The 103477-nt window shown below is 59.4% G+C and carries 90 protein-coding genes, 10 pseudogenes and 1 riboswitch; of the genes and pseudogenes, 68 read left to right on the top strand and 32 right to left on the bottom strand.

Annotation, left to right across the window (positions count from 1 at the left end; all coding sequences use genetic code 11):
- The 3 genes from AC1DNW_RS24185 to ugpB all read right to left on the bottom strand — a co-directional run.
- On the bottom strand, positions 1–464 hold a 464-nt coding region (locus AC1DNW_RS24185; protein ID WP_477854590.1), incomplete at its 3' end, for an ABC transporter permease.
- 11 nt (positions 465–475) lie between these two features.
- Entirely contained in the window at positions 476–1360 is an 885-nt protein-coding gene (gene ugpA / locus AC1DNW_RS24180; RefSeq protein WP_477854589.1) for a sn-glycerol-3-phosphate ABC transporter permease UgpA, read from the bottom strand.
- 66 nt (positions 1361–1426) lie between these two features.
- Positions 1427–2752, bottom strand: a complete 1326-nt coding sequence (ugpB, locus tag AC1DNW_RS24175; protein WP_477854588.1) for a sn-glycerol-3-phosphate ABC transporter substrate-binding protein UgpB — start codon at positions 2750–2752, stop codon at positions 1427–1429.
- 800 nt (positions 2753–3552) lie between these two features.
- Here ugpB and AC1DNW_RS24170 point away from each other — a divergent pair.
- Genes AC1DNW_RS24170 through AC1DNW_RS24140 form a run of 7 tightly spaced genes read left to right on the top strand, consistent with a single transcriptional unit; the run spans position 3553 to position 10895 of the window.
- Positions 3553–4974, top strand: coding sequence for a M24 family metallopeptidase (locus tag AC1DNW_RS24170; RefSeq protein ID WP_477854587.1), 1422 nt, complete (start codon positions 3553–3555; stop codon positions 4972–4974).
- Between the two features lie 49 nt (positions 4975–5023).
- Complete coding sequence (locus AC1DNW_RS24165) at positions 5024–6253, top strand: ABC transporter substrate-binding protein (RefSeq protein ID WP_477854586.1); 1230 nt, start codon at positions 5024–5026, stop codon at positions 6251–6253.
- A gap of 32 nt (positions 6254–6285) precedes the next feature.
- Positions 6286–7236, top strand: a complete 951-nt coding sequence (locus AC1DNW_RS24160) for a carbohydrate ABC transporter permease (RefSeq protein ID WP_477854585.1) — start codon at positions 6286–6288, stop codon at positions 7234–7236.
- On the top strand, positions 7233–8069 hold the full coding sequence (locus AC1DNW_RS24155) for a carbohydrate ABC transporter permease (RefSeq protein WP_477854584.1): 837 nt from the start codon (positions 7233–7235) through the stop codon (positions 8067–8069). The genes AC1DNW_RS24160 and AC1DNW_RS24155 overlap by 4 nt, the downstream gene beginning before the upstream one ends.
- Positions 8070–8073: 4 nt before the next feature.
- Positions 8074–9255 (top strand): ABC transporter ATP-binding protein, encoded by a 1182-nt coding sequence (locus tag AC1DNW_RS24150; protein ID WP_477854583.1) that lies wholly within the window; start codon positions 8074–8076, stop codon positions 9253–9255.
- Positions 9256–9264: 9 nt separating this feature from the next.
- Positions 9265–10182, top strand: a complete 918-nt coding sequence (locus AC1DNW_RS24145) for an ABC transporter substrate-binding protein (RefSeq protein ID WP_477854582.1) — start codon at positions 9265–9267, stop codon at positions 10180–10182.
- The gene (locus AC1DNW_RS24140) at positions 10179–10895 is read left to right on the top strand and encodes an aspartate/glutamate racemase family protein (RefSeq protein WP_477854581.1); all 717 of its coding nucleotides are present in this window, start codon (positions 10179–10181) and stop codon (positions 10893–10895) included. Before AC1DNW_RS24145 ends, AC1DNW_RS24140 begins: the two co-directional genes overlap by 4 nt.
- On the opposite strand, the gene AC1DNW_RS24135 is transcribed toward AC1DNW_RS24140, so the two are convergent.
- Both AC1DNW_RS24135 and AC1DNW_RS24130 read right to left on the bottom strand, forming a co-directional pair.
- Complete coding sequence (locus AC1DNW_RS24135; RefSeq protein ID WP_477854580.1) at positions 10892–11857, bottom strand: MurR/RpiR family transcriptional regulator; 966 nt, start codon at positions 11855–11857, stop codon at positions 10892–10894. The two genes, AC1DNW_RS24140 and AC1DNW_RS24135, sit on opposite strands and share 4 nt — an antisense overlap.
- 526 nt (positions 11858–12383) lie before the next feature.
- Positions 12384–12740 (bottom strand): annotated as a pseudogene (locus AC1DNW_RS24130) (LysR substrate-binding domain-containing protein); the annotation flags it as partial.
- 204 nt (positions 12741–12944) lie between these two features.
- On the opposite strand from AC1DNW_RS24130, the gene AC1DNW_RS24125 reads away from it, so the two are divergent.
- Positions 12945–13595 (top strand): esterase/lipase family protein, encoded by a 651-nt coding sequence (locus tag AC1DNW_RS24125; protein WP_477854597.1) that lies wholly within the window; start codon positions 12945–12947, stop codon positions 13593–13595.
- A gap of 179 nt (positions 13596–13774) precedes the next feature.
- Here AC1DNW_RS24125 and AC1DNW_RS24120 read toward each other — a convergent pair whose 3' ends face one another.
- Positions 13775–14092, bottom strand: a complete 318-nt coding sequence (locus AC1DNW_RS24120; protein WP_477854579.1) for a hypothetical protein — start codon at positions 14090–14092, stop codon at positions 13775–13777.
- 149 nt (positions 14093–14241) lie between these two features.
- Between AC1DNW_RS24120 and AC1DNW_RS24115 the strand changes: the two genes are divergently transcribed.
- The 11 genes from AC1DNW_RS24115 (at position 14242) to AC1DNW_RS24065 (ending at position 24403) form a co-directional block, all read left to right on the top strand.
- On the top strand, positions 14242–14898 hold the full coding sequence (locus AC1DNW_RS24115; RefSeq protein ID WP_113295925.1) for a response regulator transcription factor: 657 nt from the start codon (positions 14242–14244) through the stop codon (positions 14896–14898).
- Positions 14895–16271 (top strand): sensor histidine kinase, encoded by a 1377-nt coding sequence (locus AC1DNW_RS24110; RefSeq protein ID WP_477854578.1) that lies wholly within the window; start codon positions 14895–14897, stop codon positions 16269–16271. The genes AC1DNW_RS24115 and AC1DNW_RS24110 overlap by 4 nt, the downstream gene beginning before the upstream one ends.
- Before the next feature lie 133 nt (positions 16272–16404).
- Entirely contained in the window at positions 16405–17088 is a 684-nt protein-coding gene (locus AC1DNW_RS24105) for an MtnX-like HAD-IB family phosphatase (RefSeq protein WP_477854577.1), read from the top strand.
- A 23-nt stretch (positions 17089–17111) separates the two neighbouring features.
- Complete coding sequence (locus AC1DNW_RS24100; RefSeq protein WP_477854576.1) at positions 17112–18533, top strand: aspartate aminotransferase family protein; 1422 nt, start codon at positions 17112–17114, stop codon at positions 18531–18533.
- A 4-nt stretch (positions 18534–18537) separates the two neighbouring features.
- Positions 18538–19491 (top strand): arginase family protein, encoded by a 954-nt coding sequence (locus tag AC1DNW_RS24095; protein ID WP_477854596.1) that lies wholly within the window; start codon positions 18538–18540, stop codon positions 19489–19491.
- The gene (locus AC1DNW_RS24090) at positions 19488–19841 is read left to right on the top strand and encodes a DMT family transporter (protein WP_113509876.1); all 354 of its coding nucleotides are present in this window, start codon (positions 19488–19490) and stop codon (positions 19839–19841) included. The genes AC1DNW_RS24095 and AC1DNW_RS24090 overlap by 4 nt, the downstream gene beginning before the upstream one ends.
- The gene (locus tag AC1DNW_RS24085) at positions 19838–20710 is read left to right on the top strand and encodes a fatty acid desaturase family protein (protein WP_477854575.1); all 873 of its coding nucleotides are present in this window, start codon (positions 19838–19840) and stop codon (positions 20708–20710) included. The genes AC1DNW_RS24090 and AC1DNW_RS24085 overlap by 4 nt, the downstream gene beginning before the upstream one ends.
- Complete coding sequence (locus AC1DNW_RS24080; RefSeq protein ID WP_113310011.1) at positions 20700–21515, top strand: alpha/beta fold hydrolase; 816 nt, start codon at positions 20700–20702, stop codon at positions 21513–21515. The genes AC1DNW_RS24085 and AC1DNW_RS24080 overlap by 11 nt, the downstream gene beginning before the upstream one ends.
- The gene (locus tag AC1DNW_RS24075; protein ID WP_477854574.1) at positions 21496–22641 is read left to right on the top strand and encodes a GNAT family N-acetyltransferase; all 1146 of its coding nucleotides are present in this window, start codon (positions 21496–21498) and stop codon (positions 22639–22641) included. The genes AC1DNW_RS24080 and AC1DNW_RS24075 overlap by 20 nt, the downstream gene beginning before the upstream one ends.
- Positions 22641–23066, top strand: a complete 426-nt coding sequence (locus AC1DNW_RS24070; protein WP_113295845.1) for an EamA family transporter — start codon at positions 22641–22643, stop codon at positions 23064–23066. The genes AC1DNW_RS24075 and AC1DNW_RS24070 overlap by 1 nt, the downstream gene beginning before the upstream one ends.
- A complete protein-coding gene (locus AC1DNW_RS24065; protein ID WP_477854595.1) occupies positions 23066–24403 on the top strand; it encodes a class I SAM-dependent methyltransferase in 1338 nt (445 codons plus the stop codon). The genes AC1DNW_RS24070 and AC1DNW_RS24065 overlap by 1 nt, the downstream gene beginning before the upstream one ends.
- Here the strand turns inward: AC1DNW_RS24065 and AC1DNW_RS24060 are convergent.
- Together AC1DNW_RS24060 and AC1DNW_RS24055 are read right to left on the bottom strand one after the other, a co-directional pair.
- A complete protein-coding gene (locus tag AC1DNW_RS24060) occupies positions 24344–25168 on the bottom strand; it encodes a MipA/OmpV family protein (protein WP_477854573.1) in 825 nt (274 codons plus the stop codon). The two genes, AC1DNW_RS24065 and AC1DNW_RS24060, sit on opposite strands and share 60 nt — an antisense overlap.
- Before the next feature lie 100 nt (positions 25169–25268).
- Positions 25269–27584, bottom strand: coding sequence for a caspase family protein (locus AC1DNW_RS24055; RefSeq protein WP_477854572.1), 2316 nt, complete (start codon positions 27582–27584; stop codon positions 25269–25271).
- Between the two features lie 449 nt (positions 27585–28033).
- Between AC1DNW_RS24055 and AC1DNW_RS24050 the strand changes: the two genes are divergently transcribed.
- From AC1DNW_RS24050 to AC1DNW_RS24010, 9 genes are all read left to right on the top strand, one after another.
- Complete coding sequence (locus tag AC1DNW_RS24050) at positions 28034–28297, top strand: hypothetical protein (RefSeq protein WP_477854571.1); 264 nt, start codon at positions 28034–28036, stop codon at positions 28295–28297.
- 187 nt (positions 28298–28484) lie between these two features.
- Complete coding sequence (locus AC1DNW_RS24045) at positions 28485–29258, top strand: DeoR/GlpR family DNA-binding transcription regulator (protein WP_113295849.1); 774 nt, start codon at positions 28485–28487, stop codon at positions 29256–29258.
- A 44-nt stretch (positions 29259–29302) separates the two neighbouring features.
- Complete coding sequence (locus tag AC1DNW_RS24040) at positions 29303–30868, top strand: ABC transporter substrate-binding protein (RefSeq protein ID WP_477854570.1); 1566 nt, start codon at positions 29303–29305, stop codon at positions 30866–30868.
- Between the two features lie 56 nt (positions 30869–30924).
- Complete coding sequence (locus AC1DNW_RS24035; RefSeq protein WP_477854569.1) at positions 30925–31872, top strand: ABC transporter ATP-binding protein; 948 nt, start codon at positions 30925–30927, stop codon at positions 31870–31872.
- On the top strand, positions 31869–32885 hold the full coding sequence (locus AC1DNW_RS24030; RefSeq protein WP_477854568.1) for an oligopeptide/dipeptide ABC transporter ATP-binding protein: 1017 nt from the start codon (positions 31869–31871) through the stop codon (positions 32883–32885). The genes AC1DNW_RS24035 and AC1DNW_RS24030 overlap by 4 nt, the downstream gene beginning before the upstream one ends.
- Positions 32882–33799: an ABC transporter permease gene (locus AC1DNW_RS24025; RefSeq protein WP_477854567.1), complete on the top strand. Its 918-nt coding sequence runs from the start codon at positions 32882–32884 to the stop codon at positions 33797–33799. Before AC1DNW_RS24030 ends, AC1DNW_RS24025 begins: the two co-directional genes overlap by 4 nt.
- Position 33800: 1 nt before the next feature.
- Positions 33801–34667: an ABC transporter permease gene (locus AC1DNW_RS24020; RefSeq protein ID WP_162748542.1), complete on the top strand. Its 867-nt coding sequence runs from the start codon at positions 33801–33803 to the stop codon at positions 34665–34667.
- 16 nt (positions 34668–34683) lie between these two features.
- On the top strand, positions 34684–35484 hold the full coding sequence (locus AC1DNW_RS24015; RefSeq protein ID WP_477854566.1) for a glycerophosphodiester phosphodiesterase: 801 nt from the start codon (positions 34684–34686) through the stop codon (positions 35482–35484).
- Entirely contained in the window at positions 35468–36295 is an 828-nt protein-coding gene (locus AC1DNW_RS24010) for an inositol monophosphatase family protein (protein WP_477854565.1), read from the top strand. Before AC1DNW_RS24015 ends, AC1DNW_RS24010 begins: the two co-directional genes overlap by 17 nt.
- 74 nt (positions 36296–36369) lie before the next feature.
- Here AC1DNW_RS24010 and AC1DNW_RS24005 read toward each other — a convergent pair.
- The 4 genes and pseudogenes from AC1DNW_RS24005 to AC1DNW_RS23990 all read right to left on the bottom strand — a co-directional run.
- Positions 36370–36598 (bottom strand): annotated as a pseudogene (locus AC1DNW_RS24005) (LysR family transcriptional regulator); the annotation flags it as partial.
- 323 nt (positions 36599–36921) lie between these two features.
- The gene (locus AC1DNW_RS24000) at positions 36922–37161 is read right to left on the bottom strand and encodes a hypothetical protein (RefSeq protein ID WP_477854594.1); all 240 of its coding nucleotides are present in this window, start codon (positions 37159–37161) and stop codon (positions 36922–36924) included.
- 338 nt (positions 37162–37499) lie between these two features.
- Entirely contained in the window at positions 37500–37856 is a 357-nt protein-coding gene (locus tag AC1DNW_RS23995) for a winged helix-turn-helix transcriptional regulator (RefSeq protein ID WP_477835084.1), read from the bottom strand.
- 163 nt (positions 37857–38019) lie between these two features.
- Complete coding sequence (locus AC1DNW_RS23990; RefSeq protein ID WP_477854564.1) at positions 38020–38145, bottom strand: hypothetical protein; 126 nt, start codon at positions 38143–38145, stop codon at positions 38020–38022.
- Positions 38146–38314: 169 nt separating this feature from the next.
- Between AC1DNW_RS23990 and AC1DNW_RS23985 the strand changes: the two genes are divergently transcribed.
- The 9 genes from AC1DNW_RS23985 to AC1DNW_RS23945 all read left to right on the top strand — a co-directional run bounded on the left by AC1DNW_RS23985 (position 38315) and on the right by AC1DNW_RS23945 (position 47005).
- A complete protein-coding gene (locus AC1DNW_RS23985) occupies positions 38315–39991 on the top strand; it encodes a putative bifunctional diguanylate cyclase/phosphodiesterase (RefSeq protein ID WP_477854563.1) in 1677 nt (558 codons plus the stop codon).
- A complete protein-coding gene (locus AC1DNW_RS23980; RefSeq protein ID WP_477854562.1) occupies positions 39978–40469 on the top strand; it encodes a hypothetical protein in 492 nt (163 codons plus the stop codon). Before AC1DNW_RS23985 ends, AC1DNW_RS23980 begins: the two co-directional genes overlap by 14 nt.
- Positions 40470–40489: 20 nt before the next feature.
- The gene (locus tag AC1DNW_RS23975) at positions 40490–41638 is read left to right on the top strand and encodes a class I SAM-dependent methyltransferase (protein ID WP_477854593.1); all 1149 of its coding nucleotides are present in this window, start codon (positions 40490–40492) and stop codon (positions 41636–41638) included.
- Positions 41638–43995 carry a SpoIIE family protein phosphatase gene (locus AC1DNW_RS23970; protein WP_477854592.1) on the top strand — a complete coding sequence of 786 codons (2358 nt, stop codon included), beginning with the start codon at positions 41638–41640 and terminating at the stop codon, positions 43993–43995. The genes AC1DNW_RS23975 and AC1DNW_RS23970 overlap by 1 nt, the downstream gene beginning before the upstream one ends.
- A gap of 3 nt (positions 43996–43998) precedes the next feature.
- The gene (locus AC1DNW_RS23965; protein ID WP_477854561.1) at positions 43999–44559 is read left to right on the top strand and encodes a slr1658 superfamily regulator; all 561 of its coding nucleotides are present in this window, start codon (positions 43999–44001) and stop codon (positions 44557–44559) included.
- A 7-nt stretch (positions 44560–44566) separates the two neighbouring features.
- Positions 44567–44905 (top strand): slr1659 superfamily regulator, encoded by a 339-nt coding sequence (locus tag AC1DNW_RS23960; RefSeq protein WP_113295863.1) that lies wholly within the window; start codon positions 44567–44569, stop codon positions 44903–44905.
- A gap of 462 nt (positions 44906–45367) precedes the next feature.
- Complete coding sequence (locus AC1DNW_RS23955; RefSeq protein WP_477854560.1) at positions 45368–46180, top strand: DUF1206 domain-containing protein; 813 nt, start codon at positions 45368–45370, stop codon at positions 46178–46180.
- A gap of 80 nt (positions 46181–46260) precedes the next feature.
- Complete coding sequence (locus AC1DNW_RS23950) at positions 46261–46521, top strand: hypothetical protein (protein ID WP_477854559.1); 261 nt, start codon at positions 46261–46263, stop codon at positions 46519–46521.
- A 157-nt stretch (positions 46522–46678) separates the two neighbouring features.
- Complete coding sequence (locus AC1DNW_RS23945; protein ID WP_477854558.1) at positions 46679–47005, top strand: hypothetical protein; 327 nt, start codon at positions 46679–46681, stop codon at positions 47003–47005.
- A 136-nt stretch (positions 47006–47141) separates the two neighbouring features.
- Here AC1DNW_RS23945 and AC1DNW_RS23940 read toward each other — a convergent pair whose 3' ends face one another.
- The 4 genes from AC1DNW_RS23940 to AC1DNW_RS23925 form a co-directional block, all read right to left on the bottom strand.
- A complete protein-coding gene (locus AC1DNW_RS23940) occupies positions 47142–48341 on the bottom strand; it encodes a mandelate racemase/muconate lactonizing enzyme family protein (protein ID WP_477854557.1) in 1200 nt (399 codons plus the stop codon).
- Positions 48342–48358: 17 nt separating this feature from the next.
- Entirely contained in the window at positions 48359–49720 is a 1362-nt protein-coding gene (locus AC1DNW_RS23935) for a mandelate racemase/muconate lactonizing enzyme family protein (RefSeq protein WP_477854556.1), read from the bottom strand.
- A gap of 68 nt (positions 49721–49788) precedes the next feature.
- Positions 49789–50955: a mandelate racemase/muconate lactonizing enzyme family protein gene (locus AC1DNW_RS23930; protein ID WP_477854555.1), complete on the bottom strand. Its 1167-nt coding sequence runs from the start codon at positions 50953–50955 to the stop codon at positions 49789–49791.
- A gap of 54 nt (positions 50956–51009) precedes the next feature.
- Positions 51010–51720 (bottom strand): GntR family transcriptional regulator, encoded by a 711-nt coding sequence (locus tag AC1DNW_RS23925; protein WP_477854554.1) that lies wholly within the window; start codon positions 51718–51720, stop codon positions 51010–51012.
- 208 nt (positions 51721–51928) lie between these two features.
- On the opposite strand from AC1DNW_RS23925, the gene AC1DNW_RS23920 reads away from it, so the two are divergent.
- From AC1DNW_RS23920 to AC1DNW_RS23890, 7 genes are all read left to right on the top strand, one after another.
- Positions 51929–53407 (top strand): ABC transporter substrate-binding protein, encoded by a 1479-nt coding sequence (locus tag AC1DNW_RS23920; protein ID WP_477854553.1) that lies wholly within the window; start codon positions 51929–51931, stop codon positions 53405–53407.
- Positions 53408–53483: 76 nt separating this feature from the next.
- On the top strand, positions 53484–54443 hold the full coding sequence (locus AC1DNW_RS23915) for a carbohydrate ABC transporter permease (RefSeq protein ID WP_477854552.1): 960 nt from the start codon (positions 53484–53486) through the stop codon (positions 54441–54443).
- Positions 54440–55330, top strand: a complete 891-nt coding sequence (locus AC1DNW_RS23910) for a carbohydrate ABC transporter permease (RefSeq protein ID WP_477854551.1) — start codon at positions 54440–54442, stop codon at positions 55328–55330. The genes AC1DNW_RS23915 and AC1DNW_RS23910 overlap by 4 nt, the downstream gene beginning before the upstream one ends.
- A gap of 11 nt (positions 55331–55341) precedes the next feature.
- Positions 55342–56439 (top strand): ABC transporter ATP-binding protein, encoded by a 1098-nt coding sequence (locus AC1DNW_RS23905; protein ID WP_113309985.1) that lies wholly within the window; start codon positions 55342–55344, stop codon positions 56437–56439.
- Between the two features lie 33 nt (positions 56440–56472).
- Positions 56473–57636, top strand: a complete 1164-nt coding sequence (locus AC1DNW_RS23900) for a mandelate racemase/muconate lactonizing enzyme family protein (RefSeq protein ID WP_477854550.1) — start codon at positions 56473–56475, stop codon at positions 57634–57636.
- A 21-nt stretch (positions 57637–57657) separates the two neighbouring features.
- Entirely contained in the window at positions 57658–58404 is a 747-nt protein-coding gene (locus AC1DNW_RS23895; protein ID WP_113295874.1) for a ribonuclease activity regulator RraA, read from the top strand.
- A 158-nt stretch (positions 58405–58562) separates the two neighbouring features.
- Positions 58563–60317, top strand: coding sequence for a GGDEF domain-containing protein (locus AC1DNW_RS23890; RefSeq protein ID WP_477854549.1), 1755 nt, complete (start codon positions 58563–58565; stop codon positions 60315–60317).
- A 90-nt stretch (positions 60318–60407) separates the two neighbouring features.
- Here the strand turns inward: AC1DNW_RS23890 and AC1DNW_RS23885 are convergent.
- Positions 60408–60693, bottom strand: a pseudogene (locus AC1DNW_RS23885) (IS110 family transposase); the annotation flags it as partial.
- Between the two features lie 31 nt (positions 60694–60724).
- Between AC1DNW_RS23885 and AC1DNW_RS23880 the strand changes: the two are divergent.
- The 3 genes and pseudogenes from AC1DNW_RS23880 to AC1DNW_RS23870 all read left to right on the top strand — a co-directional run.
- Positions 60725–60817, top strand: a pseudogene (locus AC1DNW_RS23880) (zinc-binding dehydrogenase); the annotation flags it as partial.
- A 159-nt stretch (positions 60818–60976) separates the two neighbouring features.
- Complete coding sequence (locus AC1DNW_RS23875) at positions 60977–61930, top strand: sulfonate ABC transporter substrate-binding protein (RefSeq protein ID WP_477854591.1); 954 nt, start codon at positions 60977–60979, stop codon at positions 61928–61930.
- Positions 61931–62368: 438 nt separating this feature from the next.
- On the top strand, positions 62369–62494 hold the full coding sequence (locus tag AC1DNW_RS23870) for a hypothetical protein (RefSeq protein WP_477854548.1): 126 nt from the start codon (positions 62369–62371) through the stop codon (positions 62492–62494).
- A 188-nt stretch (positions 62495–62682) separates the two neighbouring features.
- Here the strand turns inward: AC1DNW_RS23870 and AC1DNW_RS23865 are convergent, their stop codons facing one another.
- The gene (locus tag AC1DNW_RS23865) at positions 62683–63426 is read right to left on the bottom strand and encodes a methyltransferase family protein (protein ID WP_477854547.1); all 744 of its coding nucleotides are present in this window, start codon (positions 63424–63426) and stop codon (positions 62683–62685) included.
- Positions 63427–63447: 21 nt separating this feature from the next.
- Positions 63448–64341 (bottom strand): carboxy-S-adenosyl-L-methionine synthase CmoA, encoded by an 894-nt coding sequence (gene cmoA, locus AC1DNW_RS23860; protein ID WP_477854546.1) that lies wholly within the window; start codon positions 64339–64341, stop codon positions 63448–63450.
- A 1487-nt stretch (positions 64342–65828) separates the two neighbouring features.
- Between cmoA and AC1DNW_RS23855 the strand changes: the two genes are divergently transcribed.
- The 10 genes and pseudogenes from AC1DNW_RS23855 to AC1DNW_RS23810 form a co-directional block, all read left to right on the top strand.
- The gene (locus tag AC1DNW_RS23855; protein ID WP_113295880.1) at positions 65829–66794 is read left to right on the top strand and encodes a sugar-binding protein; all 966 of its coding nucleotides are present in this window, start codon (positions 65829–65831) and stop codon (positions 66792–66794) included.
- A gap of 72 nt (positions 66795–66866) precedes the next feature.
- Positions 66867–68408 carry a sugar ABC transporter ATP-binding protein gene (locus tag AC1DNW_RS23850; RefSeq protein WP_477854545.1) on the top strand — a complete coding sequence of 514 codons (1542 nt, stop codon included), beginning with the start codon at positions 66867–66869 and terminating at the stop codon, positions 68406–68408.
- Between the two features lie 41 nt (positions 68409–68449).
- The gene (locus AC1DNW_RS23845; RefSeq protein WP_477854544.1) at positions 68450–69475 is read left to right on the top strand and encodes an ABC transporter permease; all 1026 of its coding nucleotides are present in this window, start codon (positions 68450–68452) and stop codon (positions 69473–69475) included.
- Between the two features lie 466 nt (positions 69476–69941).
- Complete coding sequence (locus AC1DNW_RS23840) at positions 69942–71714, top strand: adenylate/guanylate cyclase domain-containing protein (protein WP_477854543.1); 1773 nt, start codon at positions 69942–69944, stop codon at positions 71712–71714.
- Between the two features lie 235 nt (positions 71715–71949).
- Positions 71950–72060, top strand: a riboswitch (guanidine-I (ykkC/yxkD leader).
- 74 nt (positions 72061–72134) lie between these two features.
- On the top strand, positions 72135–73208 hold the full coding sequence (locus AC1DNW_RS23835; RefSeq protein ID WP_477854542.1) for a putative urea ABC transporter substrate-binding protein: 1074 nt from the start codon (positions 72135–72137) through the stop codon (positions 73206–73208).
- A gap of 56 nt (positions 73209–73264) precedes the next feature.
- Complete coding sequence (locus AC1DNW_RS23830) at positions 73265–74083, top strand: ABC transporter permease (RefSeq protein ID WP_477854541.1); 819 nt, start codon at positions 73265–73267, stop codon at positions 74081–74083.
- Positions 74080–74904: an ABC transporter ATP-binding protein gene (locus tag AC1DNW_RS23825; protein ID WP_477854540.1), complete on the top strand. Its 825-nt coding sequence runs from the start codon at positions 74080–74082 to the stop codon at positions 74902–74904. Before AC1DNW_RS23830 ends, AC1DNW_RS23825 begins: the two co-directional genes overlap by 4 nt.
- Positions 74901–75722: an urea amidolyase associated protein UAAP1 gene (locus AC1DNW_RS23820; RefSeq protein WP_477854539.1), complete on the top strand. Its 822-nt coding sequence runs from the start codon at positions 74901–74903 to the stop codon at positions 75720–75722. Before AC1DNW_RS23825 ends, AC1DNW_RS23820 begins: the two co-directional genes overlap by 4 nt.
- A 10-nt stretch (positions 75723–75732) precedes the next feature.
- Positions 75733–76383, top strand: coding sequence for an urea amidolyase associated protein UAAP2 (locus AC1DNW_RS23815; RefSeq protein WP_477854538.1), 651 nt, complete (start codon positions 75733–75735; stop codon positions 76381–76383).
- 2 nt (positions 76384–76385) lie between these two features.
- Positions 76386–78608 (top strand): annotated as a pseudogene (locus tag AC1DNW_RS23810) (5-oxoprolinase/urea amidolyase family protein); the annotation flags it as partial.
- Here the strand turns inward: AC1DNW_RS23810 and AC1DNW_RS23805 are convergent.
- Positions 78589–79263: pseudogene (locus AC1DNW_RS23805) on the bottom strand (amidase family protein); the annotation flags it as partial. The pseudogenes AC1DNW_RS23810 and AC1DNW_RS23805 sit on opposite strands and share 20 nt — an antisense overlap.
- A 3-nt stretch (positions 79264–79266) precedes the next feature.
- Positions 79267–80602 (bottom strand): annotated as a pseudogene (locus tag AC1DNW_RS23800) (carboxyltransferase domain-containing protein); the annotation flags it as partial.
- 15 nt (positions 80603–80617) lie between these two features.
- Between AC1DNW_RS23800 and AC1DNW_RS23795 the strand changes: the two are divergent.
- Together AC1DNW_RS23795 and AC1DNW_RS23790 are read left to right on the top strand one after the other, a co-directional pair.
- Positions 80618–81091, top strand: a pseudogene (locus tag AC1DNW_RS23795) (allophanate hydrolase-related protein); the annotation flags it as partial.
- A 157-nt stretch (positions 81092–81248) separates the two neighbouring features.
- Positions 81249–82022: an ABC transporter ATP-binding protein gene (locus AC1DNW_RS23790; protein WP_477854537.1), complete on the top strand. Its 774-nt coding sequence runs from the start codon at positions 81249–81251 to the stop codon at positions 82020–82022.
- A gap of 84 nt (positions 82023–82106) precedes the next feature.
- Here AC1DNW_RS23790 and AC1DNW_RS23785 read toward each other — a convergent pair whose 3' ends face one another.
- Entirely contained in the window at positions 82107–82784 is a 678-nt protein-coding gene (locus AC1DNW_RS23785) for a GntR family transcriptional regulator (RefSeq protein WP_477854536.1), read from the bottom strand.
- A 336-nt stretch (positions 82785–83120) separates the two neighbouring features.
- Between AC1DNW_RS23785 and AC1DNW_RS23780 the strand changes: the two genes are divergently transcribed.
- The 8 genes from AC1DNW_RS23780 to AC1DNW_RS23745 are packed head-to-tail and all read left to right on the top strand — an operon-like array spanning position 83121 to position 90635.
- Positions 83121–84248, top strand: a complete 1128-nt coding sequence (locus AC1DNW_RS23780; protein ID WP_477854535.1) for a BMP family ABC transporter substrate-binding protein — start codon at positions 83121–83123, stop codon at positions 84246–84248.
- Positions 84249–84268: 20 nt separating this feature from the next.
- A complete protein-coding gene (locus AC1DNW_RS23775) occupies positions 84269–85399 on the top strand; it encodes an ABC transporter permease (protein WP_113295894.1) in 1131 nt (376 codons plus the stop codon).
- Positions 85399–86325 carry an ABC transporter permease gene (locus tag AC1DNW_RS23770; RefSeq protein WP_113309967.1) on the top strand — a complete coding sequence of 309 codons (927 nt, stop codon included), beginning with the start codon at positions 85399–85401 and terminating at the stop codon, positions 86323–86325. The genes AC1DNW_RS23775 and AC1DNW_RS23770 overlap by 1 nt, the downstream gene beginning before the upstream one ends.
- 19 nt (positions 86326–86344) lie before the next feature.
- Positions 86345–87361 (top strand): formamidase, encoded by a 1017-nt coding sequence (locus AC1DNW_RS23765; protein WP_477854534.1) that lies wholly within the window; start codon positions 86345–86347, stop codon positions 87359–87361.
- Between the two features lie 11 nt (positions 87362–87372).
- On the top strand, positions 87373–88074 hold the full coding sequence (biuH, locus tag AC1DNW_RS23760; RefSeq protein ID WP_113295897.1) for a biuret amidohydrolase: 702 nt from the start codon (positions 87373–87375) through the stop codon (positions 88072–88074).
- Positions 88071–89621: an ABC transporter ATP-binding protein gene (locus AC1DNW_RS23755; RefSeq protein WP_477854533.1), complete on the top strand. Its 1551-nt coding sequence runs from the start codon at positions 88071–88073 to the stop codon at positions 89619–89621. The genes biuH and AC1DNW_RS23755 overlap by 4 nt, the downstream gene beginning before the upstream one ends.
- Positions 89621–90289, top strand: coding sequence for a cysteine hydrolase family protein (locus tag AC1DNW_RS23750; protein ID WP_477854532.1), 669 nt, complete (start codon positions 89621–89623; stop codon positions 90287–90289). Before AC1DNW_RS23755 ends, AC1DNW_RS23750 begins: the two co-directional genes overlap by 1 nt.
- Positions 90282–90635 carry a cupin domain-containing protein gene (locus AC1DNW_RS23745; RefSeq protein ID WP_113295900.1) on the top strand — a complete coding sequence of 118 codons (354 nt, stop codon included), beginning with the start codon at positions 90282–90284 and terminating at the stop codon, positions 90633–90635. Before AC1DNW_RS23750 ends, AC1DNW_RS23745 begins: the two co-directional genes overlap by 8 nt.
- A gap of 952 nt (positions 90636–91587) precedes the next feature.
- Here AC1DNW_RS23745 and AC1DNW_RS23740 read toward each other — a convergent pair.
- From AC1DNW_RS23740 to AC1DNW_RS23730, 3 genes and pseudogenes are all read right to left on the bottom strand, one after another.
- Positions 91588–91967 (bottom strand): annotated as a pseudogene (locus AC1DNW_RS23740) (signal peptide prediction); the annotation flags it as partial.
- A complete protein-coding gene (locus tag AC1DNW_RS23735; RefSeq protein ID WP_477854531.1) occupies positions 91964–92146 on the bottom strand; it encodes a CobW C-terminal domain-containing protein in 183 nt (60 codons plus the stop codon). The pseudogene AC1DNW_RS23740 and the gene AC1DNW_RS23735, both read right to left, overlap by 4 nt.
- Positions 92147–92522: 376 nt before the next feature.
- On the bottom strand, positions 92523–94307 hold the full coding sequence (locus AC1DNW_RS23730; protein ID WP_477854530.1) for an APC family permease: 1785 nt from the start codon (positions 94305–94307) through the stop codon (positions 92523–92525).
- 246 nt (positions 94308–94553) lie between these two features.
- Here AC1DNW_RS23730 and AC1DNW_RS23725 point away from each other — a divergent pair, with 246 nt between their 5' ends.
- Positions 94554–96923: a DUF1989 domain-containing protein gene (locus AC1DNW_RS23725; RefSeq protein WP_477854529.1), complete on the top strand. Its 2370-nt coding sequence runs from the start codon at positions 94554–94556 to the stop codon at positions 96921–96923.
- Positions 96924–96929: 6 nt separating this feature from the next.
- Here AC1DNW_RS23725 and AC1DNW_RS23720 read toward each other — a convergent pair whose 3' ends face one another.
- The 7 genes and pseudogenes from AC1DNW_RS23720 to AC1DNW_RS23690 all read right to left on the bottom strand — a co-directional run.
- A complete protein-coding gene (locus AC1DNW_RS23720) occupies positions 96930–97529 on the bottom strand; it encodes a PAS domain-containing protein (RefSeq protein ID WP_477834999.1) in 600 nt (199 codons plus the stop codon).
- 118 nt (positions 97530–97647) lie between these two features.
- Positions 97648–98985 carry an NAD(P)-binding domain-containing protein gene (locus tag AC1DNW_RS23715; RefSeq protein ID WP_477854528.1) on the bottom strand — a complete coding sequence of 446 codons (1338 nt, stop codon included), beginning with the start codon at positions 98983–98985 and terminating at the stop codon, positions 97648–97650.
- Between the two features lie 83 nt (positions 98986–99068).
- On the bottom strand, positions 99069–100109 hold the full coding sequence (locus AC1DNW_RS23710) for a heme-dependent oxidative N-demethylase family protein (RefSeq protein WP_477854527.1): 1041 nt from the start codon (positions 100107–100109) through the stop codon (positions 99069–99071).
- A 33-nt stretch (positions 100110–100142) separates the two neighbouring features.
- Positions 100143–101108 (bottom strand): PDR/VanB family oxidoreductase, encoded by a 966-nt coding sequence (locus AC1DNW_RS23705; protein WP_477854526.1) that lies wholly within the window; start codon positions 101106–101108, stop codon positions 100143–100145.
- Positions 101105–101710: a dimethylamine monooxygenase subunit DmmA family protein gene (locus AC1DNW_RS23700; RefSeq protein ID WP_477854525.1), complete on the bottom strand. Its 606-nt coding sequence runs from the start codon at positions 101708–101710 to the stop codon at positions 101105–101107. Before AC1DNW_RS23700 ends, AC1DNW_RS23705 begins: the two co-directional genes overlap by 4 nt.
- An 11-nt stretch (positions 101711–101721) precedes the next feature.
- Entirely contained in the window at positions 101722–102855 is a 1134-nt protein-coding gene (locus AC1DNW_RS23695) for an aminomethyl transferase family protein (protein WP_477854524.1), read from the bottom strand.
- Positions 102856–102969: 114 nt separating this feature from the next.
- Positions 102970–103477 (bottom strand): annotated as a pseudogene (locus tag AC1DNW_RS23690) (bifunctional methylenetetrahydrofolate dehydrogenase/methenyltetrahydrofolate cyclohydrolase); the annotation flags it as partial.

Below are 103477 nucleotides of genomic sequence, written 5' to 3'. Positions count from 1 at the left end.
GCGATCAGCGGAACGATAAGGCCACCGTAATTGTTGAGCATACCGAGATCGGCGACGACTTTATAGGTCGGGACGATACGCACCTCGACCGGCAGCATCAAGGTGATGAAGATCATCCAGAACGCCAGGTTCCTGAACGGGAACCGGAAATAGACGATCGCGAAGGCCGACAGGATCGAAATGACGATCTTGCCGACTGCGACACCGACTGCCATGATCAAGGAATTCAGCATCATCGGGCCGATGGGCGGCGCGCCGGCATTCGTCATGCCTGCAGTCAGCATCGTGGAATAGTTTTCGATCAGATGCGTGCTCGGCGTGAGCGGCACGACGCCGGAGAGAAAATCGTTGGGCCCGTGGGTCGAAGCGATGAAGGCGACGTAGACCGGAAAGACCACGACAACGACACCGACGATCAGAACCAGATGGGCAAGGAAGGTGAGAAAAGGGCGATTTTCGACCATTGTCGTGATCCTCAATACAGCACACGCCGCTCGATGAACCGGAACTGGATGGCCGTCAGCGCGACAACGATCACCATGAGAATGACCGATTGGGCCGCCGAAGAGCCGAGATTGAGGCCGATGAAACCATCAAAATAGACCTTGTAGACCAGGATCTCGGTTGCCMGCGCCGGACCTCCCTGCGTCGTGGCGTGGATGATGCCGAACGTGTCGAACATCGCGTAAACGATATTGATGACGACGAGGTAGAAGGTCGTCGGCGAGATCAGCGGGAAGACGATCGTCCAGAAGCGCTTGACCGGGCCCGCGCCATCGATAGACCCCGCCTCCAGCAGAGACCGCGGCACGGACTGGAGTGCTGCCAGGAAAAACAGGAAGTTATAGGATATCTGTTTCCAGGTGGCGGCGATAACGATGAGCGCCATCGCATCGTTGGGATTGATCAGGTGGTTCCAGTTCACGCCCATCGACCGCAACAGATAGGCGATGATGCCGATCGACGGGTTGAACATGAACCACCAGAGGATGCCCGCGATCGCCGGCGCGACGGCGTAGGGCCAGATCAGCAGGGTTGAATAGAGCCGTGAGATGCGCAGCACGCGCGTTGCGGCCGCCGCCAGTATCAAAGCGATCGACGTCGACAATACCGTTACAAGAACCGCGAAGATCAGCGTATTGCCGAAGGCATCGAGGTAGAGCGGATCGGCAAACAGGCGACGATAGTTGTCAAACCACACGAAGCTCGTTTTGAAGCCGAAGGCGTCCTGGCGCAGGAATGACTGCCAGAACGCGGTTGCGGCCGGCCAGAGAAAAAAGACGACGGTGACAAGGATCTGCGGGGCAATCAGCAGGTAAGGGAGAAGTTTGCCCGGAAAGACAGTCCGTTTGGTTTGCATGCGTCCTCACGTCCCGATGGGTTTTCTGGGCGAAGGGCCGGCATTGAGCCGGCCCTTCGGTGTGGACTACTGATTGGCGGACTGGAAGTCGCGCAGCTGTTCGTTGCCACGTGCGACCACGGAATCCAGCGCTTCCTTGGCCGTTTTCTTGCCCGACAGGAGAGCGGCGAATTCATCGTCGATGATGCCGCGGACCTGAACGTAATTGCCGAAGCGGATGCCCTTTGAATTGTCCGTCGGCGTCACGCGCGTCAGCTGCTTGATGCCGATATCAGTACCTGGGTTCTTGTCGTAATAGCCCTGATCCTGCCCGAGCTTGTAGGCCGCTTCGGTGATCGGCAGGTAACCGGAGAACTGATGCCAGCCGGCCTGAACCTCGGGCTTTTGCAGATAGGTGTAGAACTTTGCGACACCCTTGTATTCGTCCTCGGGCCGTCCCTTGAGCGTCCACAGCGTGGCGCCGCCAATGATGGAATTCAGAGGCTGCTCGATGACATCATTATAGTATGGAAGAGGAGCAAAACCGACTTCGAAGCCCTTGGCGTTGTTCACGACGCCCGCCCGGCCCGCCGACGAGTTCATGTACATCGCACATTCCTGCGAATAGAACATCGGCGGGGCGTTGTCGCCGCCGCCCGGTCCGCCGTACTTGAACAGTCCTTCATCCTGCCATTTTTTCAAGTTGTCCCAATGGCGAACAGTCAGGTCGTTGTTGAATGTGAATTCGGCATCAAGGCCACCAAAGCCGTTGGCCTTGGTCGAATAGGGCTTGTCGTGCAGTGCATTGAGATTTTCGGTCTGAATCCAGGAGATCCAGGCGCTGGTGAAACCGCACTTGGCAGCACCAGACTCCATGATTTTGCGCGAGAATGCCTCGACATCGGCCCATGTCTTCGGCGGCGTTTCGGGGTCGAGCCCCGCCTTTTTGAAGACATCCTTATTGTAGTACAGGATGGGGGTCGAAGAGTTGAATGGCAAAGACAGGACGTTACCGCTGGTATCGGAATAATAACCGACGACCGGCGCAATAAACTTGCTTTGGTCCCAAGCTTCCCCTTCGTCCTTCATGAGCTGGTAGACAGGATAGATGGCGCCTTGCGCTGCCATCATCGTTCCGGTTCCGACCTCGTAGACCTGAACGATCGCGGGCTGCTGGTTGGCGCGGAAAGCGGCAATGGCGCCGGTCAGGGTCTCGTCATAGGTACCCTTGAAGACGGGCACGATCTCATAGTCGGCCTGTGACGCATTGAAGCCCTTGGCGATCTCCTCCAGTTTCGCACCGTTCTCGCCGCCCATCGCGTGCCACCACTGAATCTTGGTCGCCGCCATGGCCGGAGCGCTCAAGGACAGGCTCAGCAGACCCGCAGACAGATAATAAGCAGCCTTATTCATCTCTCACTCCCGATGTTGATGTTTGGAGCCTCCGCTCCGAACGCGCCGCAACCCTACCAGCTGACATTCATATTGCAATCGCCAAATGTTCAAATGAACATTTGCGCTAACCCGCATGCAGGGATGGCTGCAAATGTGAAGAATTTTCGAAAAGGCTATAGCGATGTTCATGTCTTTTCGCGACGAACGGCGTCCTGCGCGGGCTTAAATGCTCCCACGATAAAAGGTCAGATGTTCGAATGAATATAAGACAGATCTTGAACCGATCGGACGTGCCGCATTCAGTTCCGGGCAGTTTCGCTGATTTGGCGCATGCACGCCGCACCGATCCGTAAGGATCGGCCGGAAACAAAGAAGCGTATTGGAGYGGTGGCGCTCAAGGCGGCGGAAAACGGGAATTCGCATCACACGAGGGCGTGAGAAAGGGCAAAACGACAGGCTAGAGACTTGGCCAGGTCGGGGTAGCTACTAGTAAAATGATGTGGCCGACGCCGAGGTGACAATGGTCCCCTTGACCAAGGCGCAAGCCGGTGAACACGTAAGATCATATTGCAATCAAAAAAAAATTTCATGTAAAAAAATTCAAAAATTGGCTGTATTTCTTGTGATATGGCGTCGAGAGTATCAGAATTTTAATTCGCTATTACAGTAGCTTAATTAGTTCCATCACCGCGGGTCGTGAAAGTTTTTTGTTGAGCGGAAGCCATTTTTTACAGCGCTCTTTTTACGAATTTTACAGGTCTTGAAATTTTTATTGCAAAGAAGATTTAGCGGGTTCTTAATCGAAAAAAAGGAACCCCATGATGCTCACCAGGTCCGAACGCGCTCCCGCACCATTTTCTGCTGAAGCCCTTCTCGACGGATTTCAGCCCAGCTTCGAATTCGAGCCGATCAATCCATTGCCGGAAGAGGAATTTGCAGAACGTCTGCGCCATATCCGCCGCGAGGCCACCGTGGCCGGCCATGACGTCATCCTCGTCCATGCCGATTCCATCGGCTCCTATCGCGTGTCGAATTCGTATCTGCGCTACATCTGCGACTGGATGCGCGAAGGCGTGCTCGTCATTCCGACGGACGAGGACTTACCGATGGCGCTGTTCTCCTTCTTCAGCAGTTCCGTCCTGTTGCCTCCGGCCGGCGAACCCGTGCTTGTCGACGATATCTGGCAGATCGGCACTTGGGGACGTGAAACCTATAATCGCCCCGGCCGCGCCGTCGATCGTGTCGTCGAGGCCGTTGCCACGCATCTGGAGGGACGAGGATTTGCCTGCAGCCAGATCGGGCTCTTCGGCGACGCCACCTCCTCACCCTGTTGGGACGGCCTGAAGGCCCGCCTGCCGCGCAGCCACTTCGTTGCCGATGCCGGCATCATCGAACGGATGCAGCGGCGGCGAAGCAAGCGGGAGCAGGCGATCGTGCGTGCCGCGGCGCAACTTGCCGACATCGGCATCCAGGCCGCCTATCACGTCACCCGCCCGGGTGTCACCGACCACCAGATCTATGCCGCCTTCACCTATGCGCAGATGGCGCGCGGCGGCGAGTGGGGCGACGGCTATCAGATCGGGATCAATCGCTTCGGCACCCATTGCGGCAAGCCCTATGGTCATGTCGTCAGCCCCGGCGACCTCGTCAATCTCTATATTTCAAGCGTCAGCTATCACGGCTACTCCGCGCAGATCGCCCGCATGATCGCCGTCGGCGACATTACCGATGAACAGGAAGAAGTCCTGCAGATGTGCGTCGAAGGCGTCGAGGCGGCAGCGGCGCGTGTGCGCCCGGGTGTCTTGGTCTCCGAAGTCGCCAACGCATCGTTCGAGCCCTATATCCGGCGTGGATATCTGAAATCGGCCGACAGTCGAACGATGCCTTACAATTGGCAATCGAATGAGGACGGATCGCCCCGCCAGATTCCGCGCAKCTATGTGGCTGACGCCGATTGGGAGCGGCAGGGACGCCGGCTCATGCATGTCTATCCGGCGACCAAAGGGCCGCACAATCCCAATGTCGGTCATTCCGTTTCGATGGCCAAATTCAAGCCCTACAACATCGCCTCCAACAATCATGACCGGCTGGAGGAAGGGATGACCTTCGTCCTGCATTCGCAGTGGCTGGATCCGATGGTGGCGGGCTGCAATGTCGGTGACTGCTATCTCGTCACCGACGACGGCTGCGAGAATCTCAGCTGCAACACACCGCTGGCGCCTTACCGCGTCAAGGCCTGACCCAAGAACAACAATAACTCGACAAAACAAACAAAAGAGGTGAACGAAAATGAACAGAATTTCCCTGCTATCCGGTGCGTGCGCCGTCATCATCGCATTGGCTGCGGCAGTACCCGCCATGGCGCAAGACAAGGTGAAACTCGTCGTCTCAAATTCCCAATGGCTCGACGCCTTGCGCGGCGACGCCCTTTGGAAGGCGGTTAAGGCCTATGAAAAACATGCGCCGAATGTGCAACTCGAAGCCCTCGGCATCCCGTCGAAGGATTACGGCGACCGGCTGATGACTGAATTCGGCGCCGGCCAGGGGCCGGATGTGGCGATCATTCAAGAAGGCGTCTTCTTTGCATTGGCAGATGCCGGCCATCTCGTCGATGTCGGCTCGGCGACGGAAGGTGTTTCGCTCAACGCGACGGCAAAAAACGGCATCGTCGACGGGGTGACGCTCGGCGTTCCCTGGCAGCGCGCGGCCTATGCGCTGATCTATAACGGCAAGCTCACCGATGCTGCCGGCGCTGCCGTGCCGAAAACCATCGACGAACTCATCGAGAACGCCAAGACGGTGCAGGACAAGACCGGCGCCGTCGGCTTCACCTCGCGCCACCAGATCAACGACTTCTCCGGCTTTTACATGGATTTCCAGAGCTGGGCCTATGGCTATGGAGTCAACTGGGTCAACGACAAGGGCAAATTGACCATCGATACGCCCGAAGCCGTCCAGGCGGTAACCGCGTTCAAGAAGATGTACGATGCGAAGATCATCCCCGTCGGCGATGACATGCCGACCCAGCGCACGCGCTTCAAGGAAGGCCGGGTCGGCTTCAGCATCGACAACTCAGGCGGAACGCTGAACATCGCTTCCGGCGGGACCATCAAGAGCGCCGAGATGCATGCCGCACCCCTGCCCTTCCCCAATCCGGGCGCCCATCAGCAGATCTATGTCGTCGTCAACGCCAACGGCAAACATCCCGACGAGGCCAAGGACTTCCTGAAATGGCTGATGAGCCCGGAAGGTCAGACCGAACTGCGCAAAGCGTCAGGGCCGGACATGCTGGCGACCGACGTGCCGCTGACCGAAGACTTCGTCGCCGCCAACCCTTGGGCTCCCGTCTTTGCCGAGATTGCCCAGAAGTCGCGCTCGGTTCTCATCCCCGGCTACGAGGTCGAGACGACGCAGATCATGCGCCCCGTCATGGAGGCCGTCGAGGAAGTGCTCATCAACGGCACCGACCCCGCCGCAGCGCTCGCAAAGGCTCAGGAGAAAGTCGATGGCATGTTCTGAGGAACAGCCGCCGCTTGAGAAGGAATTGGGCCATGACTGAACAAACCCTGCTGGAGCGGCCCATGGCCGTCCCAGCATACTCCGCCCGAAAATCCGGGACCCGCAGGAGGCTGAACGGGCTTCTGCCTTATGCCTTCGTCATACCTCCGGCCCTTTATCTGCTGGTGTTCATGTTCTGGCCGCTCGGCAGGCAGATCTATCTGAGCCTGACCCGCACGCGGCTTGCCAATCCGAACCGCAGCACTTTCATCGGATTGCGGAATTACGAAAGGCTGCTCGACAATCCCGATTTCTACACGACGCTGCAGATCACCCTGATCTACTCCGTCATGGCTGTCGTGATCGGCGTTGCCGTCGGCTTCGTCGCAGCGCTTGCGCTGAACCGGCCGTTTCCCGGGCGCACCCTGGTACGCGGCGTCCTGCTGTTCGGCTGGGCAGTTCCCAATGTCGCCGCAGCCCTCGTATGGCTGTGGATCTTCAACGAGCGGTCAGGCATCCTCAACACGATCGTCACCGGTCTCGGTCTCGAACGAATTTCCTGGCTGACCAGCACCGAAATGGCGCTGCCTTCGATCCTCCTCGTGACGGCGTGGCAGGTCGCGCCCTTCGTCATGCTGGTGATGCTGGCGGCACTTCAATCCGTTCCAGAAGAAGTGAAAGAGGCGGCGGTGGTCGACGGAGCTGACAAGCTCAATGTCTTCAGAGCCGTGACGCTGCCGCACATCCTGCCGACATTGCAGCTCGTTTCCCTGTTGGTCATGGTCTGGTCGATCCGCCGCTTCGACATCATCTACCTCCTGACAGGCGGCGGTCCGGTCGGAAGCACCAGCACGCTGATCGTCAAGCTGCGTCAGGTCGCCTTCGAGAACCATGACCTCGGCCTTTCCAGCACCTATGGCGTGGTCGGCCTGATCCTGGCGCTATCGGTCGCCGCAATCCACGCGCTCTTCAATCACCGCCGCCAGAAAATGAGTTCGCGATGAGCAATCTCCATCAAATTCCGACCCGCCTGCTGCATATCCTGCTCGTACTGGCGCTTACGGTCTTCGGCGGCTTTCCGATCTACTGGATGGCGACGACTGCGCTTTCGCTGAATTCCGAACTGTACAACAGCGGCCAGATACCTTGGCCGCAGCTTGCCAACCTGCCGGGCATGATCGCTGAACTCGCCCAGCTGCCTTTGATGCGCTGGCTTGTGAATACCAGCATCGTGGCCGTGGGAACCACCGTTCTCAGCCTGGTTCTCGGCGCCCTTGCCGGCTATTCCCTCAGCCGCTTCAAGTTTCACGGCAAGAGCATTCTCGGCTTCCTGATGTTCATGACGCAGGTCGTTCCCGAGGCGCTGATCCTCGTGCCGCTCTACGCCATGTTCATCACGCTCGGCCTTCTCAACAGCCTGTTCGGGCTGGTGCTCGCCAATGTCGGCTTCTCGCTGCCGGTCGCCGCCTTTATCATCAAGGGCGCCATCGATGCCGTTCCCTACGAGATCGAAGAATCGGCCGTCATCGACAATTGCCCGCGCATCAGCGTGCTGACGATGATCATCCTGCCGATCATCGCGCCGTCAATGGCGGCGGCCGCGGTGATTTCCTTTTTCGCCGGCTGGAACGAATATCTCTTCGCCTCGACCTTCCTGATGGACAGAGATCTGTGGCCGGCCAGCGTCGGGCTCGCATCCTTCGTCGGCCAGTACGAGACGCCGCTTTCGGCGGTCATGGGGGCGGCTTTGATCTTCAGCCTCCCGGCTGTCGTCTTCTTCCTTCTCATCCAACGCAAGATCGTCGCCGGCATCACCGCCGGTGCAGTTAAGGGATAGAGCCATGCCTCAGATCACCATGAAAGGCGTCAGCAAGAACTTCGGCGACGTCACCGTCATTCCCCGGTTCGATGCCTCGATCGATGACGGCGAATTCCTCGTCCTCCTCGGGCCCTCGGGCTGCGGCAAATCCACCCTGCTGCGCATGATCGCCGGACTAACCGAAATCACCGTGGGCACCCTCAGTTTCGATGGCGAGGATGTCAACGAATGGACGCCCAGCCGACGTGGCGTCGCCTTCGTCTTCCAGTCCTATGCGCTTTATCCGCATATGACGGTGCGCGAAAATATCGCCTTCCCGTTGCTGATGGATGCGTTCCGCAAATGGCATCACATACCGCTCGTCAGCAGCGTTATGCGCTGGAAGCTGATGCGCCGTCCCGATATCGTCGAACGCACCAACCAGATCGCCGAACAGCTGGAACTGGCGCCCCTGATGGACCGGCGCCCGGCGAGCCTGTCCGGCGGCCAACGCCAGCGTGTCGCCCTCGCCCGCTCGCTGGTGCGAGATCCATCGCTCTACCTTCTGGACGAGCCGCTCTCCAATCTCGATGCCAAACTGCGCACACAGATGCGTTCTGAGATATCCACCCTGCATCAGCGCGTCCGCAAGACCTTCGTCTACGTCACCCACGATCAGGTCGAGGCCATGACGATGGCGACGAAGATCATCGTCATGAATCGCGGCGAGATTCAGCAGATCGGCACGCCTGATGAAATCTATGAGAATCCGGCAAACACCTTCGTCGCCCGCTTCGTCGGCGCGCCTCCGATGAACCTTCTCACCGTCAGGCGGCAGGGGCAACAGCTGACGCTCGAGGGCGGCGCAACCTTCACGCATCCAGGCGAGCTGCATGCCGAAAAGACGCTGATCCTCGGCTTGCGGCCCGAGCGGCTGAAATTGCAATCGGCAGAACAGCCGGGCATTCCCGTCGAAGTGAGCCTGGTCGAAAAACTCGGTGCCGAAGTCATCCTCGGATGCCGCCTCGTGCATCCCGGTGACAGGCAATCCGGCGACCTCTTGCGACAGGATCTGGTCTTCGTGCGCATTTCCGGCAATCCGCATGTCGCGATCGGCACACGGGCATCGCTTGGATACGATCCGGCGGGCGTGAACTGGTATTCGACCGAGACCGGCAAGGCGCTGCATTCAGCTCCTGCTCCCCTGCTCTCCTGCAGCGCCTGAGGAGCTCACATGTTCGATTTTCACGTCGCGGCGACAGGCCACAGCCTGAACTACCTTCCGCACTATGTCGCCATGCGGCAAGGCTTCTTCGAAGCGGAGGGTCTGCGTGTCACGGTGAGCGTKCCGCGCCCCTGGGATCTGGTGCTCGAAGAACTCCGCCGCGGATCCGCCCAAGCGGCCCTCGGCGGCATCTGGGTGCCGTCGATGTATCTCGGCCGCGGCACGCGTTTTACCCCCTTCGCCCAGATTGCAGCCCGCGCGCCGCTGGCCGTCGTCGGGCGGGAAAGACCGGAAGAATTCAGCTGGGGGAAGCTGCCCGGCAGGGCGGTCTTGATGAAGGGCAGCAATGGCGCAAGCGTCGGGCTCTTCTTCAAATTATGCCTGCGGGAGCATGACATCGATCCCGGGCAGGTCAGCTATATCCAGGATCTCGACGGCGCCATGCTGGCCGAGCTTTTCCATGGCGGCATGGGCGACTACCTGATCGTCGATTACCCGAATGCGCTGCGGATGGAAGCCGAGGGCCGCGGTCACGTCGTGCAGCCGCTTGCCGTCACTGGCGGCAAGGTGCCGTGGAGCGTCTACTACGCGCTCGGCGAAAGCGATCCCGAACGGCAGGAGACCCAGACGCGGTTTGCCCGTGCCCTCAATCAGGGCATGGAATGGATATTGGCGAGAGACCCGGAGACCTATGCTGATTTCCTGATCGAGACCTTCCCCAACCAGCCTTTGAATATCCTATTATCGGTTGCCCGAACCTATATCGCCCACGGCATGTGGACGACGCCGCGGATCGATGCGGATGGCTATCGCCGCTGGCAGGAAGGCATCATGGCAGGTCATCTCACCGCGGGTGCGATCCCCTATGAGCAACTGATCGATCCCGTTCCGACCCGGCAATGGCAAAGGGCTGAAGAAACAGCATGAAAATAGCCGTCATCAATCCGAACACGACCCCCGAGATGACCCAAGCGATCGGGGCGGCCGCGGCACGATCGGCTGCCCCGACGACCGAACTCATGATCCGCCAGTCGAACCACGGTCCCTTGGCAATCGAAGGGCCGTTCGACGGGGCGGTCTGCCTGCCCGGCCTTCTCCAGGCCATTCAGCAGGCCGAGGCAGACGGCGCGAGCGCCCATGTCATCGCCTGTTTCGACGACACCGGACTGGATGCGGCACGAGCGCTTTCCCGCCGCCCTGTCATCGGGGTCGGCGAGGCGGCGCTCCATGTCGCGAGCCTCCTCGCTCAGGAATTCTGTGTCGTCACGACCCTTTCACGATCGGTGCCGACGCTGAAGATGAACATCCTGCGCTACGGATTCGAGCGCCGCTGCCCGCAGGTCCTGGCCAGCGACATTCCCGTGCTGGATCTGCATCGGCCGGAAAGCGGAGCGCGRCAGAAAATCTCCGGCCTCATCGTTCGCGCGATGGAAAACGGCGCCGAAGCTGCCGTTCTCGGCTGCGCCGGCATGGCGGATCTGGCCGAAACACTGCAGCAGGACCTCGGCATTCCCGTCATCGACGGCATCGATGCCGCCGTCCGCCTGGCGGAGCTGCTGGCGGCATCCGGGCTTGCTCCCTCCAAGCGCCGCGGCTGGGCGTTTCCGTCGCGCGCCGGCGATTTCCTCAGGATGAGCTAGCCTTTCGGCCGCACCGTTTCCCGTTTGGGCGTGGCGACGTCGTCGATCAGTTCGACCATCCGGTCGATCTTGCGGAACCGTTCGACGCTTTGTTCGCCCAGCCGCGCCGCGACGGTCCAGGAGATATAGTCGATCATCGTCGCGGCCGCGGTGAAGGAGTTGAATGCCGCCAGCGAATGGCAGCGGCATCGAATGACATGGTCGGCGGCCTTGGCGCTTTCGGCCGCGCTGATATCGGTAATCAGAACCGCTATGGCGCCGGTCGTGCGGATCTCGTTCAGAAGCAGCGGAAGCTTGCGCGGCCGGCGGCGAAAAGCGAAGCAGATCACCAGATCTCCCTCGCGAATGCCGGATAATTCATGTGCCATCGAGGTGCCGGTCGCCGGCAGGACCCGCACGTCGTTCTTGATCAGGCCGAGATAATGCGCGGCATAGTGGGCCAGACCAAAGCCATTGCGCATGCCGACCACGAAGATCCGCTCGGCCTCGACGCAGGCGCTGCAGATGGCATCCAGCGTCTGCGGCGGTGTTCCGTCCGCGGTGGCGCGAATATTGTCGATATTGGTCTGGACCACCGCCGCCAAGGTCGGGACTTCCGCGGCGTGCTGCGCGGTATCGATCGCGCCACCCTGCGGCGATCCCCAATGGATCGCCTCGCGGATCTGGCGCTTGGCGGCGGGATAGGACGAATAGCCGAGGGTGCGAATAAGTCGAGCCGCCGTCGCTGTCGAAACGCCCGCTTTTTGGGCCAGTTCGCCGGCAGTATAGAGGGCCAAATCCATCTGATGCTCGAGCATGACGTCAGCCAGGCTGCGCTCAGATGGGGAGAGTTCCGCGTAAGCCGAATATATTCGCGCCTCAAGAGATTTTGTCGATTGCGAGTCCTGCACGCCGATATTCCGCTGGGAACACAAGATCGTTAACCTTTGCCAAAAACMGGACCGAGGATAGATAGCTGCCACCCGGCAGCAACAGGATATTCCTGTGTTTGTGTCGTAATAAGCTTGGGCTCCACGCTCCTGAAGGGAATCGAGCCTGACGTGCTGCAGTTTTAGCTCTAAATAGCGGATAAAACTACAGTATTTTTGGATTTGACTTCCGTCCAAAACGAAAGCCTCCGGCCCAAGGTGCGGGACATCTTGAAGGTAAGAGGGTCTGATATCACCGCGGCTGATACCTGATTGCACCACTAGCTCAGGTCATTAAAGATCATCTGCGATGAAGCGCGGGATTCGTCCTTCCCCACCGCACGTCCAAAAAATGGCGTTGCGGCCCTTGCAAGTAGGCCACTTGCGCCGAGGCGATCTCTCGCTGGATCGATGCCAGCTTTCGCTGAGGGCGTGAAGAAGGGCCGCGGCAGGAGCTTTGAGTGTCAGCGATCCGAAGGACAAGCGGGACCGACTGCCCGCCGTCCTCGTGTTCCGGTTTGGGCCGAACTGGCCACCAGTCGCGCTTTTTTTGCGATCAACGGCCGGCCCTCTCCTGCCGTCACCTACTCGGCCGCACGAGCGACCGGACGATATCGATGATGTCGTCGTCACCCGAGGCGGTCGGGTCTTCCCTGTTCCAGTCGACACCAAGCCCAATCTATAAATCGACGCCCCTCGCCTTGTTCAACTCAAACCCGTGGTTTGGCAGATCCTGCGTCCATTCCGGCACGAAGCCAATGCCAAGACCGGCCGAGACCAGCGAGAAGGTGTCGTCGCAGGTAAAGGTGACATTCTCCGTTAGATCGTGCTCCTCGAACTTCTCGGCGATTTAGCGCTCGCTGTGGGAGAGGTGGCGGGAAAAAAAGATAATCTTCTCGTCCCTGAGATCCTCGATGTCGATCTCGCTCTTCAAGGCAGCGGCAGCTCGGTCGCAACACCTGTCCGTGCGCAAAGTTGCCGACGACCTAGCATCTTTCAACGTCAGTGCGATCGATGTAGGGTGCAGAACGGATGAGGTTCTACCACGATCATCGAAATGGCAGACAACAACGCGCTGACGCAGGAAACGAAGCAGCGTTGCGCCCGCGGGGCGACCTTTGACCGAAAGACCGMACCCGACATGGCCGACACAGTCGTTCTTCTCCACGGCATCAAGAGGACCAGCGCTTGCATGCGCAAGTTCGAAAAGCACCTGCAGACGCAGGGCTACATCACTCGTAACGTTGATTATCCTTCGACCCGCTACCCAATCGAACGACTGGCGAAAATCGTTGCGGCAGAAGTGGAAGATGCGGCTCAAAGCAACCGTGGAGGCCGTATTCACCTGGTCGGACATTCCATGGGCGGATTGGTCATAAGGGCGATGTTAAAGAGTTACCGACCGTCAAATCTCGGGCGAGTGGTGATGGTCGGCACTCCGAACAATGGCAGCCAGGTCGCAGATTTCTTGAAAAATGTGCCGCTGTATAAAGCGGCTTACGGCCCTGCCGGTCAGCAGCTCGTCAGCGATCAGAGCACGTTCGGCCATATTTTCGGTCCGGTGGATTTCGAACTGGGCATCATCGCCGGAACCCGGAGCATCGATCCGGTTTCGTCCTTGATCATTGGCTATCAAAAAGCCAATGACGGCAAGGTAACTGTAGAAAGCACGCGTCTTGCAGGAGCTGCCGACCATATCGTAATCGCGGCCAACCACACCTTCATCCCAWCCAACAAGACCATGTGGGCGCAAGCCCTTTCGTTTCTTCGGGACGGCAGGTTCCACCGATGAGCACCTTGATGGGAAAAGAACCGTCGACCTCCGCTATTCTGTAATCGGGCAGTTGATAGGATTCGGATTGGCGCCACTCTAAGCGGCTGCCCGCTGGATGTCTGTGGACCAACAAGAGGATTGACGGCGGGCGCGCGAACCGCTGACGAATAGATTGCTTCGCGCGCCCTCTAATGTGCTTAATCGCTCAGAGCTTGTAACCTCCGCTTGCCTCGATGACTTGCGCGGTTACCCAGCTTGCTTCCGTTTCTTTCGCTGAGTTCACCATAAAGCTGATCAAAGAGAGCCGGGATCGATTCCACTGCAATCAGGTTGATGAGCAGCAGCTGAGAAACGGCGTAAACCGATATCGCAAGCCCCATTCCACCCTCTCTCATCAACCGCACCATGATGAGATTGCCCACGCAATAAAGCGAGAGTGACGGGACCAACACGAGAATGCTGTTGGTCGCAATATAGGCGCGTGAAGCGGTCGCTGCGGCCAGGAATGACGCCATTACGCCGGCGAGCCAAAGCCGGCATGTTCCGATAATTCCAAGCCGGCGCCTTAGCAGCGATTCAGCCGTTTCTATCGCGCCCTGCCACAACAATGCTTCAAATCGCGCTTCTCATCGACATTATCCGCCTTTGCAGGAATGAAACGACCGTGCGCATCCTACTTGTCGAAGACGACAGCATTCTCGGCCCGTCCCTGAAGAAGGCACTAGAAAAGCATGCCTATGGCGTCGACTGGATGCGTGACGGCCAGTCCGGTCTTGAAGCGACGGAGCATTCGGATTTTGCAGCTATTGTCCTCGACATCAACCTGCCGCTGCTCAGCGGCATCGAGCTCCTCAAAGGTGTAAGACGCAAAGGCAACGCCGTCCCCATCCTGCTTTTGACGGCGCTCGACAACGTCCGGCGCAAGGTCGAGGGTCTCGACGAGGGAGCCGACGACTATCTGGTCAAACCCTTTGATCTCGATGAATTGCTTGCCCGTCTGCGTGCGCTGATCCGGCGACGCGACGGCCGGACGGAAAGCCTGCTTCGGTGCGGCGATGTCGAGGTGGATCCGTCGGCAATGATAACGCGCAAAGCCAATATACAGGTGCACACGACGGCAAAGGAATTCCACCTGCTCAAGCTCCTGATGGAGCGCAGCGGTCGCTACGTGACGAAAAACGATATCGAATACGCGCTTTACGATGCCTATAGCAGCGTCGAAAGCAATGCCATCGAGGTGACGATCTACAATCTGCGCAAGAAGCTCGGCACCGAATTCATCAAATCGATCCGCGGCATCGGCTACATGATCGAACGATGAGCCCTTCAACCCTTACGCGCAAGCTCTTCCTGCGGATCGCCCCCGTCGTCGTGGTGACCATCCTGGTGATCGGCGCCTTCGCCTTCAACAGCGCCACGCGCGAGATCAACAATATCTACGACGCGCAGCTTATCAACGATGCGAACGTCTTATGGGGACTGCTGCATAACCGGCTACGGCACTCGCCGGAGCGCACACCGCGACAAGTCGATGACATCGACCTCAACATGAACAATCAGCTCGCCTTCAACGAGGACGCAGACGATTATGCCGATGCGCATATGTTCCGTGCCTGGGTGAACGGCAAGATCATGTTCTACTCCAGCACGGCCTTTCTTGCCGACGTGCCGTACCAGAAGGCAGGCTTCACCGACCTTTCTTACGGTGGCGAAAACTGGCGGGTCTATTCGCTGCCGATCCCCGCTTCAGACATTGTCATGGAAGTCGGAGAAAAGATGTCCCTGCGTCAGACGCTGGTTTCCAACATCCTTCTGAACCTGTTCTTTCCGCTGCTCGTGCTAGTGCCGGTGATAGGCTTTCTGATCTGGCTCGGGATCCACAATGGCCTGCGGACCATCCACGGGCTTGTGCACCAGATCCGCACCCGTTCGCCCGACGATCTTTCAGCCATTGCGGTCGAGGACCTGCCGAGGGATTTTCTGCCCCTCGGCAAGTCAATCAACCAGCTTCTCGAAAAGCTCGGCCGGTCCCTGACCCTCGAGCGGCGTTTTTCTGATCTGGCGGCCCACCAGCTGCGCACGCCGCAGGCAAGCGTTAAGCTGCTGCTGCAGATGCTGGCGAGCACCGATGACCAGCAGGAGCAGAAGGCGATCATCTCGGATCTGGTGACCAGCAACAACAGAGCCACCCATCTCATCGAGCAATTGCTGCGCCTTGCCAGGGTCAGCCACCATCCGCTCAATCCGATACCGGTTCCGCTCTACCATATGATCGCGTCGACCTTGGCGGACTTCGGCAACATCATCAACAGCCGCAATCTCGACGTCTCGCTGGAAGGCCCGGAGTCGGCCGAGATCATGACAGATGAATCGCTGCTGCAGATGATGATCAGCAACCTCCTGGACAATGCCATCAAATATACGCCGGTGGGCGGTATGATCGAGGTCATCCTCTCCTGCGAAATCGAGTTCTGGCTGATATCGATCAGCGATAGCGGACCGGGCATACCGCCCGAGGAGCGGGAGGCCGTGTTCAATCGCTTCTATCGCCTCGACACGCTAAATGCCGAAGGTGCGGGCCTCGGGCTTGCAATCGTTGCCGACACCGCGGACCGGCTTGCCGCTTCCGTAAAGCTTTCCACACCCCCGCGGGGCAGCGGGCTGCGGGTCGAGCTGCGACTGTCCAGGAACTGACGCAGCAACGACGGCGTCGATCAGGTCCGCGACAACGGCTCCCTCATTTTTCATTTTCGCATCATTTTCCTCTCAGGTCAGCCTCATCGGCCGTCGTTAAACACGACCGCAAGGCAGATCGAAGGACGATTCGATGCAGGTATTCTCTGATTTTGACGGCACGATTTCCATTCAGGATGTGACGGATGTCGTGCTGTCCTGTTTTGCCGAGCCTGAATGGGAAGACATCGAGCAGCAATGGAAAGACGGTCTGATCGGATCGGCAGAGTGTATGCGCCGCCAGATCGCCCTCATCCGGGCAAGCCGTCACGAACTCGATGCGATCCTGGACACCGTGGCCATCGACCCCGGCGTCCTCGCGTTTCGCGACTACTGCCGCGTGAACGGCCTGCCCCTGACGATCGTCAGCGACGGCGTCKACTATTTCATCCGCCATGTACTGAGGCACAACGGCATCACCGATCTGCCCGTCATCGCCAATCACCTTCGCTGTAGCGTCGTCGACGGCCTTGAGAGCTACATCCTGGCACCCGCCCCGAACTCGGCCGGCTGTTCCTCCGGCTCGGGCGTGTGCAAATGCCGGGTCGTCTCCGGCATGGAGCCGCAGGTCTATATTGGCGACGGACGGAGCGATTTCTGCGTCGCCGGCAGAGCCGACCTCGTCTTCGCCAAGGACACGCTCGCCGATTACTGCGGCGACAGCAACATCCCCTTCATCGCTTTCGATGATTTCGCCGACCTGCTTTCCAAGATGAAAGCCGTCATCCCGAGGATCGCGCGTCCGCGACGAGCGGCGCTGCAATCGAAAATCGCCTGAACCAGAAGACCAAGAGGCCTCTCATGAACATTGTGAATGCTGAAACCTTCAACAAAAAAACGCCACTCTCCGACCTGTCGGAAGCCGAACTGCGCTTGCTGGAGGAGACCTACTGCTCTCACGGCGATACGGTTCATTATTCGGCGGAGCCGAAATTCTTCGAAGAATGCGAAGGTTCCTACGTCTATGACGCCAAGGGAACACAGTTTCTCGATCTGCAAATGTGGTATTCCGCCGTCAATTTCGGCTACCGAAACGAAAGGCTGAATGCCGCCCTCCATCGCCAGCTGGACCGGCTGCCGCAGGTCGCTTCGCAATATCTGCATCGCGAGAAGGTCGAACTGGCCGCCATGATCGCGCAGGACGCCGAGCGCAAATTCGGCCGCAAGGGGCGCGTTCATTTCAATGTCGGCGGATCGCAGGCGATCGAGGATTCGCTGAAGCTGGTGCGCAACTATACCGGTGGCAAAAGCCTGATGTTCGCCTTCGAGGGCGGCTATCACGGCCGCACGCTGGGCGCCTCGGCGATCACCTCCAGCTATCGCTATCGCCGCCGCTTCGGCCATTTCGGCGAAAGGGCCCAATTCGTCGAGTTTCCTTACCATTTCCGCGGCGGGAAGGGCATGACCAAGGAGGAATATGGCGAACATTGCGTGCGCAAATTCGCTCGCCTCTTCGAAAGCGAATATAACGGCGTCTGGGATCCGAAGGTCGGMAGCGCAGAATATGCCGCCTTCTATATCGAACCGATCCAGGGCACCGGTGGCTATGTCATTCCGCCCATGAACTTCTTCACCGAACTCAAGAAGGTTCTGGATCAGCACGGCATCCTGCTCGTCGTCGACGAGATCCAAATGGGTGTCTACCGGACGGGCAAACTCTGGTCGATCGAACATTTCGGCGTCTCACCGGACGTTCTTGTCTTCGGCAAGGCGATCACCAACGGGCTCAATCCGCTTTCGGGCGTTTGGGCCAGGGAAGAAATGATCAATCCGACAATCTTTCCGCCCGGTTCCACCCATTCCACCTTTGCCAGCAACCCGATGGGTACGGCCGTCGCGCTCGAAACGATGAAGATGCTGGAAGAGGAGGATTTTGGTGCTGCGATCATGGCCAAAGGAGCATATTTCCTCGATGGCCTCAAACAGCTTCAGAAACGCCATGCGATCGTCGGCGATGTCGACGGGCTCGGATTGGCGCTGAGATGCGAGATCTGCAAGGAAGACGGCTTCACGCCGGACAAGGCGACGATGGACTGGCTCTGCGACGAGGGCATGAAGGGCGATCTCAGGGTCGGCAACAAGACCTATGGCCTCGTTCTCGATGTCGGCGGCTACCATAAAAACGTCATCACGCTGGCCCCGAACCTGTTGATTACTCGCGAGGAGATCGACCTGGCGCTGGCGCTGCTCGACCAGCTCTTCACACGTGCGGTCCGGAGGTAGGATGGTGCAGCTTCTCCTCCTTCATCTCGACGATGCTTTGGAGTTGCAGCCGGACTTCGTGCGCGCCTGCACGCTCGCGGGCGCGTGCCACCATGTCGACAAGCTGAGCGGGAAGACGATCAGACTGTGGGGCAGGCAGAAGATGCTTGCCGAACTCGGCCGGGACATAGCCAGATCGCTGCCGCCGCGCAGCAGAGGGCCGCAGCTTGCCTTCATGGGCTCGGGCGATTTCCATCATGTGACCGCCCTGCTGCTCGATGCCGCTCTCGAACGGCGCCCGGTTTCGACCACGCTCGTTCATTTCGACAATCACCCCGACTGGGTGAACTTCGAGGGCGGCATGCATTGCGGCTCATGGATCAACAGCGCACTTTCAAACCCTTATATCGAAAGGGTTGTTACCGTCGGGGTCTGCAGCCACGACCTGCGCAATCCCGAGCGCAAGGGCGCCAATCTGGGCCGGCTGCGGCAAGGCAAGCTCGAACTTTATCCTTACGAGCATCCACCCAGCCGCGTGAAGGCCGATTATGGCAATGGCCCGAGCTACCGCCAACACAGGGGTGCCTTGCACTGGAATTCCATCTCCGAGATTGGCGAGGAAAATTTCATCGACCGCATCCTCACCCGCATCGGCACCGAGGCAGTCTATGTCACTATCGACAAGGACGTGCTCGCCGCCGATGACGCCGTAACCAACTGGGATCAGGGGCGCATGCGGCTGCCCTATCTGATGGCGCTTGTCAGCGAGATCGGCAGCCGCCATCGCATCATTGGCGCCGATGTCGTCGGCGACTATTCGGTGCCAAGCTATGCTGGTGGCTTCGCGACCCGCCTGCTCAAGCAAGCCGAAACCTTCATCGATCAACCGCGTCTGCGGCACGCCGCCGATGCGGTGCGAAATATCAACAGCGCTGCAAATCACGCATTGCTGGAAGTCCTGGCGGAATCGATGGGATGATCGGCAGCCTCACATTGCCGATGGTCGGCCTGATCCTCTTCTGCGTGCTGGCGGAAACGGCGCGCGAGGTCTGCTTCAAGCAGGTTGCCAGCGACAGCCCGGTGCTGACGACGCTCACCAAGCCGCTGACCTGGCTCGGCATCGCCTTCTGGGCGATCGAACTGCTTGCCTGGACGGTCGTACTTGGCAGGGTGCCGCTCACCGTCGCCTTTCCGCTGATGGCGCTCAGCTATGTGGCGATCGTCATCGCCGGCGCCGTCATCTTCAGGGAAAATATCAACCTTCGTCACGCGGCGGGCGTGTTTCTCGTTACCGCCGGCGTGGCCTGTGTCGGAGCAACCGGACTATGAAAATCTTTGCTCATGCCAGGTGGGATGCCGCCCCCGTGCTTGCCGCCGTGGCACATCTCGTTTTCGACGTCTACCTGATCGTCGGCTTCCAGAGCCGGCCGCTCTGGGCCTCATTGATCCTGGGCTGCGTTTATGCCCTCTCGATATCCTGGAACATCAACAGCATCTCGCATAATTTCATCCACACCCCCTATTTCAAGCCGCGCTGGATGAATTACGCATTCAGCCTGATGGAGTCGGTGGCGATCGGCTTTTCCCAGACCTATTACCACTGGGTACATATGCGCCATCACTCCGGCAACAGTGACCGGCCGGACGAGAAAGGCGAGACGATCGATCTTCTGTCGATCTATCGTCATGGCAGGAACGGCGAACCGGAAAACGTCTGGTCCTACACGCTAAAGAGCTTCTTCCGCGACAGTCTCGGYGATATCCACAAGGCCATTGCCAAGCGGCGTCCCTTCGATGCCGCATGGGGCCGTTTCGAGCTAGTAGCCTTTCTCGGCCTGGCGGCGATTGCGCTGATCTACGACTGGAAGGCCCTACTGTTCTTMGTGCCCTTCTATTATGCCGGCAACTGCCTGTCGTCGCTCAACGGTTATTACGAGCATCTTCACGGCGATCCGGACGAACCAATCGCCTGGGGTGTGAGCAGCCACAAGCCGTTCTACAACTGGCTGTGGTTCGGCAATGGCTATCATGCCGAACATCATTATCGGCCGCGCACCCACTGGACGAAGCTTTCGGCCCTGCATGAACAGATCAAGGACGAGCAGGAAAGAGCCGGCACGCACGTGATCAGCACCTGCCATGCACTCGGCTTCATGGCTCCGGAAAACCGCGAGACGGAGCTTCGGCATGAGGTCTGAGCAATTGAGTTTCTTCCTGGAAGGCACGAATGGCAAAGGTGTGCTGCTGATCCACGGCCTGACCGGCGCACCGGCCGAGATGAAGCTTGTCGCTCGCCAGCTCAATCGTCGCGGCTACAGCGTGCATGCGCCGCTGCTGGCCGGTCATGGAGAGGATATCAGGACATTGCGCCGGACGCATTGGGAAGACTGGCTGACAAGCGTGCTGCAGGCCTCCGAATTCCTGGCCGAGCGAACGCAGGCGATATTTGCGGCCGGCATCTGCGTTGGCGGCAAGCTTTCGCTGCTTGCGGCCGAGCAGCGGCCGGATCTGATAAAGGCGGTCGCCATCTATTCGCCGTGCTTCCACTATGACGGCTGGGATGTTCCAAGACACTATGCACTGCTCTCACCGCATATCGGATGGTTGTCCCGCATCCCTTTCCTCGACCGTCTTAATTTCAGGGAGAATGACTCACTCGGCATTAAGGACGAGCGGATGCGGCGGATGGTCGAAGGCATGGTCGGCGAAGGCATGCTCGAGAAATTCCCCGGCCGCGGCATCGTCGAAATGCATCGGCTGGGCAAGGCGCTTCGCCAAACCTTGCCGCAGATCCAGACACCGACGCTGATCCTGCATGCGGAAGAAGACGATCTGAGCAATCCAAGACATGCCCTCTACATTTCCGAGCATATTGGCGGGCCGCACCAACTCAGGTGGATCAAGGACAGCTACCACATGATCCATCTCGATCGCCAGCATCGGCAGGTCGCAGCGTTCACGGCGGATTTTTTCGAGGCAAGCCATGCTGCAATTCGCGCATAAAAGTCCTTTTCCCGGAAGTGCCGAGCCCCTCACGCAGGTCCACGACACGATCCGCGCCATCGGCCGCGAGGCGTGGAACGCCTGCTTCCGCGGCCATGTCGAGGATTATGATTGCCTTCTGGCGATCGAAAGCGCCGGCATCGGCGACTTCGAGTGGCGCTACCTGACCGTCGTGGAAGACGGTAAGGTCAGCGCGGCCATGTCGGCGTTCCTGTGCCCCTATCCATTGGATACCACGCTGGAAGAGGGCATGGCGCGGCGGCTGATACGTCGCGTGCGGCAGCATGCATCGGGTTTCCTCGTTCTGCGGCTTGCCTGCCTTGGCTCGCCCTGCACGGAAACCGGCGCGATAGGTTTTCATGCCGACGTGCCGGAGGAACGTCGCGAGGGGCTGTTTGGCGAATTGCTCGCCGCCTTCGAGGCGCTTGCGGCCGAAGAGTGCTGTGCGCTGATGGGGATCAAGGATATTCCGGCACCGGTTGCCGGCGAATTCGGCACGCTGTTTTCAAAATGCGGTTATGCTGCCATCGGCGGCCTGCCGTCCGCCTGGCTCGACATCGATTTCAAGACCATCGACGACTACATGGCCMKACTGTCGGCGGGCACCCGAAAGGACATGCGGCGCAAGCTGAAATCCTTTGATGCCGTCAGGGTCGAAATCAGAACCGATATCGGCGATCTGCTTAACCGGGTGATGACGCTCTATCATGACACGCGCAATCGCAGCGAATGGCAGTTCGAGGAACTGACCCCGGCCTATTTCGAAGGCATCCTCACCCATATGGCTGGCCGCGCGTTCTGTGCACTTTATTTCGTCGGCGACGAGCTGCTCGCCGCCAACCTGATCGTTCATGACGAACGGCTCGCGATCGACAAGTTCTTTTGCATGGATGGCGAGAGAGGACGTCCCTACAATCTCTATTTCCTCAGCTGGTTCACCAATCTGCGCTATTGCCTCAGTCATGGCCTTTCCCGCTACCAGAGCGGTCAGGCTTATTATGAAAACAAGGTGCGGCTCGGCAGTCAGCTCACGTCAAACACCATGTTCTTCCGCCATCGCAATCCGCTGCTGCAGGCGCTGTTGCGGCTGGTCTCCCCGCTCTTTTCGCAGGAGCAGGCCAAGTGATGACGTCGATGCGCCTGACATGGCTCTCCGTGCCTGTCCTCAACACGCTGTTCCAGATCTTCACCAAGCTTGGCGCGACGCAGCTCGGCAATGTCGAGGGGACGACCTGGCTGGAGGATGCGTTGACCTCGCACTGGATCCTGGCGGCCGTCGTCGTCGAGATCGTCTGCTTCTTCATCTGGATGACGGTGCTCGCCGAACTCGACCTCAGCAGGGCCTTTCCGCTTTCCGGCATCAGCTACGTGTTGATCATTGCCACCGGCTGGTTCGCTTTCGGCGAACCGATCGTCGGCCTTCAGATCGTCGGCAGCGGTCTGATCCTCGCCGGTGTCTGGCTGATCGCCGGCGCAGCGCAAACGGACTCCGTCGGTGACCTAGAAGCCGGGCGCGTCCTGCCGCACGCCCATGTCAGCAAGGATCGATGATGCGGCCAACACTGAATTTCATCCTCCGTCATGGCGAAGCGGCTGCGTCGGCACTCAGCAATCGGGTCCTGGAGCGTGCACTCTCGCATATCGTCACCCGCGGTTGCCTCAATGTCACGACATCCAGTGGGCAGCAGCTTTCCTTCGGCGACGGGTCCGGAGAGCGGATGCATGTCAGCTTTGCCGACCTTGCAGCGCAGTGGGCATTCCTCATCGACGCAGATCTGCGGCTCGGCGAACTCTATATGGATCGCCGCTTTCTCATCGAACAGGGCTCGCTCCACGACTTCCTGGCGATGATGTTGCGCGAGGCGCAGAATACCAACCATCCGCTTATCGCCCGGCTGATCGACAGTGCCCGCGTCTGGTTGCGCATCTTCCGCCATCGCAATCTGCCGGCGCGCTCCAAAGCCAATGTCGCCCACCACTACGATCTGGATGGCCGGCTCTACGAAATCTTCCTCGACGCGGACCGGCAATATTCCTGCGCCTATTTCGAGAATCCCGACCAGTCGCTCGATGCGGCACAACGCGCCAAGAAGCGGCATCTCGCCGCGAAATTGCAGCTTGGGCCCGGCAAGAGCGTGCTCGATATCGGTTGCGGTTGGGGTGGGCTGGCCCTGCACATGGCCAGGCATGTACCGTGCGGGCATGTGCTTGGCATCACCCTGTCGGAGGAGCAGCATGGCTACGCCCTGAAGCGGCTTGCCGAACATGAGAGGATGGAGGCAGGCATCCAATTTTCCCTTCAGGATTATCGCAGCCTGAGCGGACGGTTCGACCGGATCGTGTCGGTTGGCATGTTCGAACATGTCGGCCTCGCATCCTACCGCGCCTTCTTCGAGAAATGTGCGGACCTGCTGGAAGATGACGGCATCATGGTTTTGCACACGATCGGCTGTTCTGCGACACCTGGCTTCACCACACCTTGGCTCGACAAATATATCTTTCCGGGCGGCTACATTCCCGCGCTGTCGGAGATCCTTCCCCAAATTGAAAAAGCCGGTCTTGCGGTTACCGATATCGAGATCCTGCGCCTGCATTATGCCTGGACGCTGGCACATTGGCGAAAGCGCTTCCTGGCGCGCTGGCACGAGGCAGCCGCACTTTACGACGAGCGCTTCTGCCGCATGTGGGAATTCTACCTTGCAAGCGCCGAAGCCGCGTTCCGCTACGAAGATCTGGTGGTTTTCCAGATTCAGTTAAGCAAGCGCAATGACGTCATTCCCGTCACGCGGGATTATATCGGCCAGCATGAGAAAGCGGCAACGCAAAGCTCAAAAGCCGATCTGGAACGAGCGGTTGAGCGTAATACCGATGACGTTCTGATCGGCTGAGCCAAGTCTTGAGGTGACCGGGCTGTCGGCGGCATCCCCCACCAGGCGGCTATATGTGTCGTAGATCTGCACGCTCCAAGTCGGTGAGAGCGTATAGGTGGCGGCCACCGTTAAACCGATGGATTTGAGACCGCCATTCGCTTTGAACGCCTCGACGCGGCCACTATTGGCAGCTTCCTCGGCGGAAACCCCGAAATTGTTGCGCATATAGGTGCCGTTTGCCAGAGACAGGCGTGGACCGGCAGACAGAAGCCAGCGATCGCCGACCGGCTGGAACCAATCGAGATAGAGATCGGCAAGCAGACCGTCGCCGCCCCACAGCGCCTGCCGTGTTTCCGCCCGCACTCGCAGGCGATCCTCTATCGGCCAGTATTGCGCAAAGACGCCGGCGTCCAGATTCCACTGGACCGAATGCAAACCCTTCAGTTCGGAATCGTCGAATGCCGACCGTCCCCCTCTCAGGCCGACGACGGGACCGATTTCGACGCCGCCGATATCGAACAGCCCGTAGTCGATATTATCGTCCGGCGCGCTGTGTTCAGGCGCTTCTCCGAGTCGCCGAAAATCGAAAGACGGCATGCCGCTGAAGGAAAGGTGCTTCGATCCTTCATACGAGGGACCGTATTCGACGGACCCGCCAAGCGTTATGATCCACTGGTTATCGGAGGATTTTGCATCCTGGCTCAAGGCCGGATGAGACCCCAGGAATATCAGCGGCAACGTTAGCGCCGCCGCCCGGAATAATGCCGTGTCCGATGAGACCATTTACGCCCTGCTCCACGTCTCGAACGTCAGCGAACGACCCCGCTCGGAGGTTGCGCCGCTGCAGTCTTTTAAAGCAATTTTCTCTTCTGTGCCAACTGCCTTAGGGACATGCAGGTAAATCTGTAACGCCGCACTTCTTCTTTTCTGCAGCCGGCGGTCTCTTCGTCAGCTGCTCGACGGTCGCCGGCTTGGGCTGAAGCTGAGGCTGAGGCTCGGATTCAGCCTGAGATTTTGGCTTAGCATGGGGTTTGAGTTCGACCTGTCGTTTGGGTTCGGCCTGCGGTTTTGGCGCAGGTGCCTGCGGCTCGCTGCTATCGGGAACGCTGGGTTTTGCCGGGGAGTTGTCGATGATTGCCGGCGCAGGCCTTGTCGACAAGCCGTTAGCGTCGGATTTCGGGGCTGTGACACCTCCCTTCAGCTTCGCATTCGGAGCTTCGGGCGAGGTCTTGGCAATCTGGCTTTGACCTTTGTCGGCAGGCGTATTGGTGTCGGGCAACTGCGGCTGGCCCTTTGAACCGGGAGCCGCCCGCGCGTCGGGATTTGCGCTCTGAAGCGGTGGTTGGGCGACCGTCGTCGGATGATGCGCCGCATTGGGCTCTGCTCCGGACGGCGGCGTTTTTTCTGCAGGAGCCGCTTGCGGCTTGTTCGCCAGTGTGCCGGCGAGCGGAAGCGGCTGGCCATTGGCGCCGGGAAGCGCGTGGGAGGCAGTGGTCTGTGTTTGCGGCTGTGGTGCCTGTGTCTTTGTCTTTGTCTGTGGCTGGGGCTGGACCGAAGGAACGGGCGCCGGCGCCAAACCGGCTCCAGGTATCGGTTTTTCTGCTGCGGCCGGGACTTGCCTTTGCAAAACCGCAGCCTTTTTCTGCACCGAGGGCGGCAGGGCAACGTGAAGCGCAGCTGTACCCGCCGCGGCGATGGCGGCCGCACCGGCAAGCTTGTTTCCCGTCGGCCATCCGGGCGTAGCCGATGCCGCCTCGTTCCCGTTGACAACCGTGTTGTTGACGACCGTGTTGTGAATGTTGTTGAAAATGATGTTGTTTTCGGGCGGCACGATATCACGCGGGAGTTCCACCCATTCGGGGACCGGAACGAAGACGGGCGCCGGTAGCACGTAGAGATCGACCGGTGGCCTGGGCGGCGCAAGCATTACGAAATCTGGCGGCGGCGGTGCCAGGAAGACGACGGGCGGCGACGGCGCATAACCGAAGTCGGCATCATCGAAATACAAGACAGGCCGGTCGACATAGACGATTTCCGGTGGTGGTGGAGGCGGCACGTCATACTCGATCACCGAAAATGACGGGGGCGGCTCGAGTGCTGCCTCGAAATGTTCCAGACGACGGCGGGCATCCCAGACATGGGGACCACGCGGATAACGTCCCAGATAGGACCAATAGGCCTCCGGCGTATCCGCATTCCAGGTTTCACGCCAGGTGATCGCTTCGCGACGCGCTGCAATGATCGCACGCACCCGCCTTGCCATGGAGTCGTTCGGATAGGCTGCCAGGAAATCCTCGTAACCACGCATCGTGTCGCGATCGAGCGCGGCGAAATAGGCATCGCGCTCATCGAAATCACCGATCGGCTTCATCCGGATCGTGGCATTGTCGTAGCTGGACAGCTGCGCGGCCGGAGGATTGGGACCGCGGTCGAAAAACGCAAAGGCGTTCTTGAATTTGGAAGCATTCCAGGAAATCTGCGCGCCCTTGGTCAGATCGCTGACCCGCAACCGTGTCCGGTCAAACACGTCATCGAGCGCAATGCCGCCGATGCGGATCATTTCCGCCAGGGCATGGGCATAGGAACCATAGGGGCCGCCTTCCTCCGGGGCGACGGTGCCCGGCGCGGCATTGAAGGCAATCAGCTGATTGGCGTCCGGATCGACGAGTGCCAGACCACCGGCCAGCGGCTGATTGGACTGCACGAAGGGATTGGCTCTTGCAGCATCGAGCACGACGATGCTGCCGCGATTGTTGATGCCGGCCAGCGATCTCGTGAAATCGGTTATCCGCAGAGCTTCGACCGGCACATCCGTGGCATTGGCGATCTGGGCGTCGACCGGCACGAAATAGTTATCGCCCTGATATTGCACTCCGTAGCCTGCCAGATAAACGAAAATGACGGTATCGGGTCCCGATGCATTCGCTTTCGTCAGAAAGTCCCGCATCGCGTCGCGCAATCCATTCTGGTCGAGGTCGCGCGCGCCGATCACGTCGAAGCCGGCCGCCTGCAGCGTTTGCGCAATCAGCCCGGCATCGTTGGCCGGGGTCGGCAAGGCGCCTGCCTTATAGGCGGCATTACCCACGACGAATGCCATTCTCTTTTCAGGGGAACCTTGCGCTTCGACTGGATCTACCGAAGCGATGCCAGCCAGAACCAGGGCGACGGCAAAGAATGTCCAGATCGCCTTTCTAGCCATTCCTATTGTCCGAAGAAAAGAAGGCATACAGGTTTTTCCAATCAACATGTGATGCAGTTCACTGTGAGTCCCCGCAAAGTCGGGGCCAGCCATATGAGCTTTCGCCAGAGATCGGCTGGCGAGCTTCGTATCTCTCTCTAGCAATCGTTTATGAGCGCGGGATTAGGCGTAACTGAAGTGAAACTGAAGACAGCCCGGCCCCCTGGCAAGCCGGCGACATCCACTCGAGGGCGTGCACAGGGTTGGAGCGGCCACAGGATGGGCCGAGCTTCCTAAACGTGCAGCCCGACGAGACTGTCCCCCAGCCATTCGCAGGCACAGTGCGTCGAGTGGCCGCCGACTTCTGGCGAGTCGGAGCTCTCCGCATAGCAGTCGCGCGGCGACACGCGCGAAAGCAGAAATTTGCGTCACACGAGGGCGTGAGGAAGGGCAGCCGCAGGAGCGTCAGCGTGCGCGATCCGAAGGAGACGCGGGACCAACTGCCCCACGACCGCGTGTTCCGCCTGCATGCCGCGCCAGGCGTCACCCTGATCGCGACGGCACAGGAGGACGTCAACGACACTCCGGATGTGAAGCGGTTCTGGAATTGGTCAGGCCTGACCATCGTGGACCTGCGACACGTTCACAGGAGGCGTGTCCTCAAATGGGATATTCAGCTCTGGAGCCAACCGGCCCGCCATCGTCATTTCTCGCGGCACAAAGACACTTTCTAATGCGCCCACCAGTGGTGAATGATAATTGAGCGATATCGCTCAATTGTCTCGACCTACCGTGAAATTTTTTGATTTGCGGGGCACGGATAGGATGCCAGCACGCCGAATGTCATGAATTCTTCATTTGACTCAAGATGTATTGCGATCATAATTTGAGCGAGATACATCATTTTGAGGACAACGCTACGTGCTAACCGCAGCTCAGGACCGCCAGGCAAAAATCGTTGAACTTCTGAAAGAAGAGCAGTTTCTGGGCATCGGGATGCTCACCGAGCGGTTTGAAGTTTCCGTCGCGACCGTTCGTCGCGACCTCGGGGAGTTGGAGGAAGCGGGCCTCCTGCGCCGGACACACGGTGGTGCGCTCAACATCAATCAGGTTGCCCTCGATAAGAGCAATGCGGCCCGCTCCATTTGGAAACAGGCTGAGAAGGCGGCGATCGCCGCTGTAGTCGCGGAAATGATCGCTGATGGCGACACGGTGCTTCTCGATGCGGGTACCACGGCGCTCGAAGTCGCCAAGCGACTCACGGGCCGAAGCAGCCTCACATTCATTTCGAACGGCCTCGACATCATCGCCGAACTGACCCGTTTCGACGGCCAGAACATTTACGCGGTCGGCGGGGAATATACCGAAACGAACCGATCCTTCCGCGGGCCATTGGCAGAGCAGCTCATTCGCCAGTTCAATGTCGACAAGCTCATTCTCAACGCCGCCTCGATTGATATGGATCGCGGATTGGTCTGCACCGTGGAACCGGTGAACGCAAGTGTGGCGCGCGCCATGATCGAGGTATCGCGCCGCGTGATCGTTGTGGCGGACCACTCGAAATTCACGAAATCCAGCCTGTCGGTCGTCGCCAGGATCGAAGACCTCGGCGTCATTGTGACCGACGCCGGCGCGAAATCCATCATCGACGCAGCTCCCGAACAGCTGCGCAAGAAGTTCGTCATCGCGAACTGAGCAAATCCAAGTTTTCATCAACAGCATCTCGCCAGGAGAAACAGATGCTCAAGACAAGCCGCAGAAAGTTCATGATCGGCGCAAGCGTTGCAGCGCTTGCCTCGGCCACAAGTGCCCAGTTTGCCTTTTCGGCGGAACGCCGTGCGCTGAAGATCGGCGTCAATGGCATTCCCGTTACGCTGGAACCGATTAATGCGATCAGCAACGTCGGTCCTCGCATCGTCAACCAGATTTTCGACACGCTGCTTGCGCGCGACTTTTTCGGAAAAGGTGCATCGGGCAACGGCATCGATCTGATGCCGTCGCTGGCCGAAAGCTKGGAACGKATCGACGACAAGTCGGTCCGCTTCAGACTGCGCCAGAAGGTCATGTTCCACAATGGCGTCGAGATGACCGCAGACGACGTCGCCTACACGTTCTCCTCCGAACGGCTGTGGGGACCCGATGCGATCAAGACGATTCCACTCGGTGGCGCCTACTCGCTCGACTTCGACGACGCACTCGTCGAGGATAGGTACACGGTCGTCCTGCGCACGAAGACGCCGACCCCTCTGACCGAGTCCTACGTTGCGTCCTGGATGGGGCGCATCGTTCCCAAGGACTATTACAAGTCGCTCGGAACGGTCGCGTTCGGTAACAAGCCGGTCGGCACGGGCCCCTATAAGTTCGTCGAGTTCGGCGCCAACGATCGCGTCGTCGTCGAAGCCAATGACGACTACTGGGGAGTGAAGCCGACCGCATCAAAAATCACCTACCAGCTCGTGGCCGAACCGGCGACGCGTGTCGCCGGCCTCATCAGCGGCGAATATGATATCGTCACCACGCTGACGCCGGACGACATGCCGATGATCAATGGCTACTCGGATCTGGAAACGCGTGGAAACGTCGTCGAAAATTTCCACATGTTCACGTTCAACATGAACCAGCCGATCTTCCAGTCGAAGATGCTGCGCCGCGCGCTGGCACTTGCGGTCAACCGCCCGCTGCTGGTCGAGTCCCTGTGGCACAACAAGGCGATTATTCCGCACGGCTTCAACTTTCCGAACTATGGCAAGACCTTCGATCCCGATCGCCGCGCTCTGGCCTATGACATCGAGGAGGCAAAGCGCCTCGTGAAGGAAAGCGGCTACGACGGCTCGCCGATCACCTACCACACGATGGGCAACTATTACGCCAACGCCACCCCCGCATTGTTGATGATGATCGAGATGTGGAAGCAGATGGGCGTCAACGTGGTGCCGAAGGTCTATGCTCCCGGCGCAGCTCCGAAGGACCAGGACAGCTACATGCGCAACTGGTCGAACGGCCAGTGGCTGACCGACGCCTGGGCGACGATGGTTTGCGAATTCKGCCCGAAGGGCCAGGTTCAGAAGCGTTGGGGCTGGAAGGCTCCGGCGGAATTCAACGAGCTGTGCACCAAGGTCTCCCAGATGCCCGACGGCAAGGAGCGGTTCGACGCCTTCAATCGCCTGCGCGACATCTTCGAGGAAGAGGCGCCGGCGGTCATCCTCTACCAGCCGTTCGACGTCTACGCTGCCCGCAAGGACGTGCACTGGAATCCGATCAGCTTCGAGATGATGGAATTCCGCAACAATCTCAGCTTCGGCTGACGCCAGCAAACGAACTTGCGGCGCGCATTCGTGCGCACCGCATCCTGGAGGCGGCCATGTCCGATTTTCTGACCGTTCGCGACCTCGTCGTCGAGGTTCCCGCGCGGAACATCAAAATCCTCGACGGCATCAGTTTTTCGCTCGAAAGCGGGCAAACGCTCGGCCTCGTCGGTGAATCCGGCTGCGGCAAGTCGATAACCTGCTATGCGGTTGCCAGCATGCTGCCACGCGGCATTACCCGCGCGAGTGGCAGCGTGACCATCCAAAACAGCGCTCCAACCGGGGTGAAGGCAAAGGCCCCGAAGATCGCGATGATCTTTCAGGATCCGACCAGCAGTCTCAATCCAGTTCACACGATCGGCTATTATCTGGAATCGGCGCTTCATCGCCATCAAGGTTTGAAAGGCAGCGACGCAAGGCTGGAAGCGATGCGACTTCTGGAGCGCGTCGGCATCGATCGCGCCAGGAGCAGGATGCGTGCCTATCCTCATCAATTTTCCGGCGGCATGAACCAGCGTGTCATGATCGCTCATGCGCTTGCCGCGAAACCTCAATTGCTGATCGCCGACGAGCCGACGACAGCGCTCGATGTCACGATGCAGGCCCAGATCCTGCATCTACTCGAAGAGCTGAAAGCGGAGACCGGCATGGCGCTGATGATCGTGTCCCACGATCTCGGCGTCATCGCACGCCTCGCCGACAAAGCGGCCGTCATGTATTGCGGCAAGATCATCGAGACGTCGCCCGTGGCCGAACTGCTCCAGCGACCGGCGCATCCCTATGCGCGCGCCCTGGTCGACTGCATGCCAAGCATCGATCCGAACGATCTCGAACCGCCGGCTCCTATCCCTGGTTCCGTGCCGCTGCTCGATAGCCTTCCGCCGGGATGCCATTTTCATCCACGCTGTCCGCGCGCAAGCGCCGAATGCTCCGTCGGTTTCCCCGCCCCCGCCACCATCGGCCCCGTCCATGAGGCTTCCTGTTACCATCCGGTGGCCGCATGAGCGCGCCTTTCCTTCAGGCCACGGGGCTGACCAAGGTGTTCCGACACAAGACCGGCTTTTTCGCGAGGCCGACCAGCCAGCTTGCAGTGAAKGCGATCAGTCTGAACCTTGCGGCTCGCGAACGCATCGGTGTGGTCGGAGAATCCGGAAGCGGCAAGTCAACCCTTGGCCGACTTCTGCTCGGACTGACGGAACCGACAGGCGGCGACGTCTGCTTCGAAGGTGTCAATCACAAGCGGCGCCAGGCCGACGACTGGAGAGCATTCCGCATCCGCACCGCATTGGTACAGCAGAACCCGCTTTCAGCCCTTAATCCGCAAATGTCCATCGGGCAGCAGATCGCCGAGGGGCTGCTTGTACATCGCATCACCGATCGGGCGGGTGCCGACGAACGCGTCGCCGCCATGCTCGAGCGTGTTGGACTGTCGAGCGCGATGATGAACCGCTATCCTCACCAGATGTCGGGAGGTCAGCGACAGCGCGTGGTAATCGCCAGAGCGTTGATCCTCGACCCAAAGCTGGTCGTCTTTGACGAAGCCGTGTCCGCGCTCGACGTATCCGTTCAGGCTCAGGTTGTCGCACTCCTGCGGTCTCTCTGGCAGGAGCTCGACCTGGCCTATGTCTTCATCACCCATGATCTGCGTATCGTGCGCTATCTCGTCGATCGCATCGCCGTCATGTATCTCGGCCGCATCGTGGAGACGGGCGACATCCGATCTGTCTACGAATGGCCGCGCCATCCCTATACGCGTGCTCTGCTCGCCTCCGTCCCCAGCATGGACCCGACAGTTCGCAACATCGAGCCGCCCATCAAGGGAGAACTCGATACGTCGGCAATATCGAAAGGCTGCGCCTTCCGATCGCGCTGTCCCTTCGCGCTCGACAGGTGTGCAACCGAAACACCCGAGCTTCGGGCTGTGGCCGGCCAACAGACAGCATGTCATCGTGCCGAGGAATTTCCGCAGGCGATCGCACCGCAAAGTGCGGTAACGCAGAAGGAGATGGCGCTATGATGGCCTTCATCCTTGCCCGCCTCATCCGGGCCATCGTGGTCCTCTTATTCACCGTTACGCTCGTCTTTGTCGTTCTGCGGTTGAGTGGCGATCCCGCCCAGCAGATGCTCTCCGACAATGCTGGTCCCGAGGCGCTTGCAGCCTTCAATGCCAAATGGGGCCTGGACCGATCGATCCCGGAGCAATATCTGTATTACGTCGCAAATGCCCTGCGTGGCGATTTCGGCGTTTCGTTCGCGGACGGGCGTGAGGTCTTCACCGTCATCAGCGAACGAATTCCCAAAACACTTGCCGTAACGATCTCTGCCTTCATCCTCAGCATCCTGGTCGGCGTGCCGGCCGGGATCATTGCAGCCGTGCGGCGCGATGACGCCCTCGACAAGGGCGTGATGGCGGCAGCGGTACTAGGCTACAGCGTTCCGAACTTCCTGCTCGGCCTGGTCTTCATCTTTATCTTCGCCGTCTGGCTTCGCGTATTGCCGAGTTCGGGCAGTTCGACCTGGAACCATGCGATCCTGCCGGTCGCGACCTTTGCTCTGTTCAACGCGGCGGCCGTGGCGCGCTTCATGCGCTCCACCCTGATCGACGTGCTAGGCGAGCCCTATATCGCAGCCGCTCGCGCCGACGGCATCCCGCACTGGGAGATCATTCTCCGCCACGCGCTTCCCAATGCCGCGATCCCGATGGTGACGACACTCGGCTTCGTCGCCGGCGGCCTGCTCGGCGGCTCCGCGCTCATCGAGCCGGTCTTTTCCTGGCCCGGTCTCGGCAGCGGGTTCGTGAACGCGACAAACACCGGAGACCTCCCCGTGATACAGGCGATGATCGTGCTGTTTACKGCCTTCATGGTCGCGATCAACCTGACCGTCGATGTCCTCTATGCGGTTCTCAATCCGAAAATCAGGAAGCACTGACATGACGGCAGCGCCCTCATCCCGCTCGATGCGCAGCACGATATCGGCTCCGTTTGTCCGCATGCCGGGCAGCATCGCCCTATGCTGCGCATGGATCGCCGTCGTGGTTATCGCCGGCATCACGGGCCGATGGTCGGCCCCTTTCGATTATACGCATCAGGATCCGCTTGCGCGGTTCGCGCGGCCGCTCGCATCCGTCGCCCATCTTCTTGGAACCGATTACCTGGGACGGGACATCGTCAGCAATCTGCTGATCGCGACCCAGACGACATTGATGATTGCGCTCGTCGGATCGCTCATCTGCGCCTTGATCGGAACGAGCCTCGGCCTGCTTGCCGCTCATTTCGGCGGCTGGATCGACAATGCCATCATGGGCTTTGCCGATGCGATGGCGGCGGTGCCGTTTATCATCGTTGCGCTCAGCGTTCTCGCGCTCCTCGGTTCCAGCCCGCTGCTGTTCGTCTTTCTCGTCGGTTTTGCAAGCTGGGAACGCTATGCGCGACTGACGCGCGGCCTCGTCATCAGTGCCAAGGAAGAGGGCTATGCGGAAGCGGCCCGTATTGTCGGCGTTCCACCAATGCGCATTTATCTGCGTCATATGCTGCCGAACATCGCCGGTCCGCTCATCGTGCAGTTCACCATCAACTTCCCGGAAATCATCCTCCTGGAAAGCGGCTTGAGTTTTCTCGGGCTCGGCATCCAGCCGCCCGAGACCAGTCTCGGGCTGATGGTGGCCGACGGCCGGAACTACCTGGCGATCGCCTGGTGGCTCGCAGCATTCCCCGGTGCCGTCATCGTTCTCACGACCCTGTCGATCAGCCTGCTCGGCGACTACCTGCGCGACCGGCTCGACGCGCGCCTCCGTTAATTGAAAGGAAATAGGCATGAACCCGCTCAGAATGACGATTGAAAACATGCGCCTCGGCGGCCACCGCGGCCATAGCGCCGGCGCGCCGGAAAACACGCTCGCCGCATTTAAAAAGACTTTCGAGTTTGTCGGTCCGCTGGCCACCTGCGAGACCGATCTCAGCATCACCAGTGATGGCGAACTCATCCTGATGCACGATAAGACCGTCGACCGCACCACCAACGGTCACGGCATCGTGCAAAAGATGACCTATTCGGAAATCTCCAAGCTCGATGCGGGCAGCTGGTTCGGCCACGAATTTACCGGAGAGCGGGTCCCGCGGCTCCGCGATGCCCTGCAACTCGCCCGTGAACTCGGCATCATCTATCAGCTCGAGCTCAAGATCTACGACCGCAACGATGTCCTTTTCGCGAAACTGCGGGCCCTGATCGATGAACTGGGTTGCGCCGACCTCTTGCAGTTTTCTTCGTTCGACTACGTCCAGCTGAAGGCCGTGAAGGAGGTCATTCCCGACGTGCCGACGGTCGGTCTGATGCACTCCCGTCTGATCGACCCGGCTGCGATCGCCCGGCAGGCCAATCTCGATGCCATGAATATCGAGGTCTATCACTTCGCCAGCGGCGAGGCGCACCAGCTTCACGAAGAAGGCTTCGCCGCGTTCACCTATTTGCCGGCGGGATATCATGAAAAACTGATGCAGTATGGCGTCGATATCGAGGCGCAGATCATCCAATGGGTTCGTGAAGGCCAATTGGACCAGCTCCTCGGCGACGACGTGGCGCAGGTCACAAGGCTTAGGGATGAAGCGCGTGGTTGATACGCATGGCTATGCCTCGTCTGATCGTCCAGCCGAGGCTATCGTTGAAGACATCGCAAGGGAAGCTGGGGAACTGGCCTTGGCCCATTTCCGGTCGCTGGCTAGCCTGCCGGTCGAAAGGAAGGGGCACCTCGATCTGGTGACAAAGGCCGACAGGCAGGTCGAGGAATTCCTGGTCGCCAGACTGCGGGAAGCCTTCCCCGATGACGGAGTTTTCGGCGAAGAAGGTGGTGAAATTCCAGGTACATCTGGCCGTATTTGGGTCATCGATCCGATCGATGGCACATTCAACTTCGTTCGAGGCGGCCAGAACTGGGCGATCTCCATTGGCCTGTTCGAAAACCGGAGCCCTACGTTTGGGGTGATTTATGCCCCGATCCGTCAGCTGATGTTGGTCGGGGGGCGATCGGTCGGGGCACGGTTGAACGGCAAACCTGTCAAGCCGTTGCCAGCCCTGGACATGTCGGCAGCATCGGTCGGTTTCAGTTTCCACCCCTCCATCCCGACGTCAGACCGCATCGAGGTGGTGCGCTTCCTTTCAGACGAGTTGCAGATCAACTTCCGCTTATGCGGATCAGCGACGCTGTCGCTGGTCGAGGTTGCGATGGGGGAAACCGACGGCTACATCTCGCTTGGGGACTCGACTTGGGACGTGATGGCGGCCCTGCCAATCCTCGAGAGCCTCGGTCTTTCTCATACCATTGACTGGAGCCGTACCGGCCTTTCCGAGAAATTGCGGTTTGCATGCGGAAACGATGAGCTCCTGTCGATGCTAGTCCCGCTCCTGCGGAGCGTTACACATGCCGCGTGAGGAAATAGAGTCCAACTAATCTCCACTACATTGATTCCGGTCTCGCAAACGTTCACGGGCGACCGGCCATCGCTTCACCTGTCCGKCCACACCAGCGACCGGGCAATATCGATGATGTCATCGCGAGGGGGTCGGGTCCTCCCTGTTCCAGGCGACACCGAGTTCGATCTTGAAATCGACGCCTCGCACCTTCTTCAACTCGAAACCGCGGTTAGGCAGATCCTGTGTCCGTTCCGGCACGAAGCCGATGCCAAGGCCAAGACCGGCTGAGACAAGCGACACCAGCGAGAAGGTATCGCAGCACTAAGCACCACGCATCTTTCATGCTAGATTGGCGCTCCAGAAAATCTACCACCTCGAGCGAAACAGCCATGGCAGCAGGAAACAAATCGTCCCAGGCGGGAGCGCCACATAAACGTCACCACAAATTCAATGCCAAGCGAGACCCTAAGCCAGAAGTACTCGCCGAGGCCAATCGCACTGTTTTGCGGATTGCTCTCGCGGTGGGGATTGGTTTTCTCGTCGTCGTCGCCGTTCAGGTACTGTGGTAGCCGCCGTGCGATAAGCGAAACGACGCTAGCCCGGCGACCATGATCAATAAGGGACGGACGTCCGACCGCGTCGGCTCAATCCTGCGTCAGATCACCRACTTCACCGAARSCAGCMAGCAGTCTTGGCGARCTCATATCRCCCGTTTCGCTGTCGACCATCACTGAATAGGCTCCTACGCCAATAGACCTGGCCGACATCGCTAAAGCTATTTTCTCCGCAGACGTCCCATTCGAGGCCTGTCGCATGTCTCCTGGCACCAAGCCCGCCCGGTTGCGCTTGAACGGGACGACGATAAATTTCTCCGACAGCGACATCATTGATCTCCGGATGTTTCGAATGCGCGATTCAGGTCAGAGCTTCGATCTGCTCATCGAGCGCGCGTAGCCACTCGAGGTAGCGCGAGCGAAGCGGATGGTCCTCCGGTAGCCCCTCGAATTTTGATTGTGCTAGCTGACGTTGGTCTCTCAGTAGTTTCAGCCGACTCATCTCGCCCTCACCTTTGCAGTATTTAATGCGGTAAACCAAAAATGGCAGGTTTACCAGCTTTGTTCYTACTCTGTTCCAATTCTACCCGGACCGCAATTGACCTGGCGATCCGCGTGACAAGAATCGATGACGTGTCTGCGACAGCAAGACATATTCAGCCGCACATTCAAGCGCGGTCACTGTCGTATTCCGCCTGAGCGCGCTCCATCTCCGGCCCGTTGGTGATCGCCCATTCGTATAGCGCAGCAAACGGCTGACGCAGGGATTCCGCCATCGGCGTGATGGAATACTCGACGCCAACGGGTGCCGTCGGCAACACATGGCGCTCAACCAGCCCATTTCGCTCAAGCCGTTTGAGCGCATCTGCCAACGCCTTGTGGGTTATCCCATCCAAGCGGCGCATGATTTCATTAAATCGCGATGGTCGAGTGCAAAGAACGCTAAGGATCAACACCGACCATTTGTTGCCAATCTGCTCGAGGATCGGCCGCGCCCGCCTGGCGTCGATCAAGGCTTCCTCCATGACCTTCTTGTTCGACTGTCTTACTACTGAAATATGGGAAACCGGACCTTTGCGGGTTTCGGGCATAGATATACTCCACGATATCAGCTTTACAGTTAGTGCGTATTTTAGCGTTGATATAGAACGTATACCTTTTCCWTGCATCGAAAAAATTGCAAGGAGTTCACATGAGACTCGCCTGCTCGGCGGTCGGGTCGAGCTTGTATCGTATCCCCGGCTGATCCTCATGCTGCAAAGCAAGACGTGAGGCTCTCGCCAGCGTGCTGGGTTCGTTGTCAATCAGTGGCATTGGCCCGTCCACTCGCCCCGCTTTGGTGGCGGGTGCGATCGGCGTGGAGGAGGTAAAGCTCCGACACTATGCTTGTTTCTATTATTTCAAACAGCTGCTACTAATATACACTCTTAAAGTGCCTTAGAGTGTCGGTTCAGCTTGTAGGAAGCAATAGAGGCCAGGAAGCATGACAAAGCCCCGATCAAGCTGGCAGGGACCTTCAGCTCCCGCCGCCGCGACGGAGGGTAAATTCGACAGGCTCTTCCTCTTCGATAGCCAGTTCAATCTCGTTGCCTGCCCTTCAAATATTGAAGCGGCTGCTAATCTCGGTCCGAACGCATCCCTTCCGGAAATGTATCCTAATTTGGATATGTCCGTGGTGGCCCGGTACGCGCAGTCAGGGGACCCAGTTCCCCTCCGCCTGTCGCCTGTCCTCTTCGCCGGGGAATCTGGGCACCTCACGATATTTGCGGCTGGAAACTTCCTGGCCGTGGTGCAGTCCTATCGACCGGATCACGACGAGCGCAACACCCTCCTGCACCAGGCCCATCACGATGCGTTGACAGGATTACCGAACCGTCGACAGTTCAGCAGCGACCTCAGCGATGGGTTGCGGGGAATCGACGGCGGCCCCGACGTGGTCTCCCTAATGCAGTTGGACCTCGACGACTTCAAGCCCGTGAACGACACCCTCGGCCACCCGGCCGGAGACAAGCTTCTCCAGCTCGCAGCCAACCGCATTGTGAGCTGCCTCGGCAGCGAGGATCGCGCATATCGGCTTGCGGGTGACGAATTTGCAGTGATTTCGCTTGGACATGGACATCCGGCACGAAGTCGGGAGCTCGGCGAGCGCCTGGTCCGCGCGTTCAAAGATCCCTTTACGCTCGATGGCATCGCTGTGTTCGTCGGCTTGAGCGTGGGGATATCGGTGGCACCTGTCGATGGCCGGGATCCGGAGACGTTAATGAAGGCATCCGATGTTGCGCTTTATGCTGCAAAGACGGAAGGCAGGGGACGAGCGAGCACGTTCGAGGCGAAAATGCTTCACATCATCKAGCAGCGGGAATTGCTGCGCCGAAGTCTTCGCATAGCCTTGGAAAAACAGCAATTCTCCGTCGAATATCAGCCCATCGTGGAAAGCTCTTGCGTCGTAGGATTCGAGGCACTCCTACGCTGGAAGCATCCCTTGCTCGGCCACATACCACCTTCCGTTTTCATCCCGATGGCTGAACGTGACGGGCTGATGCCGGAGATCGGCTCCTGGACCTTGCAACAGGCGTGTCGACAAGCGCTCGACTGGCCGGAAGATTTCACTCTGGCGGTCAACGTGTCTCCGGCCGAATTCCTGTGGGACGGACTTACGGACCGAATTTCGCAGACACTGGACGAAATCGGACTTCCGGCCGAGCGACTGGAACTGGAGATTACCGAAAGCGTCCTCCTCGAGCGCACCGTGAACAATCTGGACACGCTCAACACGCTCAGCATCCTGGGCATCCGGATTTCCCTCGACGACTTCGGGACCCAGTACTCCTCGCTGAGTTATCTGAAGAATTTCCCCTTCGACACCATCAAGATCGACAAGTACTTCGTCGCGGATATCGAGACCAATCCGAAAAGCCAGGCCATCGTACGTGCCATCACCGTGCTTGCGCATGACCTCGACATGCAGGTGACAGCAGAAGGTGTCGAGACCCAAGCGCAGGCGCAATGGCTGACGGAAATCGGATGCGATCGGATCCAGGGGTTTCTCATCAGCGCTCCCCTTTCGGTCAACTCCTTGAAGAAGTTCCTGTCTACGCCGGATCGGCGGCATAGCGCGACGTACAATCGCACCGAGTCACCTAACCATGCGCGACCTTGAGGGCTGTAAATTGAAGCCGATGGCGGCATTGGAATTGGACTCGGGTCTCCTGATGGCGGAATGGGCACTCTGCGACCGCGTCGTCGAATACCTTGCCCAGGTTGCGGGCCAAATGCACGAGGATGCAGCACGGTACTMCAATTTCCTGTCGCTGATCGTCAACGAGCTGGTGGAACTGGCCTTCAAGACGTCCTCCGGAGAAGGAACCGTCAAATTCGAAGTTCACAAGGACGTCGAAGATTTGCGCATAAGCGTAGGCTACCAGTGTCGTGAAGACGATTGCCAGAACATCGTTCGGCTCATCAGGGAAGCATCGGCAGAAAAGCTTCGACCGAGCGCCGCTAGCGCGATCACCGATGATGAGTTGCGCTTAGTTCGCCTCGCAAAGCTGTTCCACGTTGAACTGTCAGCGCACGCTGCGCCGTCCGGTCGGATTGCAATCGCATCGTCGTTGAAATGGCGCGGGGAGTTCCATTGAACGCGAATCTCGGCAAGTTCATGCTGCAATTCGACCCAACAAACCAGGAGATCGCTCTCGTTGGGAAACTGAGGCCGCGATCCCCAATCGACATTCGCGAGATCCTCGGTCAGGTGAGGCATGGCCTCGACGCATGCAAAGGCGTCGCGTACCTGAACGTCAAGAGACTGACCAACATCAACCAAACCGCATTCCATGCCTTGGGAGAGGTCCTCTCATCCGTATGCTCACACAGAGCTGACTTCAGCGTCGTGGTCGTGACATCCAGCGTGATATCCTGGTCGGCCACGCTGTTCCGTGAATTGGCGGAGAGAGAGCCGAACATCACGGTCCAGGTCTACGACTCCGCATTCTATCCCGKCCAAACGTTCGTCGAGGACGAGAGCTTCATACCTATTCTGCGGACACAGACGAAGATGACGTGGAGGCACGAACGTCAGATGCTACCTCGTCACGGCCTGCGGAGCGGCGCAGTTGTCGCCGATATCTGTTGCGGCATCGGCGATTTTGCCACTCTTATACACAAGGAATTCAGCCCTGCCCGTCTGGTGGCATTGGACCACTCGAAACGAAGCCTGGAATACGCACGCCGTGTAGCAGCCGAATTCGGACTTTCGGGCATCGAATACACCTATGGTGACGCCTCGCAGATGCTTCTCGGAGACAACCTGTTCGATTTTGTTACCTGCCGCCACTCGCTCCAGATTTTCGACAGGCCCGACCTGCTGCTGCGGGAGCTTCATCGCATCTGCAAGCCGGGGGGCCGGGTCTACATCACCAATGAGAAAAATTCACACTGCCTCGGCGAGCCACATTCGCAGTCCATCCAATGGACCTACAACGAAGTCGCCAGGCTTTTCAGCCACTTCGATATGGACGTCGAGATGGGCCCGAAGAGCAGACGCTTCCTGACGGATGCGGGTTTCGAGCAAATCCAAGTCGAGAGCTTCATGGTGACCAATCTCGATGGCGACCCGCAAGACTTTGCCGACATGATCGAGGCTTGGGAGAATGTCTATGCTGGGGAAATGGCGGTGCGTCGTGGAGATACTCCTGAGTTCATCAGAAAATTCCGTCAGGGTTTCCGAGACCATATAGCCGCTGCCCTTCACCCCAAGGGATATGCCGGATGGCCCATCTGGGCAGCCTCGGGACGGAAGCCGTTCTAATGGATGACACCTCTGCCAGATCCTTTGTTCGATGGGACTCGTTCCGAGCCAAGTTCATCCTTTTGGTTGGTGGCGCGGTGCTGTTCGACCTGCTGGTCAGCGGCGGTCTCGCCCTATGGAATGTCCAACGACTATCGCGCAACGCAACCGTCGAGGTCGGGCATGGCCTTGAGAATGCCAGCCAAGACTACCTGCAGACATACGCGAGCTCCACCGCTGCCCAAGTCTCGCTCCTGCTCGGTCAAGTTCACAGCGACGTGTCCACGCTCGCAGGCGTCATGCAGGCTCAGATCGACGATCCCGCAACCGGTGCTGATGTCGGTAGCTCAGTTTCAAAAAGCTCGCCAGGCAGCGTAGAGGTAACGTACAATGTCGGGGGGCGATGGGCGCAGAATGCGCCAGGAACCTCGTCGGTCGTTAGCGCGTGGGGCTATCTGCTCGGACCCGACAACATGCCCCGCGCTGACGTGCAGGCGGACATCAACACCAGTGCGGTACTGAACCTCGTAGCCCCGAGTTTGCTAAAAACCGGATCCGCGAAGCTGCAGATGTACTACATCGGTCCGAAGGAGAGGCCGATCTTCAGGACTGCTCCCTACACCGATCAGGCGCAGACGTTTGACCGCCTCTATCCCGGCCACAACGATGCGAACTTCTGGGACTTCTTCTTTCCGGGCCTGTATGAGTCATGGCAGAGCTGGACGACGGATCCCAAGCTGCGGCCTGCCTCCAGCGACATCACGCAGACTGCGCCCTACACCGACGCCATCACCGGAAAGCTCATCGTTAGCTTCTTCCATCCCCTGTGGTCCCCGGACAGGAAGAAAGTTGCGGGCACGGTCGGAGCGGACATCACGCTCGATCAGCTCGCCCAGATCGTCGAGAACGTGAAGGTCGCGCAGTCCGGGTTCGGGTTTCTGTCGATGTCAGATGGAAACGTGATCGCGATCAACAAGGCTGGCGAGCAAACGATCGGGGTGAATGCCGCAAGCGAAGGCAACGGCAGCGGCGTAGCTGGCATCGAGCGATCGCTGAAGACTAGCACTCAGCCGTCAATCGTCAAACTCGCCTCCGACCAGCGGGAAGGAATAAGGCACCTGCTTTTGAATATAGGCGGCAACGAAGTGCCTTTCATGGTCATCATGAAGAACCTTCCCGCAACGAATCTTTGGTCATCGGGGCCCGTGAAGGCTGAAGCAATGTCCCTTGGCATCGTTGTACCGGAACAAGAAATCTACGCGTCCCTGGTGGCCGCCCAGGCCAAGATCACCGACGCGACCAATCGCATCGTTCTCTATCAGATCCTGGCGATCCTCGCGTCGCTGATCATCGTACTCATCGCGGTCGTCGCGGCCTCCAAGCGCATTACGGCAGGAATCAGTGCGTTGGCGAGTGCCGCTCGGAAAATCCAGGCGAAGGACTATTCCGTCCGCGTAGCTGTCACCAGCCGGGACGAAGTCGGCGAAGCTGGCGAGGCTTTCAACAGGATGGCCGAGGAGATCAGCTTTCACACCGAAAACCTCGAGCAGATCGTAGCCGAGCGCACCGCTGAAATCGAGGACGCCAAGGAGGAGATTTCGACGCTCAATGCACAGTTGGAGCGGGAAAACCGACGGCTAGGAACAGAGCTGGCCGTTGCGGAGAGAATCCAGATGATGGTCCTGCCGCTGGAGGAAGAGTTGCAATCGTTTCCAACCCTCGAGGTAGCTGGATACATGAGGGCCGCTGAAGAGGTCGGCGGCGACTACTACGACGTTCTCGAAAGCGGCGACAGGCTCAAGATCGGCATCGGAGACGTCACGGGTCACGGCCTGGAAAGCGGTGTCCTCATGCTGATGGTCCAGTCGGTGGCGCGCGCACTTCAGGAAGCCGGCAGCACCGACCCGGTGAAATTTCTGACTGATCTGAACAGTGCCCTGTTCAAGAATATCGAAAGAACGAAGATCGACAAGCACATGACGCTGGCCTTCCTCGACTACGACGGCACGGACATGGTGCTGTCCGGACAGCACGAGGACGTCATCGTGGTGCGGGCAAACGGGGACATGGAACGGATCGATACCATCGATCTTGGGTTACCGATCGGCCTGGAAGCCGACATCGCCCCCTTTGTGAATTCCGTCAGGATACCGTTCGAGAAGGACGACCTCATCCTGCTTCACACCGACGGCGTCACGGAGGCGGAGAACAGCTCCGGGGAGCTCTTCGGCATCGAGAGACTGTGTAACGAAGCACTGCGCCTGAAAGAAAGGAGCGCAAACGCAATCGTGTCGGGGATCGTAACCGCCCTGATGGAATACGTGGGCACCCAGAAAATACGTGACGACATCACCCTCCTCGTTTTGCGGCACAGGTGAGCTATGGCTAGAAGATTATATGGCTCGATCGACTTGGCTGAGACCAATTTGCAGCGCGGTGCGCGGCTCACGCTGACAGACGGGCCATTGCAGCTTGGCTGGAGGCATTCGGGCATTACATCCGACTTCATCGCGGGCGTGATGGCGATGCCCTACGCCTCCAGCAAGCAACATTACACTGTGGTTCATCACAGCATCGGGTACCTCGCTAACGAACTGATCGAGAACGCAGTGAAGTTCCGGCTGCCTTCATCGATAGAAATCCAAGCCTGCCTTCGCTCGGCGGAGTTCCTGCTGCGTGTGAGGAACCCGATCGCGCTCGAGAGTTCGKCAAGGTTTCAGCGGACGCTTGATCATATGCTCGAGAGCGATCCCGGCGACCTGCTTATTCGGCAGATCGAAGCAAATGCGCTGGCTGATTCAAACGCCTCCGGCCTCGGTCTGTTAACGCTACTCAGCGATTACGGAGCAAGGATGACTTGGGAATTCGATGACTATGGCGAGGGCAGCGTTATGCTCACTACGACTGCAGCAGTGTCGGTACCGATGGTTTCCAACATGTGAGGGTACAATGGAAATTCGAGATGAAGATTTCAGAGTGTGGGCAGAAGGCAGCGAGGTCTTCTTCGAAGGAACCCTAAGGCTTGCAGGGCCAGACGCGTACGCGCCGATATTCTCCCTGGCGTCCGGCATTCTTTCCGGTCACCACGCCCGCGTGTCTTTCGATCTGACCGGACTTGAGTTTCTCAATTCTTCAGGGATCAACCTGCTCGCCAAATTGACGATCGAGGCTCGAAAGCGCCCGGAAGTCCAACTTGTGGTGAAAGGCACGAGCCAGTATCCGTGGCAGACCAAATCTTTGCCAAACTTGAAGAAACTATACCCGCAGATCGACCTTCGCCTTGCTTGACTGCGCTCGTGGCTCGGTCAAATTGCCTACTGACTTGTCCGACGAGCAGACGGCAATGCCGCTGCGATCTTCCGCCATCCGTAGCCGGTGATACCGGGCGTTCTCAACATTTGCACGGTTTCCACGTCACCGAGGTCGCGGACGGTTTAAATCCCAGCTGGTGCAGTTTGTCGAGCACCGCAGTTTCAGCTCGAAATCTTCGAGATTCCGTGGACGCGACGGCATCATGCCCCCTCTATCGGATCAACTCACAGATTGGCAGTTTTCGGAGCCTTCCTGCAGCAAATTTTCCCGATGGCAATATTGACAGGCGCGTTCGAAACGAACTGGTCGCCTCACGGAATGAACATCGGATCTCACTTGGAACAGCGTGAGAACACTGACATCCAAGCGGGTCCGCCTGTCGGTCATCGCGGAACCGAATTCGCGGTTTCTCGTTGTGATGGCAACGGGGGACCCAACATGAATAAATCAAAGTTTGAGTKGCTAGCTCGTTCAGGATACGGCGCGAGGGGGATCGTCTTTCTCCTGGTTGCCGCATTGGCCATGTTTTCAAGCTTTGGCGGCAGCAAGGCCGACACAAAATCAGCTCTCGACGTGCTGCTAAACCAGCCCCTCGGCCAGGTCTGGCTTGCATTGATCGGCCTGGGTCTACTCGGCTTCGTCGCATGGCGGCTCGCTCAGTCGCTTGCCAACGCCGACAATCATGATCGTAGCGCGAAAAGCTATCTGATCCGGGCTTCGCTCTTCGGCAGTGCGTTCACCTACATCGGTCTGGCAATCTACGCGTTCGAAGCAGCGATAGGTGCAGGACCTGGCGGCGCTAGCGGAGAACAGGGCCTCGCTGCCTGGGTCATGTCTCAACCTTTCGGCCGATATCTCGCTGGAGCGATAGGTGTCGGATTCATCATCGGGGGCGTCATCACCGCGCTCAAAGGCTTGACCCGCCGCTTTGAACGCTATCTCGATCTTCGGCAAAATCGTCTGCTCTTTTTGGTCTGCGTCTACGGCCTCTTAGCTCGTGGCGCGGTCTTCGCCATTATCGGCATCTTCTTTTGTTATGCAGCCTTCAAAGTGGACCAGAGTCAGGCCGGAAGCATGAGCGAGGCCTTGTCATGGATCAGGCAACTTCCCTTCGGCAGCATTCTATACTTTGCGGTCGCCATCGGCCTTGCCGCTTTCGGCATCTACAACCTGGTCGAGGCGCGGTATCGACGGGTGCATTCTCCAAACCTCTCGGCTGTCCGCAGAGAACTGCCGACGTTAAGCCGGTAAGAGGCTACGTCGACAACATGATCGAGGCAGCCCAACAAAGTCGACCATGATGGCTATGACGGCATTTMTCGGCGTCGCTTGTGTTGCTGCATCCGGCCCGCTTGTCGGCAGCGGGTGCCCTGCCCCCAGGTGTCGGCGGATCGAACGCGCACTGGAGCAGCAATGCCGCCAAGGGCAACCGTCCGCCTCGCCCATCCCTACTAAACGCGACGGAAGTTGAAGACATTCTCGCGAAGATTCGCAGCATCAAAGCCATGTTCGAAACGGCGATCAGCGTCGTAAAGCATCACGCTGAGCGGCAGAACCAGTTGACCTCCGGCTCCGCTCCCGCTGAGCTTTGAAACGCACCAGAAGTGCGGCAGGTGCGACCTGAGGAGACGGATCATCCCGGAAAAGTTCTCAATCTTGTGTCATTGTTGAACTTCCGACGGCCAACTTCGTTATCGGGATAGATCGCGATGCCGCGACCGCCCCTTCGCAGAGAAGTGGATCAAAACCATGAAGACGTTACTGCTGACCGCTGTTGTCGCCCTCATTGCGACCCAGTCTTTTGCGATCTCACGGCTCAATCCGCTTTCGATGAGCTGTGCAGGCGCCCGTGCGGCCGTCCATAATCAGGGTGCGGTCATCTTCAGATGGACATCGCCAAGGGGTTTGCCGCTGTACGATCGGTTCATTCGAAATAGCCGCTTCTGTGACGCCAATGAATATGCTGAGTGGAGGGGTATCCCGACCCGCGATGATCGCGCCTGCCAGGTCTTGGCATGCCGAAACCTGGACAGCCGACCCGGTAGCGGGTTCTTCATTCCCGACTACAGTCTGTAGCGAGCCGCCGCCGTACCCGATTGCGACAAGACTATGAATATCGGCCTTCATTCCGTGGTTGCAGATCGATACCAACTATTTCGATAGGCCCTATCACCTGTTCCCCGACAAGACCGGCACGGCAGGTGGGTGAGGATCAGTCGAAAAAGCCCGCATCCTCTTCCATGAGATATCTCCTGGCCCCTTCAGCGTCGATATCGAGGCCGAGCCCCGGCGCTTCCAGCAGGTCGACCATGCTGTCCTTCACGATCTGCGTCGGCAAGCCGATTACCAGATCCTCCCACCAGGGGTCGGAGGCGCTCGGATATTCGAACGCGACGTAATTTGCCGGCAAGGTGGCGCAGACATTGATCAACGCACCAAGTCCCAGCAGGCCGTTAGCGGTGCCGTGCGGTGCCATCAGGATCGAGTGCATATAGGCGTGCTCGGCGACCCATTTGAGCTCGGMAATGCCGCCAATATCGGCTGGATCGGGGCCGATGACGCGCACCGCCTGCGTCTCGATCAGTTCCTTGAAATTGTGCCGCAGATAGATCTGCTCACCAGTGTGGATCGGCGTCGAGGTGGAGGTCGTCAGCTCCCGATAGGCCTGCGGATTGACCCACGGCACGTAGTCGCCAGTCAGCATGTCCTCGAGCCACATCAAATTGTACTTCTCGACTGCGCGCGCGAACTTGATCGCATCGGGCAGCATCCAGCCTGGGCCGCAGTCGAGTGCCAGGCTGACCTTGTCGCCCAGCACTTCCTTCATCGCGATCACACAGTCGAGCATGTGATTGAACCCGCGCTCGCTGATCACGCCCTGATCCATGGCACCGTGATAGCCGGCCTTCTTCTGCGTCACGCCGTAGTGGAAGTCCTCGATCGTGTCCTTCATGTTGGAGTGGAACGAGATTCCTTGCTTGACCATGAAGAAGTTCTGCGGCTGTTCCATCATCCATTTGACGTCAKCCGCGTAATCCTCCGGCCGGTCGCCCGTGCGTTTCTGGCGAATAGAGCCGTTGTAGACGCGCACCTTGTCCCGCACCTTGCCGCCGAGCAGTTTGTAGACGGGCACGCCCGCGGCCTTGCCGGCAATATCCCACAGGGCATGCTCGATAGCGCTCACCGCCGCGCCGTACGGCTTGAAAGAGCCGCGCTGGCGGATCTTCAACATCACTCTCTCGACGTCGGTCGGATCCTCGCCGATCAGTGCCTCGCGGAAATGCAGCACAAAAGGCTTGAGGTAGGACTTGGTGAATTCGACTTCACCCAAGCCATAGAGGCCCTCGTCCGTAACGATGCGGACGATCGGGTGTTTGCCGATTACGGCGCAGCGCAGATCGGTGATCTTCATCTTCGTTCCTTTTCGCTTCAGCTCCAGGTGCGATCCCAGGAATACTCATCGTCCCATCGATCCGTAGGCTGCCAAATGCCGGTGACACCTGGCTGCAGATGCTGCGAGATCAGCTCGTCGACGACGTCGTCAATCCCGAGGCCCGGCTTGTCCGTAACAGTGATGAAGCCGTCCTTCACCAGGGGCTTGGGAAGGCCTGTGACGATATCGTCCCACCAGTCAACATCGGCAGAATGGTATTCGAGCGCCATGAAATTTTCGGTCGCGGTCGCGACATGGGCCGCGGCCATGGCGGCGATTGGACTTTCTGCCATGTGGATGGCCATGGCGACACCCTTGTCCTGCGCCATATCGCCGATCTTCTTGGTCTCGAGGATGCCCCCACTGGTCAGCAGGTCCGGGTGGATAACGGAGACGCCACCGCTGTTGAGCAGGGGCTCGAAGCCCTCCTTGAGGTATATGTCCTCGCCGGTGCAGATCGGTATCGTCGTGGCGTCCTGCAGTTGTCGGTATTGTTCGGTATATTGCCAGGGGATCACATCCTCGAGCCAGGCTGGCACGTATTTTTCAATGCGCCTGGCAAGGCGAATGCCGTTCTGCATGGAGATATGGCCGATATGGTCGATCGCAAGCGGCACATCCATGCCGATAACCTCACGAACCTCGGCGATGTATTGCTCAAGCAGGTCGAGGCCCTTGTCGGAAAAGTGCAGGCCGGTAAACGGGTGCGGGACGTTATGCAAATCGTACGCAGCGTTGCGGAGACGCCGCTCTTCAACGCTCTTCAGCGGCCCGCGACTGGGACTGTCGCGGTACCCTTCGAGTGAACCAGCAGGAAACACAACCGCACCGGGCACATCCGCGATCTGCATCAAACCCAGATCCATCTTGAGGAAGGTGAATCCGAGCTCCATGCGCTGCTTGAGACGCTTACCGGTCTCGGTACCGCTCGGCACTGTGGCGTCAGTATCGCAGTAGACGCGCACTTTCTCCCGAAACCGGCCGCCGAGCATCTGGTAGATAGGGACGCCATAGGCCTTGCCGGCAAGATCCCACAACGCGATTTCAACCGCCGATACGCCKCCGCCTTGCCGGCCGTGCCCGCCGAATTGCTTGATCCGGCGAAACAGGCGGTCGATATCGCAAGGGTTCTCGCCAAGCAATCGGCTCTTCAGCATCAGCGCGTAGGTGGCGCTGGCGCCGTCGCGCACCTCACCAAGCCCGACGATGCCCTGATTGGTGTAGATCTTGAGCAGCACCGAGGTGAACGGCGCACCGACAATTTCGGCCACCCGCATGTCGGTGATGCGAAGGTCGGACGGCTTGGAATGCGTGTTCACTCGATTGAGCGCCTCGTCGGCTCCATGTGCCTCTGGCATGATTTATCCTCGTTCTGGTCAGCAGGGCTCGTCGTCGTGCAAGCTTGAGCGGCGTAGAGCGGTGATAGCTAGTCCAGCTCTATCTCGTGATCTTGAAGGTATTCGCGGTTCATTTCGACGCCGAGACCGGGCTTGTGCGTAAGCCTGAGGCTGCCGTTCGAAACATCGAGTGGTCTGTCGATGAGGTGATCGTATTTGCCCAGGTTCCACTCCGACGTTTCAAGCTTGTAGAAATTGGGAACGGTCATCATCACCTGCGCTCCCGCAACCACGTTGATCGGCCCTGCGGCGTCATGCGGCGAAACCGGGATGTAGTAGGCTTCGCATAGGGCGGAAATCTTCTTGAGTTCGGTAATGCCGCCGGTCCAGGTGACATCAGGCATGATGTAGTCGGCGAGCTTATTTTCGAGCACCGGCACGAAATCCCACTTCGTGTGGCCGCGCTCGCCCCACGAGATAGCGGCGCTGACCTTCTCACGGACCTGTTTGAGCGCATTGAGGCTCTCCGGTGGACAGGGCTCCTCGAACCAGTCGATCTGACCAGCCTCCTCGAGGCTGCGACAAAGGCGAATGGCGGTGGGAACGTCGAACCGGCCATGCGCATCGATGAGGATGTCGACATCGGAGCCCGCCGTTTCGCGGATCAGAGCCGTGAGTTCGGCGGCTTCGCGCTCATCCTTGCGGGTCATGCTGCCATCCAGGTAGCCGTCACGTTGTTCGCGAGACTGTCCATCGGCGGTGCTGCCCTGATGGGGGAACGGATCGAACTTGAGCGCGGTATGGCCGGATTCGACGATGTCTCTGATTTCGCGGACCACAGCCTCCTTGCTGGTGAACTTGGCCTGGTTGGGATGGGTATAGAGCGAGATTTCATCGCGGACCGGTCCGCCCAGCAGCTCGTAAATCGGCTTGCCAAGAACTTTGCCGCGGATGTCCCAGAGGGCTATGTCGATGGCGCTGACGCATTCTACTGCGGCGCCGCGACTTCCCATATAGGTGAAGCTACGGAATATCTTGTGCCACAGATACTCGATGCGGGCCGGGTCCTCGCCTGTCACAGCGGCACCGATCTGCCGCAGGATCGTGCAGAGGGCGCGATTGGCGAGCCTTGTCGTGGTGGTGATCTCACCCCAGCCGCTCACCCCCTCGTCGGTCGTCACTTCGACGAACAGAAACTCTCCCCAATAAGAAGCATCGGATCTGATGAGCCACGGCCGGACGCTAGTGATTTTCATCTCAACTGCCTTTATCTGAAATGGTTGGGATAACGATATTTGAGGCTATGTATTCTATCCTGCCCGGGCGGCGTTCCGCGCCCGCATGTGTTCGAGGATGTGTCGGCCTGAGCCCTCGACATGGCGTGCAATGAGTTCAGCTGCCTCGTTTGCCATTCCTGTTTTTACATGCGCGATGAGCTCGCGATGCTCGCTCAGGATCGAGGCACGCCGGGCAAGCGTAAAGTTGAAGCGCCGGCTCACGGCTCGAAGCACTTCGCGATGCTTCCACCAAAGTTCAGCGGCGTGGCGGTTGTAGTGCTTTTGGTACATGACTGTGTGAAAGGCGGTGTCCAGCTCGCTGTGCCTGACCGTGTCGGCGAAGTTGTTCTCTTCAATCAGGCCTTGGATGCGTTCGAGATCAGCAATGTCCTCGACTGTAGCCATATTCACGAACCATCGCGTCAGTGCCGGCTCGATCAAGACCCCTATCTCGTAGATGTCCCTAACAAAATCCTGATCTATCGGCCGGACGCGTGCTCCGCGGTTGGGAACCAAGGTGACAAAGCCCTCGCCGCGCAACAGTTGCAAAGCCTCGCGCACGGGGTTCGTTGAGGTGCCGTGGCGCCGGGCGAGGTCGGTGACCACAAGCCGATCATTGGCTGCGAGCCGCCCTTCGATGATGTCGTCCCTGATCAATTGATAAACCGAGGCGCCCTCGCTGGAGGCCCCGATAGCGTCGATCCCTTCCGGTGGTTTCGCTTTAAAATCACTTGTTTCGGCCAAGACTGTCCCCAATCAATACACATATTGCTCGGATATCATGCGAGGCATCTGCAAACAATGTACGATTTCTTCAATTGACAGGCAATCTTTAATCTGGAAACGTGCAATGAGGTCGAAGGGATACATTGGGTGGAAAGTCCCGCGACCGGGGAGCAAAGACCGCTTGCCTCGATGCAGAGCGGCTTGGGAGAGAATCTGGAGGATTCCTATGACGAGGATTTCACTCGGCGGTATCGCCGTGCGCGCAACTGTATCCACTGCTTTGATGCTATCATTGATGTCCGCGTCTGCGCTGGCTGCGCCGGTCGACTTGAGCAAGTGGTCGCCGGAATATGTGCGCTCCATCGCCGGCACACAGGATTTTGACACGGCGGGCGATTGCGCCAAGGTCACCCCACTCGACTATAAGGGGCGGCTGACTTTCTGGTATCAGGGTGTGTTCGAGGGCGACCCCGACCTGCTGCGCCAGTATTACAAGGACTTCTTCGAGACGTTCCGCAAAACCTATCCAAACATCCAGCTTGAGGAACAAGCCCTCACCTATAATGACCTTCTGGACAAGTTCCGGACTGCACTTCTGGGCAATGCAGCGCCCATGGCGGTGCGTCTGCAAATCCTTGGTGGCACCGAGTTCGCCGCAAAGGGCTATCTGGAACCGCTCAAACCCGAGGATGTAGGGTATTCGACCGAGGACTTCTGGCCCGGTGCAATGAAGGCTGTAACCTGGGAAGGGGTGACCTACGGCGTCCCAACCAACAACGAGACGATGGCCTTCATCTGGAACGCCGACATCTTCAAGCGCGCAGGCCTCGATCCAGACAAGGCTCCGGCAACCTGGGACGACGTCGTCAAATATTCCAAGCAGATCCACGACAGGCTCGGCATTGCCGGTTACGGTCTCGTGGCGCGCAAGAATGCCGGCAATACGCCGTATCGCTTCATGCCGCAGCTGTGGGCCTATGGCGGCGGCGTCTTCGACGAAGCCACTGCGAGCCCGACCTATAAGCAGGTTGAGCTCGATAGCCCGCAGAGCAAGGCGGCATTGCAAGCCTCCTACGATATGTATGTTCGCGACAAGTCGGTTCCGGTTTCGGCACTCACCAATCAACAGGCGGACAACCAGCCCCTCTTCCTCGCTGGCCAGCTCGGCATGATGGTCTCCCATCCTTCCGACTATAACGTCATGCTCGACCTGCAGAAGAAGACGACGGGCAGCGACAAGGACAAGGCGCAGACCGTCATCGACAATATGCGCTACGGTCTGATACCGACGGGCCCTGACGGCAAGCGTGCCGTCGTGTTTGGTGGCTCGAACATTCACATCCTGAAGCCCGAATATGTCGAGGGCGGCAAGGTGGACGAGCCGGCGGCAAAGGCTCTCGGCTGCATGTGGGCGAGCCCCGAATGGTCGTTGAAGATGGCCTATGCCGGCTCGAACCCGGGGAATCTTAACGGCTTCAAGACCAAGTGGATGAAGGAACGCCTTGATAGTATCAAGTTCCTTGATGTCACGACCTCAATGCTGCCATACGGCATCCCGTTCCCGGCGCTGCCACAGTCGCCCGAGATCATGAACATCATCGTCCCTGACATGCTGCAGAATGCCCTCACCGGAGCGATGACTGTCGACCAGGCAGCGGACGACGCGGCCAAGAAGGTAAAAAACCTGACGGACGGCGGACTCTAGTCCAAGCCTGACCACGATCTGACCGGCTGCATCGCGATTGCAGCCGGTTTCTTCCGAAGAATAAGGGCAGGGCACAGTGACGATMTTGACTGGCAAGGCCGAGGCGCGCCGAAGACTGCAACCCGACAGGTCCGGCGTGCTGCGAAAGATCTGGGAGCACCGCGCTGACTACGCGTATGTGCTTCCCGCGATCGCCGTGATGCTCATCGTTATTGCCTATCCGATCTACTACACGATCGAGCTGTCGTTCTTTAATACACCGCCTGGCCTGCAGCTCCGGGACAAGATTTTCGTTGGCTTCGACAACTACTCCGCCATCCTCACAAGTCCGGTGTTCTGGACGGTCACCTGGAACACTCTTATCTGGACACTGGGATCCACATTTATCTCATTCGTCCTAGGGTTTGCCTGCGCCCTGGCGCTCCATTGCGACTTTCTCGGCCGCGGCATCCTGCGGGCCATCCTGATCATTCCCTGGGTCATCAGCGCGGTCGCCGCGTCCTATATCTGGAAGTGGATCTACCATTCGGACTTTGGGATCATCGGCGCGGTGCTTGTTGGCCTCGGACTGGCCGACCGGCCGCCGAATTTCATCGACAGCGTCAGCACAGTGCTGCCCTCGCTGATCGTCGTCAATATCTGGCGAGAGTTTCCGTTTGCCATGATCATGATGATGGCTGGCCTGCAGACGGTTCCCGACCAGCTGCTGCGCGCCGCAAAAGTCGACGGCGCCAATGCATGGCAGCGGTTCTGGCACGTCACCTTTCCGCACTTGAGAAACGTCTCGACGGTGACGATCCTGCTCTTGGCAGTCGCCAATTTCAATTCTTTCATCATCCCCTGGATCATGACCGGCGGCGGGCCGTCGAACGCATCGCATATCTGGATCACCCACATTTATGAGCTCGCCTTCGGCCGCCAGCGCTGGGGCGTGGCATCGGCCTATTCGGTGCTGCTGTTCCTGATCCTGATGTCGTTCGGCTATTTTTACGTCCGCGCGCTGAGCGGCAACGAACGCAAGGATGGAAGCGAATGAGCGCCATTGCCGGGACTGCTCGTCGAGGCCAGGGGCGTCGCCGTACGCGCATCGATGGATGGCGGTGGGGCGGACGAATCTTTCTCGTGTTCATGCTGCTTTACACCGCATTACCGATGATCTGGATGCTGATCACCTCGATCAAGTCCGGCTTCGCGGCCATGCAATTCCCGCCCCAATGGTGGCCGGACCAGCCTACCCTTGCCAGCTACGAGAAGCTGCTCGATCCGCAAAACAGCGTCGGCCAGGACTTCCTGCGCTTTTTCTGGAACAGCCTTTTCGTCTCCACCACAACGACCATCCTTTCGGTGATCRTGGCAGTTCCTGCCGCCTACGCGTTTTCGCGCTTCACCTTCCCGGGCCGGAACTTTCTGTTCTTTGCCGTCCTGCTGCGCAACATGTTCCCGGCAGTGATCTTTCTCGTGCCGCTCTTCATCCTGATGCGCGCGATCGGGCTTGTGAACACCCATGGGTCGCTTGTTCTCACCTACCTCACATTCGGGCTGCCGCTGGCAATCTGGCTCCTCAAGGGCTTCTACGACAACATTCCGGTGCAACTCGAKCAGGCGGCGCGCATCGACGGGGCAACGCGGTTCCAGGCCTTTGTCCTGATCGTGATGCCGCTCTCGGCGCCGGGGATCATCGCCACGGCGATCTATTCCTTCATTGGCGCGTGGAACGAGTACATCTACGCCTACACCTTTCTGTCCAAGAACGAGCAGTTGACACTGCCGGTCGGTATCCAGCGCTTCTTCTCGGAAAATACAACGGACTTTCCGGGCCTGATGGCGGCCAGCTTCATGATGAGCGTGCCCGTCGTGGTCCTGTTCCTCGTTCTGCAACGATACTTCGTACGCGCCCTTACAGAAGGCGCAGTCAAGCACTAAGGGAGTTGCCGGTGGCCCACGTGGTCCTCAAAGATCTGGTCAAGACCTATGGCAGCTTCAAAGCTGTCAACGACGTTTCGCTGACGGTCAACGACGGCGAATTCGTCGCACTCGTCGGCCCCTCAGGCTGCGGCAAGACAACCACACTCAATCTTGTGGCGGGGCTCATCCCCATCACATCGGGCGACATCGTCATCGGCGACAGGGTGGTCAACGACCTCGACCCCAAGGACCGGGACATCGCAATGGTGTTCCAGAACTACGCGCTCTATCCGCAGAAATCGGTCTACAAGAATCTGGCGTTCCCGCTGCAGATGCGCAAACTGCCAAGGGACGAGATCGACAAAAAGGTCAGAGAAGCAGCGCGCGTGCTCGACATGACGCAGCTGCTCGAGCGCAAGCCGCGCGAACTTTCGGGCGGGCAACAGCAGCGCGTGGCGCTGGGCCGTGCCCTCGTTCGCGATCCGGCGGTCTTCCTGATGGATGAACCACTCTCCAACCTCGACGCAAAGCTGCGCGTGCAGATGCGCTCAGAGATCAAGCGTTTCCACCAGGACCTCAACGCGACGATCATCTACGTGACACACGATCAGCTCGAAGCAGTAACCATGGCCGACAGGATGGCGGTGATGAATGGCGGCTACCTGCAGCAATACGATACTCCGGCGCAGGTCTTTGCCCATCCGGTGAACATGTTCGTCGCCAGCTTCGTCGGCAGCCCGGCGATGAGCCTTGTTCCGCTGGAGGCATCGACGGCGAGCGGCAACACCGTGTTGACCAGCGCGGAGGGTTGGCGCCTCGAACTCTCACCGGAAAACGTCCAGAAGGTCGCTAGGGCAACAACAAAGAAGATCGTGCTCGGCGCGCGTCACTCGACGATCAGGCTGCATAAAAGTGCGATGCCGGGAAGCGTCCCTGCCAAGGCCTACACGGTAGAGCCCACCGGAGACGTCACTTTCGTGCAAGCCTTCCTGTCTGGCGCCATCGTCAACGTCAGCGTGCCGCCGACCATTGCCGTGGCGCCTGATGAACAAATTTGGCTCGAGTTCGATCAGGAGCGGATGCATCTGTTCGACGGCGAAACAGAAATGGCTCTCAAGGCCAACTGAGATCAGGCGGATGCGTGTGAAACGAGAGCGTGGATGACTGCGAAGCTTAAAATCACGGCGATCAAGCCCTATCCAGTATGGGTAGGAACGCGCAACCAGATGCTGGTCAAGGTCGAGACCGACAACGGCATCTTCGGCTGGGGCGAGAGCGGCCTGAGCGGTCGCGAGAAGGCCGTGGCCGGCGCGATCGAGYACTATCGCGAATTTCTCATCGGCCGCGACCCGATGCAGATTGGTCGGATCTGGCAGGAAGCCTATCGCAGCCAATATTTTGAAGGCGGGCGCGTTCTGCAGGCAGCGATATCCGCCATCGACATTGCTCTTCACGRCATCAAGGGCAAGGCGCTTGGCGTGCCGGCCTATGAACTCCTGGGCGGTAAGCAGCGCGACCGCATTCCAACCTTCGCCTCGACCGGTGACGAGGCCGAGGGCGATGTTGCTATCGAACGAGCTCGCGAACTACGCGCCCAGGGTTGGCAGGCGATCCGCTTTTTCCCCATCGGGCAAAGCAGCAGGGATATCTTTGAGCCGCGGGAGTCGATCGGCGCTACCGCAACCATGCTGAAGAAGGCGCGCGAGGCGCTGGGCGACGAGGTCGTCCTGGGGATCGACTATCATCATCGGCTGTCGGTGGCAGAGGCGGCGAGCTTCTGCAACAAGCTCGGCCGCGGGGTGCTTGATTTTCTCGAGGAGCCGATACGAGACGAAACGCCCGAGGCCTACGAATCCCTGCGCAGGATGACCGACATCCCGTTCGCCATCGGCGAGGAATTTGCCAGCAAGTGGCAATTCCTGCCCTATATCGAGCGTGGCATCCATCAGTTCAACCGGCTCGATGTTTGCAATGTTGGCGGGCTCACCGAAGCGATGAAAGTCGCTGGTTGGAGCGAGGCGCACTATGTGGACCTGATGCCGCACAATCCCTTGGGCCCGGTCTGCACGGCGGCCACCATCCATCTCGCCGCCGCGGTGCCGAATTTCGCCTGGCTCGAGACTAGGGCGCCCGAAGCAAAACTGGGCTTCGATAATTCCGAGTTCTTCCCCGTTCAACCCCGGCTCGACGGCCCCGACTATCCGGTCAGCGATCTGCCGGGGCTCGGCGTCGAGGTCAACGAAGAGGCGGTCAAGGCGGAGAGCTTTCGTTTCTGGGAAGCGCCTCACCTGAAGCGCCGCGACGGTTCTGTCACCAACTGGTAGTTTCATCCACCGGAGTACAAAATGACACATACGCCCGACATTACGCGACCGCCCAAGGAACTGATCGACGCGCTGAAGGAGATCGGCGCCGCGACCGTTGCCGGCACGCTTGGCCATATGGGCTTCCGCAATCCGCACATGGTCGGTCCCGTAGCGCAGAATCGCGGGAAGTCGATCGTCGGGCCTGCCCTGACGCTTCAATTCCTGCCGCAGCGGCCGGACCTTTTTAACGAGGGAGAATATGCAGATCCGGAGACGCAGCTGCACCGCCATGTGCTTTATCACGTGCAGGAGGGCGATGTGGTCGTCGTCGACGCGCGCGGCGACATGAGTTCTGGCGTCTTCGGCGATATGATGTCGACCTATTTCAAAGGCAGAGGCGGCGCTGGCATCGTGATCGATGGCTGCATGCGCGATCGGCCCAATGTCGAGAAGCTGGATCTGCCTTTATGGCTGCGCGGCTGGACACCCAACTATCATGTGCAGACCGGCATCTATCCCAACGCCGTCAACGTCCCGATTGCCTGCGGCGGTGTCACGGTCATCCCCGGAGACATCATCGTCGCCGACGATGATGGCGTGGTGATGCTTCCGGTCGCAATGGCCTCGAAGGTTATCGAAGAATCGCAAAAGCATCACGATTGGGAGGAATTCTCGCGCGCGAAGCTTATGGGGGGCGGGTCGTTGCAGCGCTACTATCCGCTCCATGACGATGCTCGCGGAGAGTACGAAGAGTGGCGCAAAACAAACCGCTTGGGAACGACTTAGTCAATGGAACACTCTAAACGGGTGGCGAACTTTCTGGGGTAGCGCCGGCGTTTACACAAAAAGCACGAAGTCGAATTTCGCTGTGGACACCTGCTGTGGCCCAGACAACGCCCACTTTGTGTAACTGCATCGCAATGTTTGATGTGTAGCGTAGGGCAATGTTCTGGCACGTCGTCCGAAAAGCGCTTTCGAAAATTGTGCTGAGCCTCGTGCTGTTGGCATCATTGCATGCGACACAGGTTGGGGCTGCTGAATCTATTGAGATTCAAAGTTCTTGCTGGGCGTCCGGCAGTTTGTCGGAGGACCTTGTCACCATTGTTCACTCGCCCGCACGCTGGAATTGCCGGGATCGGGCCTACTCGCTTGAAGGCGAGCGGGCGTTTCTACGTTTTGAAATCGGTCCCGATGATGCCCTTCCACAATATGTCTTTTCCAGAAGAAGCGCACTCGCGAAAGTGCATCTGCTGGCGATCGACCGGAACGGCGAAGTGCACCAAGCCTCCTTCCCTGCGGGCGACCTGCCCAGCTCTCTGCGTGGCGGATATTTCAAAGCTCCTCTACCGGGCGTAACCCGCGACACGCAACAAGTCGTCGTTGCTTTCGATTTGCCAAGCCACCGGATGACGCTGGAAAGAGCTTATCTGTCACCGTCTGATGTGGCCGTCAGCCCCGATTTTTTGCGCTCACTGGTGTTTCTTGCCGTCCTTGCCGGCATGCTGTCCATGCCGCTCATTTTCAACGCTGCCTTTTATCGAGTCCTGCGCGAGCCCTTCGTGCTTTGGCATTCCGCGCTCACGCTCTCGTTGCTAGCGACGATCCTGACCTCATCGGAACTTGCAGTCGTGCTCTTCGATCCGCCGGCGATGACGCTGAGTTGGATGACGACCATGATCTTCGGCCTCACCGTTGCGTCCGGGGCGTTGTTTACCCACAGCTTCATCGAACCAAACCATATGCATCCCTTGCTTCGGCGGGCACTCATTTATTGCGCCGTTTGGGCGATGCTCCTAAGTGCATTTCACGCAGCTTTCCCCTTTGTTGCACGCCCCATTCAGTCAACTGCCTACACCGCAGCTTTCGCGCCGGTGCTGGTCATTTTCTTCCTGTCGGTTGCCGACGCACTTCGGCGCGGCAGTCGAGCCGCAAAGTTTCAGGCAATCGGTTATATACCAATGATTGCGTCCGGCCTGGTGCGCCTGATCACAGGCGTAGTTCCATGGCTGGAGAGCAATGATGCGATGCTCCTGTTTTATCTGGGTTGTGCATGCGAAGTCCTGTTCACCACACTTGGCGTTGCCGATCGTTTCATGACGATCCGGCGCCAACGAGACAAGGCACGCTTTGAAGCTGATGCTCTGAAGAGTATTTCCGAACGTGACGCTCTGACCGGACTGCTCAATCGCCGGGCGATCGAACAGAATTTCGAAAAGTACCGTAATGAGGGCTACAGCGCGCTTGCCGTGCTCGACCTMGACCACTTCAAGGCAATCAATGATGCTCACGGCCACGGGACCGGCGACGCGGTACTGAAGGCCGTGGGTGAGGCCCTCCAAACGGACCCGCAAATTCATGCGTTTCGCCTCGGCGGCGAGGAATTCGTGCTGCTCGTGCGCGGCGAGGATGCCCAATTGCGGGCCGAACGCCGCCGGCAGGCGATCCCCTCCGCTGTTGCAAACGCAGTTCCAGGCCTCGGCCATCCCGTTACTGCCAGCATGGGCATTTCGGATGMGCCGCCTAATGCAGATGTAAGGTTCACGGAGCTTTATAAACAAGCAGACAAGCTACTTTATGACGCCAAACTTTCCGGACGCAATCGATCCAAATCAACGCTCTCGCAGAGGCCGAGGGATGATACGAATTCAATGATCGACGGTGCAGCCAAGCCCGCGCGATCAGAGCATCTGAGCTCTTGAGCGGATGAACCAACGGCCACTGGCTCCTAACCGCTTGGCCAGGGGCAAGGCGGCACATCCCACACCGAGAAATGCAAGCGATGCAGGGCAACGATGTCGCTCATCAAATACCGCAGCGCCCGGATCCCGGTAGACCATTCCAAATCGGAGAGCGTCGTAAACAGAACGGCAATCTTGCGCGCGGTCGCCGTCACGGCCTTCTGCGTGCCGATCCTTCCAGCCAGACGCCGATAGAATGGACCTAGCGCAGTATCGCTTCGGCCGATGTGGTTGTCGCCAATCGCAACAATGCAGCCGCTCGACTGGATKATCGACGGGTTCGCGACGAAAGCATCTTGTCCCCCGAGATCGTGTTGCCGGGCGCGAGGCACAACCATCCTACGGCAAAGCCTTACCATCCGACGCTTATCGTTGACGGACTTGAAAGTGCTCCGGAGGCTTTTCGTGGTCTTCTGGAAGGAAAGAACCTCAGAAAGCTGATCGCGCGCGTGGCACCCTGATACATCGCCTTGGCGTATCTATTTCGCAGTGCGGTTCTTTTTGCTCGTTGTCGAAACAGAACAAAAAGCCAATCCCGCAGAAGCGGATGCTGGAGCACGTATATTCTATGAAAAATATAGAGACGCTTTAATTTAGCCTCGTCTGTTCCGGAGGCTATGATGAAGATCACAAGACGCGCTTTCACTGCGGTGGTGGCAGGTGCCATCGCGACACCGTTGACGCATGTTCGACTGGCTGGTGCGGCCGAAAAGGTCGTACGTATCGGCTATCAGAAATATGGAACGCTGGTACTTCTCAAGGGCAAAGGCACGCTGGAGAAGAAACTTGAATCCATCGGCTACAAGGTTGAATGGACCGAGTTTCCAGGCGGTCCGCAGCTGCTCGAGGCCCTGAACGCTGGCGCCGTCGATTTCGGATCGACCGGCGAAACGCCGCCGATCTTCGCCCAGGCGGCCAATGCGCCGCTTGTCTACATCGCACACGAGCCGCCCGCCCCGCGCGGCGAAGCCATACTTGTCCCGAAGGACAGTCCCATCAAGTCCGTCGCGGAACTGAAAGGCAAGAAGGTCGCCTTCAACAAGGGCTCGAACGTGCATTACCTGCTCGTCAAGGCGCTCGAAGAAGCCGGCTTGACCTATGAGGACGTGGAATCATCCTTTCTCGCCCCGGCCGACGGCCGCGCAGCCTTCGAAAAGGGCGCGGTGGATGCATGGGTCATCTGGGATCCCTTCCAGGCAGCGGCGGAAGTCGCAATCGAAGCGCGAGAACTCAAGAACGGCGAAGGCCTGGTTCCCAATCACCAGTTCTATCTCGGCACCGAGGCGCTGGTCAACGACCACGCGGAGGCGATCGATGTCTTAATCGACGCCATTGCCGAGATTGACGAATGGACCAAGTCCGACATCGCGGCTGCGGCTGCGGAGCTATCACCGTCGGTCGGCATCCCCGAACCCGTCCTCGTCAAGGCGCTCGAACGTCAGTCCTATGGAGTCAAGAGCCTGGATGACTCCGTCGTAGCGCAACAGCAGAGCATCGCCGATACCTTTTTCAAGCTCAAGCTCATTCCGAAGGAAGTGACGATTGCGGGCGTTGTCCGCAAGGGTAAGGCGTGATGCCCATCTTCAAGATCCGAACAGCCGGATCCAGCGAGAAGGCTTGGCTGTCTTCTCGCATGTTGCCTTCGGTCGGATAGGGATCGAACGGCTCGTCGCCGAGGATCGTCGATGTGATGATTTGCGACAGCGGTGCAGCTGCGATCGGGCCGCCCTGAACCTGGATAAGGTGCGCGCGGTTCCCTCGTACGGCATAGCCAACTCCGCGCCGGCACCGCGCCACCACCCTTCTTCCCTGGGATGTTTGGTTGCAGATCCAGAAGTTTCGAGCGACACAGGGATCGCCGCCACATCATGCGGTCTTCATCGGAGCTGAGGGTACCGAACGCGGCTATCTGAGGTTCCACGTCCAACCGTCCGAAAACTGGTCCACCTCGGCACAGCGAACGGTCATCATCGGTGATCTGGTTGCGGATGCTAACATGCTTGGAGGCGCTGATGGAGCACCTCCTCTCACAGGATTTCCTCCACACGGTCATCCTGCCGTCACGCCCCGTCGACGATCTGTTGCAGCTTCTCATCAGCGATCCGCAGGCGATCAAGACTTTCGAAACATCGCGATGAAAGCTGGATCAGGCGTTGCACCTGGAGAAGTTCCTAAACGAACGAACCTATGGGCGCGACGGCCGTGTTGTCTTCAGGCTTAGATGCGGTCCATGCTGAAAACAGTGGAGCCTGGTCCTTATCTGGCAGCGGTGCAGTTCGGAGCGACGAAAAGCCCGCCTTGGGGCTGTCGCTGCAGACATCCCGGTTTAAGGTTTGTTCTCGGCCAAATACCCACGTTTCTTGCAGTAGCTGACCAAACCTGTAAGCGTCGAAAGCACGACGATCAGGAAGCCAAACTGCACGAAGTCACCGGTATACTGCAACGGATCCGGCAGGACGATACGTTCGTAGATCTTGACAAGCGAGAGAGCGATCAAGGTCGCGCCCACAGTTGAGTAATCTTTCAGGAGGACACGTCTGAACTTGAACGTCATCCCTTCTGTCGCTTCGGCAAACCTGCTGAACCGAGGAAGCCAGCGGGGTACAGCCGCGCAATAATCGCGATAGCCATCCCTGAATTTCTCCTCGAGATAAGCCTCTTCCGCCAGGACGATACATTTGTACATGAAGGCAAAAAGGCCGATGCCTGCGATCACGACAATTGGGTGACCGTGCATCAGGAAGATGCTGGCGTAAATAAGCATATTGCCGACATAAAGAGGATTGCGGCAAACGGCGAACATTCCTTCCGTTATAAGGTCACTCGCATAGACCTTTTTGTTGTGCCCGCCGCGCCGGATGTAGACGTAACCGATGACGGTCGCACGCAGTACGAGGCCCGATAGCGCAATCAGCAGAGCCACCMAGTCCTTGACCTGCTCAAGCGCTTTACTGTCAAACAGCGCCAGTGGGGGCGCGGCCAGCACGAACAGCGCCACGATAATGAGAGGGAACACCTGGTTTCTGTATCGGAAGAGAAACTCTCCGATCGATATCATTATTGTCTTCATGAGTTTTATCATGCCCGTGCGTCACTTGACGGCGATGATCCCGCAGAAATTGTACCACCGAAAGAAAACTTCAACGCTGCGGAAGCCCGCTTCCTTGAGCAGCTGGAAATTTTCTTCCAGCCGGTAAGGTATAAGGACATTCTCCAGAGACTCGCGCTTGTTGGCGATCTCAATTTCGGAATAGCCGTTAAAGCGCTTGAAATCGTAATAATGCTGAATGAAAAGCCGATTGAATATTGTGTCTTCGCTGGTGAGCTTCTCGATCAGAAGCAGACATCCCTGATCGTTCAACCCCGCATGAATGGCCTTCATCGTGCGTTCGCGATATAGCGGGCGGACGAATTGCAGGGTCAGCAGCATCGTAACGATGCTTGCATTTTCCACCGGTATCCCCTGGTGGAGATCGACGACCTGCAAATCAATTATTCGGCGCGTCTCCGTGGTCTGGAGTTTCTGCCGCGCCTTCTCCAGCATTTCGGGTGCATTATCGAGGCCAATGAATTTCATACTCGGATCAAGAAGCGGATCGAGCGTCAGAAGCGTTGTCGCGGTTGAGCAGCCTATGTCATAGAGGCTGGTGTCGGGCTTGGAAAAATCGAGCGCGAGTTCGGAGACCATGCGCTGCATTTCCATGTAGAACGGCACAGATCGGGAAACCATGTCGTCGAAGACATTAGCGACCTTCGCTGTAAATGCAAAATCCCCGAATACCTGGTTCTGCTCGCGGAAATATTCATCTCTCTGCTCGGTGTGCAGCGCGATCTTCACGGCTTTATTCGACATTTTCACCTGCTGCGGTTTTTGATAATATCTGATGCGCTTCTGGCTTTCCTGCRCACCGATTTCATCGGTGTACGGCGACGCGTTTCGGGGCCAGCTAGACGATCTGGGCTGCTGACGCTTTTCGCGTGCCAATAGTGAGCGCGGGCCGATGCATTTTATTCAGCACGTTCGTCTCTGCGTTTGTGACCCAACTCAGCGAATTCCTCATCACGGATCCTCTTTTGATCTGTCTTGGTTTTCACTTCTTTGGTTGCAGCAGTATTACGGAGCTTAAAATCCATCGCACGGCGCTGCCGAGGCGTGGAAACGCCAGCGCGAGGCCGAGACGCTCCGCGAAAGATTTCACCGGTTTAGATCGATCCTTAAACTGGGCGTGGCGACCAGCTTTACGTTGCAAGGAGGACCCCAATCCCGAACATTTTGCGGAGCCGAATTAGATTACCTCCTAATGGCCGAACTGCTTGTGATCGACAAACGACGTCTGGGCAGTGAAGGTGGCACAACGCAGGCTCGCCGTTCGCTCAGTCAACAGTCTGCAGCCATATCCGTGGGCAAATCGGCGGGTAATACTGCAGCAATTGTTGGTGCCTAGAGCCGTGGTCAAACAGACGCATGGCGGCGGCAAATTGCGTCGAGCAACTGCACGCTGATCGGAAGGAACTGAAGCCATGACCACATGCGTCAATCCCCCGGAAAATCGCTCGCGTTCTCTCTCCGTTGACACGGCGGGTCATGCCATGAATTCTATTTTTCGAGTCGCTACCTTGAAGGTGACCGTGATGACCAGAATTCGGACGCTTATAGTAGCTGGATTGGTTATCGGATTGGCCACGTTAGCGTCATCGTGCACGACGCACCAAAGAGCAAACAGCGCCGATTTCCAGTATCAGCCCTGGAATTCGAGAAACCCGGCGTGCAGCCAAGGCTTCAGGCCGACCAACGCTCTATCCTGCAGATATTGAACTGACAGTCTGGGGCTACACGCTCCTATCGACCTCGCCATCCCTATCCAGCATGGACACCGGCAGATAACGGGCGACATACCTGAAGCGCCTTCTCGTGTCAGCAAGGGCTGAAGCAGCTCTCGCCATTGATTTGCGAACATATCAACTTTACCGGCATCTACACCTGGATGCGGAACACCAGATGCTGAACGAATTCCGACCGTTTCGCCTTCCACCAGGGCTACGGCGCGTCGCATAATTTCCCGCTCCGTTCGCCCTTTGCATACGATTTTGCACTCCTCTCGTTCCGCCCTCTGGAAAGAACTGCTTGATCGACACCTGCGTCGGCTTGTCCATTTGAAGATATCGAGGCACGATTAGTGGCGTAAAATACGGGCCGACGGTAGCGAGGATATCGCCTGACCTCGAGTTCCGCTGGAATTGTAACACGCAGTCGCGGGCAATAGGTACGGCCTCTCGATCGAACGGCTATGCCGAAGCTCCTCCCGCTCCTCACTAATATTACTATTTACTAATTAAGATTCTTGTATACCGTCGCAGGGCGATCGGCACCATGCCAGACGTCGCCTTGCGACGAGCCTTTGAAGGGCGCGCATTCGGCCGGCCGTAAGTCGCGAACGGGCCCTCGCAATTGCGGCCTTCGGGAGGTGTATTATGAAACAAATTAAACGCAAACATGCAGCCTTGTTTTTCACCGGGTTAATGCTGAGTGCTGCACCTATGGCTACATCCCACGCTGCCGACAAGCCGACGCTCGCCTTCGTCGTCAACGGAGCGTCCGACTTCTGGAAAGCTGCCGAGGCGGGGGTGAAGAAGGCGCAGAGCGAAATGCCAGATTACACCATGGAGTTGAAATATCCTGAGCAGGCAGCCGTCGCCATTCAGCAGCGTCTCATGGAAGATCTCGTCAGTGCCGGCGTCAAGGGGATTATGGTTTCCGCCGTCGATCCCAAGACCCAGACGGACGGCCTCAACAAGATCGGCTCGCAGACGGCTCTCTTCACCACCGACAGCGACGCGCCGAAGACCAACCGTGTCGCCTACATCGGTTCTTCGAACGTCGATGCCGGCAAGCAGGCCGCCGAAATCGCCAAGAAGGCAATGCCGGACGGCGGCAAGTGCATGGGCTTCGTCGGCCTGCTGGGCGCCGACAACGCCCGCGAACGCATCGAAGGAATGAAGGAAGGGCTCAAGGGTACCAAGATCGAGCTTGTCGATGTTCGCGGGGACGACATCGACCAGACGCGCGCCAAGAAGAACGTCGAGGATGCGTTGGTGGCCAGCCCCGACCTGACCTGCATGGTCGGCTTCTACTCCTACAACACGCCGCGCATCTATGAGGCGTTGCGCGACGCAGGCAAACTCGGCCAGATCACCGTCGTCGGCTTTGATGACGATCCGATCACGCTCGGCGGCGTCAAGGAAGGCACGATCGCGGCGACCGTCGTACAGCAGCCGTTCGAATGGGCCTATCAGGGTATGAAATTGATGGCCGCCTACCTCAAGGGCGACAAGTCCGGCGTTCCCGCCGATGGCTTAATCATCATCCCGACGGTGATCATCGGCAAGGATGACGTTGATAAGTATGCCGCCAACCTGAAGGCCATGGCTGGAAAATAATCCGCCTTCGCGGCGGCGGCCCTCGCCGCCGCCGCGGATCACGTCGACATTACCAGCAGTCATGGGCAGGCGATGAATCATAGCAGCGACATCCCCTCACCGGGCGTGCCCTCAATGCCGTTCCTTTCGCTTTCCGGAGTCGGCAAGACCTATCCAGGCGTCATTGCACTCGAGGATCTTTCGATGGACATCGTGCCGGGAGAGGTCATTGGCCTTGTCGGCGAAAACGGGGCCGGCAAATCGACGTTGATGAAGATCCTCGGCGGTGTGATCGCACCCGATCGGGGCACGATCCTGCTTGACGGGACAGAGCTTCGTTTCCTCACCGTCGAATCGAGCATCTCATCTGGCATTGCCTTCGTGCATCAGGAACTCAATCTCTTTGAGAATCTCGACGTCGCTGCCAATATCTTTCTGGGGYGCGAACCACTGAAGGCGGGTCCTCTTAAGCTCGTCGATCGCGATCGACTAAGGGACATGGTGAAGCCGCTCTTGATGCGCGTGGGCGCGCATTTTTCCGCCGACACGCCCGTGGCGTCGCTTTCGCTGGCCGAGCAGCAGATGGTGGAAATCGCCAAGGCGCTGTCTATCAACGCGAGGCTCGTCATCTTCGACGAACCAACTTCCAGCCTTCCGATGGCGGAAACCGAGCGGCTGCTCAGCATCATCAAATTGCTAAAGGCGGATGGCATCAGTGTTATTTTCATCTCGCATCGCCTCCACGAGGTTGAGCGCGTCGCCGATCGGGTCGTAGTCCTGCGCGACGGCGCCCTTGTCGGCACGCTCTCCAAGGAGGACATCGGCCACGACCAAATGGTCAAGTTGATGATCGGCCGGATGCTTGCAGCCCGTACCGCAAAGCCGCAGCGCTCACCCGGCTCAGTTGCGCTGAAGGTAAGTGCCGCGCGCACCGAGGCCTACCCCAGCCGTCCCGTTGATCTGGAAATCAGATATGGAGAAATCCTGGGACTTGCGGGCCTCGTCGGGTCCGGCCGTACCGAGCTTGCCAGGGTGCTCTTTGGCATTGATCGCAGCTACGGCGGAGTCATCCTGCAGGATGGGCAGCGAATTGCTGTCCGTTCCGCGCGGGACGCCGTTGCTCGCGGTATTTTCCTGGTCCCGGAGGATCGAAAGCGCAACGGCATACTTCTTGACTTTCCAATCGCGCAGAACATAACGCTTGCCGACCTCCCCACGCTCGCCAGCCGCTTCATGCTTTCCGACGAGCGGGAGATGGCGGCGGCCGAAAAGCAGCGCGTTCGCCTCGGCATCAAGGCCCCTTCCGTTTCGACCCGAACCGGCACTCTGTCGGGCGGCAACCAGCAAAAAGTAGTTCTTGCCAAATGGTTATCGATGAGCCCGAAGGTGATGATCTTCGACGAGCCGACGCGCGGTATCGATATCGGCGCGAAGAACGAGATCTACGGCCTTATGCGGGCGCTTGCAGATGCCGGAGTTGCGATCCTGATGATCTCCAGCGACATGGAGGAGGTGATCGGCGTTTCAGACCGCATTGCCGTCATGCACGAAGGCCAGATTGCCGGCATTCTCGATGAGGACGAGGTCAGTCAGGAAAGCGTCCTTTTGCTTGCTGTCGGCAAACGCGTAAAATAGCAGCTGCGTCAATATAATTGGGTATCGGGGGTGGATCTCGAATGGTCAAAAAAGATCTTGGACTGCTGCTTCTGATCGTCGTCGTCGGCGTCATCGTCGCCATCATCAACCCGCGCTTCCTGCTGCCAATCAACCTGGCGAATACGGCCAACCTGATCGGCCTGTTCGGCATCCTGTCGATCGGCCAGGCCTACGTCATCATTACAGGCGGTATCGAACTTTCCGTTGGTTCGCTCGTAGCCCTTCTTGGCGTATTGTTTGTGGATTTCGTCGCGGTCCAGGACATGTCATGGATGCTGGCGTTACCGCTCATTCTCGTGCTCGGTGGAGCCATAGGCGCCATTCACGGCTTGCTGATCACCCGGCTGAACCTGCAACCCTTCGTCGTCACCCTCTGTGGCCTCCTTATCTACCGCGGGGCGGCGCGCTTCTATACGGCCGACGGGACGGCGGGGTTTGCGTTCGGCCAAAATTTCCCGGACCTTGAATTTCTGACGGCGGGACGGTTCTATGGCGTCCCCAACACCTTCACTGCGCTCGTCATCATTTCCGTGGTCATGTGGGTGGTACTGCATCGCTCTGTCTTTGGACGTTATCTCTACGCGATCGGCAAAAACGAGGAGGCGGCCCGCTATTCCGGTATCCGTACCGGCCGGATGGTAATGTCGGCCTATGTCATCTGCGGACTGCTTACGGCGCTTTCAGCAATCTATTTCGCCATGTATACACGCTCGATCTCGCCGGCGAGCCATGGCCAGTTCTATGAACTCTACGCGATTGCCGCTGCCGTACTCGGCGGCTTTTCGCTCCGCGGCGGCGAGGGATCGATCGTTGGCGTCGTGCTCGGGACGGTGCTTCTCCAGGAGTTGCAGAACCTCGTTAATCTGCTTGGCATCCCCTCGTCGCTGAATTTCGCCGTCATGGGTGGTGTAATTCTCATTGGCGTCCTCCTTGACCAACAATGGCACGCAATCCGCGCAAAGCGGCGCCTCGTGTCAGCAGCAAGGCAGACCGAGGCTCGTGTTCCCAACGAACGCACATTGCCGGTGGTTGCCAATCAGGACTAGGCTGACGGATGGGACCAGTATACGACTGCCGCCAGCAAACCATGCAGCCTCTTCTGCCTTGGCATGCAGATGACCCCTCCGCTATCAGGCCTTCTGAACCTCCGAAGCACGTCGCTGCTGCCGGGTTCGCTAGCGTCCCTGAATGCCGGGTTTGCGAGCTTCTAGCAGAACCCGCTGAACTCAGGCTGGCTGGAGTGACTAATTTGGGGCCGAAAGCTGACCGGGCCTTCAGGCTGCGGTTCTTCAAAGAGCATACATCTTCGTGACCTGACCGGAGTGGGCTTTCGGAACGACCGCGGAACGAGGGGAGGCTGGCAGAGCGGTCATTGCGCGTGGGCTACAACGCCGGCTGCGCCACATGAGCCGAACGGCCAACTCGATCTCAACCAAGATCGCTCTGAGCAGAGGCTAAAAGTTCTTTTTTGCCCTCTTTCTCCCTGCTATCGTGGACGTGAGGAGAGGCTCCATGAGCGAGAACCGAAAGCTGGCTGCAATCCTCGTTGCGGACGTGGTCGGGTACAGCCGGCTTGCCGGCGCCGACGAGGACCGCACCCTGGCGAGGTTGCGGGCGCTGCGCAGTGATCTCATCGATCCCACGATCGCTGTGCACCATGGCCGGGTGGTGAAGCGCACCGGCGATGGTGCGCTGGTCGAGTTCCGCAGCGTGGTGGACGCCGTGCGCTGCGCCATTGAGGTGCAGAACGGTATGGTGGAGCGCAATGACGGCGTGCCTCAGGACCGTCGCATAGACTTCCGGATCGGTATCCATCTGGGCGACGTCGTCGAGGAAAGTGACGGCGATCTGATGGGCGACGGCGTCAACATCGCCTCGCGATTGGAGAGCGTCGCCGCGGCGGGCGCGATCTGCCTGTCCGAGGATGCCTACCGTCAGGTCAAGGCGAGGCTCGACCTCTCGGTCAGCGATCTCGGCACCACGCAGCTCAAGAACATCACAGAGCCGATCCGGGTCTATTCGTTGCAAGTCGGCAGCGCCGGGTCCAAGGCAGCCGCGGCCTCGGAAACCGCGACAAGCCAACCGGCGACGGAAGCGTCGCCGATGCTGTCGATCGCGGTCCTGCCCTTCGCCAACATGAGCGGTGACGCCGAACAGGACTACTTCGCCGACGGCATCTCGGAAGACATCATCACGGCACTATCGAAGCTGTCGCAGCTCTTCGTCATCGCCCGCAATTCGTCGTTCAMTTTTAAGGGCAAGAACGTCGATGTGCAGGAGGTGGGCAGGAAGCTCGGCGTTCGGCATGTACTTGAGGGCAGCGTACGCAAATCGGGGAACAAGGTACGCATCACCGCGCAACTCATCGACGCGAGCACCGGCGGGCATCTATGGGCGGAGCGGTTCGATCGTGACCTGACCGACATATTCGCGGTCCAGGACGATGTCACGCAGCAGATCGTCGGCGCGCTGGCGGTCAACCTGACAGACGGCGATCGGAAAAAACTGGCCCCGGGGCAGACCCGGCACCCCGAGGCGTATGACTGCTTCTTGCGTGGCCGGGAGCTGTGGCACCGGCTGACGAAGCAGACGAACAGCGACGCCMGCGACCTTTTGCAACATGCCGTCGAACTGGACCCGAACTTCGCCTCGGCCCACGCCTTTCTCGCCCTTACCCACGGGCTCGACTACTTGAACCAGTGGAGCGCGTCGCCGCAGCGCTCTATCGAGCAAGCCGAAGACGCTGCGACGCTGGCGGTAGCGCTGGATGATAGCGATCCCGTGGCGCACTGGGCACTGAGTCTGGTCAACCTTTACTCGCGACAGCACGATGGAGCCATCAGCGAGGCCGAGCGTGCGATAGTCCTCAATCCGAACTTCGCCGAAGGGCAGGTCAGCCTCGGCGAGGCACTTCTCTATTCAGGCAGATCCGAGGAGGCACTCGCCTATTTCGATCGGGCAAGGGTTTTGAACCCGTACTTTCCGGATGTCGTTCTCCACTTTCAGGCCTGGGCCTTGTTCCAATTGGGAAAGTACGAAGAGGCCGTCGAACTGTTGCTGCAACGCGTGAGCCGCAACCCCGTCACCGATGTCTCGCGCGCGCTGCTGGCCGCCTGTTACGGACACCTCGGCCATTTCGAAGAGGCTCGCGCGAGGTGGCAAGAGGTGCTGCGCGTCAATCCCGGCTACTCCTTGGAATACCGTCGCAAAGTCTTGCCCTTCAAGAATCCCGCCGATTTCGAGCTCGTCACGGAGGGGCTCCGCAAGGCGGGCGTCATACAATGACGGGTGATTAATGTCCGACCTTGAACCTGTTGCCGCCATTTGCACACAGGATGCGCAATAGCCAGTGTGTCGGCGCAACTACGACCTTAACGTGATCGCCTGCAAGGTCTACCTCCATCGGCGCTCAAATATTGAGCAAAATGCTGCAAGTGTGCACAATATCAAAGTGCCAAAGCGGCTGAGCCAAGAAAAATCAAATAGTTATAAGCTGGCACGCCTCTTGCGTGAGATGAGTTGAGTTGGTGGCTAGGGYTCCGGCGCTTTATAGAGCGCGGCTGGTCCGAGAGCCACCACCGGCGGGGGAGAAATCCCGTTGGGTGCACGGCGGGACAAAAGCCCGGGAGACCTCGTAAGCCAAGGGATTGGTGGCACGATGGTCATTGCCGATCCCTTTTGAAGAAAAGCAGAAGGGGAATTTCAATGCAGACTTTTTCAAAGATTGTTTCCATCCCAGTGCTGGCGGTATCGCTGATGCTTGGGCTGGCTTCCGTCGCAGAGGCGGAACAGAAGACCGAATTCAAGGTGGCCTGGTCCATCTATGTGGGCTGGATGCCTTGGGGTTATGCAGCCGATCACGGCATCGTCAAGAAATGGGCTGACAAATACGACCTCAAGATCGATGTCACGCAGTTCAACGACTATGTGGAGTCGATGAACCAATACACGGCCGGCGCCTTCGACGCCGTGACGCTGACCAATATGGACGGGCTGTCGATCCCGGCCGCCGGCGGCGTCGATACGACCGCCGTGATCGTCGGCGACTTCTCGAACGGCAATGACGCCGTTATCCTGAAGGACAAGGCGAGCCTTGCCGATATCAAGGGCCAGAACGTCAATCTCGTCGAATTCTCCGTCTCGCACTATCTGCTCGCCCGCGCGCTCGAAAGCATCAAGCTGACGGAGCGGGACGTGAAGGTCGTCAACACATCTGATGCCGACATGGTTGCCGCCTACAAGACGCCCGATGTCACCGCCGTCGTCACCTGGAACCCGCTGGTCTCCACCATCATCGAGGATCCCTCGGCGAAGAAGGTTTTCGACAGCTCGCAGGTGCCAGGCGAAATTATCGACCTGATGGTCGCCAATAGCGGCGTGCTGAAAGACAATCCGAACTTCGGCAAGGCGCTCGCCGGCATCTGGTATGAGACCGCTGCCCTGCTGCGGGCAGACACCGCCGAAGGCAAGGCAGCCCGCGAGGCCATGGGCTCGGCTTCGGGCACCGATCTCGCCGGCTTCGAAGCCCAGCTCGCAGCTACCAAGCTCTTTGACAAGCCGGCTGATGCCGTTGCTTTCGTCGCCTCACCCAATCTGCCGAAGACCATGGATCTGGTGCGCAACTTCCTCTTCGAAAAGGGCCTGCTCGGCAATGGTGCGCCGTCTGCCGACGTCATCGGCATCGAAATGCCTGATGGCAAGGTACTGGGCGACGCCGGCAACGTGAAGCTGCGCTTCACCGAAACCTACATGAAGGCAGCCGCCGACGGTTCGCTCTGACCGTAATGGAGGCGCGGCTTGCCCGCGCCTCTCCCCTTCATCAGCGGAGCATTCCCATGCGTTGGATCAACACGAGGCCGAGCCGAGGCGCGCAGTTCGCCTTGATGCTGCTGCCCTTCGTGCTGCTCGCCCTTGCCTATGCCTTCGGCTCGGCCGCGCGACTGGCGGAAAATGCCAATGACAAGCTTCTGCCGAGCCTTGCCGGCTTTGGCGATGCGATCAACCGTCTGGCCTTCGTCGCCGACCAGCGTACCGGCGAATTTCTGCTCTGGTCGGATACGGTCGCGAGCCTGATCCGCCTACTGTCCGGCCTCGGTATCTCGACGGCAATTGCGCTGATTGTGGGCATGCTGATCGGCATGCTGCCCTATCTGAGGGCGCTGCTTTCCCCCTTTGTCGCCGTGATCTCCATGGTTCCGCCGTTGGCGCTTCTGCCGATTCTCTTCATCCTCATGGGTCTCGGCGAAACATCGAAGATCGCCCTCATCGTCATCGGTGTTGCGCCGACGATGATCCGTGACCTGGCGCTGAAGGCGCTGGAATTGCCGCGTGAGCAGATCGTCAAGGCCGAGACGCTCGGCGGCTCCTCCTGGCAGATCGGCCTGCGTGTCGTGCTACCGCAGATCCTGCCGCGGCTGATCACCTGTCTGAGGCTGCAGCTCGGCCCGGCCTGGCTGTTCTTGATTGCGGCCGAGGCAATCTCGTCGGATTCAGGCCTCGGCTACCGCATCTTCCTCGTCCGCCGCTATCTCTCGATGGACATCATCTTTCCCTATGTCGTCTGGATCACCCTGCTTGCCGTGGTGATGAACACTTTGCTCGACCGTCTGCGCATCGCCGTCTTCCCTTGGTCGGAACTGGAGAAGCAGGCATGAGCGAGCTGAAGATCGAAAGGGTCTGGAAGGAATACGGCGACCAGATTGTGCTCGAGGATGTGTCACTGACCGTCGCCTCGCGCGCCTTCGTCGCCCTTGTCGGGCCTTCCGGCTGCGGCAAGAGCACATTCCTGCGCATGCTGCTTGGCCAGGAACAGCCGACGAGGGGCAAGATCCTGCTCGACGGCGAGCCCCTGCCGCCGGAGCCGGGACCGGATCGCGGCGTCGTCTTCCAGCGCTATTCCGTCTTTCCGCATCTGACGGTGCTCGGCAATGTGCTGCTCGGCAAGGAACTGACCGCCGCGCGCTACAGGGCCAAACTCTTCGGCCCGGCACGCCGCGACGCCATCGCGGAAGCACGCCAGCTGATTGCGGAAGTCGGAATCGCCGGTTCGGAGAGCAAATATCCGGCCCAGCTTTCCGGCGGCATGCAGCAGCGCCTTGCGCTCGCCCAAGCACTCATCATGAAGCCGAAAGTGCTGCTGCTCGACGAACCCTTCGGCGCGCTCGATCCCGGCATCCGTGCCGAAATCCACACGCTGATGAAGCGGCTCTGGCACGAAACGCAGATGACGGTCGTCATGGTTACCCATGACATGCGCGAGGCCTTCACACTCGCCAGCCGCGTCGTCGCTTTCGAACGCCGTCGAGACCGGCCGGAAGAGAAGGAACGCTACGGCGCCACCATTACCAAGGACATTTCCATCTGGCCGCCGCGCCTTGCCGGCCAGTCAACGATCTTCAGCCCCGACCGGGACGGCCCGGTCTCTTCCCTGGGGCACAGCCGGGACGACCTGGCACCGTCAGGAGAGATGCTATGATGCATATAAGACGCTCGTCCGAAGAAATCGCCGCCAATCGCGCACGCTACGAGGAGCACCAGAAAAAGGGTCTGGAATTCGCGCCCAAGGCCCTGCCTGGCCCAAGCCTGCTGCCGGCGCCGACCATCGATGCGAACACCGTCATCCACCAGGAGACCATCCCCGGTGGTTGGTACTGGTCGACGAAGCTTTTGCGTGGCGAGGCGATCCGCGTCGATCAGGCCGAGGGCAATTCCACGGTAGCGCTCGTCGCCTGGAATGCTGAGGATACGAGCGAGCGGATCAATCTCGTCGATACCGCCAAGGTTCAGTGGACGACGGCGCTCGGCAAGGGGCGGGTGATCTTCTCCGATATGGGCCGCGTCATGTTCTCGATGATCGAGGATAGTTCCGGCGCCCATGACTGCCTGATGGGCGGCTCGACGGCTGCCTCGAACGCAGCGAAATATGCCGGCCAGAAGACCCGAAACACCCGCGACAACCTCGTCCTCGTCGCGGTCAAGCTCGGCCTCGACCGTCGCGATATTCCAGGCATCCTCAATCTCTTCGCGCCAGTGCGCATTGCCGAGGCCGGCGGCTTTGGCTGGCAGGGCAAACGCTCCAACAGCGGCGATTACGTCGAGTTGCGTGCCGAAATGGACATGCTGGTCGGCTTTTCCAATTGCCCGCATCCGCTCGATCCGGATCCGGCCTACCAACCGAAGCCTGTTGTCATCACCCGCTACAAGGCGGCGGCTCCGGCTGCGGATGATCTTTGCCGCACGGCAACGACCGAAGCCGTGCGTGGCTTCGAAAACAACGCCCTTATGCAGGCCTGAGGAGACGACGATGACCGATTTCATTCAGACCTCGCCTGCCCGCAGCCCGCAAACCGCCGTCGAGGATCATGTCATCTCGGCCGAGGCCCCTTGGTCCGGCATCGTACACAAGGGCCAGACGATCCGCATCGAGGACAGCTACGGCCAACAGGCGATCGACACGCTTTTCTATCGTGCCGATGATTTCTCCGAGCGCTATTCCAACCAGGATACGATGCGCATGCAGGGTGCTGCCTATATCGGCATCGGCACGAAGATCATGTCGAATGAAGGCAATGTCATGCTGACCATGACGGCCGACAGTTGCGGTCGCCACGACACGTCCGCCGGCGCCTGCTCTTGCGAAAGCAATACGGTGCGTTTCGGCCATGGAACGAAATACCTGCATGCCTGCCGCGATAACTTCGTCCTTGAGGTCAGCAAACACGGCTTGGGCAAGCGCGATATCGTGCCCAACATCAACTTCTTCATGAACGTGCCCATTAAGCCGAATGGCGAAATGACGATCGTCGACGGCATTTCCGCGCCTGGGGACTATGTCGAACTCGTCGCTGAAATGGACGTGCTCTGCGTCATCTCCAACTGCCCGCAGATCAACAATCCCTGCAACGGCTTCGATCCGACGCCGATCCGGGTGCTGATCTGGAATGGCGAGGACTGAGCATGTTCAAGAAAGTCCTGATCGCCAACCGGGGCKAAATCGCCATCCGGGTCATCAAGACGCTGCGACGGATGGGCATTGCCTCCGTCGCCGTCTATTCCGATGCCGACCGCTTCACCAAGCCCGCGATGATGGCGGATGAGGCCATCCGTCTCGGGCCGGCGCCGGCCAGCGAAAGCTATCTCAATGTCGATGCGGTCATTGCCGCCTGCAAGGCAACAGGGGCCGAGGCGGTGCATCCCGGCTACGGCTTTCTGTCGGAAAATATTGGCTTTGGCGAGCGGCTTGCCGCAGAAGGCATCGCCTTCGTCGGTCCCAGGCCTGAGCACCTCTCAGCCTTTGGTCTAAAGCATACGGCGCGCGAACTCGCTAAGGCGAGCGGTGTGCCGCTATTGCCCGGCACCAGTCTGCTGTCGAACGTCGATGATGCACTCTCCGCCGCAGAAACGATAGGCTATCCCGTCATGCTGAAAAGCACGGCTGGCGGCGGCGGCATCGGCATGCAGCTCTGCGCCGATGCCGAAAGCCTGAAGGCGTCCTTCGAAAGCGTGCAGCGCACCGCGCGGGCAAGCTTCGGCGATGCGCGCGTTTATATCGAGCGTTTTGTGGCTGAGGCACGCCATGTCGAAGTGCAGATCTTCGGCGATGGAAAAGGCCAGGTGATCGCGCTCGGCGAGCGTGATTGCTCGCTGCAGCGGCGGAACCAGAAGGTGGTGGAAGAAACCCCTGCCCCCGGCCTTTCGGCGGCAACCCGCGCCCGCCTGTACAAGGCAGCCGTCGACCTCGGCGAGGCGGTCTCATACGAATCCGCCGGCACCGTCGAATTCATTTACGATCCCCTGCGGGAGGAATTTTACTTCCTTGAGGTCAATACCCGCCTACAGGTCGAACATCCCGTCACCGAAGCCGTGTTCGGCATCGACCTAGTGGAATGGATGATCCGGCAGGCCGCAGGCGAGGATGTAATGTCCAGTGCGGAGGCTCTGCAGCCGAAAGGGGCCGCGATCGAAGTTCGCGTCTATGCCGAGATGCCGCATGCGGATTTCCGCCCGAGTGCCGGCCTGCTGACGGAGGTCGTTTTTCCTAAAGACGCGCGCATCGACGGCTGGATCGAGACCGGCACGGAGGTCACACCCTTTTACGATCCGATGCTCGCCAAGGTGATCGTGTCGGCCGAGGACCGCCCGGCGGCGATCGAAAAACTGAAGGCGGCCCTTGCCCACATGTCAATATCGGGCATCGAGACCAATCTCGACTATCTCAGGGCCATCGCCAGCTCCGAGCTTCTGGCGAGCGGCAAGGTGGGGACGACGGCGCTGCGCGATTTTTCCTTCGTGCCCGATGTCATCGAGGTGATTGCGCCCGGCGCGCAGTCGAGCATCCAGGAACTGCCGGGACGGCTTGGCCTCTGGCATGTCGGCGTGCCCCCAAGCGGGCCGATGGACGAGCGCTCCTTCCGTCACGCCAACCGTCTCGTCGGCAACGACGATACAGTCGCGGCACTGGAACTGACGGTGTCGGGCCCGGTCCTCAAATTTCACACCGATACGGTGGTCGCCCTTGCCGGCGCAAGGATGGCGATGAGCACTGATGGCGAAAAACTGCCGCATGACGAAGCGGTTACCATCCGCGCCGGCCAGATCCTGTCGATCGGCACCATAGATGGCCCCGGGCAGCGGGCTTACCTCGCCGTGGCGGGCGGTTTTGCCGCCCCTGTCGTGCTCGGCTCGCGCGCTACCTTCGGGCTCGGCCAGTTCGGCGGCAACGCCACCGGCACACTGAAGACAGGTCATGTGCTGCACCTTGCCCGTCAGGCGGCCGCCGATGCACCGAAGCCGGCGACCGAGGCGGCAGAGTTGACGCGGGAATGGGATGTCGGTGTTGTCTACGGTCCGCATGGCGCACCGGATTTCTTTGAGGATGGCGATATCGAGGCCCTGTTTTCGACGAGCTACGAGGTGCATTTCAACAGCGCTCGCACCGGCGTGCGCCTGATCGGCCCCGCGCCGAAATGGGCGCGCAGCGATGGCGGCGAAGCCGGCCTTCATCCGTCCAACCTGCATGACAATGCCTATGCGATCGGCGCGATCGATTTCACCGGCGACATGCCGATCATTCTCGGACCGGACGGGCCATCGCTTGGCGGCTTCGTCTGCCCGGCGGTGATCGCTCGCGACGAACAGTGGAAAATGGGCCAGTTCAAGCCTTGCGGATCGCGACGCCGTCGCCGACCGTTGCAGCAAAGACGGTGACGACGTCGACGCTGCGGCAGGCAGGCACGACGCCGACATTCGGTACCAGTCCCGGTGTCGGCTTTATGCCGACGAGATTGTTGAAGGCAGCCGGTACGCGCCCGGAGCCTGCCGTGTCGGTGCCGAGCGCGAAGCTCGCCAGGCCCGAGGCGACGGCAACAGCCGAGCCGGAGCTAGAGCCGCCCGACACATAGTTTCTGTCGAAGACTGAGCGCGGCGCGCCGTAAGGCGAACGCGTGCCGTTGAGGCCGGTCGCAAACTGATCGAGATTGGCCTTGCCGACGACGATCGCGCCCGCAGCCCTTAGCCTCGCGACGACGGTTGCGTCTCTCTCGGGATCGTAGGAAAATGCGGGGCACGCGGCCGTTGTCGGCAGACCTTCCACATCAATATTGTCCTTCACCACGAAAGGAATACCCCAGAGCGGCAGGCTGTTCGGCTGAGGCGCGCGCTCCATCAGGGCGCGTGCCTCAGCTCGCATCGTATCGTCTGGCGTCGGCGTGATGAAGATTGCCGGATCCATCGAAGCCGCGCGACGGACAATGACGGTCTCGATGACCTCCAGCGGCGTTGTGCCTGCCTCATAGGCTGTGCGAAGGCTGGTCAGATCAAGAATGGTCGGCAGCATGGTTCAGCATTCCTCCAGAACAACAATGATATCGCCCGCTTTGACATTGCGTCCGGGGCCGGCGCGCAGGTCGCGGACGCGGCCTGGCGCATGTGCGGTGACGTTGATTTCCATTTTCATGGATTCGATGATGGCAAGCGTATCGCCCGCCGCAACCGGTGCGCCCGGCGCGACCAGCAGTTTCCAGATATTGCCGGGCACGGCGCTAGCCACGCCGAAACAGCCTTCGGGAATATCGCCATCGGGGCTTTCGCCGACACCTTCGTCAGTGACGAAGGTGTCGAGGCCCGCCTCCTTCCAGCGCTGGCGCTCGGCTTCGAAGGCGGCCTGCTGGCTTGCCTTGAAGATTCCAATCGAGGAGGCATTCGCCTGCAGTTCTTTCTCGTATGCAGGGTAGGAGAATTCCGTCTCTTCGATGCGGACGGGATAGCCCCCGTGCGGGAAGGCGCTGCGCGCCTCCTTCAGCTCCTGGTGGCTGACAGGAAAGAAGCGGATCTGATCGAAGAAGTTTAGCAGCCAGGGCTTGCCCTCGGCAAAGACCGGTGTCTGCCGCCAGGTGTTCCACACCTGGATGGTGCGGCCGAAAAGCTGGTATCCGCCGGGCCCTTCCATGCCATAGATGCACATATAGGCACCGCCGATGCCGACGGCATTCTCCGGCGTCCAGGTGCGGGCCGGGTTGTATTTCGTGGTCACCAACCTGTGGCGCGGGTCGACCGGGGTGGCGACCGGTGCCCCAAGATAGACGTCGCCGAGGCCGAGCACGAGATAGCTGGCGTCGAAGACGACGTTGCGAACGGCCTGTTCATCCGCCAGCCCGTTGATGCGCCGGATGAACTCGATATTGGAGGGGCACCAGGGCGCATTCGGCCGCACGAGCTCCTGATATTTGCGCATGGCAAGTTCGGCATCCGGGTCATTCCAGGAGAGCGGCAGATGCACGATGCGGCTTGGCACCTTGACGTCCTCCGCCGTCGGCAGACTCGCTTCGATATCGGCCAGCAGGCCGAGCAGGCGTTTGCGGGTCAGCGTCGTGCCGTMATAATGGATCTGCAGCGAGCGGATTCCGGGCGTGAGATCGATAATGCCGGGCAGGCGGGCCTGCGATACGGCCTGCATCAGAAGATGCACTCTCAGCCGCAAGGCAATATCGAGCGTCATCGGCCCGTATTCGAACCAGCAGATTGTCATCGCCCTGACGGCGGTAGACGACCGAGACCGGTCCGTCGTCGCGCTTGCCGATGATGGGCGAGCCGGCATCCTCCTTCGCCCGATGCACCGCTGGACCGGCGATGGGGTCTTCGGGACGAGAGACGGGGTGAAAGCAAATGCGATCACCGCCATGCATCGGACTTCGAACGCGGGAATGGGAAAGGATCGTCTTGCGGTGATCCCCGAGCAAAGCCGCCTGCCGCAGGCCGATGACGGCTTGGTGCCGATCGTCGTCGTCGGGGCGCATCTCACCGGCATGCCTCTCAACCACGAATTGACCCGACCAGGTGGCAGGCGCGTCAAATCCTGCCGGACTGCACCGGACTACCGCCTCTTCGTTCTGCCCGATACCATCCCGCCGAAGCCGGGCCTCATCCGCGAACCCGGCTTTGATGGCAAGGGCCTCGAAGTTGAGGTTTGGAAAGTCACCGCGGAAGCTTTCGGGCTTTTTGTCCAGAATATCCCGGCCCCGCTCGGCATAGGCAAGGTAACGCTCGATGACGGTTCCCAGATTTCAGGTTTTCTCTGCGAGGCTCATGCAATCGATGGCGCGCGCGAAATCACCGAATTGGGGGGCTGGCGCGCCTACGTGACAGATCAACGGATACCGAAATGAAATGAGCGTGAAGTATCATCTCAAAAGATTCTTGCTGGCGATGCTCGCCGGCCTCGAGGCACGAAGTGCCTCGAGGCGGTTCGGTCGCCGCAGGATCAGGTGACGAGGCGGGACCGAGGGGTACCGCATTCGCCATAGAATGCTTCCATGTCTGACGATGATGTCGATAGGAGTCGATCGGGGCGGCGTGCGCGCCGAGGTCCTGAAAGACATCAACCTGACGATTTGCGAGGGCGAGTTCGTCTCGATCATTGGCCATTCTGGCTGCGGCAAGTCCACCCTGCTCAATCTCATTGCCGGTCTGACGCCGGTTTCTGCGGGCGCCGTGCTGCTTGAAAACCGCGAGGTCAACCAGCCAGGTCCAGAACGCGCCGTCGTCTTCCAGAACCACTCGCTCCTGCCGTGGCTGACAGTCTACGACAACGTCAATCTCGCCGTCTCCAAGGTCTTCAGCAGAACGAAGACCAAGAGCGAGCGGCATGAATGGGTCATGGCCAATCTCGATCTCGTGCAGATGGCGCATGCCAAAGATAAGCGACCCTCGGAAATATCAGGGGGTATGAAACAGCGCGTCGGCATTGCGCGTGCGCTTTCCATGGAGCCAAAGATCCTGCTGCTCGACGAGCCCTTCGGCGCGCTCGACGCACTGACCCGCGCCCATCTTCAGGACGCGGTGATGGAAATCCACGCTCGCCTAGGCAACACGATGGTGATGATCACCCACGATGTGGACGAAGCGGTGCTGCTGTCCGACCGCATCGTGATGATGACCAACGGTCCGGCGGCTCGCATCGGCGAAGTGCTCGACGTGGTCATCTCCCGCCCTCGCAATCGCATCGAACTCGCTTCCGACCGGACATATCTCAAATGTCGCGAAGCGGTTTTGAAGTTCCTCCATGAACGGCACCGCTTTATCGAAGCCGCAGAGTAGATCCCGCGAGCGGCCATGGCGATCATGTGCTTCGTGGCCTTTGCACTCTCGCCAATGCGACGCACCTGGTCAGGCGTCGCGCGCTCACGCCTCCCCGGCCGTTGCAAACACCACGCTGGCATCGCTGACAATTTCCACATGGGAATATGCCGCCTGCGCAGCAACGGGGCCATCTGCTCGCATGATGGCAGTTACGATCCGGCCGTGCTCCTCGTAGGATCTTGCCAAGCGCCCGGGCAGCCGGAATTGAGCTCGCCGAAAGGGTGCGAGCCGCGCACGTGTCTGTGTCACTGTCTCGAAAATATGATCATTATGCGCGCCTCGGTAGAGGCGGGTGTGAAATTCGGTATTGTGGGCGGAATATTCTTCCTCCGCGCCGGCATGCACCAGCCTCATCGATGCCTTGTGGTCCAGTTCCAGGGTGCGCCGCTCGTCAACTGTCATGCGCTCGGCCGAGAGCCTGGCGCAGATCGCTTCGAGTTCCGCCATCGCCTCAAACATCGAATGCAGATAGGCCTCGGTCACGTTGGTGACGACTGCGCTGCGGTTCGGCTCCCGACCGACAAGCCCCATCGCTCCGAGTTCGCGCAACGCCTCCCGTACCGGGGTCCGCGACACCTCGAAACGAACAGCGAGTGAGACTTCATCAAGCTTCTCGCCCGGCAGCATCTGCCCTGTGACGATCAAGTCGGCAATCGCCCGGACCATCTGCTCGACGGTCGTTCCAGCCCGGATGATCTCTCTGCGCCTGACTTGCTTCAAGAAACGATTCTACCTTGTTGTGGCTGCATACACATGCCCGCTCGGTTGTTTAAAGTCAATGCAGATGTATCATGTTGATAATGCAGCATTATATTCTGAGACTGTCGCTCGGGCTGGCGGGGTATCCGTCGCCAACGATGACGATGGATGATTTTTTATGCGATGCATAATTTTCGATCTTATTCGGCGATCAAATTGCATGCACTTTCAATTTCATCCACCGGACGCCGAAAAATTTCCTCGTAAAATCATAGTATTAGAATCTGGCACATCCGTTGCATACACTTTTGAGTAACCAATCGAAACGGCAAAGACCGCCGTAAGGGGAGCATTCCGATGACCAGACTCCTTTCCATGAAACGACGCCATTTCCTTCAGGCTTCTGCTGCCGCCGCTTTCGTCGGCGCAGCACCTGGTTTCCTCTCCTCGCGCGCACTTGCCCAGACGGCTCTCACGGTCGGGTTCATCTATGTCGGCCCCAAGGATGACAATGGCTACAACCAGGCGCATGCCGAGGGTGCTGCCGCCGTCAAGGCGCTGGCCGGCGTCACCGTCGTTGAAGAAGAGAACGTTCCCGAGACGGTAGACGTTCAGAAGACGATGGAATCGATGATCAATCTCGACGGCGCCACCCTGCTGTTCCCAACCTCCTTCGGCTATTTCGACCCGCATATGCTGGCCATGGCCGCCAAATATCCTGATATCCAGTTCCGCCATTGCGGCGGACTGTGGCAGGAGGGCAAGAACCCGGCCAATACCGGCTCCTATTTCGGCTATATTTTCCAGGGGCAGTATCTGAACGGCATCGCGGCCGGTCATGCGACGAAGAGCAAGAAGATCGGTTTTGTTGCCGCCAAGCCGATCCCGCAGGTTCTTCAGAACATCAACGCCTTCCTGCTCGGCGCCCGCTCCGTTGATCCGACGATCACCTGCCAGGTGATCTTCACCGGCGAATGGTCGCTCGCTGTCAAGGAAGCCGAAGCCACCAATGTGTTGATCGACCAAGGCGCCGACGTCATCACCTGCCATGTCGACAGCCCGAAGGTGGTCGTGGAAACGGCCGCCGGCCGAGGCGCCTTCGTCTGCGGCTATCACGCCAATCAGAGCCCGCTTGCGCCCGAGAAATACCTCACGGGCGCCGAATGGGCCTGGGGCAATGTCTATAGTGACTTCGTCAAGAAGGCACAGGCGGGCGAGAAGCTCGGCAACTTCGTGCGCGGCGGCCTGAAGGACGGCTTCGTGAAGATGAGCGCGCTCGGTCCTGGCGTTTCCGAGGCGGGTCGCAAGGCATTCGAAGCGACCCAGGTGGAGATGATGAAGGGGAGCTTCTCGGTGTTTAAGGGGCCACTGAAGGACAATAAGGGCGAGACCGTCGTCGCGGCCGACAAGGGCTACGCCGAAGATGCGATCGAGCTCGAAAGCATGAACTACCTGGTCGAGGGCGTCGTCGGGTCAACAGCGTAAACCGTCAGGGGAGAAGCGCCATGACCGTTCAGGCCAATGATCCCGCACTATCAGTCGCTTCCGAAAAGCCGGCGTCGCTGCGCCCCGTCCTCGAATGGATCGCGCGACACGCCGAACCTGCTATGATCGGCCTTGCAGCCATCCTGATCGGTCTTGCGCTCTTTTCCCTGTTCATACTGGCGATCGGCAAATCGCCGGCGATGCTCTTCCAGCTCATGTATACCGGCGGCTTCGGCAGCTGGTTTTCGGTGCAGAACACCTTAAGTCGTGCCGCACCCCTTCTCCTGACGGCACTTTGCGTCGCCCTGCCGGCCCGCCTCGGCCTCGTCATCATCGGCGGGGAAGGAGCGGTCGTGCTGGGCGGCGTTGCCGCTGCAGCCATGGCCATGCCGCTGGCCGGCTCGGCACCTGTCCTCCTGACCCTCATCGTGATGGGCATCGCCGCCATGGTGGTCGGCGGCATCTGGATCGGCCTTGCCGGTTTCCTGCGCCATTATCGCGGCGTCAACGAGACGATCTCCTCGCTGCTGCTGTCCTATATCGCCATCGCCCTGATGAACCAGTTCGTCGAGGGGCCACTGCGCGATCCCGCCAGCCTCAACAAGCCATCGACCAAGCCGTTGCCGCCGGAATATATGCTCGGCAACATCCCCGGCATGGACGTGCATTGGGGCCTCGTCATCGGCATCATCGCCTGCATCCTCTCCTGGATTTTGATAGAAGTGACGAGTTTCGGCTTTGCCGCCCGCATCGCCGGCGGCAATGTGCGCGCTGCTCAGATCCAGGGCCTGCCGGTCGGCAGGCTGATTACCGGCTTCACCGCAATCGCTGGCAGTTTCGCGGGACTTGCCGGGATGATCGAGGTCGTAGCCGTCCAGGGCAGTGCCAATGCATCGCTTGCCGCCGGTTACGGCTATACCGGCATCCTCGTCGCCTTCCTCGCCCGTCACAATCCGCTGGCGATCATCCCCGTTGCGATCCTGCTCGGCGGCATTGATGCCTCCGGCGGTCTTATTCAGCGCCGCATGGGCCTGCCCGACGCCACCGTGCTGGTACTGCAGGGCACGCTCTTCATCGTCATCCTGTTCTGCGAGACCTTCTACGGCCGCTTCAAGATGTTCAATCCCGACCTCTGGAAAAGGAGCCTCTGATGGAAGAGACAGGCATCGGCCTATGGGGCGTGCCCCTTGCCATCCTTGCAGGYGCCATCCGCGTGTCCACGCCCTTCATTTTCGTCAGCCTCGGCGAAACTGTCACCGAGCGTTCCGGCCGCATCAATCTTGGACTTGAAGGTACGCTGGTCTTCGGCGCCATGACGGCTTACGCCGTCGCCGTGATGACCAATTCGCCCTGGCTCGGAGTGCTCTCGGCCATGGCGACGGGCGCGGCGTTCGGCCTCGTGCATGGCTGGATCTGCAAATGGCCGAAGGTCAACGATATCGCCATCGGCATTGCCATGATGCAGTTCGGTCTTGGGCTTGCCTTCTTCCTCGGCAAGTCCTTCATCCAGCCTGCCGCCCCGCATCTGCCGGCGATACCACTCGGCTTCTGGTCGACCATGCCGCAGATCCAGGCGGCGTTGAACATCAACGTGCTCTTCCTGCTTGGCGCAGCTCTCGCCTTCATCCTTTGGTGGGCCTTCAAGAATACCCGGATCGGCCTGATCCTGCGCGTCGTTGGCGATAGCACCGATGCCGCACGCGCCATGGGCATCAATCCTGATCGTGTACGTCTGCTCGCAACCGCCGTCGGCGGTTCACTGGCAGCCATCGGCGGCGCCTACCTCTCGCTCTATTATCCGGGATCCTGGAACGAGGGCATTTCATCGGGTCAGGGTCTGATGGCCGTGGCGCTCGTCATCTTCGCCCGCTGGAACCCGATCGGTTGCTTCCTCGCCGCCCTTCTTTTCGGTGGCGCTGGTGCGCTTGGCCCGGCGCTGCAATCGGTCGGCGTCACCCAAGGCTACTATCTCTTCTACGCCGCTCCTTACGTGCTGACCCTGGTCATCATGATCGCCACCTCCTCGCCGACACGTTCGCTCGCCGGTGCACCCGGGGCGCTTTCCCTGACGAAATAAGCATGAAAGGAACCAAGCCATGAACGGCCTCGGCGGACTGAACAAATCGGAACACGGCGTCGGCATCGGTCTCGTGCAGTTGCAGCTCCCCCTCACCGTGACGAGGGAAGATCTTGCCCGCCAGACACAGCTGATCGTCGATCTCGTCGGCAAGGCGCGCCGCAACCAGCCGGGCATGGATCTGGTCGTCTTCCCTGAATATGCGCTGCACGGCCTGTCGATGGATATCAACCCCGAGATCATGTGCACGCTCGACGGACCGGAAGTCGCAGCCTTCAAGAAGGCCTGCAGGGAGAATGCGATCTGGGGATGCTTCTCCATCATGGAGCTGAACCCGGATGGTATGCCTTACAATTCCGGTATCATCATCGACGATAAGGGTGACCTGAAACTCTATTACCGCAAGATGCACCCATGGGTGCCGGTCGAGCCTTGGGAGCCCGGCAATTTCGGCATTCCCGTCATCGACGGGCCAAAGGGCGCAAAGCTCGCGCTCATCATCTGCCATGACGGCATGTTCCCGGAAATGGCCCGCGAATGCGCTTACAGGGGTGCGGAAATCATKATTCGCACTGCCGGTTATACGGCACCCATCCGCGACAGCTGGCGCTTTACCAACCAGTCGAACGCCTTCTGCAATCTCATGGTCACGGCGAACGTCTGCATGTGCGGCTCCGACGGCACCTTCGACAGTATGGGCGAAGGCATGATCTGCAATTTCGATGGCTCGATCATCGCTCACGGGATATCGGGACGCGTCAACGAGATCATCACCGCCGAAGTGCGCCCCGACCTCGTGCGCGAAGCCCGCCTCGGCTGGGGCGTTGAAAACAACATCTACCAGTTCGGCCATCGCGGCTATGTCGCCGTTGCCGGCGGCGCAGGCGACGCGCCCTACACCTACATGCACGACCTCATCGCCGGCAAATACCGCCTCCCCTGGGAGGACCAAGTCAAGGTCACGGATGGCACGTCCTGCGGCTTCGGCAAGCCAGCGCGCGCCTACGGCGAAACATTCAAACTCGCGGGTGAATAGGAGAAGAGACGATGGACGCCACGGTCAGGACCAAAGGACATTATATCGACGCCGATCCCTATGCCTGGCCCTATAACGGCGCCCTGCGGCCTGATAATACGGCACTCATCATCATCGACATGCAGACGGATTTCTGCGGTAAGGGCGGTTATGTCGATCACATGGGCTATGACCTCTCGCTGGTCCAAGCGCCCATCGATCCCATCAAGAAGACGCTGGCCGCGATGCGGGCGAAGGGCTACCATATCATCCACACACGAGAGGGCCATCGCCCCGATCTTGCCGACCTGCCGGCCAACAAGCGCTGGCGCTCGCAGCGCATCGGTGCAGGCATCGGCGACCCCGGTCCGTGCGGGCGCATCCTCACACGCGGCGAACCCGGCTGGGACATCATTCCGGAACTCTATCCGATCGAGGGCGAGACGATCATCGACAAGCCGGGCAAAGGCTCCTTCTGTGCTACCGATCTGGAACTGATCCTCAACCAGAAGCGCATCGAGAACATCATCCTGACCGGCATCACCACAGATGTCTGCGTTTCCACCACCATGCGCGAGGCGAACGACCGCGGCTACGAATGCCTGCTTCTGGAAGACTGCTGCGGCGCGACCGATTACGGCAATCATCTGGCCGCAATCAAGATGGTCAAAATGCAGGGCGGGGTCTTCGGCTCCGTCTCCAATTCGCAAACGCTCGTGAGCCAGCTGCCATGAGCACAGTCCGCGACACCCCCCTTCCGCAATCCGGCAAGGCAGTCGGCATCGACACTATCGACATGACGATGCGCTTCGGCAGTTTCACCGCGCTCGACCACGTGTCGATCAAGGTGCCCCCAGGCAGCTTCCACGCGCTGCTCGGCGAAAATGGCGCTGGCAAATCGACGCTCGTCAAATGCATCATGGGCTTCTACCACGCAACATCGGGTTCACTTTCCGTCGATGGCCGCGAAGTAGCGATCGCTTCGCCGAAGGATGCGGCAACTTATGGCCTCGGTATGGTCTACCAGCACTTCACACTGGTCCCGTCACTGACGGGTGCCGAAAACCTMGTCATCAGTCGCGCCGAAGTGCCCGCCATCATCAATTGGGCGAAGGAGCGCAAGGATCTTGCCGCCTTCATGGAGCGTATGCCTTTCAAGATCCCGCTCGAGCGCCCGGTGAGCGAGCTTGCCGCCGGCGAGAAGCAGAAGCTCGAAATCGTCAAGCAGCTCTATCTCGGCCGATCCTTCCTGGTGCTCGACGAGCCGACCTCGGTGCTGACACCCGCCGAGGCCGACGAGATGCTCGGCCTCGTGCGCGCCATGACGAAGCGCGGCGAGCTGACCGTGCTGATGATCTCCCACAAGTTCCACGAGGTCACGAAATTTGCCGACGCCGTTTCGGTCCTGCGGCGCGGCAAGCTCGTCGGCACTGGCGAGGTAGGTGAGCTTTCCACCGCCGACATGGCGGCGATGATGATTGGCGACGTCAAGCTGGCCGAACTGGACACCCGCATTCCCGTTACTGAAAGTGCCAGATACGTGCTGACGGTCGAGCAGATCAAGGCGCCAGACCGATCGGGACTCAAGACCATCGAGATCGACAATCTCACGGTCCGCTCTGGCGAGATCGTCGGCATTGCCGGCATATCCGGCAATGGCCAGAAGGAACTGACGGAAATCCTTGCCGGCCAAAGGCCGACAGATACCGGCCGTGTCAGCGTCAACGGCGAGACCTACGGAGCGACCCGGCCCGAGACCCGCAAGAACAATGTCCGCTTCATCCCCGAGGAACCGTTGCAGAACGCCTGTGCCCCGCGCATGACGGTCAGCGAAAACCTCGCCTTCCGCACCTTCGACCTGAAAGCCGACGGCAAGGACGCGATCTGGCTGAACAAGGGCAAGATGAAGAAGCGCGCCACGGACCTGATTTCGGATTTCAAAGTGAAGACGGCCTCCTCTTCCTCGCCGATCGCGGCCCTTTCGGGCGGCAATGTGCAGCGCGCCGTGCTTGCTCGCGAGCTGACCGGCGAGGTGGATCTGCTCATCGTCTCGAACCCCTGTTTCGGCCTCGATTTTTCGGCTGTCGCCGAAATCCGGGCCCGCATCATGAAAGCCCGCAATTCGGGCACCGCTGTCTTGCTGCTTTCCGAGGACCTTGATGAACTGCTCGAAATGTCCGACCGCATCATGGTGATATCCGACGGCAAGCTGGTTTACGAGACGCCGGCCCTATCCGCCGATATCGGCGTCATCGGCGCCCACATGGCGGGACATCACTGATGGCGGAGATCAAGGCAGAACCCTTCCCCTTTCCGGTGAAACACGACAGGCTTGCCCTCATCGTCATCGACATGCAGCGCGATTTTGCCGAGCCCGGCGGCTTCGGCGCAAGTCTCGGCAACGATGTCAGCCGCATCACCAGGATCGTGCCCGATGTCAAACGTCTCATCCAGGGCTTCCGCGATGCCGGCCTGCCGGTCATCCATACGATGGAATGCCACAAACCCGACCTATCGGACCTGCCGCCGGCAAAACGCAACCGCGGCAACCCAGCGCTCCGCATCGGTGACGAGGGTCCCATGGGCCGCATCCTGATAACCGGCGAGCCTGGAACCGAAATCCTGCCGGAGCTCGCCCCTCTCAAGAGCGAAATCGTCATCGAAAAGCCCGGTAAGGGTGCCTTCTACGCCACTGAGCTCTGCGACGTCCTGCAGCAGAAGGGTATCAAACAGTTAGTGTTCGCAGGCGTGACAACCGAAGTCTGCGTGCAGACGACGATGCGAGAGGCAAACGACCGCGGCTACGAATGTCTGCTCGCCGAAGAAGCGACGGAAAGCTATTTCCCCGAATTCAAGGCGGCCGCCATCGCCATGATCCGCGCCCAGGATGCGATCGTCGGCTGGACGGCCCATGTCGACGACATCCTGGAGAGCATCGCTTATGCCTGAAACGACCCGCGAACTGGTCACAGCCGGTGGCTGGAAGGAGCTGGAATTCGGTCCGTTCCGCGAGGAGGTGACGATCCACTGGATACGCCCCTTCGAAGGCGATCAGCCCGGCGTGGCACTGTTGAAATACGGGGCTGGCGCCTCGGTTCCCCGTCATCGGCACGAGGGTCTGGAGACAATTCTCGTTCTGGATGGGGTCCAATCCGACGAAGCGGGCGATTACGGCCGCGGCTGCTACATCGTCAATGCGCCGGGCACTGAGCATTCGGTCTGGAGCGATACCGGCTGTGTCGTGCTCATCCAGTGGGACCGGCCTGTCAAAATACTGGAAGACGAGACAACATGAATTCGACGATTCCGACTTTGGGGATCGCATCGCTGCATGATTTCATGTCGCAGCCGCGGCAGTGTCTCCGACGATCGTCGAAGCGGTCTGTACCGGTCGAACACGTGACTTGTTAGMCACCGCTAGCCATTCGTCACTGCGGATCGAGGTGTACTATTCCTTACCTGCTCGGCCGCACGAGCGATCACCCGATCTCGACTATATCGTCACGCGAGGTGTGCTCTTGCTAGCTTTGCGAAAGCTGATCGGCCGACCGTCAAGTCGGACTCAGGCCCAGAGCCAAAAGATGCGGCGGCATGTTGCCGGTAGGACGGCAATCTACCTGGGCATGTTTGCGAAGARGATTCTGCGGCATTGCAATAGTAGATAGCGCACTGCAATATAACTGTCATAAATCTGTGCAGTTGGGGTGCCGTGCAATGAGGATTTGCATCTATAAGTCGGAGAGAGCGCCCGAGTTCACCCTCTTGTTGCGAGAGGGCTTGCCTGTTCMGCTCGATACCAAGATAGACAAATGGACCAAAATCAAGGTCGTCACCGACAGGGAAATGAGAGCAGACCTTTTGATTCAAATTGGCGGTGCGGGCTATGCTTTAGTTCGGCTTGGCACGATTAGACAACATTAGGCGATAGCACCGCATTGCTGCCGCGTTATCACAACATCACCCTCACATCGCGAGGCCATGTCTGTTGGAAACACCCGCCTCTGACGCTCGCTAGCAGACCGGCGGCCACATTGTGCCTGCCTCAGACGGTAAGCTGCCTTACCGAATCGGTGGCCCTGAATGGATTTGAACAGTGGTGCTGTTATCACGGTTCCTACTGCCGGCTCACGATCATCAATTTCACTTCCATCCGCATGTCACCATCCGGCCCCTGCGCTCAGGTCAGTGGCATCGCCACTGGTCGCATCGGTGTGTCCGTCGCGCCACGTAACTTGATGCATGCACCGAAGAAGGCAAATTCGTAGATCGCCCTGCCCGATCCGGGCATTCGGCCCGATGCGGCCCGTCTTGGTCAGATCAGTGATCTCGTTCCAGAGAGTAATCCGCTCGATGTCGATCGGCTGTACGGCGCGCCAGTGCCAGACGATGTCGAGGTTGTGGAAGCACTGGTCGTAGATGTCGCAGGCCATCGGCTCCAGCGCCGCCTTGTGCTGGGCGGTCATGAAGTCCTGATTGTCGAATTCAATATCCATGCCGAGATCGCGCTCGGCACCGAGCCGAAGTTCTTCCAGCAGCGAGATCGCCGTGCCCAGGATGCGCAGCTTGATCCGGCCCCTGTATGGAGGGCGGATGTTGGGAAACTCTTCGGCGTCGGCATTTTTCTCATGGCTGCATCTCCTCGACCCGCTCCGGCGCGCGCTGTGCCGCACCGAGCCCGTTGAAGGCGTTGAACGATCGCTCGATCGCCGCCGGTGCAATGCCATCGACGATGAAGACGATGCGCGAACGCCGGTTCCAGCCCGGCCAGGATTGCATATGGACCGGTATATGGACCAGATGCTGCACCCGCGACATCCTCGCCCGCCAGACAGCGGAAGGATGGGGATGTCGCGTGATCGATCGACCGGCAGCGGACCTGCGACGCGATCGCGCGAAATGACAGGGCTTTCGCCTCGAAGCGGACTTCATCGACGACAAGGARAGGCACCGTCAAATTTCTCTCGAACGCTGCCTGCGCCGCAGTCCGAATTCGCCCAGGAATTGATCAGGGACCCGTATAGCTTCGATCTTCTCGCTCTCGTGTCAACACGTGCTGCATCCCGTCGACGAAAAGAGTACCGCTTGCTGGTGTCGAACGTCGTCTTGATGTCGAACGCCGTAGATTTCTCTGGTGCGAGGCCACGCATCAGAGAAATCCTTCAGAATACCGGCCGGACAGTCCCTAGACGGGCAATTGGAAGATCCAGTTCGCGATCAGGACGATGGCGAGCCCAGCGGCAAGAGCGAGGTATGGCAACATGCCGGCCTTCTTGACGCCGAGATCCTGGCCCACGAGCCCGAGGTCGTCCATTGCTCCGGGCGGGAATTTCCCGCCGTCGCGGACGTAGTGGCGATAGGCGAAAACCGGCAGGATAAGCGCKGCGAAGATGAAGCCGACCCAGAGCGCGTTGGCATAGCCCCAGACCTTGGCGCCGGCGCCGAGGAAGAGCGCGTTGACGAAGGCAAGAACGGTATTGAGGCCGATCAGCCAGGTGGGGGCCTTCCAGGGGCGCTCGACATGACCGGAATCCATGCGATGGATCCAGCCGGAATTAAGGTTCAGGAAGTTGAAGATGATGTAACCGACATTGGAGACGGCGAGCACGAAGAAATAGCCGCCAGCATCGGACGCGATCGCCAACAGGAAAAGATTGAACGCAAAGTCCGTCCACATCGCCCGGGTCGGGGCGCCGTGTTCGTTGACGTGGTCGAGATATTTCGGCAGCCAGCCATCCTTCGAGCCCTGGTAGAGCGTGCGCGAGGAGCCTGCCATCGCCGTCATGATGGCGAGGAAAAGCGCCATGATCATCAGCACGACGAGAAGCTGGGTGACGACACGGCCGGCGCCGATCAGTCCACCGAGCGCCTCGGCGACACCCGTCCCGTCAATGATCCCCGGCGCAAGCATGCCCGCATGACCGAGCACGCCCTGGAAGGCGAAAGGTACGAGGAAGAAGAACAGGCAGCAGGCAAGGCCCGAATAGAAGATCGCCTTGAAGGTATCCGTCTTCGGGTTCTTCAGTTCGCGTGTATAGCAGACCGCAGTCTCGAAACCGTAGGTCGACCAGGCGGCGATATAGAGACCGCCGAGGAAGAGGGTCCAGCCGCCATTGCTCCAGGTACCGTCGGTGCCGGCATAGGCCGCCGTCGGCGGAACCAGCCCGGTGACGTTGGCACTGACGATCTGGCCACTGATGATCGGATAGAGACCGATGATGAGCAGCGGCACAAGCACGATGATCGCCAGCCATTTCTGGACGCTCGCCGTCTCGGAGATGCCGCGATGCTGGATCGCAAAGATGATCAGCATCAGGATGCCGCCGATGAAGAAGGTGGCGTTGATATTGGCGGTGGCGAGGAAGGGAATGCTGAAGCTGACGAGTGACCAGCTGCGGACTGCCGGCGTCAGCGCGGCGATACCGTCAGCGCTCAGCAACGCCTTGACCGCATCCTCAGGCGAAGTGCCGGCATGGGCAGCAATATATTCGGCAACGCGGGGGCTTTCGGCCGTAATTGAAGCGGCATGCGCGCTGATCCAGGCGAGGACCGCCTGCGAATCCGCTGCCGGGATCGGGAAGAAGGCATTGAGGATATATCCGGCCGCAATGGCGCAGCCGAGCGAAAGCACCGGCGACCAGGCAAACCAATTGCACCAGACGGACAGCGGCGCGATGAATTTCGAATAGCGCAGCCAGGCCGTGGCGCCATAGACCGATGCGCCGCCCGACTTATTGCCGAACATGCCGGCGATTTCGGCATAGGTGAAGGATTGCAGGAAGCCCATGATCATAGAGATGATCCAGACCACAAAGGCGAGCTTGCCGGTCGTGCCTGCAATACCGCCGATGGAGAAGAGAACAAGCGGTGGCACGCCGGCTGCCACCCAGAACGCGCCCTTCCAGTCAAGCGCGCGTATAAGTTTACCTTCGGTGCCGGCGGCAACGCCGGCGTCCACGATATCCGTCATCGATGAAATTCCCCATTCTATTTGTTCGGGACGTAGCTTTGCGTACGTCTCCCTGAACGTGCCTCCCGTGGCATGCATGGGCTGCCCGGCATTTTCTCGATCCGCGCTCCCGAGCGGATTTCCGAGTCTAGACCCTTTATGCATAGTGAAGATATTTTCTTTTTAGTCAACATCCCTTTACTTTCGGGCGGCATTTTGTCAGCATGATTTCCGTGCCGGAGGGCACATCAATCTCATGAGGACCACATGCGAGATCTCCATCCCGGGATATCAGGGGTGCGACCCGTGTCGGCAAGCATCATTCGTTATCCCGGTATCCCCGCGCTCCCCGAAGGTGTCGAGCGTTACCGCTGCAAGGGCGGTGGATCCCTTGTTGTTCGCGTCGAGGCAGGCGACCACGTCACCCTGATCGACAGCGAAGGTGGACAAGCCTGCGAGCTTTCCTTCCTCGACGAAAATGGCCAGTTTCAATCGGCCGGCCTCGGCGCAGCCTTTACCGGCTCGGCCGACGGACTGAAGGCCATTTTCTCTTCAGGTTATGAGGGCGCCGCCCGGACCCGCACGGCGCTTGAGCGACGCGGTGCCGATCTCGCCACGGCAGGTGCGATCCGCATTTTCAGCGAAGCCTCCATTCCGGGCAGCAGCGCGGAGTTTGCGATCACGATGAAGGGTCTGCTGATTGCCGCCGCACCGGCAGCAGCGATGTCGCCTGACGCGCAGGATACGGCAACGCCGATCGAGATCCGCATCAGGCGCAGCACGCTGATCCGCGACTATGCCGCGGCCCTCCCCGAGCCGATGGCCGATCCGATCGAGGACATCCGCATCAGGGCGGCGACAGCATCGGCCTATTTCGTCCGTGCCGGAGAGTTCATCCAGATCATTGATGTCTACGGCCGGCAATGCACCGATTTCCAGGCCTTTGCCGCCCGCAAAGTCGACAAGGGCCTTGATCTTGCGCTCGATTCCACTGTCACCCGCACCCTGCTTGGCCGCAGCTATCCCGCCCCCGGCCTGCCGTCCAAGGCTTTCGACCGCGATTTCGAGCCGTTGGTGGAGATCGTCCAGGATACGGTCGGCCGCCATGATGCCTTCGCGACCGCCTGCAATTCGCGCTACTATGACGACATGGGCTATCCCGGCCATGTCAATTGCACCGACAATTTCAATGCGGTGCTGGCGCCCTACGGCATACCCGGCCGGAAGGGCTGGGAGGCGCTCAATTATTTCTACAATACGAATATCGACCACAACAACCAGCTTTATCTCGACGAGCCATGGTCGCGGCCGGGCGATTATGTGCTGATGCGGGCGCTGACCGATCTCGTCTGCGTCTCCTCCTCCTGCCCCGACGATATCGACGCCGCCAACGGCTGGGATCCGACCGATATCCACGTGCGCACCTTCTCCGGAAAAGAAAAATTCTCAAGAGCGGTAGCCTATCGCATGACCCCTGACGCCGACGCAGAACTGACGCGGGAAACCGCCTTCCACCCCCGCCTCTCGGCACTGACGCGGGATTACTCCGAATATCGCGGCTACTGGCTGCCAAACCGGTTTTCCTCCGCAGGTCCCGTCGAGGAATATTGGGCCTGCCGTGAGAAGGCCGCCGTCATCGACCTGTCGCCGTTGCGCAAATTCGAAGTCACGGGCCCGGATGCCGAGGAACTGCTGCAATATTGCCTGACGCGCGACGTGCGCAAGCTGTCGACCGGACAGGTCGTCTATTCCGCCATGTGCTACGAGCACGGCGGCATGATCGACGACGGCACACTCTTCCGCCTCGGCGACAAGAATTTCCGCTGGATCGGCGGCGACGACTACAGCGGCATATGGCTGCGCGAACAGGCCGAGAAGAAGGGCTTCAAGGTCTGGGTACGTTCTTCGACAGACCAGATGCACAATATCGCCCTGCAGGGACCGAAGAGCCGCGACATCCTCAAGGAGATCATCTGGACGGCACCACGCCAGCCTGATATCGGCGAGCTTGAATGGTTCCGCTTCACGGTCGGCCGGATCAGCGGCTTTGAAGGCGCCCCTGTGGTCGTCTCGCGTACCGGCTATACCGGMGAACTCGGCTACGAGATCTTCTGTCATCCGAAGGATGCGCTGACCGTCTTCGATGCCGTCTGGAAGGCCGGCGAGCCTTACGGGCTGAAGCCGATGGGACTGGAAGCGCTCGACATGGTCCGCATCGAGGCAGGTCTCATCTTCGCCCATCACGAATTCGACGATCAGACCGATCCCTTCGAGGCCGGCATCGGCTTCACCGTGCCGCTCAAGTCCAAGCAGGATGATTTCATCGGCCGCGAGGCGCTGATAGCCCGCAAGGAGCATCCGCGCCACCTGATGGTCGGTCTCGACATACAGGCGAACGATGCGGTCGGCCATGGCGATTGCGTTCATGTTGGCCGCGCCCAAATCGGCGTTATCACCAGCGCCACGCGCTCTCCGATCCTCGGCAAGACGATCGCACTTGCCCGTATCAACGTCACCCATGCCGCCATCGGCACCGAGGTTGAGATCGGCAAGCTCGATGGCCAGCAGAAACGCCTGCCGGCGACCGTGGTGCCGCTGTCGCACTACGACCCGCAGAAGACCCGGCCGCGTTCGTAAAAACCTTTATTCCGCCCTGCGCTGGGCACTGGTAATTGCCCTTGCGGCCTCTTCGGAGGAATTGGCGAGCTGACGCATCTCAGCGGCGAGCACGGCGAAGCCGGATCCCGCCGTCCCTGCCCTTGCCGCCTCAATACCGGCATTGACGGCGAGCAGCTTCAGATAGCGTAGCGAGTGCAGGATCTCGTTGGTCTTTGAGGCAGTGATGCGCATACCCGCAGTCTGCTCGTCAATGCGCTGGTAGAGCGACTCGATGTTGATAATGCTGCCCTCGAGATAGAGCAGCTCGCTGTTTTCGTCCCAGACGCCTCCGCCCGTCTCCGTCACCCAGACATGATGTCCCTCGCGGTGGCGGATACGATATTCCATCGTCCAGTCGGTGCGGCTTTCCAGCGCGCTGCCGACGACCTCATCCATTAGCGGCACGTCCTCCTCGCACATGATCGAGGTGAAGGTGCGTGTGCTGTTGCCGATGATCTCTTCGGCCGGATAGCCGAAGATGCGTTCGATGCCATCGGTCATCTCCAGCATCGTGTAGTTTTCATCCGCACGGCAGCGATAAAGAAAACCGCTCATGCGKCCGAGAACACTGCTCTGAAAATCCATGAAGACCACGCCTTGAGAAAATGAGTTGCAGATCGGGTTTGCTTCGTCTCATTTCAAACACGCCGGACAGGRCCGTGACGGACGACCCTTTCTCGGTTACGCGGGAGCCTGGGAAAGATCAGTTGCGCAGATATTCCTCCATGGAATCGTCGAGCGCCTCGACCCAGGGTGTGTGATGCGTCGGCGACATGTTGCCGGTCATCAGCGACCGGTAGGCATGGTCACGGAAGCCCATGATGTTGTGGGCCTTGTGGTGTTCCCACTCCATGAAGGTTTTGTTCGTCCCCTCGATGTCGAAAGAGGGATAATCGGTCTCGGCGAGCAGTTCCTTCACATAGTCGCCCTGATACCAGATCATCTGCTCGGCATCTTCGAGCGTCTCCTCACGGGCGCGCCATGCGTCGAAATTGGCCTTAAGCTCCTCTTCCGGCGGCAGGGTGATGCGGCCCATCATCACGTCGCGCGCCCACCATGCCTGCACGTCGAACATGTTGAAGGTGTAGAACTGGTCCTGCATGCCGATATAGAAAAGGTGCGGGTTCTTGTCGAAGATCACGCCCTTGTAGAGGCTATCGGCCCAGAGGCGGTTGGCGGTTTTCAGCCGGAGATCGTCGGGCAGGAAGGGGAAATGGTGCTGATATCCGGTGCAGAGGATCACCGCATCGACCTCCTTGGTCGAGCCGTCGAGGAAATGCGCCGTGCGGTTTTCGAGCCTGGTCAGCAGCGGCCGCTCCTCGAAATTCTCCGGCCATTTGAAGCCCATCGGCTTCGAGCGGTAACTCGTCGTCACCGATTTCGCGCCGTATTTCCAGCATTGCGAGCCGATGTCCTCGGCCGAATAGCTGCGACCGACGATGAGGATATCTTTGCCTTTGAATTCCAGCGCATCGCGGAAGTCGTGGGCGTGCAGTACACGGCCGTTGAAAGTCTTCACGCCCTCGAAATAAGGCACGTTCGGTGTCGAGAAGTGGCCGCTCGCCACCACGACATAGTCGAATTCCTCGTCGTACATGCGATCTTCGAGGCGGTTGTGCGCAGTGACCGTGAATTTCTTCGTGTCCTCATCGAAACGCACCATGCGCACCGGCGTATTGAAGCGCACCCAATGGCGGACATTCGCCTTCTCGACGCGGCCCTTGATATAGTCCCAGAGCACGGCGCGCGGCGGATAGGAAGCGATCGGCTTGCCGAAATGCGCCTCAAAGGAATAATCGGCGAATTCCAGGCATTCCTTCGGCCCGTTCGACCAGAGGTAGCGATACATGCTGCCATGGACCGGCTCGCCATATTCGTCGAGCCCGGTGCGCCAGGTATAGTTCCAGAGCCCGCCCCAGTMGGACTGCTTTTCGAAGCAGACGATCTCCGGGATCTCCGCACCCTTCTGCGCGGCCGACTGGAAGGCCCGCAGCTGGGCAAGCCCGGAAGGACCGGCACCGATGACGGCTACTCTTGTCATGAAGCATTCCCCTCTTGATTATATGTCATTGCTTGGTTTGCGCGTCTGAGAAGACGCACGGCGCTGGTGCGCATTGCTGCGCCTCAGTCCGGATAGATGCCGGGGCTGGTCGGGGCCCCGTCGTCATATTTGGAAAGCCAGTCGATCGTCGTCTCGCGGAAGCGGGTGAGGCCCTTGTAGTCGATGAGCTCTGGCGGCAACGTCTTCAGCACGCGCGGGAAGCGCCGCGCCCATTTCGGCACGGTAACGAGCTCTTCCATATTCATCAGGTAGCAGCGGATGACGAAGAGGATGGCGTTCGAGCGCGGCAGGCGCCACAGGCTCTGCAGCTCGACGCGCAGATGCACCTTCTCGCCGACATTGTCAGGCCTCACCGTCATGCGGTCGGGACCCCATTTGTGATAATTCTCCGGGCTGGTGTCGAGCCGCGGATTGATCGTCATCGTCCAGTTGAAGCGCCGCGTCGGCTTGCCCTGTTGCAGATTCAGGAGAAATTTCAAAGCCCGGTCGAAGACGCCGATCTGGTGAGCGAGCGGCACTGGCCCATGCCATTCCATGAAGTTCATGCCGATATCGAAATCGAGCGACCAGTCGGCTTGCGTCGTCACCATGCCGGCATCCATCCAGAGATTACCGTCGCGCTGGTCGACGATGCAGAAATCGCCCTGGGCCTGGCGGGTGATATATTCGAAGGGCTCATAGGGCAGCGTCGAAGCATCGCCGAAGGTGAAGCTGTCGTCGATGCCGAGCGGGCGGTTGATCCAGCGCCACTGGTCGCCGTTGCGGATTAGCGTGAAGTGATCGGGATAACCTGCCGCCTGCTCTTCCATCAAAAGTTCGAGCGTATCCCACTGCGCGCTCATCATATGCGGCAGCGCCTGGTAGCGCAGCGGATCTTCCTTCAACACCAGCGCCCGGTCGTGCATCTCGGCGACGTAATGCTCGTCGACGTCGATCAGGCTTTCGTAGACGGTTCCCGCCCGGCCGTGCACATGCGGTTCCATATTGACCGAATACATGTATTCGTCGCGGTCGAAGGGAAACGGAAAACGCCGGATGTTTTCCGGGCTGTTMCGATAGCTGAAATCGTTCCGGAAGGTTTCCTGCTTGAAGACGATTGCCATGTCCGGTCTCCTTGTTCCGCTTTCCCAATGCCGTCAGAGATCAAGATGCAGCGTGTTTCCCTCGAAACGGGAAACGCAGATCATCACCTTGCGGCCGGATGCTTTTTCTTCGCTCGTCAGATAGATGTCATTGTGCAGCAGCTTGCCGTCGCAGGTGACGACTGCGGTTTCGCATTGACCGCAGGCCCCGCCGCGACAGAGGAAGGGCGCATCGACCCCCGCCGCCTCGATCGCCTCCAGCATGCTTTCGTGATGGCCGACCTTCACGGTCTTGCCGGACCGCAGCAACTCGATCGCGAAGGGTTTGCCGGGCAGCGATGACAGGAACCGTTCCGAATGCAGGTTCTGCTCCGGCCAGCCGGCGTTGAGCCCGGTTTTCAGCACACCGTCGATCATGCCCGAGGGTCCGCAGACATAGAGATGCGTGCCGAGCGGTTGGCTGTCGAGCAGACGCGTCAGGGGGATGGCGCCGCCTTCGGCATCGCAATGGATCTTGATGCGATGTCCGCCGTAGCGCTCCTGGAGTTCCCGCCAGTAGGCGCCGCGGTCGCGCGTGCGTATGGCATAATGCAGTTCGAAATTGGCGCCTTCGCGGGAAAACTGCTCCATCATCGCGATGAAGGGCGTAATGCCGATGCCGCCGGCGATCAGAAGGTGCTTGCGCCCGCGCCAGTCCGGCTGGAACAGGTTGACGGGATAGCTGACCTTCAGCTCATCACCTTCGCTGACCTTCTCATGCATGAAGGTGGAGCCGCCGCGTGAATCCTCGACATGCAGCACGCTGATCTCGTAGGCCGCGCAATCATGCGGCGGTGACATCAGCGAATAGGCGTTKCGGCGCATATGGCCGCCATCGTTCATCGAGACGATGATATGGGCGCCGCCGGAAAAATAGGGCATCGGCTTGCCATCCAGGCGCTCAAAGCGGAAACGTTTGACGCGTTCGGCGATCGGTGTGATCCGCTCCACGCGGACGGGAATTTCTGTACCACCGCTCAAAGGAACAACTCCTCCGGATCGGGCGCGCTGCCAGGCTCTTCCGCATCGATATTGACGCCCTGGAAGGCGGCGAGCCGGCGCGAATAATGGTCGCGCACCAGAAGCGTCAGCCCGCAATGGCTGCAGGCAAACGGGCTGCTGGTGACGTCGTCGGTGATGCCCTTGCAATGGACGCATTGCACGCGCCGGGCCAGCGAGCCGCGATGCTCAGTAATGACAGAGGCATGGTCCATGCCGCAGTCGAGCGCCACGAGCATCGCCTGGCCGATGAAGCCTTCCGTGCCCGCGATATAGAGCCGCGTGCCCATATGGGCGGTGGCGAGCGAACCCTTTAATCGGAAGAGCAGCGTTGCGATTGTCGGCGCGGTGAAGAACATGTCGGAGCCGAGATGGCGGAGTGCCTCGTCCAGGCCGGACGCTTTAGAGCCGCGGGCGACATAGAGGACCTCGCTGCGGGAAAGGGCCGCGTCGTCAAGTGCTGCCCGTTGATCGAGGAGAGCCTTGGCACCCTCCCCTTCGAGCGCGAAAATGTGCCGCCGGGCGTTCGGCTGGATGGTCAAGCCCTTGTAGACTGGTCGGCTCTTGATGCCTGCAACGAGCATTCGCAAGCTCCTTAACCTACGGCAATCCTCTTCTTCTTTTCCGGATCGTCGAAGGGCAGTGTATGGGCGGTCGCGCTGGTCTTCAGGGTCTTGCCGCGCACCTCAAGCTTCGTGCCGTGCACAGCCTTGTCGACGTCGAGGCGGGCGATTGCCATCGACTTCTTCGTCAACGCAGAATAGCTCGGGCAGGTGATGACGCCAACTTTCTTTCCGTCGGCATAGACTTCATCACCGAGATCGGCCGGGCCGTCGGCATCGATCAGCATGCCGAAGATCTTGAAGCGTTCCTTGCCCTTCAGCCGTGCATGTTCCTCCGCGCCACGGAAGCCGGTCTTGCCGGGGCTGACCGTGAAATCGAGGCCGAGCTCCCACAGGCTGTCGCCGGGCGGCTGGTCGGCAAAGGGATACATCTGCGAATTGTCGTAGGGGTAGAACAGCAGGTAGCTTTCGACACGCAGCATGTCGAGCACGGAGAAGCAGCAGGGAATAATGCCCATCTCCTTGCCTTCCTCGACGATCCGGTCCCAGACCATGACGGCGTCCTGGCCGCGCACGAAAATCTCGTAGCCGCGCTCGCCGGTATAGCCGGTGCGCGAGATCATGACAGGAGCGCCGAACAGCGTCGTCTGCATGTGATGGAAATATTTGAGGTCGYGGATGCCGGGCACATATTTGGCGAGGTAATCGACCGCGATCGGGCCCTGCAGCGACAGGTCGTGCAGGTCGTCGTCGAAGAGCACGGCGCAGTTTCGGCCCGCTGCCTGCTTGATGAGTTCCTCATGGCCGGAGCCGGAGCCGTGTACCAGCATCCAGGAATTCGGGCCGGTGCGGTAGGCGATGCAATCGTCGGTGAAGTGGCCGCGGTCGTTCAGCATGGTCGCGTAGACCGAGCGGCCGGGATAGATCTTCGTCATATCGCGGGTGGTGATATAGTCGAGCACGGCGATCGCATGCGGGCCGACCAGATGCACCTTCTTCAGGCCCGAGACATCCATGATGCCGGCCTTGGTGCGGACCGCGACATGCTCGTCTGACATGTTCTTGTCGTAGGTCCAGGCGGTTCCCATACCGCTCCAGTCCTCGAGCTTCGATCCCAGAGCGCGATGCCGATCCGCCAAGGCGGAGAAACGCCAAGATAATGCCATTTCCGTTCCCTCTTATTTCCTCTACGGAATATTTATTTCCTGACTATATTCGTCTTTCACGCTGTGGCAAGCCGATCCCGGTGATTTTTGTCGGCTGTCCCAACGGCACTTTCGTTAGAATATCGGCGGCGTCAGCCCTGCCGAGCGATGGGCGGCAATCACCGTATTGGCCATCAGCATGGCGATCGTCATCGGGCCGACGCCACCCGGAACCGGCGTGATGACTGCGGCAACCGGCGCGACCTCCGCAAAGGCGACGTCGCCGACAAGGCGGGTCTTGCCCTCGCCTCGCTCGGGTGCCGCGATGCGATTGATGCCGACATCGACGACGGTGGCGCCGGGTTTCACCCAGTCGGCCTTGACCATTTCCGGACGGCCGACGGCGGCCACCAGAATATCGGCGTTGCGGCAGATCTCGGCGAGGTTCTTCGTGCGCGAATGAGCGATGGTGACCGTCGCATTGGCATTGAGCAGAAGCTGTGCCATCGGCTTGCCGAACAGGTTGGAGCGGCCGATGACGACCGCGTTAAGGCCCGAAAGATCCTCACCGTGGGTGCGACGAACGAAAACCATGGCGCCGGCCGGCGTGCAGGAGACGAGGCCCGTCTTCAGGTCGCCGGTC

It is taken from the genome of Rhizobium sp. 05L429 (assembly GCF_056397645.1).
This window is presented reverse-complemented; position numbering and strand designations above follow the sequence as displayed.

Coding starts and splice junctions, on each gene's coding strand:
- AC1DNW_RS23990 (WP_477854564.1), bottom strand. CDS start 38,145: ATGCCACTGATTGACAACGAACCCAGCACGCTGGCGAGAGCCTCACGT.
- AC1DNW_RS24065 (WP_477854595.1), top strand. CDS start 23,066: ATGCGGCCAACACTGAATTTCATCCTCCGTCATGGCGAAGCGGCTGCG.
- biuH (WP_113295897.1), top strand. CDS start 87,373: ATGGACGCCACGGTCAGGACCAAAGGACATTATATCGACGCCGATCCC.
- AC1DNW_RS23775 (WP_113295894.1), top strand. CDS start 84,269: ATGACCGTTCAGGCCAATGATCCCGCACTATCAGTCGCTTCCGAAAAG.
- AC1DNW_RS24080 (WP_113310011.1), top strand. CDS start 20,700: ATGAGGTCTGAGCAATTGAGTTTCTTCCTGGAAGGCACGAATGGCAAA.
- AC1DNW_RS23750 (WP_477854532.1), top strand. CDS start 89,621: ATGGCGGAGATCAAGGCAGAACCCTTCCCCTTTCCGGTGAAACACGAC.
- AC1DNW_RS23700 (WP_477854525.1), bottom strand. CDS start 101,710: ATGCTCGTTGCAGGCATCAAGAGCCGACCAGTCTACAAGGGCTTGACC.
- AC1DNW_RS24160 (WP_477854585.1), top strand. CDS start 6,286: ATGACTGAACAAACCCTGCTGGAGCGGCCCATGGCCGTCCCAGCATAC.
- AC1DNW_RS23825 (WP_477854540.1), top strand. CDS start 74,080: ATGAGCGAGCTGAAGATCGAAAGGGTCTGGAAGGAATACGGCGACCAG.
- AC1DNW_RS24015 (WP_477854566.1), top strand. CDS start 34,684: ATGAACCCGCTCAGAATGACGATTGAAAACATGCGCCTCGGCGGCCAC.
- AC1DNW_RS23960 (WP_113295863.1), top strand. CDS start 44,567: ATGGAAATTCGAGATGAAGATTTCAGAGTGTGGGCAGAAGGCAGCGAG.
- AC1DNW_RS23830 (WP_477854541.1), top strand. CDS start 73,265: ATGCGTTGGATCAACACGAGGCCGAGCCGAGGCGCGCAGTTCGCCTTG.
- AC1DNW_RS23875 (WP_477854591.1), top strand. CDS start 60,977: ATGAAGATCACAAGACGCGCTTTCACTGCGGTGGTGGCAGGTGCCATC.
- AC1DNW_RS23930 (WP_477854555.1), bottom strand. CDS start 50,955: ATGAAAATCACTAGCGTCCGGCCGTGGCTCATCAGATCCGATGCTTCT.
- AC1DNW_RS23820 (WP_477854539.1), top strand. CDS start 74,901: ATGATGCATATAAGACGCTCGTCCGAAGAAATCGCCGCCAATCGCGCA.
- AC1DNW_RS24020 (WP_162748542.1), top strand. CDS start 33,801: ATGACGGCAGCGCCCTCATCCCGCTCGATGCGCAGCACGATATCGGCT.
- AC1DNW_RS24060 (WP_477854573.1), bottom strand. CDS start 25,168: ATGGTCTCATCGGACACGGCATTATTCCGGGCGGCGGCGCTAACGTTG.
- AC1DNW_RS23790 (WP_477854537.1), top strand. CDS start 81,249: ATGATGTCGATAGGAGTCGATCGGGGCGGCGTGCGCGCCGAGGTCCTG.
- AC1DNW_RS24120 (WP_477854579.1), bottom strand. CDS start 14,092: ATGGCGTCATTCCTGGCCGCAGCGACCGCTTCACGCGCCTATATTGCG.
- AC1DNW_RS23855 (WP_113295880.1), top strand. CDS start 65,829: ATGAAACAAATTAAACGCAAACATGCAGCCTTGTTTTTCACCGGGTTA.
- ugpB (WP_477854588.1), bottom strand. CDS start 2,752: ATGAATAAGGCTGCTTATTATCTGTCTGCGGGTCTGCTGAGCCTGTCC.
- AC1DNW_RS24035 (WP_477854569.1), top strand. CDS start 30,925: ATGTCCGATTTTCTGACCGTTCGCGACCTCGTCGTCGAGGTTCCCGCG.
- AC1DNW_RS23780 (WP_477854535.1), top strand. CDS start 83,121: ATGACCAGACTCCTTTCCATGAAACGACGCCATTTCCTTCAGGCTTCT.
- AC1DNW_RS23970 (WP_477854592.1), top strand. CDS start 41,638: ATGGATGACACCTCTGCCAGATCCTTTGTTCGATGGGACTCGTTCCGA.
- AC1DNW_RS23870 (WP_477854548.1), top strand. CDS start 62,369: ATGGAGCACCTCCTCTCACAGGATTTCCTCCACACGGTCATCCTGCCG.
- AC1DNW_RS23945 (WP_477854558.1), top strand. CDS start 46,679: ATGAAGACGTTACTGCTGACCGCTGTTGTCGCCCTCATTGCGACCCAG.
- AC1DNW_RS23920 (WP_477854553.1), top strand. CDS start 51,929: ATGACGAGGATTTCACTCGGCGGTATCGCCGTGCGCGCAACTGTATCC.
- AC1DNW_RS24150 (WP_477854583.1), top strand. CDS start 8,074: ATGCCTCAGATCACCATGAAAGGCGTCAGCAAGAACTTCGGCGACGTC.
- AC1DNW_RS23835 (WP_477854542.1), top strand. CDS start 72,135: ATGCAGACTTTTTCAAAGATTGTTTCCATCCCAGTGCTGGCGGTATCG.
- AC1DNW_RS23995 (WP_477835084.1), bottom strand. CDS start 37,856: ATGGAGGAAGCCTTGATCGACGCCAGGCGGGCGCGGCCGATCCTCGAG.
- AC1DNW_RS24110 (WP_477854578.1), top strand. CDS start 14,895: ATGAGCCCTTCAACCCTTACGCGCAAGCTCTTCCTGCGGATCGCCCCC.
- AC1DNW_RS24070 (WP_113295845.1), top strand. CDS start 22,641: ATGACGTCGATGCGCCTGACATGGCTCTCCGTGCCTGTCCTCAACACG.
- AC1DNW_RS24165 (WP_477854586.1), top strand. CDS start 5,024: ATGAACAGAATTTCCCTGCTATCCGGTGCGTGCGCCGTCATCATCGCA.
- AC1DNW_RS24010 (WP_477854565.1), top strand. CDS start 35,468: ATGAAGCGCGTGGTTGATACGCATGGCTATGCCTCGTCTGATCGTCCA.
- AC1DNW_RS23845 (WP_477854544.1), top strand. CDS start 68,450: ATGGTCAAAAAAGATCTTGGACTGCTGCTTCTGATCGTCGTCGTCGGC.
- AC1DNW_RS23895 (WP_113295874.1), top strand. CDS start 57,658: ATGACACATACGCCCGACATTACGCGACCGCCCAAGGAACTGATCGAC.
- AC1DNW_RS23745 (WP_113295900.1), top strand. CDS start 90,282: ATGCCTGAAACGACCCGCGAACTGGTCACAGCCGGTGGCTGGAAGGAG.
- AC1DNW_RS24155 (WP_477854584.1), top strand. CDS start 7,233: ATGAGCAATCTCCATCAAATTCCGACCCGCCTGCTGCATATCCTGCTC.
- AC1DNW_RS23815 (WP_477854538.1), top strand. CDS start 75,733: ATGACCGATTTCATTCAGACCTCGCCTGCCCGCAGCCCGCAAACCGCC.
- AC1DNW_RS24090 (WP_113509876.1), top strand. CDS start 19,488: ATGATCGGCAGCCTCACATTGCCGATGGTCGGCCTGATCCTCTTCTGC.
- AC1DNW_RS24055 (WP_477854572.1), bottom strand. CDS start 27,584: ATGGCTAGAAAGGCGATCTGGACATTCTTTGCCGTCGCCCTGGTTCTG.